The organism is Embleya sp. NPDC020886 (assembly GCF_044333915.1).
GTDB lineage: Bacteria > Actinomycetota > Actinomycetes > Streptomycetales > Streptomycetaceae > Embleya.
Window position 1 is genome coordinate 77353 of record NZ_JBIRRX010000006.1, and the last position, 112404, is coordinate 189756.

Below are 112404 nucleotides of genomic sequence, written 5' to 3' on the forward strand. Positions count from 1 at the left end.
CCCGGCGGTGCCGACCCGAAACGCCCACCGAGCGCCATGACTCACGGAAATCCGCCCCCGGAGTGCGCAACCCGGCCTGCGACACCCACTCTCGCCGTTCGGTTCCACAAAACCGCAGGTCAGCGGAACCCCGGGTGCGGGGAGCCGTCTCGGGGGCCGGGTCGTGACTCTTCAGGGCTCGCGGATGGCTCTCCGCCCGGCGGTGCCGACCCGAAACGCCCACCGAGCGCCATGACTCACGGAAATCCGCCCCCGGAGTGCGCAACCCGGCCTGCGACACCCACTCTCGCCGGCCGGTCCCACAAAACCGCAGGTCAGCGCGAAACAGCGGGCCCGAAGGCGTCCCACCATCCGGATCGAGACCCTCCCACCTCACCGGCAGCCCTTCCAGCCGCGCCCCGCTCACCGCACGCCGAAACCGCCCGACCCACTCCGGAAGGCTCCCCGGCGGACCTGACCGGGCCGCCCTCCCGCTCCGCCGTTGCCAGCGCCTTTCCCGCCGAGCAACACCCGCGTCTCGCCGGGGGACCCAGGGCTCCTGACCGCCGGTGACGGTGGGACCGGGCTGATCTCCGCCGGTCCACGCCGACCGTTTAGCACTGAGCCATCCGCTGCCGACTAAGGCGCGACCGTCGGCCGTGAACGCCCGACCCACTCGGAAAGGCTCCCCGGCGGACCTGACCGGACGGCCCTCCCGCTCCGCCGTTGCCAGCGCCTTTCCGGTGAGCAGCACCCACCTCTCGCCGGGGTGCCCAGGGCTCCCGGCCGCCGGTGACGGTGGGACCGGGCTGATCTCCGCCGGTCCACGCCGACCGTTTAGCACAAGGCCACCCGCGCCCGACCCGACCAAGACGCATCGCGCGTTGCAATGGCCCGGCCCACTCGGGAAGGCTCCCCGGCGGACCTGACCGGGCCGCCCTCCCGCTCCGCCGTTGCCAGCGCCTTTCCCGCCGAGCAACACCCGCGTCTCGCCGGGAGACCCAGGGCTCCTGACCGCCGGCGACCACGGGACCGGGTCCACCTCCGCCGGCCCACGTCGACCGTTTAGCACAGAGCCACCCGCGCCCGACCCGACCAAGACACACCGCACGCCGAAAGCGCCCGATCCAGTTCGGAAAGCTCCCCGGCGGCCCAGTCGGGCGCGCATAAGAACCTTGCCGAGTGGGCCGGGTGTTCGCGGCCGGCGGTCGCGTCTTGGTCGGCAGCGGGCGGCCATGTGCTAGTCGGTCGACGTGGGCCGGTGGCGATGGGCCCGGTCTTACCGTCACCGGCCGCTGGGAGCCCTGGATTCCTTGGCGAGACCCGGGCGTTGCTTGTCGGGACAGGCGCTGGCAACGGCGGAGCGGGTGCGAGGTCCGGCGAGGTCCGTTAGGGAGCTTTCCCGAGTGGGTTGGGGCGTTTCGGCTGTTGTTCGGGCGGCTTGGGTTTTGGGCTTGGGTTTTGGGTGGTGAGGGGGCACGATCCAGACTCCGTCGGGTGGTGCGGGAGTTGCTATTTGCGTGACCTGGGTTTGCCACCGCAGGCGCCCCATCCACTCGAAAGGCTCCTGGGCAGATCCGACGAAAGCACCTGCCCGCTCCCGCTCGCCTTGCCCGCGCCGTGCGCCGGTTTCCGCGCGGGGTCGTGTTGTTGCTGGTTGGTGCTGTATTTGTGGGCCGTGCCGGCTGGTTCGCGTGCGGCGCGGGCTGGTCCCCGCGCGGCGTCGGTCGTACCGCCGGGCGTTGATGCTGCGCCCGGCGGTTGCGCAGTTCGGCACGGCTGCGGTGCGGGCCTTGCGTGGGTCGGTGGTGACGCCGGGCGTTCGGCCCGACTCGACTCCCACACTGCGTTGACCGTGCGCCCGGCAACGTCCCGCGATGCGTTGGGCAGTTGCCCGGCCCGACCTCCACGCCCCTGCTGCCCACTCCCGCTGCGCCCACCCTCGACCCGCCCGCTTCTGCACTCACGCCATCCGCGCTCGCCGCGTTCGCCGCGCCATCCGCGCTCGCCGCGTTCGCCGCGCCATCCGCGCTCGCCGCGTTCGCCGCGCCATCCGCGCTCGCCGCGCTCGCCGCGTTCGCCGCGCCATCCGCGCTCGCCGCGCTCGCCGCGCTCGCCGCGCCATCCGCGCTCGCCGCGCTCGCCGCGCTCGCCGCGCTCGCCGCGCTCGCCGCGCCCGCCGCGCCCGCCCGTGTACGTGCCTAGCAGGTGGGTGGGGGTGGGGTTGTGGGATTTGGGACAAAGACGTGGGGGTGATCTTTGTGTGGTGGGTGGCTTTGGGTGGGGAGTGGGGGCGGGGAGGCTGCGGGGTATGGACTTGGACTTGGATTTGGATGGGTTGGTCGCGAAGGCTGTTCGGCGGGAAGTGCCTTGTCGCGATGAGGCGATGGGGGTTTTGGGTGGGTCGGGTGAGGTGCTTGATCTGGTGGCTGCCGGGGGGAGGGTGCGGCGGCACTTTTTTGGGCGGCGGGTGAAGTTGAACACCATCATCAATATGAAGAGTGGGCTTTGTCCGGAGGACTGTTCGTACTGTTCGCAGCGGGTGGGGTCGGCGGCGGACATTCTCAAGTATTCGTGGATCAGTCCGGGGGAGGCCGCGAGGACGGCCGATCAGGCGGTGCGGGCCGGGGCGAAGCGGGTGTGTCTGGTGGCCAGTGGGCGGGGGCCCGGGGATCGGGACATCACCCGGATCGAGGACACCATCGCTGCGGTCAAGGAGGGTAGTCCGGGCGTGGAGATCTGTGTCTGCCTGGGGCTGCTTGCCGACGGTCAGGCCGAACGACTCGCGGCGGCCGGTGCGCATGCGTACAGCCACAACCTCAATACGAGTGAGGCGCGTTACGCCGACATCTGCTCGACGCACACCTTCACCGATCGCACCGACACTCTTCGCCGGGCCGGTACGGCGGGCCTGTCGCCCTGCTCCGGGGCCATTTTCGGGATGGGCGAGTCGGACTCGGATATCGTCGATCTGGCTTTTGCGCTGCGGGAGTTGGATCCGGATTCGGTACCGGTCAACTTCCTCATCCCGTTCGAGGGCACGCCGATGGCGAACAACTGGGAGCTGACTCCCGAGCGTTGCCTGCGGATTCTGGCGCTGTTCCGGTTCTTCTTCCCGGATGTCGAAGTGCGGTTGGCCGGTGGGCGCGAGATTCACCTGCGCAGCCTGCAGCCGCTCGCGTTGCACCTGGCCAACTCGATGTTCCTGGGCGACTATCTGACCAGCGAGGGCCAACCCGGCGCGGACGACCGGCAGATGATCGCCGACGCGGGCTTCGTGATCGAGGGGGCCGACGAACAGACCCTGCCCGATGCCCGGCACGATCTGGTGGCGATCCGCCGCCGGGGCGCCGGCAGCGACCTCGCGCCCAACGCGTGAACGCCGGACACGCGGACCTGACCCCGGGGCATCTGCTCGACCTGGACCGCGAGCACGTCTGGCATCCGTACGCGCCGATGCCCGGCACGACGGCGCCGCTGCTCGTCGAGTCGGCTGCCGGAGTGCGCCTGCGGTTGGCCGAACCGGTCGGTGGTGTGCGGGAGTTGGTGGACGGCATGTCGTCGTGGTGGGCGGCCGTGCACGGCTACGCCCATCCGGTGATCGACGCGGCGATTCGCGAACAACTGGGCCGGATGAGCCACGTCATGTTCGGCGGCCTCACGCACGAGCCCGCGATTCGGCTGGCCCGTACCCTGGTCGAGATCTCCCCGGAGCCGCTGCGGCACGTCTTCCTGGCCGACTCCGGCTCGATCTCGGTCGAGGTCGCGATGAAGATGAGCCTCCAGTACTGGCGCGCTCGCGGTCGCGGCGAAAAGCGGCGGATGTTCACCTGGCGCGGCGGCTACCACGGCGATACGTGGCATCCGATGTCGGTGTGCGACCCGGACGGCGGGATGCACCGGTTGTGGCAGGGGAGGCTGGCCGAGCAGGTGTTCGCCGACGCGCCGCCGCGCGAGTTCGACCCGGCCTACGTCGAGCACCTGGACGCGCTGCTCGGCCGGCATCGGGACGAGACGGCCGCGGTGATCGTCGAGCCGATCGTGCAGAACGCGGGCGGCATGCGGTTCCATTCCCCGGAGTACCTGCGCGCGTTGCGCGATCTGTGTACCGCCCACGACGTGCTGCTGATCTTCGACGAGATCGCGACCGGCTTCGGACGGACCGGCGAGTTGTTCGCCGCCGACCACGCCGGGGTCGGTCCCGATGTGATGTGCGTCGGCAAGGCGTTGACCGGCGGCTATCTGAGCATGGCCGCGACGTTGTGTACGGCGGAGGTGGCGGCCGGCATCTCCGCCGGCGAATCCCCGGTACTGGCGCACGGGCCGACCTTCATGGGCAATCCGCTGGCCGCCGCGGCTGCGAACGCCGCGCTGGGCCTGCTCCTGGACCAGGACTGGCGCACCAACATCGCCCGCATCGAAACCGGTCTCGGCGCGGGTCTGGCCGCGGCCCGCGTGTTGCCCGGCGTCACCGACGTTCGGGTGCTGGGCGCGATCGGTGTCGTGCAACTGGACCACGAGGTCGACATGCCGACGGCCACCCGGGTGGCGGTCGAACACGGCGTCTGGCTACGCCCGTTCCGTGATCTCGTCTACACGATGCCGCCGTACGTCACGACGGAGGCGGACCTCGGACGGATCACCGCCGCGATGACTGCCGTAGCCGCGGCGGCCTGACCCGGATCGGCCCTACAGCGGTGGCGGCAGCGTGTTGCGGGTGAAGCGGACCGGCCGGGTCGTGTGGTTGGCGTAGGCGTAGGGGCGGTCGCTGGGGATGCGGATGGCGTGGCCCTCGGGGAGCAGGTGGGTCGTCCCGTCGTGGGTGAGGGTCAGCTCGCCGGAGACGACCAGGATCAGCTCGCGAGCCCCTGCCGGGTCGGGCACGGCGGTGTAGTGGTCGCCGGGGGCCAGCAGCCAGTCCCAGAGTTCGACCGCGGCCGGGCCCTCGCCGGTGACGGCGATCCGGCCGTGTCCCGACGCCGAGCGCCACGGCGTCACCATCGCCTCCGGGGCCACGGGGTGCGGGGCGCTGCCCGGGTCGGCGCCGATGATCGCGGCGAAGCTGATGCCGAGCGCGCGGGCGATGCGTTCGACGGTACCCAGACTGGGGTTGCCTTCGGCCTTTTCGATCAGCGACAACATGCGGCGGCTGACGCCCGAGCGCTCCGCGAGTTCGACCAGGGTCATGCCTCGGTCGGTGCGGCGGGCGCGGAGGTTGGTCGCGACGACGCGGGCGATCGCCGAGCCGGCGGCGGCGTCCGCGGTATTCGGGGTGTCCGCGGCGACGGGGGAGGGGGCGTCCGGGGCGGGGGTGGGGGCGGGCTCGTCGGGCATGTGTGCAATATAGTGCATGCAAGGGGAAAGATATTGCATGATTCACATGCGCTGAAGGGATCGCCGTCATGACGCTTGCCGCACCTCGACCTCGGCCTCGACCCGTCCGGGTCCCGGAGACCGCGGATCTCGATCGGGCCTGGGAAGTCGTGCGCGAAGTCCTTGCGCCGACACCGGTGTTCGAGGCCGGACCGGGGCTCGGCGGCGGGTTGCTCAAGCTGGAGACCACGCAGCCCACGGGATCGTTCAAGGTGCGCGGCGCGCTCTCCGCACTGGCCGCGCTGCCGCCCGGGACGCCGGCCGTGACCGCGAGCGCCGGCAACCACGGGCTCGCGATGGCCTGGGCCGCGCAGCGGATCGGGGCCGAGGCGACCGTGGTCGTGTCGACCCGGGCATCGGCCGCCAAGGTCGATCGCATTGCCGCCTACCCGGTCGGGTTGGTGCGGCACGGCGACGGTTTCGACGACGCCGAGGCGCACGCGCTCGGGCTGCCGGGACACTACGTGTCGGCGTACAACGATCCCGCCGTGATCGCCGGTCAGGCCACCATCGGCCGGGAACTGGACGCGCAGACCGTCGGTCCGCTCACCGTCGTGGTGCCGGTCGGCGGCGGTGGGCTGGCCGCCGGACTGAGTCTGTGGGCGCGGGCCCGGGGGGACGTACGGGTGGTCGGGGTCGAGTCGGCCGCCTCGCTCGCGGTCTCGCACGCGGTGCGGGTCGGGCGGGTGGCCCGGATCGAGATCGGCGAGACGATCGCGGACGGCGTGCGCGGCGGCATCGAGCCGGGCTGCGTGACCCCGGAAATCCTGGCCGGGCAAGCCGAGTTGACGTGTGCCACCGAGGATGAGCTGCGCGCCGCGATGCGCTGGTTGTACCGCGAGCACGGCCTGGTGGCGGAGGGGGCCGGGGCGCTCGCGGTGGCCGCCGTGCTGGCCGGCAAGGTCACCGTCACCGGGCGGCTGGTGGTGGCGCTGACCGGGCGCAACGTCACCGTCCCGACCTACCTGGAGGCAATCGGCCACGACTGAGTCGATCCGCACACCCCGATGTCCCGCCGTCCCGACCGCGGCTCTACTCCGGTGCGCGTGCCGCGTGCCAGTCGTGGGTGTCGGTCAGGTTGGCGCCCGCCTGGCGGGCGGCCCGGATCGGGTCGCGGTCGCGCAGCGCGCGCAACAGGTCCTCGTGGCCGGCCGGGTTCGCGCCCTGGTAGTCGGGATCGTCCCAGGAGCCGGCCACCGACGCGCGCACCGGCCCGGCCAGGTTGCGGTACAGCTCGGCCAGCAGGGGATTGTGCGCCGCGTCGGCGATGCCCAGGTGGAACTCCCAGTCCGCGGCGATCCACGCCTCGAAGTCGCGCGCGTCCCACGCGGCCCGGCGCCGGCGCAGTGCGTCGTCCAGGCCGGTCAGGTCGGCCTCCTCGGCGCGGATCGCCGCGAGCCGAGCGGCCTGGAGGTCGAGCGCCTGGCGGACCTCCAGGACCTGGCCGATATCGCTGCCGCCGTACAACCGCTCGACGGCGCCGGAGAGTTCGCTCACCGCGCGGACGTACGTGCCGTCGCCCTGGCGGACGTCCAACAGGCCCGCGTGGGCGAGCGCGCGGACCGCCTCGCGGACCGTGCCCCGGGCCACCTGGAGCCGGCTCATCAGTTCCGGCTCGGGCGGGATGCGGCTGCCCACCGGCCAGTCGCCGGAGGTGATGCGCTCGCGCAGCCGGGCGATCACCTCGGCGGACAGTGCCGGCCGGCGCACGGATTCGAGGCTGCTCATGCGCTCGGGCTCCTGACCTGGGACGTCGAATGGAGGAGGGGATCCGGAAGGGGTTGTCCACAATACATCTGATGATTCGACGTCACACGCTGTCGTCGGTCGACTCGATCTGGACAGAATTCATCAGACGTCTTACCTTTGGGTCATGACTTCCGCAGCCCCCGTCACCGCCACGCTCCCGGCGTCGACCAGCGATGCGACCGGTCGCGCCCGGGCCGGGTGGCTGGCCGGCGTGGGCATCGTGCTGATCGCGTTCAACCTGCGGCTGGGCATCAGCAGCGCCGCCGCGCTCTTGGAGGCGCTGCGCGACGCGCTGGGCTTCGGCCCGGTGACCGCGTCGTTGTTGCCGACCCTGCCGACGCTCTGCTTCGCCGCCGCCGGGTTGACGGCGTCGCCGCTGGCGCGTCGGTTCGGTACCGAACGGGCCGTGCTGGTGGCGCTGTTCGCGCTCGCCGCGGGCCTGGGCATCCGGGTCGTGCCGAGCACGTGGGCGCTGCTGACCGGCACCGTCCTGGGCATGTCCGGCCTGGCCGTGGGCAACGTGCTGCTGCCGGCGCTGCTGCGCGCCCACTTCCCGCATCGGGTGTCGGTGCTGACCGGCGTCTACACCACGGTGATGGCACTGGGCGCGACGCTGGCCGCGGCGGTGGCCGTGCCGGTCGCGAACGGGCTCGACTCGCCGTCGCTGGGGCTGGCCGTGTGGGCGCTGCCGGCCGTGATCGCGCTGCTGGTGTGGTCCCTGGTGCGGGCGCCGCACGCGCTCACCCCCGGCGGCGGTCCGGCCGCGCACGTATCGCCGTGGACGATGGCGCGCACCCGGTTGGGCAGGCTGGTCACCGCCTACTTCGCCCTCCAGGCGCTGAACTGCTACGCGCTGGTGGGGTGGTTGCCGACGCTGCTCTCCGACCAGGGCATGAGCCGCGGCGGGGCGGGTGCGATGTTGGCCGTCACCCAGGGCGCGGGCATCCCGGCCACGTTCGCGCTGCTGGCCTTCGTGCGGGCCACGGGGCGGCTGCGGCCCGCGTTCGTGGTGGTCTCGGTGAGCATGTTGATCGGCTTCGTCGGCCTGTTGGTCGCGCCGGTCGCGCTGCCAGTGTTGTGGGCCGCCGCGGTGGGCCTGGGCTTCTGTTCGTTCCCGCTGGTGTTGTCGGTGATCGGCGGCAGCGGCAGCGGCGCCGCGGAGACGACCGCGCTGTCCACCCTGGCCCAGTCGTTGGGCTACGCGGTGGCCGCGATCGGTCCCTTCGCGCTCGGCCTGATGCACGGCGCCACCGGCGGCTGGACGGTGCCGATGGCCGCGCTCGTGGTCACCGCCGTCGGCCAACTCCTGGTCGGCCTGGTCCTGTCCGGCAACCGGGGCACCGGGCCCGAGCCCGAGCAGCCGTCCGCCAAGTGAGTGCGCGCCGCGCGCGGGTGCCCTCGACGAGGAGCACCCGCGCGCGGCGGCGCGGTCGAACTACACGACCTCGGCCGCCGGTTGGGCGAACTGCGAGGCATACAGCCGGGCATACGCACCCTCGGCCGCCAACAGCGTGTCGTGCGTGCCCTGTTCGACGATCGAGCCGGACTCCATCACCAGGATCACGTCCGCGTCCCGGATGGTGGACAACCGGTGGGCGATCACGAAGCTGGTCCGGCCGCGGCGCAGCGAGTTCATCGCCTTTTGGATCAGCACCTCGGTGCGGGTGTCCACCGAACTGGTCGCCTCGTCCAGCACCAGGATCTGCGGCTCGGTCAGGAACGCCCGGGCGATGGTGAGCAGTTGCTTCTCGCCCGCGCTGAGATTGCCCGCCTCGTCGGCGAGCACCGTGTCGTAGCCGTCCGGCAGCGTGCGCACGAAGCGGTCCGCGTGGGTGGCCCGGGCCGCCGCGACCACCCGCTCGCGCGAGACCTCGCCGACCCCGTACGCGATGTTCTCCGCGATCGTCCCGCCGATCAGCCACGTGTCCTGGAGCACCATGCCGATCGGTGCGCGCAGGTCCTCGCGGGTCATCCCGGCGATGTCCACGCCGTCCACGGTGATCCGGCCGCCGGTCACCTCGTAGAACCGCATCAGCAGGTTGACCAGCGTGGTCTTGCCCGCGCCGGTGGGTCCGACGATGGCGACCGTCTGGCCCGGGTGCACCTCCAGGTCCAGGTCCTCGATCAGCGGCTTGGCCGGGTCGTACCGGAAGGAGACCTTCTCGAACGCGACATGCCCGCTCACCTTCTCGATCCGGGCGGCCGGCTCCGGGTCGGGGGACTGCTCCTCGGCGTCGAGCAGGGCGAAGACCCGCTCGGCCGAGGCGACGCCGGACTGGAGCAGGTTGGACATCGAGGCGACCTGGGTGACCGGCCCGTTGAACTCGTACGAGTACTGGACGAACGCCTGGATGTCGCCCAGCGTCATCGCGCCCGAGGACACCCGCAGCCCGCCGATCACCGCGACGAGCACGTAGTTGAGGTTGCCGACGAAGGCCATCGCGGGCTGGATCAGGCCGGAGATGAACTGGGCCTTGAAGCCGGCCGTGTACAACTGCTCGTTGTGCTTGTCGAACACCTCGGCGGATTCCCGCTGCCGACCGAACACCTTGACCAGCGCGTGCCCGGTGTACATCTCCTCGATGTGCGCGTTGAGCTTGCCGGTGCTCGACCACTGCTTGACGAACTGCGGCTGGGCGCGCTTGCCGATCGCCATGGTGACCAGGATCGACGTCGGCACGCTGACCAGTGCGACGAGCGCGAGCAGCGGCGAGATCCAGAACATCATCACCAGCACGCCGACGATCGTCAGCACCGAGCGCACGATCTGGCCCATCGCCTGCTGCAGGGTCTGCGCGATGTTGTCGATGTCGTTGGTGGTGCGCGAGAGCACCTCGCCGCGCGGCTGCTTGTCGAAGTAGTTCAGCGGCAGCCGGGACAGCTTGGTCTCGGCGTCCTCGCGCAGCCGGTAGGTGGTGCGCTGGACGATGGTCGCGGTCAGTCGGCCCTGGGCGAAGGCGAACACCACCGAGCCGGCCACGACGGCGAAGGTGACCAGCAACAGGGTGCGTACGTGGTCGAAGTCGATGCCCTTGCCGCCGGCGACGCCGGTGTAGATCGCGTCGGTGGCCTTGCCGAGCAGGCGGGGGGTGAGCACCCCGAGGCCGACTCCCGCGATCCCGCAGACGAGCAGCGCGTACAGCCGGGCCCGCTCGGGCGCCATCATGCCCAGCAGGCGACGGCTGGACGCCTTGAAGTGCATCGACTTCTCGGTCGGCGCGCCGCCCATCATGCGCGCCATGGGCGAACCGCCGACGGGCGGGCCGGGACGGCGTTTCGGGGTGGCCTCCTCGACCCGGTCGTCGGATGCGGTGGTCTCCTCGGTCGTGGTCACGCCGCCTCCTCCTCGGTGAGCTGGGACAGCACGATCTCGCGGTACGTGGCGTTGCCGGCCATCAATTCGCCGTGCGTGCCGGTGCCGACCACGCGGCCCTCGTCCAGCACCACGATGCGGTCCGCGTGCCGGATGGTGGCCACGCGCTGCGCGACGATCACCACGGTGGCCTGCGCGGTCTCGGCGGCCAGGGCCGCCCGCAGGGCCGCGTCGGTGGAGTAGTCGAGTGCGGAGAACGAGTCGTCGAACAGGTAGATCTCCGGCTTGACCACCAACAGCCTTGCGATCGCCAGGCGTTGCCGCTGGCCGCCGGAGACGTTGCCGCCGCCCTGGGCGATCGGCGCGTCCAGTCCCTCCGGCAGTGCCTCGACGAACGACCGGGCCTGCGCGGTCTCCAGGGCCCGCCACAGGTCCTCGTCGGTGGCGTCCGGGTTGCCGTAGCGCAGGTTGGAGGCGACGGTGCCGGAGAAGAGGTAGGGCTTCTGCGGGACCAGGCCCACCGTGCGCGACAGCAGCCCCGGTTCGAGTTCGCGGGTGTCCACGCCGCCGACCAGCACCGCGCCGGCGGTGACGTCCAGCAGACGCGGGACCAGGCTCAGCAGGGTGGTCTTGCCCGCGCCGGTGCTGCCGATCACCGCGGTGGTCTCGCCGGGTCGGGCGACCAGGTCGATGCCGCGCAGCACCGGTTCCTCGGCGCCGGGGTAACAAAAGCTCACGTCGCGCAGTTCGAGTCGACCGTGTGCGTGCAGCGCGGTCACCGGTGCCTTGGACACGGTCAGGCTGGTCTCGGTGTCCAGTACCTCGGTGATCCGGTCGGCGCAGACCGAAGCGCGCGGGATCATCATGGTCATGAAGGTGGCCATCATCACCGATGTCAGGATCTGCATCAGGTAGCTCAGGAAGGCGACCAGCGCGCCGATGTCCATCGCGTCGGAGCCGATCCGGTGGCCGCCGACCCACACGATCACGATCGCCGAGGTCTCCCACACCAGCAGGACCGACGGATACATGAAGGCCATCAGCCGACCGAGCGAGAGCGACACGTCGCGGATCTCGGCGTTGGCGTCCGCGTACCGGGCCTGCTCGTGGTCGTCCCGGCCGAACGCGCGGATCACCCGGATCCCGGTGATCTGTTCGCGCATGATCCGGTTCACGTTGTCGATCCGGTCCTGGAGCACCCGGAAAAGCGGCGGCATCGCGCGCACGATCCAGCCGACGGCCAGGATCAGCACGGGCACGATGATCAGGAACAACAAGGACATCGGGACGTCCTGGTTGACCGCCATCAGGATGCCGCCGAAGCACATGATCGGCGCGGACACCATCAGCGTAAGGGAGAGCAGGGCCAACATCTGGACCTGCTGCACGTCGTTGGTGGTGCGGGTGATCAACGACGGGGCACCGAACTCGCCGACTTCGCGTGCGGAGAAGGTCTGCACCCGGTTGAACACGGCGGCGCGGATGTCGCGACCCACGCCCATCGCGATCCGGGCGCCGAAGTACACCGCGATCGCGGCGCACACGATCTGGACCAGGGTGACGCCGACCATCGCGGCGCCGACCCGCAGGATGTAGCCGGTGTCGCCCTCGACCACGCCGTTGTTGATCAGGTCGGCGTTCAGGGTGGGCAGATACAGGGTGGCCAGTGTCTGCACCAGTTGCAGCAACACCACCAGGCCGATCGGCTTGGCGTACGGGCGCAGATGTGCGCGGAGCAGTCTGATCAGCACGAGGTCCTCTTCGAGTCGGGGGTGGACGGCCGACCCGAGGCGCCGGTCGTACACGGTCGCGGGAGTGGCCTCGTGCGGGGCGCCGGCCCGGAACGCGGGCCTGGGACGCGTCGCAAAGGCGGGTTCGCCCTTCGACGGTAGTGCCCTTCGACGAGGTGGTCGATGGGATTGCATCCATTGCCCGGCCGATGCCGAGGTGACCCGGCGGCGATCGAAGGGATGTGCATGACGGTTCTCCCCGAGTGTGGTTCAAGGTGCCGACCGCGGCCCGTCGACGTTCTTTCGGACGGCATGCCGAAACCCTAGAACTTCAAGTCGACTTGAGGTCAAGGTCGACGGTCGGGGCGCGCCGATGCCCGCGGGCCGTCGGACGCCCGTTCGGCACCGTACACAGCGCGACGGCCTGCCCACCCCGAGGGGTGGGCAGGCCGTCGCCCGGCGCGGATGGTGGGCGTCAGTGGATCGCGACGAACGACTCGCTGACGTTCCACACCGCGAACTCGTCGCCGTGGTGGCCGCAGTCCGAGAAGTGAACGCCGGAGCTGGAGCGGTGACCGGCCACGAGGCCGTCGCCGTGCCCGCCCGCGCTCGCGGTGCCGGCGCCGACGAAGGCGAAGAGGGCGGCGCCGGCGATGGCGATCAACGAGGTGCGGATGCGCATTGTCATCTCCCATGAAGTGTGGGTATGCAGGACGTCATACAGATATCCGGAAAACCACATCAATATGGGGAATTTCGCCCATTAGGGGCGTGTCGTGCGCTCGTTACGACCCGTTCGGACCGTTGTCACTCGTGCACGAAGGTGAGCCAGTGCGCGTAACGGTCGTCCGTACCGGTGATCGCCCCGGTGTAGGCGGTCTGCAGCTTTCGGGTGATCGGACCGGCACCCACCTCGCGGTCGTCCAGCGAGGCCACCGGGACCACGCCCGCCGCGGTGCCGCAGACCAGGATCTCGTCGGCGGTGTACAGGTCCGAGCGGAGCAGGTTCTCCACGCGGACCGGCAGGCCCAGGTCGGCGGCCAGCGTGAGCACCGTGTCCTGGGTGATCCCGCGCAGCGCGCCGGCACTCGCGGGCGGCGTGTACACCACGCCGTCGCGCACCGTGAAGACGTTGGCCGCGCTGCACTCGCTGACGTAGCCGTCCGCGTTGAGCAGCAGCGCCTCGTCGTAACCGGCCCGCAGCGCCGCGGTCTTGGCCAGCGCCGCGTTGAGGTAACCGGCGGTGGCCTTGGCCGCGGGCGGCAGCGCGTTCGGGTCGTTGCGTCGCCACGAGCTGGTCGCCAGGCGGATGCCGCGCTCGGCCGACTCGCCGCCGAGGTAGGCGTGCCACTCCCAGCCCGCGATGCTCACCTCGACGGCCATCTCGGGCCGGAAGGCCGGGCCCATCTCGCCGTAGCCGATGTGCGCGAGATGGCGCAGGTAGCACTCGGAGTGCCCGTTGGCGGCGATCAGTTCCACGGTCGCAGCGCGCAGCTCGGTCAGTGTGTAGGGCACCTCGAAGCCCAGGATGTGCGCGCTTTCGCGGAACCGGCGCAGGTGGTCGTCGAGCCGGAACACCGCGGGGCCGCGCGGGGTGAGGTGGGCCCGGGTGCCTTCCAGGACGCCGGTGCCGTAGTGCAGTCCGTGGCTGAGGACGTGCACCTTGGCGTCCGCCCACGGCACGAGCGTGCCGTTCATCCAGATCCGGTCCGCTTCGGTCAGTGCCATCGCTGCTCCCGCCCTCGTGTGCTCGTACGTGGTCGTGCGTGGTGCGTTCGGCCGTGCTCGGCCTGCGGCGGTGGCCGGGGTCGGCCCGGGGTCGATCGGTCCGACCGGGGTCGACCGGGTCCGACTCGGCAAGTGGATCGCTGACAAATGCTTCGATGAGCCACTTGGTGAGTGGCACATTAGCCCTATCGGTATTGAGCCACTAGTGCCGATCCGATATTCGGACGTGGCGACATGCCGCTCCCGGGTCGTGCGGGGCAGCGGTCGAGTCGGCTTGTGGGGTGGGGGAGTTGGGCGGGTCGGCCGGAGTGGTCCTAGCGGGACTCGCGCCAACTCTTCACGAGGAGTTCGACCGCCTGGGACAGGATCGGTTCGGGCCAGGCGTAGCTGAGCCGGATGCGGTCGGCGGCGGTGTCGGGGAGCGGGGCGAAGACCGCGCCGGGGGAGACCGCGACGCCGTGCCGCAGGGCGGTCGCCACGAATTCCTCGCCGTCCGCGCCGGGCAGCCGGGCCCAGAGGGACAGGCCGCCGCGCGGCAGGGTCCACTCCCACTCGGGCAGGTGCTCGGCGAGTTCGGCGGCGAAGTGGTCGCGGCGGCCGGCGAGCGTGGCGGACCACTCGCGGACGCGCGTGGCGCGGTCCGGATCGCGGAGCAGGTGGATGGCGAACTGCTGGTCGAGCGTGGAACAGGCCAGGTCGGTGCGCTGTTTGGCCTCGATCAACAGAGCCCGTACGGCGGGCGGCGCGGCGATCCAGCCCAGCCGCAGACCGCCCCACGTGGTCTTGGACAGCGAGCCCAGGCAGACCGTGCCCTCGGGCAGATGTTCGACCGCCGAGGCCACCGGGCCGTCGGCCAGATCGGCGAGGCTGCGGTCCTCCACGAGCAGCGCGCCCTCCTCGGCGGCGACCTCGGCGATCGCCTTCGCGCGCCGGGCCGAGACCACCGCGCCGGTCGGGTTGTGCACCGGCAGCGAGAACACGTACGCGGGGCGATGCCGACGGATCGCCGCGCGCAGTGCGTCCGGGTCGAGGCCGTCGCGGTCGGCCGGCACCGGGATCGCCTCGGCGCCGAAGCGGTATCCGGCCGCGAGCATCCCGGGATAGGTGGTCGGCTCGACCAGGACCCGGTCGCCGGGTGCCAGCAGCGCGTCGGCGACCAGGTGGATCGCCTGCTGCGCGCCGGAGGTCACCACGATGTCGTCGGCGGCGAATCCGGTGGGCAGCTCGTGGGCGGCGATCAGGGCACGCAGCCGCGCGTCCCCGGCCGGCGCGTACCCGTCCTGTGGACGCGCGTCGAGCAGGTCCTCGACGCGCAGCGCGGTGTTCGGCAACAGCGAGGCGTCGGGGACGGCGGCCTTGGCCAGGTCGACCATGATGGCGCCCTCGCGCAGCCAGCGGGCGAAGGTCGGCCGACCACCGGGACGCACGTAGGAGCCGCTGCCGTGCCGGCGTTCGATCAGCCCGATGCGGTTGAGCGAGAGGTAGGCCGAGGCGACCGTGCCGCGGCTGAACCCGAGCGCCTCGGCGAGGGCACGCTCGGAGGGCAGCCTGGTCTCGGCGAGCAGATCGCCGCCCTCGACCAGTTCGCGCAGGGCGTCGAACAGGCGCTCGCCGCGGGATCGACGCTCGTTGCGGCGGGGACGCCCCATGCGCTCCCCGACCACCACGGCGAACTGCTCGACCTCCACGATCACTCCCTCGACGCACACGTGTGGGACGACGATGGTTTCACGGCCGGCGGCGGGGGCGGTCATGCGTGGGGGCGGGGAGCGCGGGTGAGGGCGGGGCAGGGGGCGGATCGTGGGGTCCGGAAACCGGACGGGTTGCCGAGGTCGGGGCCGCCGGCGGGTTACCAGGGCAGCGGGCGGGTGTCGCGGAAGAAGCCGCCGGTGGGGCCGGCGTCGGGGAGGGTGGCCGCCCAGACGATGCCGGCGGCACCCGCCTCGACCGGGCGACCGCCGGGGCCGCCCAGATCGGTGGCCACCCAGCCGGGGCAGATCGCGTTGACCAGGATGCGATCGGGGCGCAGCTCGGCCGCGAGCATCCGGGTGAGCGCGTTGAGGCCGACCTTGGAGACCGTGTACGCGGGCGCACCGCCGCCCATGTTGGTCAGCGACGCGGCCTCGCTGCTCACGTTGACGATGCGCGGATGGGCCGAGCGGCGCAGCAGCGGCAGGAACGCCTGCACCGTGCGCCACGGTCCGTAGAGGTTGGTCTCGCCCGCCTCGACCACCACAGCGAGGTCGGCGTCGGTCGCGCGTTGTCGGCTGTCGTAGCTGATCGCGGCGTTGTTGACCAGCGTGTCCAGGCCGCCGAAGCGTCGCTCCACCTCGGCGGCGGCATGCCGGACGCCGGCCGGGTCGGTCACGTCCAGGTGCACCGGATGGGCGTCCAGACCCGCCGCGCGCAGCTCGCGCGCGGCGGACTCGGCGGACTCGACCGCCCGGGCGCCGAGCAGCACGGTGTGCCCGAGCAGGCCCAAGCGGCGGGCCACCTCGCGCCCGATGCCGCGATTGGCGCCGGTGACCAGCGAGATCGGGGCGGACCGGCCGGGGTCGGCGGTTGCCGGCCGGGCGGTCGCCGGCTCGGTGGTGCGCGTCATCGGGTCAGCGCCGTCCGTCGAGGCGGTCGAAGGTGTCGCCGAACACCCACGGACTGGTCGAGGCGATGAAGTCGGTCGGGAAGCCGGCCGTGTGGTCGGTCGCGGCGGCCAGTCGGTGGAGCGCCTCCTCGGGCAACACCACGTCCACCGCGCCGAGGTTGTCCCGCAGTTGCTCGACCGAGCGGGCGCCGATGATCGGGTGCACGGTACGCGAGTGGGCCCGGGTCCAGGCGATCGCCACCTGCGACGGGGTCGCGCCGAGTTCGTCGGCCACCTCCCGGACCGCCCGGGCGGCGGCGTGTTCGCGCTCGCCGAGCGATTCGGGATCCACCCGGGTGCCGGCCTCGGCGCCGCCGGGGCGGGTGAACTTGCCGGACAGCACACCGCTCGCCAGCGGCCCCCACGCGGCCACCGTGAGACCGAAGTCCTCGGCCATCGGGAGCAGTTCCCGTTCGATGTCGCGGTCGAGCAGGTTGTACGGGACCTGGAGCCCGGCGAAGGGTGTCCAACCGCGCCACTCGGCGAGGGTGTTGGCCCGGCTGACCACCCACGCCGGGGTGTCCGAGATGCCGATGTAGAGGATCTTCCCGGCCCGCACCGCGTCGTCGAGCGCGCGCATGGTCTCCTCGATCGGCGTATGCCGGTCCCACAGGTGCACCCAGTAGACGTCGAGGTGGTCGGTGCGCAGTCGGCGCAGGCTGGTCTCCAACGACCGGGTCAGGTTCTTGCGATGGTTGCCGGCGGCGTTCGGATCGGTGCGGTCCCGGGTGACGGTGTATTTGGTGGCGAGTACGAAGCGGTCCCGGCGGCCGTCCAGGAGTTCGCCGACGATGCGTTCGCTCTCGCCGTCGCGGTAGTTGATCGCGGTGTCCACGACGTTGCCGCCGGCGTCCGCGTACACGTCGAGCATCCGGCGGCACTCGTCGGGCCCCGCGCCGACGGTGCCCTCGCCGCCGAAGGTCATCGCGCCCAGGAACAGTTCGGAGACGCGCAGGCCGGTGTTGCCGAACAGGCGGTAGCGCATGGGTACTTCCTCTTCGTTCGGTTCGGGGACGTGGCCATCGTCGGGTGGGTGGGCACACCGGGTCCAAGACCGGTTGTGATAACCAGAGGTTATGGACACGCACCTGCGAGACCTTCGGTACTTCGTGGCGATCGCCGAAGAACTCAGCTTCACCCGGGCCGCGGAGCGACTGTTCGTGTCACAACCCGCGTTGAGCAAACAGATACGCCAGTTGGAGGACGGGCTCCGGGCCCGCCTGTTCGACCGGGACCGGCGAACCGTCGCGCTGACCGCGGCCGGTGCGGCGTTGTTGCCGGCGGCGCGCGAGGTGATCCGCTGCTGGGACGAGGCGCAGCGGGTGGTGGGCGACGCGGTCGCGGCCGAGGCCGCGGTGTTGCGGGTGGGGCTGTCCACGAGTGTGGGTCGTGGGTTGTTGCAGCGGGCGCGGGAGGGGTACGCCGTGCGGCGGCCCAGTGGACGCCTGGAGATTCGGCAGATCGACTGGGACGACGCGACGGCGGGGCTGGCCGATGGGCGGGTGGACGTCGCGCTGGTGTGGTTGCCGATCCCGAACCGGGACGCGTTCGCGACGCGGGTGGTGGCGACCGAGCCGAGGTGCGTGGTGGTGCGCGAGGATCATCCGCTCGCGGGGCGCTCGGAGGTCGCCTTCGCGGAGCTCTTGGACGAGCCGTTCCTGGCGCTGCCTCCCGCCGCGGGGCCGCTGCGGGACTACTGGTTGGCGATCGATCACCGGGACGGGCGGCCGGTGCGGGTGGGGGCGACGGTGCGCAACGCGGACGAGACCTTCGCGGCGGTGGAGGAGGGCAGCGGGATCGTGCTCATCGCCGCCGGGAACGCGGCGATCTACCAGCGGCCCGGCACGGTGGCGGTCCCGGTGAGTGGGTTGAGCCCGAGCGAACTGGCGGTGGCCTGGCGGGGGGACGACCATCGCGGCACGGTCCGCGACTTCGTCGAGACGCTCTAGCCGGCCGGCCGGTGGGGGCTGTTGTCCTCAAGTGCCGGACGGGCCGGGGCGGTTGCGGTCGGGTCGAGGGGCCGCGGTGGGTGCTGGGTTGCGGTGGGGCGGCCTCGAACGCGGGACGGGCCGGACTTGTCGCGTGCCGCTTTGGGTCGGGTGGGTGGTGGTTGTGCTCAGGCGTCGGATGGGTTGGGACCGGGGTTTTGGGCTGTGGGTTGGCAGTTGCGGGTCATGGTGGTTGCGGCGCCGAAGCCCAGTAGGCCGCGTAGGTAGGGGGTGTGTTCGGTTTTGATCGCGGTGAAGTCGTGGCGTTCGTAGAGGGCGCGGGCGCGGGGGTTGACGTCGATCACGTCGAGTCGGATTCGGCGGCAGCCGAGTTCGGGGGCCAGGGTGGCGATCTCTTCGAGTAGGCGGCTGCCGATGCCCTGGCCGCGATGGTTCGGGTCGACGGCGATGCCGTCCATGACCAACTCGCGCTCCTTGGGGCGGCGTTCGAGCAGGGCCAGGATGGCCACCCGGTGCAGGCCGCCGATGCGGCCGTACGCGCGCAGCACGTCGAGGGCGGAGCCGCCGGTGAAGCTGCGGCCGGCGTGGGTGTAGCCGGCCACGCCCACCAGTACGCCGTCCCGGATCGCGGCGATCGCGCGGTCCGCGTTCAGGTGCGTGGCGAGGAACGCGATGCCCGCCTCGGGCGGACCCAGCGCGGCGCCGAGCTTGCGGCCGAACGCCTCCCAGTACAGCTCGGCCGCCCGGCGGCGCGCATCGGGCGGCAGGCCGCGTCGGAGCTGCAGCGCTCCCGGGCCCGGGAGGTCCGCGCCGCTTGGCGCGTTCGGCTCGTTCGCCTGCTCCATCCGGCCTCCGGGGGAGTGCGGGTCGGCCTCCTCGGCGGGTGGGGTGCTCTCGCCTCCCGGCCGGGCGCGTGTCACACCGCGACCGGGATCGCCGCCAGGGCCGCCGTCACGTCGGCCAGGTGCGGATCGGCGGCGGCCCTGGCCAGCGCGGCGGTCAGCGCCTCCGCGTAGGTGGCGCCGGCCTCGGTCAGGCGGGTGCGTCCGTCGTCGGTGATCACGGTGTACACGCCTCGGCGGTCCTTGGGACACAGGTCGCGGCGGGTGAGGCCGTCGGTTTCCAGGCGGACCGCGAGTCGGCTGACCGAACTCTGGTTGAGGCCGATCGCGTCGGCGAGTTCCTGCATGCGCAGTTCGCCGTCGGGGGCGACCGCGAGGCGGGAGAGCGCGCGGTACTCGGACAGCCCTATGCCGTGCCGCCGTTGCAGTGTCCTGCCGAGGTCGTGCTCGACGCGCGCGTGCAGCACGACGACCTGCTCCCAGAGCTTGGCGTCCATGGCACCGTCCCCTTTCGCGGTTCGGTCGAGCGGAAGACCGCTGTTGACAGATTACATGCAGTGCCAGATTATGCATGCACAAGCAAACAATGTATGTGCATGCACTTACTTGAGACTCGGGAGCAATCATGACCAGCACCAGCACCAGCACCAGCACCGCCGCGATCCAGCGGGTTGCCACCACGCCGGACTGGTACGAGCCGTACCGGATCTCGCAGGCCATCCGGGCCGGCGGCCTGATCTTCGTGTCCGGCCAGGCCGGCTTCGAGGAGGACGGGCGCACCGTCGAGGGCGGCTTCCTGGAACAGGGCCGGCAGGCGTTCCGGAACGTGGAACGGGTGCTCGCCGAGGCGGGGGCGACCTTCGCCGATGTGGTCAAGGTCGGCATCTTCGTCCGGAACATGGCCGCGAATCTGGACGACGTGATCGTGCTGCGCGAGGAATTCCTGTCCCGGCCGTACCCGGCGGACACCCTGCTGGAGGTCTCCTCGCTCGCCCAGCCGGACTGGCTGATCGAGGTCGAGGTCACCGCCCTGGACCGCTGACGACCGCCGAGAAGCCACCGAGAACCGCCGAAACAGCCGGATCCGCCGGATCCGCGAGGCCCGGCGTACCCACCACCGCGACGAACGAACGGAAACCCCGTTGACCACCATCACGAACCCGCTGCTGACCCCGCATCGGCACGGCGTACTGGACCTGCCCAACCGGATCGCGATGGCCCCGATGACCCGGGGCCGCGCGCACGACACCACCGGCGTACCCAGCGAACACGCCGCCGCCTACTACACCCAGCGGGCCGGCGCCGGTCTGCTGATCACCGAGGGCATCTCCATCCACCCGCTCGGCAAGTCCGGCCCCGGCATCCCGGGGCTGCACACCGACGAACAGGTCGCGGGTTGGCGGGAGATCACCGCCGCCGTGCACGACGCGGGTGGCCGGATCTTCGCCCAGCTATGGCACGTGGGCCGGATGACGCACCCGGTGACCCTGGACGGTGCGACGCCGACCGCACCCTCCGCGGTGCCGATCACCGAAGCGCCGATCTTCACCCGCGAGGGACTGCTGCCGCACGTCACGCCGCGGGCGCTGACCGTCGCCGAGATCCGGGATCTGGTCGCCGCGTTCGCCCGCGCCGCGGGGCGGGCGATCGAGGCCGGCTTCGACGGGGTCGAGATCCACGGCGCCAACGGCTACCTGTTCCAGCAGTTCCTGGCCGAGAACACCAACCTGCGCAGCGACCGCTACGGCGGCTCGGCGGAGAACCGGCTGCGCTTCGTATCGGAGGTGGTGGACGCGGTCGCCGCCGAGATCGGCGCGGACCGGGTGGGCCTGCGGATCTCGCCGGACAACCCGGAGAACCAGATCCGCGAGTCGAACGCGCGCGAGACCTACCGGGCCCTGGTCGACGCTCTCGATCCGCTGGGCCTGGCCTATCTGCACGTGTTGGAACGTGGCGACTACCCGGCGCTCGCCGATCTGCGCCCGCGCTGGTCCGGCACGCTGATCGCGAACCACAACGGCCCGACACCGGTCGACCCGGCGACGGCCGAGCGACTGCTGGCCACCGAACTGGCCGATGTGGTCGCCTTCGGCCGGTTGTTCATCACCAATCCGGACCTGCCCGCGCGGATCGCGGCGGGACTGCCGCTGGCCGGGCCGCCGGTGGCGGACGTGTACGGCGGCGGCGCGCGCGGCTACGTGGACTATCCGCCGGCCTCGGTGGAGGTGGTCGGTTAGGACGCCGCGGTCGACTCCGCGCCGGGCTCCCGGCGTTCGGGGTCAGGCCGCCGCGTCCAGGGGGTCGGCCGTGCCGGTGAGGACGGCGCGCAGCGCGTCCGGGGTCAGCAGGCCCACGGCACGGCCGGCCTCGTCGGTCACCGCCCACACCTGCATGCCTCGGGCGCGCATGGCTGCCAGCGCCTCGGCGGCGGGCATCTCCGGGCGGGCGAACGGGCCCCGGTCGTGCGCGATGTTCCCGATCGGCGTGCGCGCGGTGTACCACGAGCGGGTTCGGTACGGCGCGAGCTGCGCGCGGCGTACGACGCCGAGGCAGCGGCCGTCCTCGGCGTGCAGGATCACGTGGTCGGCGTCGGCCGCGTGGATCAGGTCGATGGCCTGGTCGACCATGGTGTCGGTGTCGATCCACAGCTCGGCCGCGCGCATGGCCCGGGCGACGGTGGGCGGGCCGGCCGGGGTTGCCTGGCCGGTGGCGCGATGGTGGGCGATGGCGGTCATCGGGGTACCTGGTTTCCAGTCGTCCGGAGCCGGGGGTCGAGCCGGTCGCCGGTGTCGGGGCATGGGGCCGCGGCCGGGAAACCGGCTGCGGGTGGGACCGTGCGCGCACCGACTGCGGACGACACGCCCCGGTGGGGCGGCGGGAGTTCGGCGCCGAAGCAGCTCGTTCGGCGGGTGCCGGTGAGCGGACCGGCGGTGTGCCGGTGGGCCGAGGGTTCGTCGTGGGCATGGCGGCCCACGGCGGGCGGTGGCGCAAGTGGCGCTGTGCGCTCGGTCGGTGGGCGAACGGCGGTCCCGGATGCTCCGGCGACCCGTCCCGGGGACCCGGCCGGACGGCCGACGGTCCTCGCCCACCGAGGACGGCGTCGACTCGGAAGCCGACGTACGAAGTGTCTTCGGTGGGGACACCTTACCGTCTTTCCGACACACCGCCGAACACACGTCGGGACGATCGGGTCGGAATCGGCCTTATTCGCCGCCGAGTTGGGCCCTCGCGGGCCCCGGATCGGCGGGTCGCCGGGCGGGTTGTCCCCAGGCGCCGCACGGCGGTTGCCGCGGACGGCCTACCAGGTGTAGATCGGTTTGCCGGTGCGGTCCTTGGCGTCGGTGTAGACCTTCATGCAGGCGCCCTCATCCGAGGCGTTCAGGGCCGAGGAGCCGCTGGGGAGTTGGCCGGCCGGCGGAGGCGGCGGCGCGGTCGGGGGTGCCGTCGTCGAGCTGCTCCCGCCGCCCTTGAAGGTCGGGCCGGAACCCCAGTCGCTGCCGATCTGCACCGTCACGTGGGTCGCGTTCGCCTGCGGGGACAACGCGGTCGCGGGCAGGCCGAGCACGTCGGCGACCGCCTTGGCCTGGTCCTGGTCCTTGGCCGGGAAGATCACCGTGCTGGTCTGCCGCTTGGCCGCGGCCGGGCCCTTGGCGGCCTTGGTGAAGCCCTGGGCGATCAGACCCTCGGTGACCGCGCCCGCCTGGGTGCTTCCGGTCGCGCCGACCACGGTGATCCGGATCGCGGCCTTGTCCACGTTCGAGGCCGGCGGGGGCTGCGACGCGGCGGGTGGCGGGGTCGGGGTGCCCGCCGCCGGTCCGTTCTTGTCGAAGGCGACGTCCGCGCGGACCATCTTGAACAACGTCTCGGCGGACGCGGCCGGGACCAGGTGTTGGTCCGGTGCCTGCGGATCCGCGTCGTTGGGCATCGTGGTCATGGTGATCCGGTTGGTGTTCACCTTGTTCAGCGTGGTCGCCAGCGAGGTCAGCTTCTGCAGACCGTTGAGGCCGTCGTCGACGGTCAGCGACTTGGTCGCCGCGTCGGCGACCTTGAACAGCTTGACCGGGTTGGTGATCGTGCTGTTCGACTTGAGCGTGCGCACCATCGAGTTGAGGTACATGTGCTGCGCGTGGGTGCGCCCGACGTCACTGCCGTTCTCGAAGGCGTGCCGGGTGCGCAGCCACTTGAGCGCGTCCTCGCCCTGGATGGTGTGCTTGCCGGCGGTCAGCTTGAGGTGCGAACCCACCACGTGCCGCTCGCCGTTGACGTACTCGACCTGTTCGTCCTGGATGTTCGACTGCACGCACACGTCGACCCCGCCGACCGCGTCGGCCATCGACACCACGCCGGAGAAGGTCACCATCATGAAGTGATCGATGTGAATCTTGGTGAGCAACTGCCAGGTGCCGACCACACATCCGGGCCCGCCGCGGCCCAGGCTCTCGTTGATGGTGGTGTTGATCGGCGCGAACTGCTTCTTCGTCTTGGGGTCGGTGCAGACCGGGATCTGCACGCGCGTGTCGCGCGGAATGCTGATCACCGACGCGTTGCTGCGGTCCGCCGACACATGCAGCAACATCTGTACGTCGGCCCGCGGCGCGCCGCCGTCGCAGGCGCCGCCGAGCTTGCAGTCGGTCGGGTCGTCGCGGCCGTCCGAGCCGATCATCAGAATGTTCATCGGGGTGCGGCCGAACTCGTCGGGCGCGTCCTTGGGCACCTCGACGTCGCTGGTGTTCAGCTTGCTGTGCTTGATGTTCCCGTTGAGCTTCTCCCAGATCACGTAGCCGGTGACGCCGAGGGCGACCAGCACCACCGACATCACCATCGCGGTGATCTTGAGCTTGCGGAACCGGCGCGGTTTGCCGTGCCCGGTGCGCTTTCCGCGCCGCGCGGCCCGGCCGGCCGGCGCGTCCTCGCCCCGACGGGCGCGGGGTACGGCGGGAGCGTCGGCGCCGGCGGAATCGGGCGCGGTGTCCGCTGCGGTCGGGGTCGAACCCGCGTCGGAGGCGGGCACCTGCGGCTGCGACGCGTTCGCGCGGCGGCGGCGACCACCGGACTCCGGTGCGGAACTCAAAACGACCCCCGAGAGTGCTGTCGTCGAACCGATGCCACATTGCCACGGATTGGCTCGACACCGTACCGGGCGGCCGCAACGGACCGTACACGTGCCGGCTGCGGACCATTGGGGAGGCAGCCTCGGGGAAACGGACGGTGTGCCGCACTCGATGGTTGCAGCGCGCGGGACCGCGCCGGATATGGCGTGCGTCACGCGTCCCGTCGCATCCGCCGCGCCGCGCCGGGATGCGACGAAGCGACGTGAAGACGGCGCCACCCTCGGGGGGAGGGGGCGGCGCCGTCGCTCTGGCGTCGGTGAGCGGGATCACCTCTCGGCGGGGGCACGCCGCGACTCCAGCCGAACGGTAATTCGCAGCGGCAAAGGTTGGGCCCGGGGACACCCGTTCACCGACTGATCCGTACAACGAGCGACCCGGGCCGAGCATTCCCGGCATAACGCGCGGATCGGGTCGAAGCGTGGTGCCGCTGCTCCGGGTGGTGGACGGGGTCACGCTCGGCTGTGGCCGGCGGAGCCTTTCGGGCCGCCGCCGCCCAGGCTTTCCAGGCCGGCGATCAGTACGTCCAGGCCGGCGTGGAACTCGACCTCGGGTGTGCTCGCGGCGGCGGCGCCGGCGATCTCGATCAGGTACGGGAAGTGCTCGGCGGGCAGCGCCCGGGCCCGGTCGGTGATCGCCCGGACGTCTTCGTCGGGGGCGATCGACAGCGGCCCGGCCAGTTCGGCCTGGGCGAAGCCGGTGACGAAGCCGGTCACGGCGCGGAAGGCGTACAGCAGGTCGGCCCCGCGCCGGCCGCTGCGGGCGAGGGCGCGCAGCAGCGCCTCGCCGTGCGCCAGGGTCGCCGGGTCGGTGATCCGGCGGGTCAGGATCAGCGGGATGACGTCCGGATGGGCGCGGACGGCACGCCAGTTCGCCTCGGCGAGCCGGCGGGTCTCGATCCGCCAGTCGGTGTCCTCGGCGTGTTCGGTGACCGCCGGCAGCGCGTCCGCCAGCACGGCCTCGACCAGCAGCCCCTCCAGGCCCTCGCGCCCGTCCACGTAGTTGTAGATCGTCATCGCCCCGGTGCCCAGGGCGGCGGCGAGGCTGCGCATGGTCAACGCGGCCAGGCCGTGGGCGTCGACCAGGGTCAGGGCCGCCGTGCGCAGTTGTTCGCGGCTGAACTTTCGGGGCGCGGGCACGATGCTCCTCCTTGACGTACGTACAACGTACGTGTTCGACTGGCGCTGTTCACGTACAGAGTACGTCAACGTGCTCCCGGCGGCCCGCGCCGGCCCGGCCCGGCGCGCCCGGAGGCGCCCGATTTCCCCCTGCGGCAAGGAGTTTCGATGACCCACGTCGACCCGTTCGAACATGCCCTGCGATTGGCCGACGACGGCCGGATCGACGCCGGTGAACGCCGGATGGGCGGGGCCTCGTCCGGTTGGCAGGTGGCCGCCTTCCACGCCGAGACGGACGCGGACCTGCACGCCGACCACTGGGAGATGCACCCGGAATCGGACGAGGTGGTGTGCGTGTGGACGGGCGCGGTGCGGATGATCCTGCGTGTTGCGGACGGGGTCGGCGAGGAGCCGCCGGTCGTGCTGCGCTCCGGTGCCGCGTTCGTGGTGCCGCGGGGGCGGTGGCATCGGCTCGAACCGGAGGCACCCGCCGACCTGATGTCGATCGCCCGACGCTCCGGAACCCGCCTGGAACGACGCGCCGAGACCGGGTGGGGGCGGGCGTGAGCGCGACGATCGAAGCCCCGGCCGAGTCGGGCCGGTTGCCCCGGGCCACCCGGATATTGCTGGTCGTGGTGCTGACCGTGCAGTTCACCGTCGCGCTGGACCTGTCGGTGGTCAATGTGGCCCTGCCGGACATCCGGGACGACCTCGGCTTCGGCGCCGACGGGCTGCCGTGGGTGGTGAACGCGTATGCGCTGAGCTTCGGTGGGCTGCTGATGCTCGGCGGCCGGATCGGGGACCTGATCGGGCGCCGGCGCACGCTCCTCGCGGGCCTGACCGTGTTCGGCCTGGCCGGTCTCGCGGGCGGCCTGGCCACATCCCCCGGGGCGTTGATCGCCGCCCGCGCGGTGCAGGGGATCGGCGCCGCCGCGCTGGCGCCGGTGGCGTTCGCGCTGATCACGGTGACGTTCCCGGCCGGGCCCGCCCGGTCCAGGGCGCTCGGGTGGTGGGGTGCGACGGCCGCGGCCGGCGGCGCGTTCGGGGTGCTGATCGGGGGGCTGCTCACCGAGTCGGTGGGCTGGCAGGCGGTCATGCTGATCAACGTGCCGATCGTGGCCTTCGCGCTGCTCGCCGCACTGCGACTGCCCGCCGATCGACCCGAGCCCGGACGCGCGTCCAGGCTCGACCCGGCCGGCGCGCTGCTGGTCACCGCAGGGGCGACCACTTTGGTCCTGGGTGTGGTGCGGGCCGAGCGACAGGGTTGGGGGTCGCTCGCCACGCTCGGTACGCTCGCGGCGGCGGCGGTCCTGCTCGCGGCCTTCGTGCTGGTCGAACTGCGGTCCACCGAGCCGCTGTTGCGAATGGGGCTGTTGACCCATCGGCCCGTGCTCGGCGCGAACCTGTTCATGATGCTGCTGTTCTCCGGGCAGTTCGCCGCGTTCTACTTCACCTCGCTCTACCTCCAGCAGGTGCTCGACTACGGACCGGCCGCCGCCGGCGCGGCCTTCGTGCCGTTCTCCGGCGGCATCGTGATCGGCTCGGTGCTGGCGACCAGGACGGTGGCCCGACTCGGTGCCGGCCGGCTGCTGGGGTTGGGTGGGGTGCTCGTGGCGGTCGGATTCGGTTGGTTCGGGCTCGCGTTCGACGTCGACGGTACGTTCCTGCGCTCGATCCTGGGCCCGTCGCTGGTCGCGAGCATCGGCGCGGGCTTGTGCTTCGTGCCGCTGGGCACCGCCGCGACCGCCGGTGTGCCGGGCCACGAGGCCGGGATGGCGGGCGGATTGATCAACAGCTCGCGGCAGATAGGTGGTTCGATCGGTCTGGCCGCCCTGGTCACTCTGGCGGCTTCGGTCACCGGCCCCGGTGGCGACGCCTCGAAACGCGAACTCGCGCACGGATACGCGGTCGCGCTGGGTGCGGCGGGCGGCCTGCTCGTACTCGCTGCGGTGGTCGCGCTGGTGCTGGTGCCGGCGAAGGTCGGCAGTGGCGACTGATCGCGAGCCGCGAGCCGCGATCCGCGATCCGTGTGCGTGTGGTCCCGGCCGCGAACTCGACGGCAAGGGAGTACATATCGGCCTCTTTCGTTCGATCGCGTCGGATGGTGAGCAACCGGTGCGCGGACAGTGCTGCGTTGTTGCTGACTCTGCGTCAGACTGACGGAGGGTCGGAGGTCCACGCACCCGCCGGTGACCGGCGTACGGCGTGCCGCACGAGCGGGCGAGCGCGCGCGTACGACTCGAGGGGAGACCGATGAGTGGATTAGCGCGTGTGTTTCGTCGAGCGGGTGCGGCGGTGGCCGCAGCCGCCGTGCTGGTGCCGCTGGGCGTCGTCCTGGCCGCGCCCGCGAGTGCCGCGTCCGCCGCGTGCACGGCTCGGACCGGGCCGTATCAGCGCCAGGTCGAGAAGGCGTTGGGGCTCAAGGTGGACGGCCGACAGTCCACCGCCGACTGCCGGGCCATCCGCGGCTATCAACAGCGGCAGGGCATTCGCCCGGCGGCCGGCTACGCCGGTCCGGTCACCTATCGCTCCCTCCAGCGTCAGGGCGGCGAGGGTGGCTGCCCGACCGACGTCGGTCGGATCGCGTGTGTGGACCTCGGTCGGCAGGTGAGCTGGATCCAGGACGGCGCGAAGCGCGTCTACGGGCCGGTCGCGATCCGCTCCGGACGGGACGGGTTCGAGACCCGCACCGGTCTGCACAAGGTCTACTACCGGGCGAAGAACCACTGGTCGACGCTCTACGACGTGGCCATGCCGTACAGCCAATTCTTCGACGGCGGCATCGCGTTCCACGCGATCGACGGCTCGATCACCTCGCCGCCGGGCTCGCACGGCTGCGTCAACATGCGGCCGGGGGACGCCCAGGCGTACTGGGGCCTGCTGCGCACGGGCGACGAGGTGTACGTGTACGGGCGCAAGCCCGGGACGTGACGGGCGGGTTCGGGTCGTTCCTCCCGGCCGGCCCCGGGTGGCGCGCGGGTCAGACCGCGCGCAGCGCGCCCGGGTGCCGGCCGGTGAGGTGATCCAACGCGGCCGAGGTGGGCTCGTCGACCGGGAGGTAGACGAGCAGGGTCTGGTCGACGTCGGCCAGGTCGAGAATCTCGCGCTCCAGGCGGAGTTCGCCCGCCTCCGGATGGGCCAGGCGCTCGATGCCGACCCGGCGCGGCACGGTGGCGGGTGTGGCCATCCGGGCGATGAACGCGGTGCCGGCGGTGATGGCCAGCCCGTCGAGGAAGTCCTGCACGTACGGATCGTCGAACCCGGCCGCCGTCCGCAGGATCGCGGCGTGTTCGTCGGCTATCCGGTCCCAGTCGGGATAGGCCGCGCGTGCCCGGTGATCGGTGAACACGTAGCGTGCGAGGTTGGGTTGCTCGTCGTCCAGGATGCCCAGCGGGCGGGCGAGGCGCTCGTAGCCGTTGGTGAAGGCGAGCACGTCGCCGAGCCGGTTGACCAGCAGTGCCGGAGCCGGTTCGAGCCGCTCCAGGAGTGCGCGCACGGTGGGTCGCACGGCCCGGGCCGGCGGTTGCCCGTTCGTGCACGGGAACATCTCGCCCGCGGCGGCCTTGGCCAGCTTGCGCACGTGCATGCGCTCCTCCGAGGTCAGCCGGAGCGCGTCCGCCAGCGCCGCCAGGACCGCACCGGACGGGTGGCGGTCGCGGCCCTGTTCCAGCCGGGCGAGGTACTCGACGCTCACCCCGGCCAGGGTCGCCAACTCGGACCGGCGCAGGCCCGGGGTGCGTCGCCGGGCGCCGTCGGGCAGCCCGACGTCGGCGGGCCGAACCGCCGCGCGGCGGTCGCGGAGGTACGTACCAAGTTCGTTCTCGCTCACGGCCCGCAGTCTAGGGCGTGCCCTCGATCCCGTCGTGGTCGCTGCTTTGCCGTCTCGGCTGCCGGTGCTCAGTGGTCGGCGCGGCGGGCCGCGACCGCGCTCAGGCGCTGGATGTCGGTGACCGTCTCGGCCAGGACGGCGAGTTGGCGGCGGAACGCGACGAAGTCGCGGGCCTGCCAGGCCAGTGCGGCCTGCTCCAGCGCGTGCTCGACGGCCCGCTCGTAGTGCGCCCGGGTCGCGTCGTCCACCCTGGACAACACGGCCGCGTCGATGTGCGGGCGCAGCGGGCTGTCGTCGATGACGATGCGCACGTTCGGGCGTTCCATGGCGTCCACGGTCGCATCGTCCACCGGGCCGGGGCAGCCGGCGCACGGGGCGCGCACCGATGCGGACGGTGAGCGGTCGGGGGCGGAGCACTCGGTCACGGTTGGGCGAGCGCGCGCGGGCGGACGGCCGGTTCGGGGTGCGCCCGAGGTGTCCGCCGGTGGCCCGAGCCGACCGACCGCGCGGCGAGGGCGCATGCTGGAGAGTGTGAAGTCCGATCGGCTGCTGTCCATCCTGTTGCTGCTCCAGACCCGTGGTCGGGTGCCGGCGGCCGAGTTGGCCGACCGGTTGGAGGTGTCGACACGGACCATCTACCGCGACGTCGAGGCACTGTCCACGGCCGGCGTGCCGGTCTATGCCGAGCGCGGTCGGCACGGCGGGATCTCGCTGCTGCCCGGATTCCGGACCGATGTCACCGGCCTCACCTCGGACGAGGCCCGCGCCCTGTTCGTGCTCGCCGAGCAGGGCACCCACGCGGCGCTCGGCCTGGACGGCGCGCTGGGCTCGGCACTGCGCAAGGTGATGGCCGCGCTGCCCGCGCCGCATCGGCCCGCCGCCGAGGAGATGAGCCGCCGGGTGCTGATCGACCCGCAGCGGTGGATGGTCGGACCACAACCGGCGGTGGACGTGGGCGCGTTGCAGGACGCGGTGTTCGCCGAGCGACGGTTGTCGATCCGCTATCGGCGCAGCGGGGCCAGGACGGCTCGGACGTACACGGTCGACCCGTACGGGCTGGTGGCCAAGGCGGGCACCTGGTACCTGGTCGCGGATCGCAACGGGTCGCCCCGGTTGTTCCACACCGATCGGCTCACCGCATTGACCGTCACCGAGGAGCCGGTGCGGCGCCGGGCCGGGGTCGAACTGGCCGAGGTGTGGCATGCGTTGCGTCGGGGCATCGACGAGCAGCCGGCCGTGGTGCGGATTCGGGCCCGGGTGCGGCGGACCCGGCTGGACATGTTCGTGCGGATCATCGGGGCCTGGCTGACCGGAGCGCCGCAGGAGCACGATGCCGAGTGGGTCACGGTCGAATTGGGCTACCCGGCGCTCGGCGCGGTCCGCCAACTGCTCCAGTTCGGCACCGACGTGGAGGTGCTGGATCCGCCGGAGGCACGTCGGACGGTGGCCGAGACGGCGACGACGATCGCCCGGGCGTACGGGTGAGTGGTGCGCGCGGTGCCCACCGGGCGGGCGGATCCGGGGCCACGAGTTCGGGCGATCGGGTGCTTTTCGGGCGGCGGTGGTACGGGGGAACCGGCGGAACCATCGTGTCCGCATCGCTCCGTGTTCATACGATCATCGGAACATGATGGCGAGGGCTTGGGGGCACGGCGGTGCGGGTCGAGGATCTGTTGGGCATGCCCGAGCTGCGACTGGCCCTGCTGGCGGGTACGGAGGGGCTCGCGCGCGAGGTGCTTCGGGTCTGCGCCGCGGATCCGGTCGACCCCGGCGGGGGCCTGCTCGGCGGCGAACTCGTGGTGCTGCCCGCGGACGGCTACGACCCCGGGCGCGGGGATCTCGCGCGGGCGCTCGCGGCCGGCGGCGCCGCGGCGGTCGTGGCCCTGCCCGAGGCCCGCGAGGGGACCGACGGCACCGAACCGGCCCCCGACGAGGTGCCGTACGCGCTGGTCCAGGTGTGCGCGCGGGCCGGCCTGCCGCTGCTCCTGGCGCCGCGCGCGGCCTCGGCGGTGCGGATCGCCGAGGTGGTCGCGCACCGGCTCGCCCTCGAACACGGGCCGGGCGCCGGGCGGTTGCCGAGTCGGCAGCGGCGCCTGATCACGGCGCTGGCCGAAGGCGCGGACACCCAGGACCTGCTGGACCTGCTCGCCCGCGAACTCGGCGCGGCCTGCCGGGTGCTGACCCCCGCCGGGCGAGTGCTCGCCGCAGCACCGGCGGCCGGGGCGGAGGCCGCGTGCGTCGCGGCCGATCCGGTCGAGCTCGCGCGCGGCGCGCTCGCGGCGGCGCGGCTGCCGGCGGTGATCGACGGCGAGACGGTGTTCGCGCTCGGTCGGGGCTCGACGTTCGCCGGCTACCTCGTGTGTGCCGGCGACCGCACCGACGACGACGCGCTCGCCCAGGCCGCCGACCTGCTGCTGCTCGGCGGTGCACGGCGGGCCGAGCGGCTGGGCGTGGAACGGGCGCACGCCTGGGAACTGGTCGACCTGGTCGAGTCGGACGCGGCCCCGGACGCGGTCCGGGGCCGGTTGGGCGCGGCCGGCATCGGACCGGACGCGGCGCCGATCGTATGTTGTGCGGCGGGCGACGGCGCGGACCCGGCGACCGAGCGGCTCGTGTCGGACCTGATCGAAAGGGTGCTCGCGGCGGATCCGGCGGCACGCTGGGTGGTGGCCTGCGGCAAGGCCGAGACGGTCGTGTTCGGCTCGGCCGGGACCGGGGCCGGTGCGGCGGCCCGGATCGCGGCGGCGCTCGAACAGGCGGCGCACTGGTGGCAGCCGCTGCTGGGGACCGAGCGGGTGGCGATCGGGATTGCCGGGATGTCGCCCACGTGGGCGACGGCGCTGGCCCAGGCCAGGGGCGCGCGGGACCTCGCGTGGGCGCGCCCCGGCCGGCTCACGGTGGCCGTCGGACCGGAGATCGACGCCTATCCGGCGCTGCTGGCGGCCGTACCCGCACCGGTTCGCAGCGCGTTCGCGGATCGGGTCCTGGGGGGCCTGCGGGCGTACGACGCCGAACACGGCACCGACCTGATCGGCACCCTCGCCGCCTTTTTGGCCGCGAACGGTGCCTGGCAGCGCTGCGCCGGGACGCTGGGCGTACACGTCAGCGCGTTGCATCAACGCATGGGCCGGGTCCGGGACCTGACCGGCCGGGATCTGTTCTCCGCCCGGGACCGGGTGGATCTGCTGCTGGCGCTGGAGACCGAGCACGCCGGTTGAGCGGGGGCGGGAGGAGCGGGCCGGCGGGACGGCGGCGCGGGTCCGCGCGGCGGCCCCGTTCGGCCGGGCGCGGGCCCGCGATCGTGCACCTGCGGACGGCTACTTGGCGCCGCTGTCCTGGAGGTCGGCAAGCGACGCGGCCCAGCGGAAGTACTTGTTGCGGCCGAGGTCGCCGATCGTGGTGATCTTCAGCGACGCGAGGTGCTCGGCGTGGGCGTCGGTGATCCCGGCCAGCCCGGCGACGGGCGCGGCGAGGACTTCGCTCAGGGTCTTGTTCTCGTAGGCCTTGTCGAGCAGCTTGTCGAGGTCGGCGGTCACGGGCATGGGTGCTCCCTGCGGGATCGAGGCGGCTGGTGTCCGCATTCGACTCCCATGTTCCGCCGGCATTGTCCTGGATTGCGACATTTGTCGCGTTGTGCGTGTCGGTGGTGCCGGCGTGCGTCGCAGGGCGACCGCTCGATGTCGGCGCCGGCGCTCCAGGGGTGCGAGCGCGGCCAGGATCAACAGCGCGCACAGCAGCGGCAGCGGTACCGGATGTGGCAACGGCCAGATGCCACCTGACATTTCGGGTGCGGCCCACATGGCTGCTCCTCTCCGGTACGCGCGTCGGCGCGCTTCGGGTGGGCGGGGGCGGGTCAGGAACGGCGGATCACGATGTCGCCGGACAACGTGCGGGCGCGGACCTCGACGGTGTCGTCGCCGGCCGACGGGCCGTCCGCCGAGTTCAGCGAGTTGTGGATCCGACCGGCCGGGGATTTCAGGTCCAGCCAGGCCGAGGTGCCCTTGCGGATGCCGACCTCCAGTTCGCCGGACGCGGTCTCCAGGCGCACCGCGCCGTGCACCACCTCGCGGATGCGCACGTCGCCGGACACGGTCTTGGCACCGACGGTGGTCAGGGCGCGCTCGACGGTGATGTCGCCGAGCGTGGTGTTCAGCCGCAGGTCGCCGCTCACCGCGCCGAGCGAGATGCCGCCGGAGGTGTTGCGCACCACCGCCGTGCCGTCGATCCGGTCGATCCGGATCTCGCCGGCCGACGTGGTGACGTCGGTGTGTCCGACCGAATGGGTCACCGAGACGTCGCCCGAGGTGGCGTCGAGCTTCAGCGCGCCGGTCCGGTCCAGCCGGATGTTGCCGGCGGCGACGCTGAATCCGGCTTCGCCGATTCGGCCCTCGGTGTGGATGTCCGCTGCGGCCGCCTTGCCCTTGACCCGGGAATCGGTGGGCAGTTCGATCGTCACCTCGACCGAGGGGGATCGCCCGAAGAACGAACGGGTCCGACTCTCGGGCGTCCGCACCGTCAGGCGGCCCGACCGGTAGCGGATCGAGGTCTGCTCGGCGGCGCGCACGTCGCCGGCCTGCGACGGGTCGCTGGGGCGTACCTCGACGACGGTGTCGGTGCGGTCGCTCGCGCTGATCCGGAGGAGGCCGGCCTCCAACTCGACGGTGGCGAAGATGGGTTCGGGCGTTTCGTAGACAGGCATGGCATCCCGTTTCGGCGAAGGTGATCGGGGTGGGTGGTGGGCGCGGGTGGTCGAACCGGCCGTCCGGCGGGCCGGGTTCCGTCCCGAGGGGATTCGGTTAGCGCACCCAGCCGGTGTAGCGCTGGGCGCCGCGCGAGGTCGCACGTCCGTCCCGGCCGCGGTCCTCGGGTTCGAGCGCGGCGGAGATCATCCGGACGAGCCACGCGTTGACCGAGAGGCCCTCGCCGCTCGCGGCCTGTTCGACCCTGGACTTGACCTGATCGGACAGCCGCAGCGTGATGCGCGACGTGCCGCCCTCGTCCGCTTCCGGCGCGGGAGCGGCGGGCGGCGGGCCGGGGGGATCGCCCGGGTCGGCCTCGAAGGCGTCCTCGGCCGCGGGCTCGAAGGGCCGGGTGGCCGGCGCGGGCGTGACCAGGAAGTCCGGATCCAGCCCGCGCAGCCGCACATCCACCGAACCCGGCGCGAGTTCGCGGCTGATCTCGTCCGCGGCGGCGGACAGCGCGCCGAGCAGAGCCAGCCTGGTCGCCGACTCCAGCGGCACGATCAGCCGCTCGGCGAGCAGCCGAGACTCCGTGCCGCCCGCCTCGGCGGCGACCGCGAGTTCCCGGCAGAGCTTGTCGACGTAAGGCGCGAGGTCCATGACGTCATCATGACGTCAGAATGGCGTCATGCGCAAGCGAGAATGGCTGCGATCGTGACGTCAAAGGGCATCGCATGGCGTCATCCGGCCTACGGGTGACGTCATGCGATGCCGCGGGTGGTGCGTCCGTCGCGGCCCCGACGGTCACGACTCGTGATCGCCGGGGCCGGCGGTTCAGCGGGGGTCCGACTCGTCGTTGGTGGTCGGGGCGAGCAGGTTGTGGTTGCCGGTGAACAGGTTGTTCGGGTCGTGGGCCGCCTTGAGCTCGGCCAGGCGGAGCCGGGTGTCGGGGTCGTACATCGCGGCGACCTGATCCGGGGTGGGCGGGACGCCGTCGCCGTAGACGAAGTTGAGGTTGCGGCCCACGGACAGCGGTTTCAGTACGGCTCGGACGTCGGCCTGGAGCGCCCGCGCGACATCGAGGTCCGCCCCGTCGATCATCGCCACGACCCGGACGATGTAGCGCGCGTCGCGGTGGCCGACCGCGTTGGGCACGGCCGGCTGCCGGGAGAGCGCGCCGCCGAGGTGGCGCACCTCGTGCATGACCATCATCGGCGCGTCGGGGCCGGCGATGCGGTACACCTGCCGCAGCGTCTCCGGATCCAGGTCGCGGACCAGGACGTTGTCGCCGAGGTAGGCGTGCGGATGGGCGGGGTCGTTGTGGATGGTGTGCGAGTCGGCGTAGGCAAGCTCGGCCAGGTTGTCGACCAGACGCGGCCCGACCGCGCGCAGCGGAGCCACCAGACGTTCCCCGTCCGCGACTTCGCCGGTGTGCACGATCTTGATGGACGCGGTGTGCCGGCCGCGCAACGGCGGCGGGACCTGCTCGATGTCGGGCAGACCGATGAACGAGATCGACGAGGTGACCTGCTCCGGCACCGTCTCGGTCCAGGCGAGCCAGGCCGCGGTGGCCGCCTCGACGTGGTCGGCGTCGAAGATCAGCGAACCGCCGTACACCCGGGCCACCGGGAACAGCTCGAACTCGATCGAGGTGACGATGCCGAAGTTGTCCCGGCCGCCGCGCAGCGCCCAGAACAGGTCGCCGTCGCTCTCGGCGGTGACCCGCCGCACCATCGCGTCGGCGGTGACCACCTCGATGGCCAGGACATGATCGGCGGCATAGCCGAACTCGCGCGCCATCAGGCCCAGTCCGCCGCCCAGCGTGTAGGCGACGACCCCGACGTGCGGGGCCGAGCCGTTGAGCGGGGCCAGCCCGTGCGGGGTGCTCTCGGCCACCACCCGCTCCCAGCGCGCACCGGCCTGGGCCCACGCGGTCCGCGCCCGCGGGTCGACCCGGACCTCGGCCATCCGTCGGGTGGAGATCAGCACGCCGCCCGGGGCCGCGCTCGCCGGAGCGTGCCCGGTGGCCCGGACCGCCACCGGCAGCCCGTGCGCCCGGGCGAACTCGACCGCGAGCCGCACGTCCTCGGCGTCGGCCGCGCCCACGATCACGTCCGGCCGGGGTCGGAACGCGGTCTGGAATCCGGACCGCTCGTCGTCGTACCCGGCGTCGCCCGGCACGACCACGACACCCTCGACCCGCGCGGTCAGCGTGGCGATCGCGGCGGCGAATTCCGGGTCGCCGCCCGGTTGTGCGGCGGCGTTGTTCGCGGTCATCGCAGACTCCTTCGCTCGAGGGCGCCCGGAGCGGCGCCCCTGGTTTTGTGCGGCCACTCTCCCTCGATAACTTGACACCCGCCGTCAAGTTTTCGGACGGGTTCAGCGCGCGGCCGAGCCGGCGCCCGGCCCGGATTCGCTAGGCGACCCGCTGCGCGACGGGTGTGTCGAGGTCCTCCTCCCTGCTCGTCGGGAGGTCGCGTTGGTGGGCCATCGGTGAGAACAGCAGGATCAGCGCGGCGGACGGGATGGCCGCCGCCATCACCCAGACGGTGGGGCGTACGCCGATCGTCGAGCCCAACGCGCCGGCCAGGACCGCGCCCACCGGGATGGTGCCGTAGTTGACGAACTGCATGCTGGCGGCCATCCGGCCGAGCAACCTCGGCGGGCAGTAGCTCTGTTGGAACCCCGCCTTGATCACGTTGCCCGCCACGACCCCCGCCACCATGGCGAAGTTGCCCACCACGAACAGGGCGAGCCTGGGTCCCTCGGCGGCCAGCGGGACGAGCAGGACGATCACCGGCAGACCCAGTTCGAACACGATCGTGGCCCGCGCGGTGCCGATCCGCGCCGCGACCCGGCGGCCGATGAAGGCCCCCGCCACGCCGCCCAGCGAGCCGATCGCGATCAGGCCGCCGACCGCTCCGGGGCTGACCCCGATCGTCCGGACCAGGAACACCACCTGGACCGATTGCAGCCCGATCAGAGCGAGGTTGGACACGCCGCCGAACAGCGCGAACGTGCGCAACCATCGGTCGTGGGCGACCAGCCGCAACCCCTCCCCGATCTCGCGGATCAGCGAGGGCTCGGCGCTCGGGTCGGCCGCCGGGTCCGGGTGGGCCGACTGCTCGCGGTGCCGGATGTTCAGGAGACATGCGAACGAGGTCAGGAACGTGCCCGCGTTGACGTACATCCCGTTGACCGCGCCCACGAGCTGCGCGATCAGGCCGCCCGCGCCGACCCCGGCGATCTGCGCGGCGGACGCGCTGCCGTGCAGCTTGCTGTTGCCCTCGGCCTGGTCGACAGGCTTCAGCAGGCTCGGCAGGTAGGCGGTGTAGGCGGTCTGGAAGAAGACCGCGGACACCCCCGTGGCGAGGGTGATCGCCAACAGCAGGCCGATGTTCAGCAACCCCGCGAAGTGCGCCAGGGGTACGGACAGAAAGAGCGCGCACGACGCCGCGGCGGCAGCGAGCATGATCGGGCGGCGCGCTATTCGGTCCACCCATACGCCCACCGGCAGCCCGATCAGCAGCCACGGCAACCAGGCCGCGGCACCGAGCAGGCCGACCTGGAACGTGCTCGCGTCCAGTGTGGAGACCGCGATCAGCGGCATCGAGACGCTGGTGACCGAGGCGCCGAACCTGCCCGTGGTCTCGCCGAACCACAACAGGCGGAAGTCGCGGTGTCGGCGGAGCAGTCCGCTCACGTCGGCTCCTCGGTGGGTGCCTCGGGCGTCGGGTCCTGGGTGGTCGGTTCGTCGGGCGTCGGTTCCGCGGATCGGCGTGGCAGCGCCTGGTACTGGAGCACGACGGTGATCGCGCCGGGCAGCTCCGGTGCCTGGGTGTACTCGCTCACGAGCGCGACCACCCGATCGTTGAGTTCGGCGAGCTGATCGGCCGTCAGGCGGGCGCCGCTCCAGTCGGAGACGGCCCGGGCCCGGACCCATTCCGGACCCATCTCCTGGGCGTCGGCGTAGGTGGCCACCATGCGCTCGGCCTGTTGGCGCAGCGCCTCGTCCTCGTACACCGCCAGCGCGCCGCTCGTGGCCGGGTCGTCACGGAAGTCGCTGGTGTTCAGTTGGCGCGGGTTGTAGACGGCCCGCCACCAGCGCTCGCGCTTGGTGCCGCGGTCGGGGTCGTCCTCGATGAAGCCGTGCTCGGCCAGGGTGCGCAGGTGCCAACTGATCGTGCCGGTGCTCTCGCCGAGCCGCGCGGCGAGTCGGGTGGCGGTGGCGGGGCCGTCCAGCTTGAGGAGTTCGACCAGGCGCATGCGCAACGGATGGGCCAGGCCACGCAGGCTGCGGGCGTCCATCCTCGGGAGGGGATTGGGCATGCCTCGACTCTAATAGGCAGAGACTTCTCTGCAAAGGACTCTCGGCAGAGAAGTCTCTGCAATTGCTGCGCCGATCTCAGGACGTGTCGGCCAAGGCCGCAGGGGACACGGGGGACGCGGGGGGCGTGGGGGACGCGGGAGTCGGCGGGTTCGGCGCCACGGGCGCGGTGGGGCTGATCGGCACCGGGACCGGGGTGGGCCGCGGTCCGTCCGAGTCGTGGGTGAAGTGCAGGATCAGCGTGACCACCAGGCCGATCACGATCACGGCCACTCCGACGAGCGCCTGGATGGTCTCGCGATGCGGGGGGCGTCGTTTCTCGGACATAGCGCCACGTTAGGCATGTCGGACGCGGGTCGGCAGGGAAAGCGCACGACTTTCGCCGCAGGTGTCGGCATACGTCCGGTCGATGGCTCCCCACCTGCGGGTTTCCGCGAGGGGATAACGTGGCGCACGCGCCGTCCGGTGCATGGCCGAGGCCGGATCCGGGCAGCGGTCCCCTTTTGTGCTCCGCCCAGCCCGTGAGGAAATTCGTGGACAAGCCCGTCCTGCTGACCGTCGACGACGATCCGGCCGTGTCCCGTGCGGTGGCCCGCGACCTGCGGCGGCAGTACGGCGACCGGCACCGCATCGTGCGCGCCGAATCCGGCGCCCAGGCGCTGGAGGCGCTGGCCGAACTGCACGAGCGGGGCGAACAGGTCGCGGTGCTGATCGCCGACCAACGCATGCCACAGATGGACGGGGTCGCCTTCCTGGAACAGGCCGCGCATCTGTACCCGCGTGCGAAACGGGTGCTGCTGACCGCCTACGCGGACACCGGCGCGGCGATCCGGGCGATCAACGACGTGGACATCGACCACTACCTGCTCAAGCCGTGGGATCCACCGGAGGAACGGCTGTACCCGGTACTGGACTCGCTGATCACCGCGTGGGAGACCGCGCCGGTGCCGGACGAGAGCTGGGCCACCGTGATCGGCGCCCGATTCTCCGCGCCCTCCTTCGAGTTGCGCGACTTCCTCGCCAACAACGGGGTGCCGTATCGCTGGTACGACGTCACCCAGGCCGAGGCGCGCCGGCTGATGCGTGAGACCGGCACCACCGAGGCCGACGTGCCGGTGGTGATCGCGCCGGACTCGACCGTGTTGCGGGCCCCGTCCAAGGGCGAACTGGCCGAGTACGTCGGCCTGTCCGTGACCGCCTCCGGCGACCTGTACGACGTGGTGATCGTCGGCGGCGGCCCGGCCGGCCTCGGCGCGGCGGTGTACGCGGCCAGCGAGGGGCTGCGCACACTGCTGGTGGAGCGCCAGGCCACCGGTGGCCAGGCCGGGCAGAGTTCGCGGATCGAGAACTATCTCGGCTTCCCTGACGGCATCTCCGGCTCGCAGTTCATCGGCCGGGCCCGCCGCCAGGCGCTCAAGTTCGGCGCCGAGATGGTCAGTACGCGCGACGTGACCGAACTGCACGTGGACGGCGAGGTGCGCACCATCTCGTGCGACGGCGACATCGTCGCCCGGGGCCATGCGGTGGTGCTCGCCACCGGCGTGTCCTATCGCACCCTGGAGGCGCCGGGCCTGGCCGAACTCACCGACCGCGGCGTGTACTACGGCGCGGCGCTGACCACCGGCCCGGACACCCGCGACCAGGACGTCTACATCGTCGGCGCGGCCAACTCGGCCGGTCAGGCCGCGGTGTTCTTCGCCCGCTATGCCCGCCGGGTGATCATCCTGGTGCGCGGTGCGGGCCTGGAGGCGTCCATGTCGCACTACCTGATCGAGCAGTTGGCGCAGATCCCCAACATCGAGGTGCGCGTGCGCACCGAGGTCTCCCACGCGCACGGCACCGGTCGGCTGCGCGAACTCACCCTGCGCGACCGCGACTCCGGCAAGGAGGAGACGGTCCCCGCGTCCTGGTTGTTCGTCTTCATCGGCGCCAGCCCGCGCACCGCGTGGCTGGACGGCAGCGGCGTGCGCCGCGACCGGGAGGGCTACATCCTCACCGGCAGCGAACTCCTCGACGACTGCGACGGCGAACTCGACGGCTGGAGTCGGCCGCCGTTCGTCCAGGAGACCGCCGTGCCGGGCGTGTTCGCCGCCGGCGACTCGCGCGCGGCCTCGGTCAAGCGGGTCGCGTCGGCGGTCGGCGAAGGTGCGATGACGGTGATGTTGGTGCACCGCTACCTGGACACGTTGGGCGCCCGGAGGGACTCCGCGGATTCCGCAGGTTCCGCGAATTCCCCGGATTCCCCGGATTCCCGCACCCCGGCGACGGAGGGCTCGCGATGAGTGTGTGCGACGTGTTGCCGCCCGAGGAACTGCGCACGCTGTTCCTGTTCGAGAAACTCCCGGACGAACACCTGAACTGGCTGTGTGCGCACGGCAAGGTCAAGGCGTTCCCGGCGAACACCACGCTCTACCACGAGGGCGACCCCGGCGAGTGCTTCTTCGTGTTGCTCTCCGGCGAGGTCACGATGAACCGCATGGTGCGCGGCGGCGAGCTGGAGGTGCACCGCTCGTCGATGCGCGGCGCCTACGTCGGCGCCGCGCTCGCCCTGGACGGCAGCGGCAACGACGGCGCCACGCCGGCCGTGCACGCATACGGCAACACCGCGCGCACGCACGTCGACTCGACCTTCTTCGTGCTGCCGGCGGCCGAACTGGCGCAGGCCTTCACCGAGTGGTTCCCGATGGCCGCGCACCTGGTCGCGGGCATGTTCCTGGGCGCGCGCCGCAACGGCTCGGCGGTCGGGCAGCGCGAGCGCATGGTGGCCCTGGGCACGCTCACCGCCGGGCTCACCCACGAGTTGGGCAACCCGGCGGCGGCAGCCGAACGGGCCGCCGCGAACCTGCGGATCCGGCTGGGCGAATTGCGCTCGGCCCGAGCCGAGTTGGCCCGCGCCGGGGCGACCGCCGAGGCGCTCGCGGCGCTGGATCGTTTGCAGGCCGAGGTGTTGGCCCACCGCGGCGCCGAGGCGCCGCGGCTGCGACCGCTGGAGTTCGCCGACCGGACCGACGAAGTGGCCGAGATCTTCGAGGACTTGGGCGTCGAGGATGCGTACGAGACGGCCCCGTCGTTCGTGAACGTGGGTCTGTACCAGGACTGGGCCCGGGACGCGGGCGCCGCGCTCGGTCCGGCCGCGCGCCCCGGATTGACCTGGCTCGCCGCCAACCTGGAGGGCGAGGCGCTGCTCGACGAGGTCGCCGACGCACTCGGCCGGATCACCGAACTGCTCTCCGCCGCCGGGCAGTACACCCAGATGGACCGGGCCCCCTACCAGGAGACCGACCTGCGCAAGGGCCTGGACAGCACGGTGGCCATGTTGGCCGGCCCGCTGCGCGACATCCGGGTCGAGCGCGAGTACGCCGAGGACCTGCCGAAGATCCAGGCGTATCCGGCCGAGCTCAACCAGGTGTGGACCAACCTGATCGACAACGCCGCCGACGCGATGGCCGGCCACGGCACGCTGACCCTGCGGGCCCGCGCGGACGCGGCGTCGGTGGTGATCGAGGTCGAGGACGACGGCCCCGGCATCCCACGCGACATCCAGGACCGGATCTTCGAGCCGTTCTTCACCACCAAGGCACTGGGCGAGGGCACCGGACTGGGCCTGGACATCTCGTACCGGATCATCGTCGAACGCCACGACGGCACGGTCACGGTCGACTCCGAACCCGGCCGCACCACCTTCCGGATCACGCTGCCGAGATAGCGCGTGGGCCCGGCGGGCGCGTGCTCGCCGGGCCGCGTCGCGCGGTGTCGCCCGGGCCGCGCCGTCGGCGGCGGCCCGGGTGGCGGCCTCACAGGCCCAGGACGGCCCGCAGCGCCACGTCGACCTGTTCCATCTCGTCGGGCGTGACATCGCCCAGATAGGTGCCCTGTTCGAAGCGGCCGTGTCGGGACGTGTACAGGTCGGGGGCCAGCACGACGCCGTTGACGGGCGTGGTGATCCGGACCGTGACCAGCGACTCCCGGCGGTCGCCGACGGTGTCCACCAGCGCGCACAGCGCCGCGCCGGGGTGCAGCGCGGCGACGTGGTCGTTCTGCACGATCATGAAGGTGCGTTCGCGGCCGACGGTGGGGATCGTCCACACCTGGCCACGCCTCAGCGGCCGCATCGCTCCGCCCCTGTCCGGCCCGAGACGGCGACGACCGGCCGACCATTGCGCGTTGTCCGTGTGGAACGGTCGGGGTCGGGGACGAAGCGGTTGCCGGTAGCCATGGCATCAGTCGTACCAGACGCGGCGGTACCCGAATTGCCATCGGGGGGGCGCGTTCGCCGCCGGCGGAGCGATTCGCCCGATTCATCGGCTCCGCAGTGCACTTGGGCGGGCCTACCTGTTCGGGTTCCGGGTCGCGTCCCGGTCGCGACCCCCGGTCGGCCGGCGGTCGGATCGCGGTCGGTTCGGCGAGGGCCGCGCAGATCCCTCGCACGAGCGAGGCGGCGGCGGGGGATCAGCCGCGACACTGTCGGTACACACCACCCGGGAGCAAGCCGCATGTCCGACCACCTCGCCGAGCGCGGCGCCGACCGGCACGTTCGTGACCGGGCCAAACACACGCTGGGCATCCTGCGCCGGACCGACCCGCAGGTCCTGGACCTGATGATCGCGCTGATGGTGCAGTTCATGGTGTCGCTGCCGTTCCTGGTCGCGCTGCGTTCGCCCTACCGGATCGGATTCCTGCTGCTGAGCGGTACCGCGATCCCGCTGATCTGGCGACGTCGGCAACCGTTCGCGGTCGCGTGTGTGGTGGCGCTGTTCACGGTGCCGGTGTCGCTGCACCATCGACCCGGTCAGCCCTTCCAGTTCGGCATGACGATCGCCATCTACACGGTGTTCGCGCTCGGTCGGCGCTGGGAGCGGATCACCGTGGCGGTGTTGGCGCTGCCGATCACGCTGTTCGTGGAAAACTTCAAGAATCAGCCGGTACAACAGGCCACTTTCGACGTCCTGGCCCTGACCGCGGCCGCCGCGTTCGGACTTGCCACTCGGCACCGCACCGCCTACATCGCCGGGATCGAGGAGCGCACCCGCCGACTGGAGCACGAACGGGACCTGGAGATCCGCCGCGCGGACGCCGAGGTGGCCCGGGCCGCCGCGCGCGAACGGGCCAGGATCGCCCGGGACATGCACGACATCCTGGCGCACGCGGTGAGCCTGATGACCGTGCAGGCCGAGGCCGGGCCGGTGGTGGTGCGCAGCGATCCGGCCCGCGCGGAGGCCGCGTTCGACGCGATCGCCGACGCCGGGCGCGACGCGATGGTGCAACTCCGGCGGATCCTGGGCACGCTCAAGGAGGACGACGAGGCCGGCGCCCGGGCGCCGCAGCCCACCGTCGCCAACATCGCCGACCTGGTCGCCGAGGTCGGCCGCACCGACCTGCGGGTGGTCTACGAGAGCGTCGGCATGCGCCGACCGCTGCGCTCGGACGCGGAGATCGCCGCGTACCGTGTCGTCCAGGAGGCGCTGACCAACACGGTCCGGCACGCGCACGCCACCACGGTGGTGGTGCGGCTCGAATGGGGCGAGGACACGATGAGGATCACCATCACCGACGACGGCCGAGGCGGGCGACCGCGACCGGGCGGCGGACACGGGCTGATCGGCATCCGTGAGCGGGCGACGGCGTGCGGTGGCAGCGTGACGACCGGGCCGCGGGTGACCGGGCCGGGCTTCGAGGTCGCGTTGCGGATCCCGCTCGATTCGGTGTGGGCCTCGTGATGCCGATCAGCGTGGTGGTGGCCGACGACCAAGGGCTGGTGCGCAGCGGCTTCGCGATGATCCTGGACGCGCAGCCGGACATCTCGGTGGTGGCCGAGGCGGGCGACGGCCTGGAGGCGGTCGAGGCGGTTCGTGCGTACCGGCCCGACGTACTGCTCCTGGACATCCGGATGCCCAGGATGGACGGCATCGAGGCGGCCCGGGTGTTGTCGGCCGAGGCGCCGGGATGTCGGATCGTCATGCTGACCACGTTCGACGTGGACGAGTACGTCTACGACGCGCTGTACGCGGGCGCGGCCGGCTTTCTGCTCAAGGACGTGCGCCGGGACGATCTGGTGCACGCGGTGCGGATGGTGGCGAGCGGCGAGGCGCTGCTCGCGCCGTCGGTGACCCGACGGCTGATCGCCGACTACACGCGCCGACTACCCCGTACGGAGGCCCCGGCCGAACCGTCCGAGCGGCTGGCCGTGTTGACCACGCGCGAGCGTGAGACGATGCGCTGCCTGGCGCTGGGGATGTCCAACGCGGAGATAGCCGAGGCGCTGGTGGTCAGCGAACATACGGTGAAGACGCACGTCAGCAGCATTTTGGGGAAGCTCGGGCTGCGCGATCGGGTGCACGCGGTGATCTGCGCGTACGAGACGGGCCTGGCCGTCCCGGGCCTGAATTGACCCCCGCGCGAGCGGTGCGCGGGCCGTCGACTCGCTCGCTCGGGTGAGGTCCGCGAGATTTCTCCGTCCTACAGGGGGAGTACGTGGGCTTGCGGAAACGGTTCGTACAGCCGATGCGCCGCACGGCCTCTACGGCGAATCCTGGTGGGGCCCGAGGGATTGTCCCGTCGGGCGCTTCGAACGGGGGAGCGCGCCATGAGCGATGTCCTGCAGCAGACGCCCAACGAGCTCTACCTGCGATTGAGCGACTGCACGATGCGGGTGGGCAAGGGTTCGCGTGGGCGACCGGCGCTCGAGGTGTACACCGGCTACCGGCTGATCGACGTGGCCGTGGCCGGCGCCGCGCTGGGGCCGAGGCTGCTGCGCGGCGCGCTGCGCTCCGCACGCGGCGAACCGGCCTGGGCGCTCGCGTGGGGCGTGTTGCCGGACGACGGCGTGCCGCCGCAGGTCGAGTTCCGCCGCGGCCGGTTCGTGTTGCAGGCACCGGCGACGATCTTCGCCGAGCGGTTCTGGGTGGCCACCGTCCCGGGCGTCTACCGCTCCTTGACGGTGCGCACGGAAGGCGACGCGCTCGGCGAGGGCGGGCGGCTCGGTCGGATGCGGACGCCCCGGTTGTGAGTGCGTCGGCGAGTGCGGACCGGGCCCGGCTTCCGGGTCGGGTTCGGTGAGGTGCCGGCCGCGCCATTGATTCCGTACACCCCGCCCCGCTGAACACCTCGGCGGCGAACGGAAACCCGGCCCCGTCGAGTCCGACGGAGTCGGTCCGGAAGGCGTTGTCCGGCGGCACCCGGAAGTCGGTCGGGTCGCGCTCGTCGGTCATCGGTGCTTCGGCTCGTTCCGGTGCCGTCGGCGGGTCGGATCCGGCTCGTTGCGGCGGCCACCGGTCGGTTCCGGCGGTGCGCCGAGCCGTGGTCGACCTGTCGGGGAAGCGGCTGCGGGGCGGGGGTACGGCTGGGAACGGGGGCGGCCCGCTTCGGTGTGGGCTCGGTCAGGTGGCGTGGGCGACCGGGCAGCCGCCGGTCAGCCGGGAGAGGAAGGCGTTGGGGTCGTAGTAGTGCTCGACCTCGACGAGCTTGAGGTCTTCGCTGACCTTGGCCACGCTCATGCCGAACATCTCGATGGTCTCGCCGTTCGGTCGGAAGCCCTTGTATTCGCCCGTGTAGCTGCCCCAGTGTCGCCACTTGAAGGCGATCACGGGCGGCGGGGACAGGACTTCGAGGACCTCCCAGTAGAAGCCCTCGGGGAACGCGGTGTGGAAGATGTGGTGCGAGGACTCGAAGCTCTCCCCACCCGGCGAATAGAAGATGCTGTCGCCGATCAGGATGTTGTAGCTGCCCTGGTCGACGATGTCCTGCGCGCTTGCCCACGGGCCGCCGTTGACGTTCGTGCGGAATCGCTCGGTGGCCATCGAGACCCAGGTCTTCGGGTCCTTCTTGTGCGAGACCTCCATCTCGAAGACCTGCACGAGGCTCTCGACGATCGCCTCCAACGAGTCGGGTGCATGCTGCGTGCTGCGCTGTCCCGGCATCACCGTGTGCGAGAGGTGGTAGTCGGGGGCCTCTTCGCGCCAGTCGGCGGGGGCCGCCGCGGCGACGACGGCGTCCCGTCCCTGGAGCCAGAGCGGAGTCGCGGGGGAAGTCGACACGTGTTTTCCGTCCTTCGTTGCCGGCGGCAGCGCTCGGTGGCGCGCGCCGTCCGGAGGGGAACGGGGGCGATCCTGACTCACTGTCAGACCAGGCGCAACCTTCCGTGGTGCCGGCCGGTGCCCCACCCCTGGCCGGATTCGATCGGCCTTGCCGGATGGAATCCGGCCAATCGGAGGGCATGCCCGACTCCCGGGCATACGGGGACTGTTCACGTGTCGACATGCACGCCGATGCAGGTCGGCGGGGCAACCGCCGGTATGCGGCCGGTGTTTCGCGGGCCGGTCGGGCAGCACGGGCCGCATGATTTCGGCAGCGGCGAGTGTGCGCAATATTTTGCCTACGGAGCGTCAATCGCCGTTTACCGCAAGATCGTTCATGTCTCCAGTGGCAGCAGCTCGGCGGCGAACTCGGCCAGGAACGTGGCCCACGAGCGGGGTGTGCCGGCCGGTCGGACCACGAACTTGCTCACCCCGGCATCGGCATACCGGTTGATCAGCTCGCGCGCGGCGGCCCACCCGGTGGGGAGCAACTCGGCGATGTCCACGTGCGGTCGTTGCCGGCGCAGCGCGCCGAGGTCGCGGCCGGGCAGGTCGTCGAACGCGACGACCAGGCTCATCCCGTAGTGGTCGTCGTCGACGGTACGCCCGGCCTCGGTCGCGGCGGCCTCGATCGTGCGGCGGGCCGCACCGGCCTCGTCGGGGGTCAGCGCGGCGCCGAGCCACCCGTCGGCGAGCCGACCCACCCGGCGCAGCGACTGCGGGCCGCCGCCCCCGAGCCACAGGTCGAGCGGACGGGTGGGGCGCGGGCCGACCCGGGCGTGTGCACACCGGTGGTACTTGCCCTCGAAGGACACGTCGTCGTTTTCGAGCAGCAGACGGACGAGGGTGAGTGCCTCGTCCATCACCTCGCCGCGTGGGCCCGGGATCGGGAACAGCGGCCGATCCCGCTCGGTCGCGTGCCGAACCCCGAACACCGGCAGGATCCGGCCCGGCGCGAGGGCTGCCAGCGTGGCGAGTTCCTTGGCCACGGCCACCGGATTGCGGCCGGGCAACACGGTGACCCCACTCCCGAGCTTGAGCCGCCGGGTGCGACCGGCGGCGTAGCCGATGGCGACGAGGGGATCGGGGAGATCGGCACCGATCAGGTCGGGAAACCAGAGCGAGTCGATGCCGAGCTCTTCGATGCGGTCGAGCAACTCGTCGAACGGCGGGGAAGGCGTGGCGGTGGCGGGCGGGGTGAGACCCAGGCCGATGCGCAGTTTCATGGGGTCAGTGTGGCGGGGCGGGCAGGGGCCGCAGGTGGGCGGCGGTGGACTTCAGTTCGGTCGTGTAATGCCGGCGCTCGGCTCGGCTGACGGCGGGGCGCAGGGGACCGATTTGCAACTCGTGGGTCGGGGGGCCGTGCGGGGTCGGGACGGGGGCGGACAGGTAGCTGAGGGGGAGGGGCCGGGGCGAGGCGAAGTCGGCCTCGGTGTAGGGGTGGGCGCCGATCGAGGCGAGTTGCTCGCGGGCTCGTTCGCGGAGGGCGGTTCGGGTCGGGTGCTCGTCGAGGAGGGCCACCACGTCGCGCAGGACGGTCAGCAACTCGGTCGAGTCGCCGCGCGGGCGCCAGGCGGCGACGCCGTGGGTGCGGATGGTGTCCAGGGCCGGGGCCAGGTGGGGCGCGTGGGCGAGCCAGGCGGCGCGTTCGGCGGCGGGCCGCCAGGGCATCACTGCGGCGCCGGCGGGTGGGCGCAGGGGGAGGCGGGTGCCCACGTCGATCCCGGCCGGCAGCCGACCCGGGCCCGGCTCCACCGCGAGGAAGACCACGTGGTCCGGGCCGACCAGGGACAGGGCCACGCCGCAGTCGACCCGGGTCGCGAGGGCGGCGAGGAGCTGCGCCGTGTCGTCCGGGAGCGCCACCCGGGTGCGGACCGCGGCGGCGACGGTGAGCAGGCCCGGGCCGAGGGTGTAGCGGCGATCGGGGCCGCGTTGTACCCAGCCTGGTGCTTCGAGGGCGGCCAGTACGGCGGTCGCGGTGGAGCGGTTCAGGTCGAGGCGGGCGGCCACCTCCGAGACGCTCGCACCGTGCGGCGACGCGGCGAGCAACTCGACGACGGCCACCACCCGGTCGGTGGGCGGGGAAGCTGCCATGGGCACCTCTTGTTCGGGAGCGGGGTTGTGTCTAGGGTGCCGGTGAATATACGTCACTTCGACGACGAATATTCGTCAATGGTCAAGGGCTTGCCGACCGGCGGGGGTTTCGGATGGACGCGATGGACACGACGGATGTGGTCGACCCGTTCGACGCGCGGGCGCCGTTCGACATCGAGGGGTACGACTTCGCGTTCGACGACATTCCGGATCTGCACGAGGTGATCGCAGCGGCGCGGGCGCGGAAGCCGTACGCGATCGTGCCGTTCCTGGGGACGCGGGCGGTGCTGTTTCTCACCCACGACTTGGTGACCGCGGCGTTCAAGGACGAGGAGTCGTTTCCGGCGTCCGCGATCTACGCCGCGACGACCGAACCCGTGCTCGGGCACACCATCCAGTGCATGCGTGGTGCCGAACATCGGATCAACCGCAAGCTCGTGGTGCCCGCGTTTCGGCGCAAGGTGGTCACCGACCAGGTCGAGGCGATCCTGGAACCGCTCGCGCACGAACTCGTGGACCGCTTCGAGGCGCGCGGCGAAGCCGACCTGGTCGCCGAGTTCACGCACGGCTACCCGGTCCGGGTGATCACCCGGCTGCTCGGACTGCCGATGGACGACGAGGAACGGTTCCGCCGCTGGGCGGTCGACCTGTTCCACTTCCCGATGGAGCCCGAGGCGGCCGAGCGTGCGTCACGCGAGTTCACCGAATACGTCACGCCGATCGTCGCGCGCCGCCGGATCGACCCGGGCGACGACCTGCTCTCGACGCTCGCCCACACCGAGGCCGAGGGGCGCCGGCTCACCGACGAGGAGATTCTCTCGTTCCTGCGGCTGCTCTTCCCGGCCGGCGCCGACACGACCTATCTGGGACTGGGCAACGCCCTGTACGCCCTGCTCACCCATCCCGAGCAGTTGGCCCGGGTGCTGGCGAACCCCGACGTGGAACTGGATTGGGCGGTCGAGGAGTCGCTGCGCTGGGAGCCGCCGGTGGGCCTGTTGCCTCGGATGTGCCCGGCGCCGGTGCGCGACTGGCAGGGGCTGGGGCTGGACATCCCGGCGGAGACACCGCTGATCTTCGCGATCACGGCGGCCAACCGGGACCCGGCGCACTATCCGGACCCGGACGTGTTCGACATCGGCCGCCGGGTCCGACCCACGCTCGCCTTCGGCGACGGGCCGCACGTGTGTCCGGGCACCTGGCTGGCGCTGGCCGAGATCCGGGCCGCGCTCAAGGTGCTGCTGCAACGGTTGCCGGAGATGCGATCGGCCGAGCCGACGCGCGTGCGCGGGTTGCTCGGTACGGCGCTGCGCGGGCCGGAGTCGTTGCGGGTGCGGTTCCGACCCCCGTCCCGATGTGGCGGCTAACGCGCCTGCTCGGCCGGGAGTTCGGCGTCGAGGCGGGTCACGTTCTGGAGCAGGCCCCAGACGAACTCCGCGCGGTAGGTGTTCGTGCCCTCGGTGACCAGGCTCGCCCAGCGGCTGGGCGCGGAACCCTCCACGTGGCGCAGGTCCGGGAACGCCCCGGCGACGTCCCCGATCACGAACTCCCAGGGTCGCAGCGCGGCCACGCCTTCGACGGGCGGCGTCGTGGCGGGATCGGCGCGCACCAGCCATTCCTGCCAGACCCGCCCGTCGGGACCGGTCAGGACCTCGAAGCGCAACTGCGGCCACAGCGGCAACACCCACCACTGCGCGTCGGCGGTGAGATCCCCGATCCGGCGCTCGGCCCGGCCGGACGGCTCACCCAGCGCGGCCCGGTAGGCCCGGCCGGGGCCACCGACCGAGCGGCTGCGCACCATGCGTTGCCACTGCGCGTTGACCTCGCGCATCCGGGTACGGGTGAATTCCAACTCGCGGACGGCGTCGGCGACCAGATCGGGTTGGTAATCGCCCATGCGTCGCAACAACACCAGACAGAACTGATCCGGTCCCACGCTGATCTCCGTACTCGTTCGCAGCCGACCTCGACGCTATCCACAAAGCGGACGGCGTCGTCGTCATTCCCGGAAGTCGTCGACGCGGGTCGATTCCGGGCAATGTGTATGCCCGAGGCCCTGGGATCTGACGGTCCGTCAGCGCTATCGTGAACCCGAAGTCATCGGGCGGCCACCGGACAGTCGGCGCCGACCCATTACATGGCAAGGGGTGGCACATGATCGTCGACTACATCCGAATGCTCGGCGGGGACCGCATCGAGCATCCCGGCGGGACCCTGCTGGCCCACCTGGGCCGAGTCGAGGCCCTGCTCGGCGACTGGGGCGCCCGCCCCGAACTGCGCACCGCCGGCCTGTGCCACGCCTTCTACGGCACGGACGGCTTCGCGACCACACTGCTCCCGCTGGACCGCCGCGCCGAACTCGCCGGCCGGATCGGCGTGGACGCCGAGCGCATCGTGTACTTCTACGGGAGTTGCGACCGGGCCGCGAGCCACCCCACGCTGGTCGACGGCCCGTTCCGGGACCGGTTCACCGGCCGCACGTACACGCCGACCGAAGCCGAACGGCGCGACTTCGCCGAACTCACGGCGGCCAACGAACTCGACATCGTCCGCGTCATGCCGGAGGTTCCGGCCCGGTGGGGCGCCGAGCTCCGGGACATGCTGGCCGGGTTCCGTCCGTTGCTCAGCGCCGGCGCGTGGGCCGAGTGCGAACGGGTGCTCGGCGACGCCAGGGCGGGCACCCGCTGACTTCGGGCCCGCTTCGGGTCCTGCTTCCGGTGCTGTTTCCGGTTCTGTTTCTGCTTCGCGGCCCGCGCGAAGCTCGGCGCCCGGGCGATCGTCAGCGGCCGTCCGGCGTCGGGCGGTGCTCGACGTATTCGACGACGGTGCCGTCGGCATGCCGGGCGGTGACTCCGGAACCGGTGGGCACCCGGCGCAGCGGTTCGAGGATCTCGGCGCCTGCCGCCGCCAGCCGTTCGAGGCAGGGCGCCAACTCGGGGACCAGCAGGGTGCCGGTGGTGGACCGGAAGCGCTCCACCGTGGCGGCGGCACCTTCGATCAGCAGGAAGCCGCCGACGGCGGACAGGGCGATGCCGAATTCGCGGAAGGTGAACCACATATCGCGCTCGACGCCCTGGAGACCCTCGTAGAACGCGGTCGCGGCCTCCAACTCACCGGGCTCGACGAAGACCCGAAGGAACGCGCGCGGTGTGGTGAGCGTGGACGAGTCGTTGCTGCGGCGCCACACCACGTCGGAGCCGGCGCCGGCGGCGGCGATGGCGGACGCGATGGCGGACGCGGTGGACTCGGTGGCGGCGGCGGCGGCGGTGGCGGCGGTGGGCGTGGGCTGGTCGGTCATGGTTGTCGGGTCCCCTGTCGGTGTGCCGGCCGGGCGATCGGCCGGGAGTGATCGGTACGTCCACCACCCTCGCGACGTCGCCCGGATCGGGGCAGGCTCCGGTTCATACCGTGAGTACCGGTCATAGGCTGGGCCGATGGCCACCGAGGACGGGCAGGATCGTCGGCGCGGGCTGGGCGGGTTCCTGCGCGCACATCGCGAACTGCTCACGCCCGAGGACGTCGGGCTGCCCCGATCGCCGCGTCGCCGCACGCCCGGCCTGCGCCGCGAGGAGGTCGCCGCGCTGTCGGGGGTCGGGGTGGCCTGGTACACGTGGTTGGAGCAGGGCCGGGTGGACACGTCGCGCCAGGTGCTCGAATCGGTGGCGCGGGCGCTGCGCCTGGACGTCGACGCCCGCCGGCACGTGCTCGAACTGGCCGGCTTCCACGTACCGCCCGAGGCGGGGCCGGTGTCGGCCGACGGTCTGCGGGCGATGGTCGGGAGTTGGCCGACCAGCCCGGCGCTCGTGCTCGATCGGGCCCTGGACGTACTGGCCTGGAACGACGCCTGGCGGGCGATTCGGCCCGACCCGGCGGGCGTGCCGATCGAGCGCCGCAACCTGCTGCTGATGCTGCTGACCGACCCGGCCCACGAGCCGGCATTCCCCGAGCGCGAGCCGCTCGCCCTCGATCTGGTCCGCCATCTGCGCACCCGTCCCGACGACGCGCGGCAGCGCACGGTCGCGGCACGACTGCTGGTCGAGCGGCCGGACCTGGCGGCGTGGTGGCAATGCCGCGCGGTGGGCGTGTTCGCGGCCCGGACGGTGCGACTGTGCGGGGCTGCGGTGCGGGAGGCCGAGGCGGATCGGGCGGACGAGGAAGGCGCGACGGGGGCCGTGCCGCTGCGCTTCGCGGTGTCCCTGCTGCTGCCGGCGGAGGGCCCCGAGACCACGGTGCTGGTGTGGACGCCCGCGGATGCGGCGACGGCCGCCCACGTGCTGGACCGGACGGCGGGGGAGCAGGCGACGGGGAGCGGCCGGGGGTCAGGCGTCGGCGTCCCCCACGTGGGTGAGTCGATCGTCGCCCAGCCTGGCCTGCACGTCCCGGAACAGGATCGCGAGCAGACCCGCTAGCTGCGTCTGCTGCTCGGGGGTCAGACCGTCGATCAACTGCGCTTCGCGACCCAGCACCCGATCGACCGTCGCCTCCACCAAGGCATGCCCCGCCTCGGTCAGTTCGACCTCGACCGAGCGGGTCCGACCGGATCCGGCCCGCCGGACGACCAGGCCCTCGCGCTCGGCCCGGGCGACCCGCTGCGAGACGGCGCCCGCCGTGACCAGCGAACGCCGGCCCAGTTCGCGCGTACCCAGGACGTACGGCGCTCCACTGCGCCGCAGCACACTCAGCAGGTCCAAGGTCGCCGCGTCGACGCCCGCCCCGGCCAGCACGCGGCGCCGGTCGTCCCCGAGCAACTTGGCCAGCCGCCAGATCGGCGTGACGATCCCGATCGAGGACACCGGCGTCCCGGGCCGCTCCCGCTCCCACGCGGCGGCGATCTCCTCGACGGCGTGACCGACGCGTCCCGAGGCACCGCCGCCGACCGGGTCGAGCGGCTGCTCGGCGGTCCGTACGTCGGCCCGCGCGTCGGCCTCCGGGGTCGTCCCTGTCCCGACCCCGGCGCCCGGCCGGTCCGCGCCGGCCGTCGTCGGCTTTCCCGTCGATGTCTCGGCCGCGGCACGGGGCCGGCGCTCGTCGGTTGCCATGGAACCTCTTCCCAATGTTATGTTCAGATCTAAATTTAGAGCTAAACGACCGTCGTGGAGGTCATCCTATGGCACGCAACATCCTGGTCACCGGCGGCGGCACCGGTATCGGACTCGCGATCGCCCGGCACTTCGCCGGGCTCGGTGCCGCCGTGACGATCACCGGTCGGCGGGCCGAGCCGCTCGCCGTCGCCGCCGAACGGACCGGAGCCCGAGCGCTGGTCTGCGACCACACCGACCCCGAGGCGCTGACCCGACTGCTGGCCGAACTGCCCGAGCGGATCGACGTACTGGTCAACAACGCCGGCGGCAACACCGACTTCGACCACGGCCCCGCCACCGACCTCGCGGGCTACGCCCGTGCGTTCCGGGCCAACCTGGACGCCAACCTGGTCGGCGCCGCGCTGACCACCCGGGCCGTCGAGGACCGGCTCGCCGCCGGCGGCGCGGTGATCGGCATCGGTTCGCTCGCCGCCGACAAGGGAGCCGGATCGTACGGCGCGGCCAAGGCCGGACTCGCCGCCTGGAACGTCGCCCTCGCGGACGCCCTCGGCCCGCGCGACATCACCGCCAACGTGGTCTCGCCGGGCTACATCGCGGACACCGAGTTCTTCCGGGACAACCTCACCGAGGACCGCCGCCGACACCTGGTCGCCTCGACGTCGCTACGCCGGGCCGGCTCGCCCGAGGACGTCGTCGGCGCTGTCGCGTTCCTCGCCTCGCCCGCCGCCCGGCACGTCACGGGGCAGGTGCTCAACGTCAACGGCGGTGCGTACAAGAGTCGTTGATGTCGGGAGCAGCTCGGCGGCCCCGGCCCGCAGGCGCGGACCGGTCGGGCATCCGCGGCGCCGAAGCGGGAAACCGGGTTCACCGGACGGGGCATCGCTCGCGTCCGTAGCGTTGGGCTGCGGCGCTCCCCGCACGGAACGCACGGAACGCACGGAACCCCGTACAGACTCCCCGCAGAGCTTCTCCACACGGAAGGCAGATCCGATGGAATCCCACACGCTGGCGGTGCCCGGAGCCGACCTCTACTACGAGGTACGCGGCTCCGGTCCGGTGCTGTTAACGATCAACGGCAGCAACGGAGACACCGATCTGTTCGCGACGCTGGGCGATCGCCTGGCCGACCGCTACACCGTCGTCGCGTACGACCGACGCGGCAACTCCCGTAGCCGGCTCACCGGTCCGCCCGGCGAGCAGCGCATCGAGGAGCATGCCGACGACGCGCACCGGCTGCTCCAGGCCCTCACCTCGGAGCCCGCGGCCGTCTTCGGCACCAGTTCCGGTGCCGCGATCGGCCTCGACCTGCTCGTGCGACACCCGGAACAGGTCGGCCTGCTCGTCGCCCACGAGCCGCTCGTGGTGGGGCTGTTGCCCGAACCGAAGCAGTGGTACGCGAAGTTCGACAACGTCGGCGAGTTGTACCGGACCGACGGCCTGAAGGCCGCGATGGTCGAACTCAGCGCGTTGTTCGGCCTGTCCGGCCCGCCGGAGCCCACCGGGGATCTGCCCGCGCCGTTGCGCGAGTTGCTCGAACGGGTGCAGACCAACGTGCACTTCAACCTGTCCTACGAACTGTCGTCGTTCGCCCGCTTCGAACCGGACCTGACCGCGCTGCGGGACGCACCGCTGGTGCTGGCCGTGTCGAACGAGGGCCCGGAGACGTTGCTCTACCGCACCACGGCGCTGCTCGCCGAGCGTCTGGACATCCCGGTCTTCGAGTTCCCGACCGATCACGTGGGCTACGCGTTGCGCCCCGACGAGTTCGCCGTGGCCCTGGCCGAGGTGCTCGACCGGGCCTAGGCCCGGTCGAGCGACAGGCGCGAAGCGGCCCGGCCGCGTCGGGTGACGGCGGCCGGGCCGGTGGCGCGCGGTGTCGGTCAGGCGCTGGCGCCACCGTCCAGGACGAGGTCGGTGCCGACCGCGAAGCCGGCCTCGTCGGAGGCCAAGTACAGGACGGCGGCCGCGAGTTCGGCCAGTGCGCCGACCCGACCGGACGGGTTCTCGCCCTTCATCCGGTCCGCGCGCTCGGCCTCGGTCTCGCCCGGACGCAACGACATCGAGGTGGCCAGCGGGCCGGGGCTGACCGCGTTGATTCGGACGCCGTCACCGATGTGGTCGAGCGCGGCATTGCGGGTGAGCGTGCTCACCGCGGCCTTGGACGTGACGTACGCGCCGAGGTTGGCCAGCCGGGCGTGGGCGCCGAGGTTGGAGGAGATGTTCACGATGGCCCCGCCGCCGTTGGCCCGCATGTAGCCGATCTCGTGCTTCATCGAGAGCCACGTGCCGGTCACGTTGATGTCCAGGGTGGCCCGGAAGTCCGCCTCGTCGAGGTCGGCGAGCGGACCCACGCCCTGGATCACACCGGCGTTGTTGACGGCGACGTCGAGACCCCCGAACAACTCGACCGTGCGGGCGACGAGCGCGGCCAGGCTCGCCGAATCGGTGACGTCGGCGGTGACGGCCGCGCCTCGTCCGCCCTCGGCCTCGATCAGCCGGACGGTCTCCGCCAGCGGTGCGGCGGTGCGGCCCGCGGCCACGACGGCGGCTCCCTCGCGAGCGAAGACGAGCGCGATCTCCCGGCCGGCGCCCGAGCCGGCTCCGGTGACGAGGACGGTCTTGGCGGTGAAACGTGCGGACATGGTGTTCTCCCGAGTCTTGCGGTGTGGAGGTGGTGGCGGATCGATGGGTGTGGTCGGTCGGTGGATGCGGTGCCGGCCGGTCAGCCGGTGCGCGGTGGTCCCGCCTCGCGGCTCGGTTCGGGCACCCGGTCGCCGTGCCGGTCCCGGAGCAGGGCGGTCGCGGACAGGGCGGCCAGGAGGAAGACCGCCCCGGCGGTGCCGAAGGCCCAGGCGTAGCCGACGATCACGTCGGCGCGGGTCGCGGCCACCGACATCAGCGCGGCCAGGCCGACGGTGGGCCCGAGTTCCATCGCGGTGTTCAGCACGCCGCCGGCCAGGCCCGCCTGGTGGGCGGGTACGTCCCCGGTGGTCAGGACGGCGGTGCCGGCGAAGATCAGGGCGGCGCCGACGGGCAGCAGGACCAGGCCCGGAAGCAGGTCGCGGGCATAGCGGGTGCCCTCGTCCAGGCGGGCGAGCAGGAGCAGGCCCGTGCCGCCGATCAGCAGGCCCAGCACGGTGATGCGGCCCGGACCGTAGCGACCGATCAGCGGGCCGGCCGCTCGACCGGCCACGATCAGCGCGAGGGCGAACGGGACGAACGCGCCGGCGGTCGCGAGCGGTGACCAATCGCGGTTCTGTTGCAGGTGGAGCGAGATCAGGAAGCTGATCAGGCCGGTGCCGGTGGCCGCGAGCAACACCCCGACCAGGCCCAGGACGCGGCGCGGAGCGCGGACGAAGCCGGGCGGGAGGAGCGGATCGGCCACCCGTCGTTCGACGACCAGGAAGGTGGCGAGCAGGAGCACGCCGACACCGAGCGGGACGAACACGGCAGCCGACGTCCAGGCATGGTCGCCGGTGACGGTCAGGCCGTATCCCGCGAGCGTGATGCCGACCGCGGCCAGGACCGCGCCGAGCGGATCGAGACCCGGACGGCCGCCCGGCCCGCCGTCGGCCGGCTTCCCCGCCGGCAGCCGACGTGGGGTCAGGAGCAGCGCCGCACCGGCAACGGCGACCGGTATGGCGAACATCCAGCGCCAGGACACCCAGGTGGTGAGCACGCCCGACGCGAGGTTGCCGATCGCGGCGCCCAGTACGGACAGCCCACCCCAGGTCGCCATCGCCCGCCGATACGCGCCCGGTTCGGGGTACACCGCGCGCAACACCGCCATCGCGGCCGGCGCGGTCAACGCGGCCCCCAACCCCTGCCCGAACCGCACCGCGACCAGCACCGCGAAGCCGGGCGCGATCGCCGCGATCGCCGAGGCGAGCCCGAAGACGACCAGGCCCACCGTGAACATCGGGCGTCCGCCGTAGCGATCGGCGAGTCGACCGCCGAACAACAGCAGTCCGCTGAACGGCAGTCCGTAGGCGGCACTGAGCAACACCAGATCGGCCGAACCCAGGCCGAACTCCCGGCCGATGTCGGGCAGCGGCACGCCGATCGCGGTGATCGTGAAGATCAACGTGGCCTGCACGGTGCCGAGTACGGCGAAGGCGAGGCCGGCATGCGGCGTGGTCGTGACCGTGCCGCCCGTGACCGTGCCGCCCGTGACCGTGCCGGTCATTGCGATACCCCCGTTGCCGATAGCTTTAACAGATCGATCGTTCTGGAATAAGGGCAGGCGTGTGCCCGGCGGGTGGCCGGGTCGCGCGCGGGTTGTCGGCGAGTGCCTTCAGTCGAGCAGTACGAGTGCCTGTCGGGTCGCGTCGCGCAGGCGGACGGAGTCCGGGCCGGCCTTGCCGACCACGCGCATGCCCTGGAGCAGGACCAGCAGGAAGCGGGCCAGCGCCTGGGGGTCCCGATCCGGGCCCAGTTCGCCCTGCGCCCGGGCCCGGGTGAGCGCGACGGTCAGATTGGTCTCCATCTGACTCCAGCCGTACTCGACGATCCGGGCGGCGCCCGCGTCGTGTGCGGCCAACTCGGCGGCGGTGTTGGTCAGGAAGCAGCCGCGCAGCCGGGTCGGCTCCTCGGACGCCTGCCGGGCGAACCGCTCGACCAGGGCCCGAACGGCCGGCAACACCGGCCCCGGCTGGGACAACTCCTCGAACAACTCCGGGTTGCGGCTCTCCCGGTAGCGGTCCAGCGCCGCCAGGTAGAGGTCGTGTTTGTTGCCGAACGTCGCGTAGATGCTCGCTCGGGCGATGCCGAGGCGAGCCACGAGGTCCGCCATCGAGGTCGCCTCGTAGCCGCGCTCCCAGAAGAGTTCGAGCGCGGACTGCAAGGCGGCGTCGGGATCGAATTCCTTGGTCCTGGCCACGGACACGACCCTAAGGCATTCGAGAACGGATGGTCAATAAAGATCGACTGCCCTGCGGAACCGGACGGCTGCGCGGAGCCGGCCCGGTGTCAGCCCGCCGCCCGAGTCCAGCGACCGGCCAACCGAGCCACCCGGTCCACGAGTTCGGGTGGGCCCTCGACGGTGAAGTCGAGGTCGAGGAAGGCGAGATGGATCGCCAGCGCGTCGATCGAGGAGGCCCCCGTGATCAACCGGCAGGTGTCCGCGTCGATCGCCTCCAGGACCCCGTCGCTCGCGCCGATTCGGGCCGAGGCGAGTTCCGGCGAGGCGTGCAGGAGCACGGTCGCGTGGTGTGCGTAGGCGCGGACGGAGATGCCCGCGGTGAGGTACGCGGCGACGTCGTGGTCCGGCAGCGTTCGCGGCGCGAAACGCGGGCCGGTCGACGGGCGCAGCCGGATCCGGTCCACGCGATACGTGCGCCAGTCGGCGCGGTCGAGGTCCCAGGCCAGCAGGTACCAGCGGCGTCCCGTGCAGGCGAGCCGGTGCGGCTCGACCGTGCGAACGGCCTCGCGGCCGTCGTGGGTGCGGTAGTCGAAGCGCAGCGTCTCGGCCGAGCGGCACGCCGCCGCGATCGTGGTCAGGTCGGCGGGAGCCACCGTCTCGCCGCATCCGGGCAGCGGCACGGTGACCGCGTCGAGCGCGTCGACCCGGCCGCGCAACCGGGCGGGCAACACGCGTTCGAGCTTGGCCAGCGCCCGGGCCGAGGTCGGCTCGATCCCGGTGACCGTACCGCCGACCGCCGTGCGCAGCCCCGTCACGATCGCGACCGCCTCGTCGTCGTCCAGGAGCAGCGGCGGCAGTGGGCCGGTCGGGTCGAGCCGATAGCCGCCGGCGGCGCCGGACGCGGTGCGCACCGGGTAGCCCGCCGCGCGCAGCCGCTGCACGTCGCGCCGCACGGTGCGGGGGCTGACCCCCAGGCGCGCGGCGAGGCGGGGGCCGGTCCAGCCCGCCGGGTCGAGGGAACCGGACCGCTCGGCGCGGTCGCGGCGCCCGGGCCGGCGCTCGGGCGGGGATTGGAGGAGGGACAACAGACGAAGCAGGCGGGTCGTACTCTCCAGCGTGTCCATGTGATCAGCATTGCGTCGAATGCGGCAGGTTTCCGTCCGCATTCGCTCCTAGTCTTCGGTGCATGGAGATCACCACCCTCGGCAACCGCCGACTCAATCGTGCGCTGCTCGAACGCCAGTTGTTGACCCGGCGGCACGCCGTCTCGGCCCAGGCCGCGCTCACGCACCTGGTCGGTATGCAGGCGCAGGCCCCCCACCCGCCGTACGTCGGTCTGTGGACCCGCCTCGCCGACTTCGCGCCGAGCGAGCTGGCCGATCTCCTGACCGACCGCCGGGCCGTGCGCCTGGGCCTGATGCGCGGCACGGTGCACCTGGTGACCGACGCCGACTGCCTCGCGCTCCGGCCCGTCGTGCAGCCGATCTACGACGCGGACCTGTATCGCAACCAGCTACACGGTCTCGGCGACTCGAACGTCGACGTCACCGAACTGGTGGCCGTGGGCCGGGAGTTGATGGCCGAGCAGGCACTGACCGCCAAGGCGCTCGGGCTGGCGCTGGCCGAGCGTTTTCCGGACGAGGACCCGAAGGCCCTGGCCCACGCGCTGCGCAGCCAGGCATCGCTGGTCCAGGTCCCGCCGCGGGCCCTGTGGGGTCGCAGCGGTCAGTCCGCGTGTACCACCGCCGAGCACTGGCTCGGCCGGCCCCTGGCCGCCGAAACCGCCCCGGACGAGATGTTGTTGCGCTATCTGGCGGCCTTCGGTCCGGCCACGATCGCCGACATGCAAGCCTGGTCCGGCCTGAACCGGCTGCGTGCGGCGGTCGATCGGCTGCGTCCGAGCCTGGTCGTCTACCGGGACGAGGCCGGCCGCGAACTCTACGACGTGCCCGATGCCCCGCTGCCGCCCGAGGACGCGCCCGCTCCGGTCCGCTTCCTTCCGGAATTCGACAACATCCTGCTCTCGCACGCCGACCGGGCCCGGATCATCTCCGAGGAGGACCGCAAACGCATGTTCACCGTCAACGGCATCATCCGGGCAAGCTTCCTGGTGGACGGCATGGTCGCGGGCATGTGGCGGCTCACCCGAGCCGGGAAACCGGTCTCGGCGGGCTCGCCCGCCGCCGCCGGCACGTCCGGCCCACCGCTCGTCCTGGAACTGCAACCCTTCCGCCCGATCGACCGGGCGGCCGGGGCGGAGCTGACCGCCGAAGGCGCCCGGCTGCTGGCCTTCGTGACCACCCACGACCACGAGATCCGCTTCGTCTGAGGACGGCACGCGGGCGGTCAGGCGCGGTTGCGGCGGTGCAGGCGGAGGGCCTTGAGCATGGCGACGGCGGCGGCGGTGGAGAGGGCGGCGCGGATGCCGTTCCAGATGTTCCAGGTGGTCTCGAAGTCGGCGCGGGACTTGCCCGGGTCGACGTCGCCGGCGTGGGCGAGGGCCTGGTTGAGGGGGACGTTGATGCCGGAGGTGGTCAGCACGGTGGTGGTGTAGAGGGCGAGGGCGGCCAGGGTCCAGCGCATGACGGCGGCGGTGGCGGCGTGCCCGCGCAGCTTCCAGGCGGCGATCGCGGGGGCGGCCATGGCGGCGGTGAAGACGGTGAAGAACAGCGGGTTCTCGATGCCGGTGTTGATCTGCTGCATCGAGTGCACGAAGTCGGCGTCGCCCTTGGTGCCCAGCCACGGCATGACGACCGCGGAGAAGGCGACGTAGGTGCCGGCCATCAGCGTGTCGGCCACGGCGCCGGCGGTGAGCCAGCGGCCGACGGTCCTGCGGGTGGTGCCGATCGCGTCGGTGCCGGCGGCGAGCGTGTGGTCGATGGCAGCCATGATGAACTCCCTTGAGAATGAAGGTTGTCGGTCGGGACCGGCGGGCGCTTTTCGCGATTTCGCCGTCCCGTTCCTCGATGTCTCGAGACTCTCGTCTGCGCGCGCCTCGAACAACGGCCGATCCCGGAAGCGTGGTTAACCTCCGGGTTACCGATGCCGATCGCGGTTCGCGGGCCCGCCGGGGAAGCCGGCGCCGCGCAGGACCGTGCCCAGGTCGTGGGCCAGGTCGCGGCTCGCGGCGGGCCGGCCGGTCGGCGGGTGGGCCGTGTCGGCCAGGAGCCGGGTGATGCGCCCGGAGGCGATCGTGGCCCGGGCCGGGACGATATGCGACTCCAGGAGGTCGCCGGCGGCGCGCCAACTGCGGGTCCGGGCGAGGGCGTGCAGCAGGTGGGCATGGTCGTTGTACGCGGTACGGCTGCCGGGAATGCGCCCTGCGGCGGCCTGTTCGAACAGGGGGATCGCCCGGGTCCAGCGCCCGTTGTCGGCGTGCAGCATCGCGTGGTGCCAGGTGATCTCGGCGGTGTCGAGCCACCAGGTCCAGGCGGGATCCCGAGGGCCGACACCGTCGAGGTGCCGCGCGTACGTCTCGCCGATGAGCCTGCGGGCCCGCGCGTGCTCGCCGTACTGATCGAGCGCGCGGGCCCGCCGCAGCACGAACAGGGTCCGGACGCCGGGCGGCAGGTCGTCTTCGAGGACGGTGTCGCAGATGCGCAACGCCCGGTCCGGGCGGTGCAGATGGATGGCCTGCATGGCGAGCTGGGACAGCGCGAAGTGTTCGGCGGAGCGATCACCGGCGAGCCGCGCCGTCCGGACGGCCCGAGTGGTCAGCCGATGGGACAACCCCTGTCGATCGGCGTCGTAGGCCAACCAGCCGGCGATCTGGTACGCCTCCGCCACGGCGGACAGCCGGTCCCGAGACGGCCGGCCTGCGGTCGCGGCGCGCAACGCGCCACCCGCCGACCGGACCGCCGGCGCGAGAATGGCGCCGGCGCCGAACCGGGTGTCCAGGGCGACGATGTGCGCGTTGTACTCCCGGAGTTGCCGAGTCTCCTCGTCGTCCCGGCCGCTGTGCGGCCGAGCCGGTATCGGGCGTAACGGTGTGCCGGGTGCGGGGTCAGGCATCGGCGAGCGAGGTGCTCTCGCCCGGGGCCAGGCGTCGGACGGGGCGGGCGTCGGACCCGGCGAGTTGGCCCAGGAGGCGTTCGGCGAGGGCGAGGCCGGTGTCGTTGTACAGGCAGTCGTGGATCAGGAACGCCCGGGAGGGGTCGACCGCGCGGACGTAGTCGGCGGCGTCGCCGAGCTTGAGCCAGGGGGCGCCGGACGGGACCAGCAGCGTGGGCACCGCCTCCTCGGGCACGGTGAACGCGTCACCGGGATGGAAGACGCGACCGTCGACGAGGAAGCCGACGTTGTCGATCACGGCGATGTCCGGGTGGATCACCGCGTGCTTTTCGCCGTACACGTGTACCGCCACGCCCTGCGCGCCGCCGATCTCGAAGGTGTCGCCGTGGGTCACCGCGTGGATGCGGCCGGCCAGGTCGGGGAACTGCGCGGCGACGACCGGGTTGGTCCAGATCTCCAGATCCGGGTTGGCCGCGGCGGCGGCTCGCAGTGTGTCCGGGACCACATGGTCCAGGTGCTCGTGGGTGATCAGTACGGCGTCCGCCCCGACCATCGCGTCGGGTTCGCTGAACGAGCCGGGATCGATCACGATGGTGCCGCGATCGGTGGTCAGACGTACGCACGCGTGGCCGAGCTTGGTGAATTGCATGGCTGCTCTCCCGACTGGGTTCCGCTTCGTTGGTGCCACCTGATCGGTGCTGCGGTGTCTGTTGCCGCTGCCCCGGTCGATCATGCCAAGACGATCGGCATCGGCGGCGGAGCGGGGGTCGCGGCTGCGAGACAATCGATGCATGTACGACGACCAGCAAGAACCGACCGAGTCGATTCCGGTGGGGCGGGCGACGGATCTCGGTGCGGCGTTGCTGATGCCCGACATCGACCGGCCCCGCGCGTGGTTGCTCACGCTCAACGATTCGCCGCAGTCGTACGTGGATCTCGATCAGCCCGCGCACTTGGAATTCGAGTACACGCGGCGCCTCGGCCACGTCGTCGATCTCGTGGCCGAACCGGGTGCGGCGGTGGCCGTGCTGCACCTGGGCGGCGGCGGATTCACGCTGCCCCGCTACATCGCGGCCACCCGGTCCGGCTCGGTGCAGACCGTCGCCGAGCTCGACGCCGAACTGGTCGCGTTGGTGCTGGAGCATCTGCCGCTGCCGGCGGACGAGCCGATGGAGATACGCACCGGCGACGCCCGGGCCGAACTCACCGAGCGGCCCGACGACTCGGCCGACCTGGTGATCGCCGACGTATTCGGCGGAGCGCAGGTGCCCGCGCACCTGACCTCGCGGGAGTTCGCCGCCGAGGTGGCCCGGGTGTTGCGGCCGGGCGGGGTGTACGCGGCCAATATCGCCGACGGGGGCGAGCTGGAGTTCGCTCGGGCCCAAGTGGCCACGCTGCGGGCGGTGTTCCCGGAGGTGGCGTTGATGGCCGAACCGGGCGTGCTGCGCGGCAGGCGCTTCGGCAACCTCGTCGTGGTCGCGTCCGCGGCCGCGCTGCCGGTGTCGCAGTTGGCCCGGCGTACGGCCGGCGACGAAACTCCGGCCAGGGTGCTCTCCGGTATCGAGGCCCGAGTCTTCTCCCGCGACGTCGCGCCGGTGACCGACGACACGGCCACCGCGTCGCCGGCCCCGCCCGGAGGCACGTTCCGCATCGGCTGAGGGATCGGGCTCGGGCCCGGAAGTCCTGTGCCGGGGGTGGCGAGGCGCCGCCCCCGGCAACGCGACGGATGCCGTCGCTCAGACCTCCGCCGCCGTCTCGTTGTAGACGCCCGCGTAGTCCTGCCCCGACAACTTCTGGATTGCTTCCATGATTTCGTCGGTGATCTCGCGCCGGGCCCGGGCCACGTCCTTGCGCTCGTAGTGGTGCGAGAAGTCGAGCGGCTCGCCGAAGCGGATGAGCGCGCGCGGCGACAACCTCGGGATGTTCGAGCCGATCGGCTGGACCCGGTCCGTGTCGATGATCCCGACCGGGACCACCGGGCACCGCGCGGCCAGCGCGAGCCACGCGACACCGGTTCTGCCGCGGTAGAGCCGGCCGTCGCGGGAGCGGGTGCCCTCCGGGTAGATCCCGAACGCGTCGCCGCGTTCGAGCACCGAGAGCGCGGTCTCCAGGGCGGCCTTCGCCGCACTGTGCGCGCCTCGGGGCACGGCGACGGCGCCGATGCCGGTGAAGAACGACTTGCTGACCCGGCCCTTGAGCCCGGGGCCGTCGAAATACTCGGCCTTCGCGAGGAACGACACCTTGCGCGGCATGACCACGGGGATCGCGACGCTGTCAACGAACGACAGGTGGTTGCTGGCGATGATGACCGGGCCGGTCATCGGTACGTTCTCGCGGCCCTCGGTGCGCGGGCGATAGATCGCCTTCGCGGTGGGCGCCACGACGCCATGCATGAACTTGTCGATCAGCACGGATCCCCCGTGGGAGTGGGTGAGGTCTGGAAACACGCGCCACCTTATCGAGTCTGCGGCACCCCCCATGACGCGTGTACCCACCTGCACTGTTGACGTGGTGTCAAATGTCGTCACGGCCCCGATCGTGCCGATCGGTGCCGCCGGGGCCCACCGCCGTCACACCCGCCGGGCGAGCGATTCCAGCATCAGGTCGAGCATGTCCTCGAAGGGACTGCCCGCCATGCCCTCGGCCAGGTGCACGCGGACCGTGCCGATCGCCGGATAGTCGGTCTCGGGAAGCGTGTTGTACGTCTCCGTCCAGGACCGGTCGTCGGCCGCCCGCACCTCGGGCGCGAGTGCGCTGTAGGACGCCTCCAGGGCCGCGTGCGCGAGCACGGTGTCGATGAACACGCGGTAGTAGCGGACCGCGTCGACGGGGGAGAAGCCCGCCGACAGCAGCAGACCGACCCCCATCTCCACCGCCCGGAACTCGTTGTGCCGCCGGGTCACCCGGGACGCCGCGATCGCGGCCACGCGCGGATGGCGCAGATAGCCGTCGCGCACCCGCAGGCCCAGCTCGCGCAGCGACGCCACCCAGTCCGGGCCGGGCCGGTAGCCCACCAGCGTCTCGCCGATCAGCGAGTCGGCGATCGCGAGCAGCAGGTCGTCGGTGTTGCGGAAATATCGATAGATCGCGGTGGGGTCGCAGCCGAGCGCGGCGCCGAGCTTGCGCACCGTCAGGGCCTCCGGGCCTTGGTGTCCGATCAGACGTACCGCACAATCGACAATGACATCTTCGGACAAAACCGTCCCGGACTTGGTCGGCCGGCGCCGGCGACGTTCACCCACCACCCGGTCGACCCGCTTCGCCTCCCCCGGTTCCGCTCGATCCTCCCGGTTCACGACTTCCCTGCGCTCCACAATTCCTCCGCAGCCGGCTCGACGTGCGCCGGGTCCGATTCCATCTTATGTCAACACCATTGACGTAATTCTGACGCAGGCTGTTTCATCGGCGTCCACCCCCTGTCAGCTTTAGCCTCCCTGGGAGCGCCGATGTCCACGAACCCGCCCCGGGTCGACCAACCGCCCGAGCTGCGCAAGTCGCTCGGTGTCGTCGACGGCATCGCGGTAGCCGCGTCCAGTACGGCGGCCACCACCAGCATCGGCGTCGGCATGGGCACGTTGGCCGCCACCGTCGGGTTGGCCACGCCGGCCATCATCCTGATCGCCTTCCTGCCCATGCTCGGCATCGCCGGAGCGTACGCCCGCCTCAACCGGGTCGAGCCGAACTGCGGCAGCGGCTACGTCTGGGTCGGCAAGTCGATCGGCCCGTACTCCGGCTTCCTCACCGGCTGGGTCGCGCTCGCCGGATCGATCATCTTCCTCGCGTACACCAGCGCGATCACCGGCTCGGTGATGCTCCAGTTCGCCAACAAGGCCGGTTGGCACGAGTTCGCCGGGCTGGCCCTGGATCCGAACTCGACCAAGCTCAGCACCGTCCTGGGCCTGGTGGTCCTGGTCGTGGTCACCGTGCTCGCGATCACCGGCGTGCACCAGGCCACCCGGTTGCAGACCTTCCTGCTCGTCTTCGAGTACTCGGTGCTGCTGATCTTCTGCATCTGGGCGATCGCCTCCGGCGAGCAGCCGTTCTCCTTCTCCTGGTTCAACCCCTTCGAAATCGACTCGGCCTCGGACTTCGCCCAGGGCCTGGTGCTCGCGGTGTTCTTCTTCTGGGGCTGGGACGCGGCGTTCAGCGTCACCGAGGAGACCAGGAATCCCGGGGACTCGGCCCGCGGCGGCCTGATCGCGCTGTTCGTGATGCTCGGCATGTTCCTGCTCGGCGCGATCGCCTTCCAGCGCGTGATGACCGTCCCGGAGCTGGCCGAGAACGGTCCGCAGGGTCTGACCTTCCTGGGCGCGCACCTGGCCGCCGACCCGTGGGCGAGCCTGCCGCTGCTCGCGCTGATCTTCTCCGCGGTCGCCTCCCTCCAGTCCGGCGTCATTCCCACCGCGCGCGGCATGCTGGCGATGGGCCGCGACCAGACGCTCGGCAAGGTGTGGACCCGGATCCACCCGACCTTCGGATCGCCCGCGATCGGCACGATTTTGATCATGGCGATCGCCGCCGGCACCGCCGTCCTGGCGATCGGCATCCCCAAGCTCAACGACATGATCCTGGCCGCGGTCAACTCGATCGGCCTGATCGTGGCGTTCTACTACGGCCTCACCGCGATCGCCTGCGCCGTGCGCTTCCGGCCGACGCTGCGCACCGACCGCACCGAGGGCGTGCGCGCCGTGATCATCCCCGGGCTGAGCGGACTGGCGCTGCTGGGCGTCGGCGCCTACCTCGCCTACGACTACCTGACCATGAGCGACAGCTTCGAACTCAGCCCCGACAACGGCTGGTTCATGTTCTCCGTGCCGCTGGTGGTGATCCTCAGCGGCCTGGGGTTCGCCGTCTACGCCAAGTACGTGCGCAAGTCGGCCTACTTCGAGACCGGGCGGGGCACCGACGGCGACTCGATCGAGTTGCCGATGGACCGCTACAACGACGCCGCCGATTTCGACGCCTTCAAGTCCAAGGGAATGGTATGAGCAAGATCGAGCAGACGACCGCCGCCGCCGCGGCGGCCGCCGACGTCGTCTTCACCGGCGGCCCGGTCTACACGGTCGACGCGGCGCGCAGCCGGGCGAGCTCGGTGGCCGTGCGCGACGGGCGAATCGTCGCGGTCGGGCACGACGAGGTGCGCGAGCTGATCGGCGATCGCACCGAGGTGGTCGATCTCGCGGGCAAGCTGCTGATCCCGGGCTTCCAGGACGCGCACGTGCACCCGGTGGGTGGCGGCATCGAAATGGGCCAGTGCGACCTGTCCGAGCACGAGACGGTCGCCGAGTATCGCGAGACGGTGCGGGCCTACGCCGACGCCAACCCGGACCTGGAGTGGATCACCGGCGGCGGCTGGTCGATGGAGGCGTTCCCGGGCGGGCTGCCGCACCGGTCGATGCTCGACGACCTGGTTCCGGACCGCCCGGTGTTCCTGCCCAACCGGGACCACCACGGCGCGTGGGCCAACAGCGTGGCGCTGCGGCTGGCGGGTATCACGCGGGACACCCCGGACCCGGCCGACGGTCGGATCGAACGCGACTCGGACGGCGAGCCGACCGGTGTGCTCCAGGAGGGCGCGGCCGACCTGGTCGGTCGGCTGCTGCCCGCGCTCACCGCCGAGGACCAGGTGGCCGGCCTGCTCCGGGCCCAGCGGTTGTTGCACTCGCTGGGCATCACCGCGTGGCAGGACGCGCTGCTCGGCGCGCACGCGAATGTCAGCGACGCGAGCTCCGCGTATCTGACGGCGGTGGACCGCGGCCTGCTGACCGCACGGGTGGTCGGCTCGTTGTGGTGGCAGCGCGACCGCGGGATCGAGCAGATCGAGGAACTGCGGGCGCGCCGCGCCGCGGGCACCCGGGGACGCCTGTCCTGCACGACCGTCAAGATCATGCAGGACGGGATCGCGGAGAACTTCACCGCCGCGATGCTCAGTCCGTATCTGACGTCGTGCGGATGCGCCTCCGACAACAGCGGGATCAGCTTCATCGAGCCGGCCGCGTTGCAGCGCTACGTCACGGCGCTGGACGCGCACGACTTCCAGGTGCACTTCCACGCGTTGGGCGACCGCGCGGTCCGCGAGGCGCTGGACGCGGTGGCCGCGATGCGCGCGACGAACGGGTGGAAGGACACCCGGCCGCACCTGGCCCACCTCCAGGTGGTGCACCCGGACGACCTCGGCCGGTTCCGCGAACTCGGCGCGAGCGCGAACATCCAGGCGCTGTGGGCCGCGCACGAGCCGCAGATGGACACGTTGACCATCCCGTTCCTGGGTGCGGAGCGGGCCGCGTGGCAGTACCCGTTCGGCGCGCTCGCGCGCAGCGGTGCGACGCTGGTCGCGGGCAGCGACTGGCCGGTGTCCAGCCCGGACCCGATCCAGGGCATCCACGTGGCGGTGAACCGGAAGCTGTACGGGTCGGACTCGCCGGCCTTCTTCCCGGAACAACGGCTCGACCTGCACACCGCGCTCGCGGCGTACACGGCGGGCACCGCGTACGTGAACCACCTGGACGACACCGGCAGCATCGTGGTGGGCAAGCAGGCGGACCTCGCCGTGCTCGACCGCGACCCGTTCGCGGCACCGGAGAGCGAGATCGGCGCGACGCGCGTGCTGGAGACGTTCGTGGGCGGGGAGCGGGTGTTCGGGGCCTAGGCCCGGTCCGGACGGATCGTCGGCGCGCCTGTGGCGTCGCGGACGAGGTCGGCGATCCGTTCGTGGTCCGGTGGGTCGGTGGGCGGTTGCCGGCCGGGGACGGCCGAGCCGGCGTCGGTCAGCCGCCGACCGTGTGTGCCCGGGCCACGGTGAGGCTGTCCTCGTAGACGTGGTAGCGGCTGATCAGGCCCGCCTCGACGGTGACGTGCAGCGCGCACCGCGCTCGGTAGGCCGTGCCGGTGGAGGCGGCCGTACGCCGGATCTCGGTCGACAGGACCGCCTCGGGCCCGTCGACCAGAATCCGCAGACCGGGTCCGACGACCGGGTCGCCGGCCTGCTCCGGCGGCTCGTCGGTGTGCGCGGTGGCCAGTTCGCGAAAATGCGCGGCAACGTCGGCGCGGGTCGAACGCGACCGGATCCACGGCGTGGACGGGTGACCCTCGGCCGGCCAGTCGAGCACCCAGTCCACGTGCTCGGCGAACAGTTCGGCGATGCGATCCGGGTCGCCCGACGTGACGCGGCGGACGAACTCGCCGACGACGGCGTCCGTACCGGGCCCGAGGTCGGTGGGCAGGGTGAACTGGTGGTCGTGCCGGATCCGGCCGTCGGGTCCCAGCTGCACTACCACCCGCCCGGTCCACGCCACATCGCCGCCGGCCGCCGGGACCATGTAGGTCGTGAAGGTGATCGCGCCGTTGTGGCCGACCGCGTCCCCGGCCGAGCGGAACACGAACCCGCCCTTGTCGACCAGTCGTTCGTAGGTATCGGTGACGCGCGCCAACAGCGCGTCGTGCCCGACGTGCCGTCCGGACTCGATGGTCTCGATCCCGTCCGGCGTCCACAGCGCCTCGATGGCGGCGCGGCGGGCGCTCGGGTCCGGCTCGTGCCACACGGCCAGGTAGCGGTCCGCGAACGCGTCGAGGTCGACGGGGGTGGCAGGGGCGGTTTCGTCGGTGGTGTGGATGGTGTTCATGGGCGGAAGGTAGACGCGCTCCACTGACACGTTGTGTCAGTGGAGTCGGGCAGACTTCCCGGATGCGGGCGAGTCGGCTGGTGTCCATCCTGTTGTTGTTGCAGACCCGGGGGCGGGTCACCGCCCGGGAGATCGCCGACACGCTGGAGGTCTCGATCCGGACCGTCTACCGGGACATGGAGTCGTTGAGCGCGGCCGGCGTGCCGCTGTACGCGGATCCGGGCCATCGCGGCGGCTATGAACTGCTCGACGGATTCCGCACTCGGCTGACCGGACTCACCACCGGCGAGGCCGAGTCGTTGTTCCTCACCGGCCTGCCGACCGCCGCCGCCGATCTGGGCCTGGGATCGGTGGTGACCGCCGCGCAGCTCAAGCTGATGGCCGCGCTTCCGCCCGAACTGCGGGACCGCGCCGGGCGGATCGCCGAGTGCTTCCACCTCGACGCGCCCTCCTGGTACGGCGCCGAGGACCACACGCCCCACCTGGCCGAGGTCGCCGACGCGGTGTGGAACCGGCGCCGGACGCGCATCCGCTACCTCCGCTGGGCCGAGCCACACGAGAACACCCGGGTGGTGGACCCGTACGGCGTGGTGCTCAAGGCGGGCGCCTGGTATCTCGTCGCGGGGCACGCGGAGGCGGAGGGTGTCGGGGACCGGGCGCGGATCCGTACCTATCGGGTGTCGCGGATCCTGGATGTGCAGTCCCTCGCGGACACGTTCGAGCGACCGGCCGGGTTCGCGTTGGCGACCTACTGGGAGGACTACCTCGATCGGTTCGACGACCGCCGGCACCGCGCGTCGGCGACCGTGCGGGTGTCGCCGGTCGGGATGCGGCGGCTGGTGGAGGCACTGGAGCCGGTCCTGGTACGCGCGGCCCACGCGAGCGCGACCCGCCCCGACGTCGACGGCCGGGTCGAGCTGGTCCTGCCGATCGAGTCGGTCGACTCGGCGATCACCACCCTCCTGCCGTTCGGCGGCGAGGTGGAGGTGCTGGGGCCACCGGAACTGCGGGCCGGGATGCGGGCGGCGGCGGTCGCGTTGGCGCGGGTGTACGGGTGCGCCGATACCGACGTTGACAGGTATGGGTGATGTTCGGGCCATTTGCGCGGACCTCCGGCCGGAAGCGGCGGGATACCAACCGGACGGAGGACTTCCGGATATTGCATTCTTTGCCGTGGCTATACCGATCCCGTCGCCCGGACGCCGGTTCGACGTGCACAATCAAGCCTTTGCCGATGGATCATGAAGGACGCCGACCCCGATCGGGCCGTCGTTCGGCATGCTCTCTTCGTGCCCGTGGCATGACCATCCCGTACGCAACCGACACGTTGGCGAAGCGGGTTGTTGCCCCGAGCACAACCCGGAGTCGCGGACGGCGACGCCGGATCGTAGGGTCGCGTGCAACGCGGAGGCCGAGGGATCGGGTGGAACGAGGGATCACCGGATCGCGTGGTTGGACACCCGGGTGATCAAATGTCCGAGTGACTCTGCGGGGCGCACGTCCGATCCGCCCGCGTCCCGCAGTTGGCCCGAAGGTAGGGCCGGGCCAGGGCCCGTCCATCCCGATCCCGCCGCGTCGCGCCCGGCGGGATCGGGGGACGGGCTCCGGTGCGTCCGGCCTCCCCGGATCGCCATCGGCTACGCCGGGCCCCGGCCGAGCGCACGCGACCAGGCCACCTCGCGGTCGAGTTGCCCACTCGTGCGGAACAGGGTCACCTGGTGCGTTTCGGCCAATACCGCCGCGAGGCGGGTCCGGTCGGCCGGCTCGAAGCCCAACCGCCGCCAGAACGGGCCGGATCGGCGACTGAACAACCAGGCGTGTCGAGCGCCGGCCGCAGCGGCGCGGTCGAGCGCGAACCGAGCAAGTTCGAGCCCCAGACCCCGTCCCCGAGCCTCCCGATCCACCGCGACGCTACGAATCAGCGCGTGATCACCGGCGGCGGACAACTCGAAGCCGGTGCTCCCCCGCACCCTGCCGCCACCGTCCCGCAACAGCCACAACCGCACGCCGGCCGCATCGAGCCCACTGAGCGTGAGATCGGCCCGAACCAGGAAGTCGTGCAGATCGGGAACGTCGCCGGGGGTGAGGGGCGCGAGCATGCTCGCGGACCCGCCGGGCTGCCGGGCGCCCTCGACATCCGTGACCTCGTCCGAACCGTTCGCCGCCGTCCCGAGATCCATGGCGCCGATTCTACGAAGCCGCCGCACCTCGAAGCGGTGCCGGATCCGCTGCCGGCGCCGAGGGTTCGAGGGGGTGATCGGGTGGGCTCGGGCGATCGGGTGGATGGGCGGATTGCCTTACGCGGTCCGCGAAATCGGCTCGCGTCGATGATCACCCGGTAGGTGATCATGCCTATGGTTGACGCGATCGAAACAGCGTCTTGCATGGGGGACCGTTCATGATCGTCGAATACATCCGCTACACGATCGCCGAAGCCGACGGCAGCGAGTTCGAGGCCGCGTACGCGCGCGCGGCCGAGTCGCTCGCGGCCGCGCCGGAGTGTGTGGACTACGAGTTGAGCAGGTGTCGGGAAGAGGCGTCCGCCTACATTCTGCGGATCCGGTGGAGCTCGACCGACGCGCACCTGAACGGCTTTCGCAAGGGTGAGTACTTCGCCGCCTTCTTCGCCGCGATCCGGCCGTACGTCACCGCGATCGAGGAGATGCGGCACTACGCGGTGACCGACGTGGCGGGCAAGGGCGGTTCGACGCCGACGCTGTACGAGTGGGCCGGGGGCGCGCCCGCGTTCGAGCGACTGTTCGGCACGTTCTACGAGCGGGTGGCCGAAGACGAGATCCTCGCCCCGGTGTTCGCGAACATGGACCCGCGGCACGCCGAGCACGTGGCCGCTTGGCTGGGCGAGGTGTTCGGCGGCCCGTCCGTGTACAGCGCCGAGTTGGGTGGGCACCGGCACATGGCCTCGCGCCACCTGGGTCGGGGGATCACCGAGACGCAGCGACGTCGGTGGGTCACGCTGCTCCTGGAGACGGCGGACGACGTGGACCTGCCGGCCGACCCGGAGTTTCGCGGCGTGCTCGCGTACTACCTGGAGTGGGGCACCCGGATGGCGATCATGTACTCCGGGCCCAACCCGCCGCCGCTCCCGGAGTCGCCGATGCCGCGCTGGGACTGGGGCCTGACGCCGCCGTACCTGGGCTGACCGAACCCGGGCCGCCACGCGGGCCGCCGGGCGGGCGCAGGCCCCCGGCGGCCCGCGCGGAACGCGCACGCGGGTCGCGAGGGCGGTTCGGGTCCGGCGCCCGGTGGAATGCAAGAGGGATCAAGGACGGATCGAACTCCGGACGGTGACCGGGTGATCAGTGCCGAACCTCCGGATCGACTACGCGCGTCGGCCACGGAGTGCAATCGCATGGCTCCTTCTCCGCTCGCCTACATAACCGACCAAACGGGCGTACGACGTGGTAAACCCAAAATCTGGGTAAAGGTCACCACTGCGCTTGGCAAGGATTCCCGTTCCGACCCGACCGCCCCCTCGTCGCATCGACCGTCGACACGGCAGCATCTGCGGCGTCGATGTCACTCGTGACAGATCCGTCACATGGAGGAACACCCACGTGAAGAGACACACTCTCGTCGCGTTCGCCGCCGCCACTACGCTGGTGAGCGGGTTGTTGACCCTCGCTTCGCCGGCTTCGGCGGACGACTCGCCCGCACCCCAGGCCGAGTCCGCTTCCACTCCCATCGCCTGGAAGAACTGCGGCAGCTCGAACTATCCGACGATGGAATGTGGTTCACTCCAGGTCCCGATGGACCACGGCAATCCCGGCGGCCGGCAGATCACCATCGCGGTGTCGCGGATTCCACACACGGCCGCGAAGTCGCTCGGCCCGCTCCTGGTCAACCCCGGCGGCCCCGGTGCGCCGGGTCGCGGACTGGCCGGCTACGTCGCGAAGAACCTGCGCCCCGAAGTGGCCGCGCAGTTCGACGTGATCGGCTTCGACCCCCGCGGCGCGGGTGCCAGCGAGCCGCACCTGGACTGCGTCCCGGGCTTCAACAACCCGGTCCGCCCGGACACCGTCCCGGACAACTTCGGTGACGAACTCACCAACATCAAGCGGGTGTACGAGTACGCCCGGGCCTGCGGCGACAAATACGGCGACTTCCTGAAGCACATGAACACGCCGGCCTCGGCCGCGGACATGGACTCGATCCGTGCCGCTCTCGGGGCCAGGCAGATCAGCTACTTCGGTTACTCGTACGGCACCTACCTCGGTGCGGTCTACGCCAAGCTGTTCCCGAGCCGGGTCAAGCGACTGGTGCTGGACAGCATCGTCGACCCGAGCAAGGACAGCGTCTGGTACGGCGGCCAGCTCACCCAGGACGTGGCGTTCGACAACAACCTGAAGGCCTTCTTCGGTTGGGTCGCCAAGTACGACGCGAACTACCACCTGGGCACCGACCCCGCCAAGGTCGAGCGTGCCTGGTACACGATGCGCGACCAGCTCAGCAAGGCCCCGGCCGAGGGCGTCGTCGGTGGCGCCGAGGTCGAGGACGCGTTCGCCCAGGGCGGCTACAACGACTCGACCTGGGCCGAACTGGCCGAGGGCTTCTCGGGATACGTGGTCGACCACGTCACGGCCCCGCTGCGCACCGCCTACGAGGACCTGGCGGGGGCGAGCCCGGGCAACGACAACATCAACAGCGGCTACCTGGCCACCCAGTGCCGCGACGCCGCCTGGCCCAAGGACTGGGCGACCTGGCACCGGGACGCGGTCAAGACGTACGCCAAGGCACCGTTCCTGACCTGGAACAACGTCTGGTTCAACGCGGCCTGTGCGTTCTGGCCGACGTCGAGCCTCAAGCCGGTGAACGTCGCCAACGACAAGCTGCCCAAGACCCTGCTGTTCCAGGCGACCAACGACGCCGCGACCCCGTACGAGGGCGGCGTCACGATGCACCGGCTGCTCCGCGACTCGGCCCTGGTGGTCGAGCAGGGCGGCCGCAACCACGGCATCTCGCTCAGCGGCAGCAGCTGCCTGGACGACTACCTGAACGAATACCTGGTCACCGGCAAGACCCCGAAGGGCCGGGGCCACGGTCCGGCCGACGCGGTTTGCCAGAAGCTGCCCGACCCGGTACCGAACCCGGTGGCGGCGGAACTGACGGCCGCCGCACCGAAGAAGGCTTCCAAGACCGCTCTGTAGGGCGGTACCACGGCAACACGGCAACACGGCACAACCGGTACGTCCGTACGGGCCCGTCGCTTCCGCGGCGGGCCCGTACGCGTTGCCGCGCGGGTGCGTCGCGGCGACGGCGATCGGCGCGCCGGCGGGTGGGGGGGCGGCCCGATCGGGGGAGGGGCGGGGATGGTCGGTGCCGCGGCGGCTTCGGTGGTGCGCCCCGGTCAGGATGCGCCGAGCCACTGGGCCAGGTACGCCGGGATCTCCTGGTCCCGGTCCGGGCGTACCGGCCCGCGGGTGGTGGTCAGCGGGACCACGCCGGCGTAGTGCGGCAGGTCGAAGTCGTCGGGGTCCTCGGCCAGGCCGTGGTCGCGGACCTTCGCGGCGACCTGGTCCAGCTCCAGTCGGAAGACGGCGGTCTGCGCGTTCTCCTTCGGGCTGGGCGGGCGGACGTCGTCGGCGCGGCCCGGGACCAGGTGGTCGATGATCACCCGGTAGGCGTGCATCTGCTCGTCCGGGTCGGTGACGTGCACCAGCGGACCGTGCGCGATCACGCAGCGGTAGTCCATCGAGTGGTGCATCGCCGAGCGGGAGAGCACCACGGAGTCCACGTGGGTGACCGAGACCGCCACCGGCAGCCCCTCGGCGCCGCTCGCCCGTGTGGCCAGGGCGAGCTGTCCGCCGCTGGAGGTGTGCAGGTAGAGCCGCTCGCCGTCGCGGCCGAACGCGAGCGGGATCAGTTGCGGCCGACCGCCGAGGGTGAACGAGACGTGCGCGAGGAAGCCGGCGTCGAGGATCGCGTGTACCGCCTCGACGTCGTAGCGCATCCGGTCGCGGTGCCGGTGGGGGGTGGTGGTGGCGGTGGCGGGATAGTCGGTCATCGTGAAGATCCTTTGTACTAGTTCAAATAAGTGATTGGAGTAGTACAATAGATGTGCATCGGGGGAGGATGTCAACGGCATAATCCGACGACCCCCAGACGCAGGAGAAGCATGGCCACCACCGGTCGCACCGCCGCCGACATCGCCGCATCCGTCGAACGCGACCTGCACGCGCGCGAGCTCGCGCCCGGCGATGCGCTGCCGCCGGTTCGGGCGCTCGCCGCCGAACTGGGCGTCAACGCCAACACCGTCGCCGCCGCGTACCGCACCCTGCGCGAACGCGGCATCGTGGAGACACACGGCCGGGCAGGCACCCGGATCCGGGCCCGCCCGGCGACCATCCGGCGCAACGACCTGGGCCCGCAGGTACCGCCCGGCACCCGCGACCTGTCCAACGGCGAGCCGGACCCCGTGCTGCTGCCGTCGCCGGTCTTCCCCGAGCCGAGCGATTGGCGTCCGCTCTACCGGGACGGCGCGCTGTACGAGCCGTTCGCGGAGGCCGCCCGTACGGTGCTGCGCGCCGGCGGCGTGGGCGGCGCGCACCTGGCCGCCACCTCCGGCGCGCTGGACGGCATCGAGCGCGCGCTCACCGCACACCTGCGGCCGGGCGATCAGGTCGCGGTCGAGGACCCCGGCTGGGGCAACCTGCTCGACCTGCTCGCCGCGCTGAACCTGACCCCGCGGCCGATCCCGGTCGACGACGACGGCCCCGACCCGGTCGCGACCGAGGCCGCGCTGCGGGCCGGCGCTCGCGCGATGGTGGTCACCACCCGCGCGCAGAACCCCACCGGCGCCTGCGTGTCGGCCGAACGGGCGGCCGAACTGCGCCCGATCCTGGCCGCGCACCCGCACGTGGTGCTCCTGGAGGACGACCACGGCAACGACATCTCCGGCCTGGACATGCACACCCTCACCGGCGTCGGCATCCACTGGGCGCACATCCGCTCGGCGTCCAAGGCATACGGCCCGGACCTGCGCTGCGCGGTCCTGGCGGGCGACGCGGTGACGGTCGACCGGATCGGCGGCCGACAGCGGCTGGGCCCCGGCTGGGTCAGCCACGTACTGCAACACGCGGTCGCCCACGCGTGGACCGACCCCGAGGTGGCCGAACGCATCCGCTTCGCGCGTCGGACGTACCGGGTGCGCCGTACCCGACTGATCGACGCGCTGCGCGCCCGCGGGGTGGCCTCGGTCGGCCGGACCGGGATCAACGTGTGGATCGAGGTACCGGACGAGACCACCGCCGTGGCCGGCCTGCTCGCCCGGGGCTGGGTGGTCGCCCCCGGCTCGCGGTTCCGGATCACCTCCGCGCCCGGCCTGCGGATCACCGTGGCCACGCTCACCGCCGAGGAGACCGAGCGGCTGGCCGACGCGGTGGCCCTCGCGGTCCGGACCGGGGTGGGGCGACAGACCCGGTGATCGCCGAGGGGTGGATCATGCCGTGGATGAATCGTCCGGTATGAGAGGTGGGGCAAACCGAACCCCGGGGTCGGGGGCTGTCACCCTCGATCCGGGTGCCCCGGGCCGGGGAGCATGAGCACACTCCACCATCACGATCGTTACGCCTTGAGGATGCCCGCCATGTACACGTTCCTGAAGGCCCCGTTCACGAAACGAACATGGGCCGAGACCGGCTACGCGATCCTCACCTTCCCGCTCGCGGTGTTCGGCTTCGGTGCGATCTTCCTGTTCTCCGTGTTCGGGATCGCCCTGACCGTCACCCTGATCGGCCTGCCGATCCTGGCTCTCGGGGTGATGGGTGCGCGGGCCTGGGGTGGTGTGCACCGAGGACTCGCCCGCGCCATGCTCGGGGTCGAGACGCCGCCGCTGCGCACGTTCCGGCCCAAGCGCGGCCCGCTCGGGCTGCTGGGCTCGTCGCTGGGCAACGCCGAGGGCTGGCGGGCGATCGCCTACCACCTGATCAAGTTCCCGCTGAGCGTGGTCACCGTCGTGATGACCGGCGCGTTCTGGTGCTACGGGCTGGTCATGCTGGCCTACCCGCTGCTCATCGTCGTGTTCGACCCGCACACCACCGACTCGCACGGCGTCGACCGCCGCTCGGGGGTACAGATCGGCGAGGTGTACTTCGACACCCTGCCGCTCTCGCTGTTGGTAAGCGTGTCCGCCATCCCGATCCTGCTGCTCGCCCCCTGGGTGGTACGCGGGCTCGTCCAGCTCGACCGGTGGCTCGTCCCCGCGCTGCTCGGGCCGACCGAATCCGCGCAGCGCGTGGCCGACCTGGAGGAGACCCGGGCGATCGCCGTCGAAGACTCGGCCGCGACGCTGCGCCGGATCGAACGCGACCTGCACGACGGCGCGCAGGCCCGACTCGTCGCGCTCGCGATGAACCTCAGCATGGCCAAGGAGAAGCTGGACGCCGAGGACACCGAGCGTCCGATGGACGTGGATCGCGCGCGCACGCTCGTGGACAGCGCGCTGGGCAACGCCCGCGAGGCGATCGTCGAACTGCGCGACCTCGCCCGGGGCATCCACCCGCCGGTCCTGGACCAGGGCCTGGACGCCGCGCTGGCCACCCTGGCCGCGTGCAGCGCGGTCCCGGTGGAGGTCCACACCGACATCGACGTGCGTCCACCCGCCACGATCGAGACCATCGCGTACTTCTGCGCCGCCGAACTGCTCACCAACGTCGCCCACCACTCCGGCGCGAGCGCGGCGGTCGTCCAGGTGCGGGTTCGGGAAGGCCGGTTGCTCATGGTGGTCACCGACAACGGGCACGGTGGCGCGAACGTGAGCAAGGGCAGCGGTCTCACCGGCCTGGTCGAGCGGGTGCGTACGGTGGACGGCGTCCTGCGGATCGTCAGTCCGCCGGGCGGACCGACCGAGGTGACCGTGGATTTGCCGGCGCGAGGGTGAGCGCGGACCGAGGGACGGGAAGCGCGGACCGAGGGACCGGGGCCGAGGGGCGGTCGGGGCATGGGACGATCGAGCCCATGCGCATCGTCATTGCCGAGGACGCCGCGATCCTGCGGGACGGCCTCGTTCAACTGCTCCTCGACCGCGACCACGAGGTCGCGGCCGCCGTCGCGGACGCCGACGCCCTGCGAGCGGCGGTGGTCGAGCACAAGCCGGACGTGTGCGTGGTCGACATCCGGATGCCGCCGACCCACACCGACGAGGGCCTGCGGGCCGCGATCGACATCCGCCGGGACCACCCCGGCATCGGAGTGTTGGTCTTCTCGCAGTACATCGAGACCCGGTACGCCGCCCAACTGCTCGGCGGCAACGCGGCGGGCGTGGGCTACCTGCTCAAGGAACGCGTGGTGGACACCCGGGACTTCACCGATGCGCTGGAGCGGGTCGCGGCCGGCGGCACCGCGCTGGACCCCGAGGTGGTCACCCAGTTGTTCGGCGCCGGGCTGCGCAGCGGCGGCCTGAGCACGCTCACCCCGCGCGAGCACGAGGTGCTCGGGCTGATGGCCGAGGGGCGGACGAACGCGGCGATCGCGAAGAAGCTGGTGGTGACGGAGCGCGCGGTGGAAAAGCACGTCGGCAACATCTTCACCAAGCTCGACCTGCCGCCTTCGGACACCGATCACCGGCGGGTGATGGCGGTGTTGCGGTATTTGCAGCTCTGAGGGTGCAGCTCCCAGGGGTGCGATTCCGGGGATGGGAGCGGTGTGGGATGCCCGGATCTCCCCCTCCGTGATCCATGCATCCCACACCGTCCTCGGGCCGACCGCGGTGCCGGCCCCGGGGCGGATCGATTCAGGGCAATACCGGTTGCTCGGTTCTCAGGTCCGCGCCCGCATGTCCACCGCGGTGCGCGCGCCGCGCACGATCGAGGTGAACGCGGGTGGTGGCGCGGCCGGTTCGGGGTCCGTCGCGGGCACGAACGTGCCCATCTCGTGTCTGCCCGTGCCGCTGTCGTCCGTACCGCGCGCCGTCAGCGCGACGATCGCGGACAGCACCGCCGCCAGGATGCCCGCCGTCGCCGCGGGCACGGCGAGTCCGCGACTCACCGGATCGTCTTCCCCGGCCGGGCGGCACGCCACGCCTTGCGCACCCCGGTAGCGGTGCTCCGCCGCCGCCACTCCGGCGTCGGATGCCAAGGCGTGGCCCGGTCGTTCCGAAGGCAGGTCGCCGCCTCCGGCCGGATGTGCCGCTCGTCCGTCGCGCTCCACCACGGGATGCGCGTCATCGAACCCGTGCCGCTCGGGTGGCCGTCGAACCGGGTCGGCCCCGTGGCCGGCCGCGGGTCCCGCCGCAGCCGCCGCGAGCACGGGGCGGGCGCCCGGTGGCCGCCGCCACCGGGCGTTCCCGCATACGCCAAGGGCACGGTGAGCCGTGTCCCCATGGGCACCGGATCGGTGGGAGTCGCGCTCTCGCTGCGGTCGAACACACGCATGTGCGACCTCCCCCGAAACGCCGTGCCCGCCCCACCCCGGGCGGGCACGGCGTTTCTCGAGGCTAGGGACGTTCCTTGTGGGTTTCCTGTGAACGGGCCGTCGGGGAAGGAATCTTCCCGGTGCGCCGGGTTGTCGCGCGTGATTTCGGTACGCCGGCCCGGGGGCGGGACCCAACCGGGACGGAGTGGGTGCCGGACCCGGCGGCGACGCCGGTGGTGTCGGATCCGCCGGTCGCATCGGTGGAGCGGGGCGCGGGTGAACTCGTCGGCTCCGGGGCCCGGATGCCCAACCAGGCGCGTTCCCGCGCCGCGACCGGGTCGGCGCGCAGCGGCAGCACCACCTCGATCCGGGTGCCGTGTCCCGACGGTGGCACCCCGACGGTGACCCGGCCGCCGTGCAACGCGACCTGCTGGGCGACCAGGGTCAACCCCAGCCCGGCCCCGGGGCTGTCCGGGCCACGTCGGAATCGCTCGAACACCACCTCACGCAACTCCGGTGCGATACCGGGCCCTTCGTCGTCCACACACACCACGCCGCAGTCCATCCCGGGCAACACCTTCACCAGCACCCGACCCGCCCCGTGTACCAGCGCGTTGCCCACCAGGTTGTCCACGAGCAGGCGCAACCCGGGCGCGAGTCCGTAGACGACCACCTCGTGCGGTGCCTCGACCCGCACGTCGACGGCCTCCGCGGCGGCCTGTTCCTCCGCGCCGGGCCGGCGGGTCGGCGCGGCCCGGACCGCCGCGTGCGCGACCTCGCCCAACTCCACCGGCCCGAAGGCCGATGCGTCCACCAGATCGCCCTGGGCGAGCGCACGCAGCGCGGTCAGTACCGACAACACCCGTTCGTGGCCCACCCGGAGGTCCGCGACCACGTCCTCGCGCTCGGCCGCGACCAGGTCCGGATAGGTGGCCAGCACGTCCAGATCGGTACGCATCCCGGTGAGCGGCCCGCGCAGTTCGTGGTCGACGGTGGCGGCGAACGAGCGAGCGGTCTCCAGCGCTTCGCGGGTGCGTGCGGTCTGCGCCGCGTACCGCCCCAGCACGTCGTCCAGGGTGCGGCCGAGCTCGTCCACCTCGACCACGCCGGAGGGTACGTGCACCGCGTCGTGCGCGCCGCCGTCCGGATCCAGCCGGGCCGCCCGGCGGCGCAGCGCGCGCAACGATCGGGTGGTCGCGGCGCCGGCGGCGAGCCCGGCCAGCCCGGAAAGCGGCACCGTGAACGCGGTCACCACGTACACCCGTCGGCGCAACAGTGCGGCCTGTGCGTCCGGTTCGCCCGAGGGCACGAACACGTACAACGCCCCGGTCGGCAGCGGCCGGGTCACCATTCGCCACGAACGCCCGCCCGCGTGAACGGTCACCGGAGACGGCGCGCGGGCGGGCAGCGGGGTGTCCTCCGGCGGCTGGGGCCCCACCAACAACGGTCCGTCCGCGGTATCGAAGCGGACGCCGACGTCCAGGGCCAGACCGAGGATCCGGTACTGCCGGGTGCGGATCGCCTGTTGGCGCTCGTCCAGGTCGGTCCGGGCCAGGAACCGGGCCGGTGGCGCGAGGCGTTCGGCCCGTTGCTGGAGTTGTTGTTCCTGGCGCTGCGTCAAGTCGTGTCGGGCCCAGCGCACCACCAGGGTGCCCGCGCCGAGGACGAGCAGCGGCACCAGCACGGCGACCGACAGCGCGATCCGGGTGGAGAGCTTCATCCGGGACCGCCCGAGGGACGCAGGACGAACCCGATGCCGCGCACGGTGTGCAGCACGCGCGGTCGGCCGCCGGCCTCCAGCTTGCGGCGCAGGTAGCTGACGAAGGTGTCGACCACGTCGGTGCGCACGTCGAAGTCGTAGCCCCAGACCCGGTCCAGGAGTTGATCCCGGGACAGCACCAGACCCGGGTTGCGGGTGAAGACCTCCAGGAGCGCGAACTCACGGCGGGTCAACTCCAGGGCGGCGCCGTGGCAGGTCGCGACGTGCGCGGCCACGTCCACCGCGACCGGGCCCACCCGCAACACCGGTTCGCCGGCCCCGACCACCGGGCGGCGGCGCAGCAACGCCCGCAGTCTCAGGTCGAGTTCGCGCAGATCGAAGGGCTTCACCAGGTAGTCGTCGGCGCCGCTCTCCAGGCCCGCGATGCGATCGGCGGTCTCGTCGCGCGCGGACAACATCAGGACCGGCGTCGCGGCACCTCGGGCGCGCAGCGCGGCACAGACCTCGATGCCGCTGACACCGGGCATCGCCACGTCCAGGACCACGACCTGAGGGTCGAATACGGCGGGCGGGGCCGGGGCGGCGGGGGCGATCGCCGGTGCGGGCACGATCAGTTCGAGCGCGCGGGTGCCGTCGGGGGCGAGGGTGACGCGGTATCCGGCCAGCCGTAGACCGCGCTCCAGGGCGCGTCGGATGGAGGGGTCGTCGTCCACGACCAGGACGTGCGGCGGGCGCTCGGTGTCGGGTTCCGCGATCACCGGGTCGCGGCCCCCGGCTCCGCGGTGGCGGGTGTGCGCGGTGTGTCTTGTCTGCTGAACGCCTCGACGCGATGTGTGCTGGCCATGTCGTCGGTTCGACCCATGTCGTCCCCCGGAAGGCTGTTGCCGTTGTCGCCGAAGTTGTCGGTGGCCAACCTATGGGTGGAGAGCGGGTGGTGTACGCCGAATGACGGCTCGTCAAACGAGTGGTGGGGGAGGGGGGTCGGGGTGGTTGGGCGGGTTGGGGTGGTCGGGAGGGTCGGGAAGGTCGGGAGGGGCGGAGGGCTCGGCGGCCTCGGAGAGCTCGGGACGCGCGGTGGGCGCGGTCGGCTCGGTGGGTGATGTGCCGGGTGGGGGTTGGGGAGTGTCCTGGTTGATGGACAGCCAGCGGAACCAGTTGGTGCGGTTGATCGGGATCTGGGGGTTGTGCAACAGCCACAACACGTGGCCGGCCTGATCCCGGGTCCACGGCTCGCCGCTGTCCTGTGCCTTCGTCAGCCGGGCGCGCAGGTCCTCGCCGTCCACGACGCGGGCGATCCGGGAGTACTCGCGGTCCTTGCATCGATGCCGGCGGTACACCACCGCCTCGACCAGGTCCACCAGGCGGCTCCGGGCCTCAGCGTGGTGCCCGGGGACGGCCAGCAGCCGGATCAGCCGCTGCTTGGTGCTCCAGACCTTGGCGTGCCGGGTCCATTCGGTCGGGTACCGGGCCTCCCACTCCAGATAGGTCAGTGCGTACGGCAGCCCGCCCCAATCGGGCACCTCGGCGGCGGCGAGCGGCTCGGCCAGCAGCGCTGCGGCGGGCGTGCGCAGCCACGCGGCGCGGAAGCGTTGCCAGGCCGTCTCCTCGGCGGAGACCGAGCGGGGCACCCGCAACACGACCGTGTCGTAGGCGGCGCGGGCCTCGCGGGTCTCCCTGGCCACCCGCAGATAGTGGTCCAGGGCACGCCGGTGCGCGATCTCGTCATCCGACACAAGCGCGCCCATCCACCCCAGCCGGGCGTCCCACTCCTCGACCGCGCCTCGTTCCATCACGCCGACGATCTACCCAGGTCGATGCGGAACAAGTCCGCCACGGGGCGTGCGGGGGGCTGGGTCGTGGGCGCGGGGGGTCGGTCGGGGCCGGGTTGGGGGTGTGGGGCATGTGGCTGGGCGTGGTCGCGAGCGCAGCGAGCCGAGAAGCCCGAGACGCGAGCCGGGCCCGACGCCTGAGCCTGGGTCGTGAGCGGAGCGGGCGGGTGGGGGGCTTTCGGCGATGCGGCGCTGCTTTTTGTTGGGCGCCTTTGGCGCCGGCTCGCGAGGCACCACTTTTTTGCTCCGTCGCGGGCTCCTCCACAAAAAAGTGGCCCCTCGCTCGTGACTTCGTGTCCCTTCGCTTCGCTACGGGCCACGAAGTCAAAGTTCTGCGGCTCCGCCGCTCTCCGCGCTGCGCGCGTCGATCACTGGGGTGGGGCTGGGTCGGGGGCGCTGACGCGCCGGGGGGCAGCGTTGTTCGGCGGCCTGGGGAAAGCCTCGGGCGTTGGTGCGGCCGATTGTTCGTCGTCGGTCGACGGCCACGGTGGGGGTCGAGGGGCCGGAGCGGGCCGTCCCGGTGCCCGTGAGACCGCAGCTTCCGAGCCATGGGCAACGGATTGAGCGCGTGGGTACGCCGGGCAAGCCGTCCGCACGGGGCCGCAGTCGGCGACGTTTCCTTGAGCGCACTGTCGATCGCGTCCACCCACCGCGAAGCGGTCGGCGGAGCCGGGTTGCAGGCGCAGCGGACCGGAGGCGCCGAGGCGCGCGGGACCGATGTCGTGGAGGCAGCGGAACGACAGGCCCGAGTCGAGGGTGCGTGCTTTGACCACGGCGGTGGCCAAGCGTCCAGAGCGCGCCGCCGAACAACGTTGCCCGCCCCGGCGCGTCAGCGCCCCCGACCCAGCCCCACCCTGGTGATCGACGCGCGCAGCGCGGAGAGCGGCGGAGCCGCAGAACGTTGACTTCGTGGCCCGTAGCGAAGCGAAGGGACACGAAGTCACGAGCGAGGGGCCACTTTTTTGTGGAGGAGCCTGCGACGGAGCAAAAAAGTGGTGCCTCGCGAGCCGGCGCCGAAGGCGCCCAATAAAAAGCAGCGTTGCATCGCCGAAAGCCGCCCACCCCACTCGCTGCGCTTCACGACCCCGGCCCCGGTGTCGGGTCCGGCTCGCGTCTTGGGCTTCTCGATTCGCTGCGCTCGCGACTCGGCCCCGCCCACGCGCTGTGCTCGCGGCCTGGTCATTGGGCTCGCTGCGCTTGCGACGCTGGTTCCGGTGTGGGGTCTGGCTGGCGTCTTGGGCTTCTCGGCTCGCTGCGCTCGCGACTCGGCCCCGCCCACGCGCTGTGCTCGCCGCCTGGTCATTGGGCTCGCTGCGCTTGCGACGCTGGTTCCGGTGTGGGGTCTGGCTGGCGTCTTGGGCTTCTCGATTCGCTGCGCTCGCGACTCGGCCCCGCCCACGCGCTGTGCTCGCCGCCTGGTCATTGGGCTCGCTCCGCTTGCGACCCCGGCCCCGGCGTCGGGTTCGGCTCGCGTCTTGGGCTTCTCGGCTCGCTGCGCTCGCGACTCGGCCCCGCCCACGCGCTGTGCTCGCGGCCTGGTCATTGGGCTTGCTCCGCTCGCGACCCCGGCCCCGGCGTCGGGTTCGGCTGGCGTCTTGGGCTTCTCGGCTCGCTGCGCTCGCGACTCGGCCCCGCCGCTCGCTGCGCTTGCGACCCGGTCATTGCGCCCGCTGCGCTCGCGACCCGCCTACCCCGCCCGCTGCGCCCGCGACCCGCGCCCCCATTGGCCCACCCCGCTTGCCAAGCCACCACCACCCCCGCCCCGGAGGTGTTCCCTACGCGCTGCCCGTGGCCAGTTGGGGGGTGCGGGGGATTCGGGCGGTGAGGGCGAGGGGTGGGGTGTTGGGGTGGGTGGGGCGTGGGGGGAGGGCGGCGAGGCCGGTGCGGTTGGGGCCGGCGGTGGCGAGTTCGGCGCGGATGCGGACTTCCATCAGGGCGCCGGCGGGTGCGGCCAGGGCCTTGGCGAGGAGTTCGCAGGCGGCTTCGGTGCGGCCCTCGGCGCGTTCGACGACGGCGAGGGCGTAGAGGGCGTAGGCGCCGACCGGGGTGAGCCCCGTGGTGCCGGTCAGCCGCAGGGCCTGCCAGGCGCCGTCGCGGGCCTCGGCGATGCGGCCCTGGGTGGTCGCGGCCATCGAGAGTGCGGCCAGGAACCAGGCGGCCAGCGTGCCCTGGCCGGTGGAGCGGGCCAGGCGCAGGCCCTCGGCGGCGTGCGTTTCGGCCTCCACGGCCCGCCCGGACAGCGCGCCGGCGACCGCGAGCGGCATCAGTGCCGCGGCCAGGGCGCCGCGCGCGCCGTGCGTGCGCAGGACCGCGGCCTCGTCGAGGAGGACCTCGTACGCGGCCTGGTCGGTGGCCGCCGCGTGCACCGCCAGCGGGGTGACCTCCCACAGCGCGATGCCCAGGCCGTACAGCCGGGCCCGGGTGGCCGGCGCCACCATCGCGGGGGAGACGCCGTCGGCGCCGAGGGCGGCCACGACGGTGCGCAGCGGGTCGTCGGCGGCCAGCGGGAGGGCGGACAGGGCGGCGCGGGCCTGGGTCGTCCGGGCCCGGTCGCCCGCCTCCCAGGCGGCGCCGGTCGCGGCGAGCAGGAGCGCGGCGCGACCATGCGCCGCCTCCAGGAGCAGCGCTCCCGCTTCCGAGCGATGTCCCTCGGCATGCCGCAGCGCGGCGCGGAGCCGGATCGCGGTGCCGGACGAGTGTGCCGAGGAGCCCTCGTCGGCGACGCCGTCCAGGTCGGTCGCGTCGGCGGTGTCCAGCAGGGTGCGCGCGCGGGCCGGGAAGCCGGCCTCCCACGCGGCGTACGCGGCGGCCACGTACCGGCGGCGGGCGACCGGGCGGTCCGAGGTCAGCCGGGCGGCCTGCTCCCAGGTCGCGGCGGCGGCACCCGCGCCGAGTTCGCGGCGGGTACGGCCGGCGCCGGCCTCCAGGGCGGCGGCGAGGTCGGCGTCCGGGCCGGTGGCGAGCGCGGCCAGGTGCCACGGTCGCCGGTAGGCCAGGGCCCCGCTCGCGGCGTAGACCAGTGCCCCGTGCAGCGAGCGGCGCTCTGCCGGGGTGAGCGAGCGGCGTACCTCTTCGCGCGCCGCCGCGTTTCGAAAGCGCACCCGATGTTCGGCGGCGTCGACCAGACCGGCTCGCAGCACCGCGAGCCGAGCGCTCCGTCCGATCCCGATGCGGCGACCGGCGACGGCCAACTGGTCCAGGTCGGCGGCCGGTTCGAGCGCGGCCAAGGCGAGCAGGCGGCGAGCGTCCTCCGGCAGCGCCGCGAACGACACGTCCCCACCGGCGACCGCCGCACCGGACCCCGACCGACGCGCCCCGGCCTCGGCGGCGGCACCGCGCCCACCGTCCCGGCCGCTGCCTTGGTCGTCGTGCCGGCTGTTGTGCGGGTTGCCGTTGCGGTTGTTGTTCCGGTCGTTGCTCCGGTCGTCGCTCGCGTCGTTGGTCTCGTTGCCGCTCTGCTCGTGGTCGCGCCCGTTGCTTCGGCCGGTCTCCGAGGACGGCGGAACCCGCCCGGCTTCGACGGGCCGGTCCGCGCCCGGGACGGGGCCGGCGCTCGCGCCGCTGCCGCTTTCCCGGCTTTCGGCACCCCAGAACACGTCGGTTCCGGCGGCCCGCCCGGGCGACATCGGCTGCTCGGCAGGCGACCCGTTCGATGTGCCCGACTCACCCGGGGCGGCGACCGACTCAGGGTCGCCCTCCCGCTCGGCGCCGTCGGGTGTGGTGCCGGCTTCGAACGTTCCCGTGTCGGACGTGTGTTCGAGCGTCGAGGGTTGGTCCGTCGATGCGGTGCATCGCGCGTGGTTCGGGTCGAGGTCGTCCCGGTCGGGAGTCGCCTCGCTCGGCGTCGCGACGTTCGTCGCCGGCTCGTCGAGGTCGGCGGCGACGGTGTCCGCGCCGGCCGCGTCGTCGACCGACGATGCCGCGTCCGCCGTGCCCTCGCTCCCGCCCTCCGTCGGCTTCGGCGCCCCGCTCGCGCCTTCGCGGGTGGCGCGCAGGACGGCGATCGGGAGGCCCTCGGCGCGGCCGGCGATGTAGGAGACGACCGCCGCGGAGGCCGCGTCGAGCCAGTGGGTGTCGTCGACGAGGAGCAGGACGGGCTGTTCGCGGGCGGCGATCAGGATCAGTGAGCAGGCCGCCGCGGCCACCACGCCGCGGTCGGCCGCACCCGGCGCCAGGCCGAGTGCGGTGCGCAGGGCCTGGGCCCGGGTGTGCGGGAGGCGGCCGATTCTGGGGTGCAGGCCGGCGAGGAGTTGGCGGAGCCCGGTGTAGGGGAGGGCGCCGCCGCCGCGCGGGCCGGCCGTCCGCAGGACGGTCATCCCCTTCGCTTCCCACATCGCCTCGGCCAGGAGCGTCGTCTTGCCCGTCCCCGCGGCCCCGCGCAGCACGACCGCTCCGCCGTCACCGGCGCGCGTCCGCTGCAGCAGTGCCGTGACGGCGGCCAGTTCGTCGTTCCTTCCGTGAAGCACGGAAACTCTCCTCGCATCTCGCTCACACCCCCGCGGTGTGGGCGGCGGCCCCGCCGGATCCGGCCGGACCGCCGCACTATGAGCCTGAGCTTGCCCGTTCCCGGTCAACACATGTTCAACATTCACTCAACGTGTGAAGTCCGGACCAAGTAATTACGGACATGTGACACCGACATCGGGTCGACGTCACGCCCGCATCCGGCTGAATATCCGTCAGCCTTTCGGCTGAACTTCCGCCGGAGGTCGCCGCCGGTCGGCCGAAGGCGGCCTCAAGCTCTGTCCGAATGTCCGTCAGTCCTTGTACTCCGGCCGCCGCTTGTCCTTGCGGGCCCGAATGGCCTCCTCGAAGTTCTGCGTCGTCAGGCGCACGTACAACTGGGCGTGCCCCTCGTGGTCCATGTGCGAGTGCATGCTGCCGGCCTCCATGCCGGACCACAGCAACCGTTTGGTCACTTCCACCCCCACTCGACTGAACCCGATGATCCGCTCGGCGAGTTCGTACGCGTCGTCGAGCAACTTCTCGCCCGACACCACGCGCGACACCAGTCCGATCCGCTCGGCCTCGGCCGCGTCCACGTCCCGTCCGGACAACATGATCTCGAATGCCCGAGACGACCCGATCGCCCGGGGGAGCAAATAGCTGATTCCGAGCTCGCTCGCGGTGAGTCCGTTGTTGATGCCGGCTGCCCGAAAGTAGGCCGTGTCGGCGGCGATTCGGATGTCGGTGGCGGTGGCGAGACAGAAGCCGCCGCCGATCGCGGGGCCGTTGATGGCGCCGATCACCGGTTGATGCATCCGGCGCAGTCCCAGGATCACGTCGTCCAGGATCTCCATCGAGCGACGGGCGATGCTGGTTCGGGTCAACCCCTTGATGCCGGGGATCCGGCCGGAATTCTCCAGATCCGCACCGGAGCAGAAGCCCCTCCCCGCGCCGGTCAATATGACGACACGCGTATCGTTGTCGGCGCTCACGGCTTCCAGCGCCTCACGAAAGGGGACCATGACGTCGAAAGCCATGGCGTTCATGCGGTCCGGTCGATTGAGGGTGATGAGCGTGATGTGCGGGCGGGGTTTGTCGACGAGTACGAAGGACATGGGGGCGTCATCCTCGGCATGATTGAGGGGCGAAGGGCTTCGAGTCGCACGGCGTCGGACCGGGCAACCGGGGAACGAATGGGTGCAAATGCCGTTCCGGTGGCACTGATCGGGGCGAATCGCCCGATCGTCGACCGGGCGGCCGGCCGCGAGCCGGCCGACGCGAAACGTGCGGCGTCGGGTGGCCGGTTCGGGGCGCGTGCCTGGTCCGCGGTGCGCACCTGGTTCGGGACCCGTACGTGGTTCGGGACACGCAAGCCATTCTTGACCAAGTCAATGAAACCGCTCAAGGCCGACCCCCGGCTCTTCGACGCCTTCGCGGGCGACTACGACCGCTATGCGGGACTGTGCGACCCCCTCGGCGAGTGGCTGGCCGGGCTCGAATTGACCGGCGGTCGTGCGCTGGACGCCGGTTGCGGCTCCGGCCGGCACGCGTTGGCCCTGGCCGGCTCCTATGTCGAGGTGCTGGCGGCGGACGTGAGCGCGCCGCTGATCGAGGTCGCGCGGGTCCGACGCCCGCACGAGCGCGTCCGCTACCGGGTCGCCTCGCTCACCGACGTGCACGACGGCGAGGGCTTCGACCTGGTGCTGAGCATGGGCACCCTGCACCATCTCCCGGACCTGGGCGCGGCGTTGACACACCTGAAATCGCTGGTGCGACCCGGTGGCGAGATCGTCCTGGTCGACAACGTGGCCACCGTGCCGGGTGCGACACGCCGGCAGTACATCGCCGGCGCCGCGCGCGAACTGGCCCGCGACCTGCGGGGCATGCGTGCCCGGGACGCCTGGTGGTTGTACCGCTTCCGCACCGGCGCGGCCTGGCTGGACCACCTGATGTCGGATCACTATCTGACCCGCGGGCAGTACCGGGACCGCTACGGTGAGGTCTTCCCGGGCGCGGACTTCGTCGACCTGTCCTTCGCCACCGCGATGCGTTGGCGCCGCACCGACGATACGACGACCGCCTAGGAGGTCGGCGCGTGCACGAGCAGGGCATCCGGAACACGACCACGCCGTTGCGGGTCGACCTGGGCGTGGTGGCCTACCCGACGGCGCAGGTCGAGATGGACCGTTGGGTCGCCGAGCGGCAGCAGGAGTCGGCTCCCGACCGGCTGTTCCTGCTCACCCACCCGCCGGTGATCACGTACAGCGCACGCACCCCGGTCACCGACCTCCCGGATCCGGCGTCGCCGATCCCGCTGGTCGAGGTGGACCGCGGCGGCCACGCGACCTATCACGGACCCGGCCAACTGATCGGCTACCTGGTGGTGAACGTGCGGGCGCTCGGGCCCGGCGATCTGGTGCGGCGGGTGGAGAACGGCCTGCTCGCCGCGCTGGACACACTCGGCTTCCCGGCGATCCGGCGGGAGACCCCGGCGGGCGCGTCGAGCCTGGTGGGCATCTGGACTCCGGACCACCGCAAGCTCGCGTCCATCGGGATGCGGATCCGACGCGGCGTCAGCAGCCACGGCTTCGCGCTCAACATCGACCCCGACCTGAGCGCCTTCACCACGTTCACCGCGTGTGCCCTCCCGGACACCACGATGACGTCCCTGGCCGAACTCGCCGCCGAAACCGGCCGGGCGACACCGACCGAGTCGGCCGTCCGCGACGCGGTGGCCGAGGCGCTGGGCGAGGAACTCACCCGACGGTAGGAACTCGCTCGTCGGCCGCCCATCCGGTCGGGGCGGACGTGCCGCGAGGTCAGCCGGCCGGGACGCCGGTGACGTCCCACAGGTGGTGGATCGGGTCGTGGATGAAGTAGCGCGCGAAGGACTCGACGGTGAAGACCATGCCGTCGCTGCGGTTGCCGGTACGGGCCCACTGCTCCTCGGTCACCGCCGCGAACGCGTCGGCCAGCGTGGCACCGGCCGCCACCAGGTCGACCGCGACCGCAGCCGGGTCCTGCTCGGCATAGCGGGACTCGACCGCCGTCGTGTCCTGGTCCCAGTTGGCGAAGTCCGGGGCGTCCCGGGTCAACATCAGCCGCAGGCGCTCGTCGAAGAGCACGAACACGTCGCGGACATGGCACGCGTACTCGGTCGGCGACCACGTGTCCGGATTCGGCCGGATGCGCAGTTCCTTGCCACCGGAGACGAGCAACTCGTGCCACGCGGCGGCGTTGGCGCGGGTCAGGGCGGGGACCCGGGTACGCGGGACGGCCGGGGTGTCCAGGCCGCAGTCGGGACAGGCCGACTCGAGGACCCACGTCCAGCTCTTGGTCTCGGGAGTGATCATGTGCCGAGAATGGCCCAACCGACCCCGCTCGAACAAGGCGGCGGCAATGGGGCCCACGCCGCGCACCCGGGCGGGATCGGGGCGTCCGCCCGGGACCGATGCGTGCCGAATGGGCACAACCCCCCCTCGGCCGGCCCCCGGCACGCCCTACGATCGGGGCATGTTCGTGATCACGTTGACCTACACCGCCCCCATCGAGGACGTCGATGCGCTCATGCCCGAACACCTGGAGTGGCTCGACCGCCACTATGCGGCCGGCGCGTTGGTGGCCTCCGGTCGTCGGGTGCCGCGGACCGGCGGAGTGATCCTGGCGCGCGCCGCGGATCGGGACGCGCTCGACGCGCTGTTGGCGGAGGATCCGTTCCGACGCGAGGGCGTGGCGACGTACGACGTTGTCGAATTCGCGCCCACCAGGACCGCTCCCGGACTCGAAGGGCTGCTCCCGGTGGTCTGAAGTGCCGTCAATAGCCGTTCATTTCCAGCACATTTGATGGCGATTACTCACCAATTCAGACAACAAACGAGTACAGGCTTCCGCATTCACGCCTTCGGGTGATTTCGTGTTGAGGACACACCCGGTTCGAGCGATGGGGCCCTCCACTTGCCGGGGCGCGCATTCCGCGCCGAGTCCCCCCGACCGCAGTACCCATTGCCCGCTCGGCGCCATACCCGTACACCGGATAGCACGGCACAGCTTGCGACAGGACGTGTGGGGGAGGCGCTGACCGATGCGCGTGCGAGACACCCGGTTGCCGGGGTGGCCTGCGGAATTGTTCGTCCCCGAACTGCCGGTGGCCACGGCTCGGTTGCGTCGACGCGTCGCCGATTCGGTCCGCCCCGACGGCGCGGTGCGCGGTCCGTGTCGAAGCCGGGTGCTCGAATCGGCACTGTTGTTGCGCCTTCTGGAGCGCACCGGCATAGAGGCCGATCACCATCGTCGGGTGGCCGGATTCCTCACCGATCGCCTGGACAGTGCCGAACCCCTCGATCGATTGCTGGCAACGATTGCTTCAGGCCATGTCGGCGAGCCCTCCGAGCAGGATGCGGGCGATGTGCTCGACCGCTTTTTGCAACGCGCGCCGGCGTTTCTCAACGTGCGCAAGCGGGTCATGCTGGAGACCGTCCTGGCCCTGCTGGGCCCACCGCGCCGGGCCGCCCGACGGCCCTTCGACGCGGGGGCGTTCGACACCGGCAACCTGCACCCGTGGGCGCACGTGCAGACCGTCGCGCTCAAGGTCGCGCTGGCCGACCTCACCGGCCACGCGGACGAGATCACCCCGGCCGAACTGCGCCTGCTCCTGGACACCCAGCAGGGTTCGGGGGTCTGGGAAGGCAACCTCCTGGTGCACCTGCTGGTGCTGCACGCCCTCGCCGACCGCCCGCACCTGGACGCGCTGCTCGTCAACGGCGTGGCCAAGGCGCTGGCCCACCAACGCATGGACGGCGGAGTGCCGTTCGTGACCGACACGGACACGTGGTGTGCGGTCACCGCGGGCATCGCGCTGGACGCCTCCGGTGCCCCGTACGAGGTCCGCCGGCGGATCGGCGACCACCTCGCGGCGGGCCAACGACCGGACGGCGGCTGGTCGTACACCGACGCGGCGGTACTCGCCGACGTGGACGACACCTCGGTGGCGATCGAGTTCCTGCACACGACGGACCCGGTGCGCTACCGGCGCACCATCGACCTCGGCCTCCGCGCCCTGTGGTCCTACCAGGGCCCGGACGGCGGATTCCCCACGTACATCACCGGCGCGCCCTCGGAGGCGTGCATGACCGCCGCCGCCGTCAACGCGCTGAGCGTACGCTCGTCGCGACACGTGCAACGGATCACCGCCGGACGCCGGTTCCTGGCCGCCGCGCAGCGCCCCGACGGCACGTTCGAGCCGGACTGGAGCCGCAGCCGCTTCCACGCGATCTTCCGCGGTTTGCTGGCCATCGACGCGTGCGGCCCGGACGCCTACCGGGCCACCGTCAAGCGGGCCCTCGGCGCCATCCGCGAGGGGCAGAACCCGGACGGCGGCTGGGGCCAACAACCCGGCGACCCCAGCGACGCGATCAGCACCGCGTACGCCCTGATCGCGCTGTGTCGGCAAAGCGACCCGCGCCCGGTGGCGCGCGGCGTCGAGCACCTGCTGGGCGCGCAACGCGGCGACGGCGGGATCGAGTCGGTGCCGGACATGCTCGGCACCAGACCGTTCCTGTACGTGATCCCGTGCCTGGCCGACCACTTCACCCTGCTGGCCCTGGGTCACCTCGGCAATCGACTGGCCCTGCGATCGCACCGCCGTCCGGGCAGCCCGTGCGGCCCGGGCCGGTCGGCAGCACACCCCACGACTCTGCGCGCCCCCGCACCCGGCACCGCCGGATCGCGCGGCGGGGGCAGGAACACTCCGACGCAGACCGGCGAAAGGAGCCCGGCGTGAGCACACCCACCGTCGTCGACCTCCCGATCAGCTTCCATCTGCCGAAGCTCGCGAACCTCCTGCCGATGACGTTCCATCCGGAAACCGACCGGCTGATGCGCGAATCCCGCTGGTGGGCACACCGCCATCTGGGCTTCGCGTATGCCGGCGACGCGGCTCGGATCGACAAGAACGTGGACGGCACGCTGCTGGTGGCGCTGTCCGTGCCACACGCCGACTACGAACTCGCCCTGACCACCGCCAAGGTGATGAACTACCTGATCGGCATCGAGAACAGCCTGGTCGACAAGGCCGGGCTGGGCGGCAGTTCGTTCGCCACCCGCAACGTCTTCGGCCGCTTCATGTCCGACCTGCTCGGCTGGGGGGACGGCTCGACCCCTCTGCGGGAGGACTTCTCCTGGCTGCGCGAGCGCATGCCGCCCGCCCGCTGGATCCGCTTCGTCTCCTACATGGAGGACTTCGCGCACGGCTTCACCACCGAGTTGGAGAGCTGGCGCGACGCCGGCATATCCGACTACGACACCTACATGGACGACCGTCGGCACAGCCTGGGCGTGCGCTGGTTGTTCGGTTTCGCCGAGGAGGGCGTCCCGGGGGTCGCACTGTCCCAGGAGGCGTTTCGCACCGCCGAGATGGTGGCCCTGCACGACACCGCGATAGACGGATACACGCTGATCAACGACCTGGTCTCGTATCGCAAGGAACTGGTCATGGACGACCGGGTGAACCTGGTCTACTACCTCGGCGAGGCCGAGGGGCTCGACCTCGAAGGCGCGATGAACAAGATCTGCGGGCTGATCGACGCCACCGAACGCAAGTTCCTCGACCTGTGCGATCGCATCATGGCCGGGCCGCACGGCGGCGAACCGGGGATGCGGGCCTACCTCGACGAGGTGGGCCACGTGATGACCTCCAACCTGTGGTGGGCCACCGTCAGCAAGCGCTACGAACCCGCCGGACTGGGCTGGGACGGCTCGACCGCCGGCACCATGACCTTCCACCGGGACCGCGCCGTGTTCGTCCCGGATCCCCAGCCGGGCGGCTGAGCGGTATCCGGCCCGAACCCCGCCCGACGTCCGCCGCCTCACCCTTCGATCCGGCCGCCGACACGCACCGGGCCCTGTCTGTCCGCCGGACCGGGCCCGGTGCGCGTCGGCGGATTTTGCCCGAACCTGACGCAACGTCAAGGGGTCTTCGGGGCCGCTTTAATCATTCGCTCATGTAGCACGTCCATGCTGCCTACATGGACTTTCCGCGTTGTGGCACCCCGCGTCCTGCGGTTCGATCCGGCTCGCACCCCGCTCGGAGGGCGCGACCGCCCGTCGCACCCGGGCGAAATCGGCGGGCCCGCGGCGAGGTGATCGCCGCTTTCGGGGCAGGCGCCCGGTGATGGCCATCTCCTTCGGCACCCACGACAAGCGGGCCCGGGACCTCCGCCCGACGATCGCACCGGCTCCGGCTCCGGCACCGGCGCCGACCGACGCGCGCGGCACCGGTCGCCGGCCGCATCTGCACCGGGTCGACCTGATGCGCGACATCGCCTTCGTGTGCGTGATCGTGGTGCACGTCATCGGCGTCACCTACCCGTTCCCGGGCGAGGGCCCGGCCTTCACCCAGCTCGTCCTGCACTCGACGCGCGCGGTGTTCTTCTTCGTCAGCACGTTCGTGCTCTTCCACAGCGCCTACGGCCGCCCGCTGCGGGTCGGGGCCTTTCTCGGCAAGCGGTTCAAGCTCCTGGGCGTGCCGTATCTGCTGTGGTCCACCGCCTATTGGGTGCTGGGCGACCACGTGCGGATCCGACAGGACCTGCCCGGCGCACTGGGCGATCTGCGCGGCGGCATCGTCTGGGGCGGATCCTGGTACCACCTGTACTTCCTGCTCGTGTCGCTCCAGATCGCCGTACTGCTCCCGCTCCTGGTCAAGCTCGTCCGGGCCTGCGCCGGTCGCCACGTGTTGCTCCTCGCGATCGCCGGACTCGGGCAACTCGCGGCGCTGGTGGTGCTGTTCCATCCCACGCCGCTGAGCGGGCCGCTGGAGTGGTATCGCGTCCACGGCGGCATGCTGCTGCCCACCTACGGCTTCTTCGTGCTGGCCGGCGCGCTCGCCGCGGTGCACCTGGACGCCTTCCACGCCTGGGTCCTGGGGCACACCAGGACCATTGCGGTCGGCACGCTCGCGACGCTCGCGCTGACCTACGCGTGGTACCGGCACACCGTGGCCGCGGGCCGGGACACCGCGACCGCCTCGATCGCCACCCAGCCGGTGAGCCTGCTGTGGGGGCCGGTCGCGGTGCTCGCGCTGTACGCCGTCGCCGGCCGCTGGGAACGAGCCCGGACGCCGATCCCGAGTCGGCCCGCCGCCGCGCGCGGCGCGCAACTGGCCTTCGGGGTCTACCTGGTGCACCCGATGATCCTGCGACTGCTCGAACTGAACGGATTCGCCGCCGCGTTGCCCTGGTCGCCCGCCGTCGACACCGCCGTCCTGGCGGCCGTGGTCACCGTCGCGGCCGCCGGCTTCGCCTGGCTGGTCGCGCGGACCCCGCTGAGCCCGTGGCTGATCGGCCGCGAACGGGCGCCGGGCCGGCGGTCGGCCCGGTTCGCCCGATCCACCCGGGGGTCCGGGCCCGCGCCGGCGGCTCAGCAGACGGGCAGCAGGTCCTTCGCCGAGCCGGTGGTCTCCAACCACGCCTCGGGCGCGTAGCCGGTGCCCTGGCCGGTGGTCACGAGCACCCACTGATCGCTCTTGCCACCACGCCAGCCGTAGATGTTGGTGCCCTTGGCCCGGCAGGTCGCGGTCAGTTTGGTGCCCGCGCTCACCTCGGCGACGGTCTTGCCCTTGCCCGGCTTCTCCCGTATCTCCAGGCCGATCGACTGGCGCGCGATGACCGCCATCTTGGCCGTCGAGGTGGGCGTGGGCACCGAGGAGCCACTCGTGCGCGCGGACGGATTCGCCGATCCGGACGCGTTGGGCAGCGCGGTCGCGGCGGCCGACTTCTTGCCGTTGTCGCTCCCGCCGGAGGACAACAACCACCAGGCCAGGAGCACGATCGCCCCGATGATCACCGCCCCGATCACCAGACCGTTCCCGGCCTTCGGTGGGCGCGGACCACCCGCGCTCGCCGCCCTGCGGGCGAGCGTCATTCGACGCCAATCGAATCGGGACGATCCCGCAGACGGCATGGTGACTCCTTCACACGGACGTGCGGTGGTACGGGGGAGGAACTCGGTGCGCGCTACTCGGTACTCGATTCTTCCGTGTACCGACCCGCCACGGTAAAACGATCCGGAATCGCCGCGCCGTATGATTCCCGGCCACATGTCGGACCGGACCCCTATGGTCGGCGCATGAGCACTGCGTTGCCACGGATCAGCGACGACGAACGACGAGCGCGTTTGGGCATTCGGCATCGCCTGGCGCCCGGCGCGCGAGCCGCGAACGCGGAGGACGCGGCCCGGGCCGTGCTCCTGCTGCACGCCACCGACCCCGCCACGGTCTACCTGTCCCTGTGCGCGCGCCTGGCCGAGGCGTCGTCGACCGAGGTCGAACGGGCGCTCTACGACGACAAGTCGCTGGTCCGGATGCCCGGCATGCGGCGCACCGTCTACGTGGTCCCGCGCGAGATCGTGCACGTGGTCCAGCGCTCCAGCACCGACGCGGTCGCGATCACGCAGCGCCGGGTGATGCTCCAGTTCCTGGCGTCGGGTGGCTACGACCAGGCGTGGCTGGACGAGGTCGAGGAGGCCACCGTGGCCGCGCTGACCGGGCTGGGCGAGGCGACGGCGATGCAACTGGGCGAGGTGGTACCGAAGTTGCGCACCCAGATCCGGGTGGCGATCGGCAAGCCGTACGAGGCGAACCAGGGCGTGTCCACGCGGCTGTTGTTCACCCTCTCCTGCGAGGGCAGGATCGTCCGGGCCCGGCCGCAGGGGTCGTGGTTGTCCAGCCGATTCCGCTACGCCATCGCACCGTCGTTGCCGGAGATCGGGAAGACCGAGGCCAAGGCCGAACTGGTGCGCGGCTGGCTGGCCGCGTTCGGCCCCGGGACGGTGGACGACCTCAAGTGGTGGACCGGCTGGACGATGACCGACACCCGACACGCGCTCGCGGCGGTGCGCGCGGTGGAGGTCGCACTGGACGACGGAAGCGTCGGCTACGTACGGCCCGGCGACGAGGAGCCGGGGCCGACACCGGAGCCGTGGGCGGCGTTGTTGCCGGCGCTGGACGCCACGCCGATGGGTTGGAAGGCACGGGACTGGTACATCACGCCCGAGCTGCGCGAGCGCCTGTTCGACCGGATGGGCAACATCGGCCCGACCGTGTGGTGGAACGGCCGGGTCGTGGGCGGATGGGCCACCCGGGCGGACGGAGAGCTGGTCTGGCAGGCACTGGTCGCCGACCTCCCGCCGGAGGCGACCAAGGCGATCGAGGCCGAAGTCGCCCGCCACGCCGCATGGTTGGCCGGCACCTGCGTGACACCCCGCTTCCGCGTCCCGCTGGACCGCGAACTGACCGCGTAGGCGCGCCGCCGGGCCGGGTTCAGGCCCGGCCGGCCGTCGCCGCCGGCTCGATGCCGGGGCGTACCGGACGCGGCGCGGTCGTGTAGACGATCAGCAGCAGATCGGGGTCGCCGGGGAAGGACAGGCTCTCGTAGGCGGTGTCCAGCACGCTGCCGTCGGCGGGCCGCAGGCGCTTGCTGCCATGCGTCTTCTCGGCCACCTGGTGGGCGTCCCACAACGGCCGGAAGCGCGGGTTGCCGGCCGTCAACTCCTCGACGAGGGCGGCCATTCGCGCATCCGCGGCGTGCCGCGCGGCGTCCAGACGCAGGAACGCGACCGTATCGGCGGCGACCCGCTCCCAATCCGGATAGAAGCGCCCCGCGTCCGGCGACAGGAAGGTGTGCCGCGCCATGTTGCGCTCGTGCGGCGCCATCGCGCTCAACCCCATCACCGCGTCGGCCGCCGCGTTCCAGGCCGCCACGTCCATGCACGGCCCGAGCACGAACGCGGGCGCGTCGATGCGATCGAGGAGCACCTGTACGCCCGGCCGCACCGTCGACGGCGCGACCCGCCGCACACCCGCCCGGGTCGGCCGGGCCAGATCCCACATGTGCTCGGACTCGGTCGGATCCAACCGCAACGCGCGTCCGATCGCGTCCAGCACGGCATCCGAGACGTGCTGCCCCCGGCCCTGCTCCAGCCGCACGTAGTAGTCCACGCTCACGCCCGCGAGCTGCGCGACCTCCTCGCGCCGCAACCCGGCCACCCGGCGCTTGCGCCCGAACACCGGCAGCCCGACCTCCTCGGGCGCGACCCGGGCCCGACACGCACGCAGGAAGTCACCAAGCTGCTCGAACGACGCGTTGCTCATGCCCCAAGACCTTAGGGCGTGCGCTCGATCCCGCGCCGAGCAGCACCGCGTCCGGCGGCGCGCGTGGTCGCCCCGGCCCCGAAGGTGGTACGAGCAGACCCAGGAAAACGCGGGGTCTGGGTGCGTCTCGCGGGCACCGGCAAGGTGGGGTGAGTCGGCGGGGAACACGCCCCGCCCCGCTTCCACTGGAGCCCTCCCATGAGCCACACCACGCTTGCCGGTCGGATCGCCGTCGTCACCGGAGCCGCCAGCGGCATGGGCGCCGAGACCGCCCGGCTGCTCGCCGCCCAGGGCGCGCACGTCGCGCTGCTCGCCCGCCGCGAGGATCGGCTGAAGGACCTGGCCGCCGAGATCGACGCCGCCGGCGGCACCGCCCTCGCCGTCGTGGTCGACGTCACCGACCAGGAGTCGGTGGACGCCGGCGCGGCCCGGATCCGCGCCGAACTGGGCCGGGTCGACCTGGTCGTCAACTCGGCCGGGGTGATGCTGCCCAACCCGGTGGACGACGGCCGGATCGACGAGTGGACCCGGATGATCGACACCAACGTCACCGGCGCGCTGCGGATCATCCGCGCGTTCACCGCCGACCTGGTGGCCGCCGCGGCCGACGGGCGGCCCGCCGACCTGGTCGACATCTCCTCGATCGGCGCCCACGTGACCTTCCCGAACTACGCGGTGTACGGCGCGACCAAGGCCGCGCTCAGCCACCTGTCCGCGTCCCTGCGCAGCGAACTGGGCCCGCGCGACGTCCGGGTCACCAACATCGAGCCGGGCCTGACCGACACCGAGCTCGGCTCGCACATCGACAACGCCGAATTGGGTGAATCGGGCCAACTCGGCGCCATGTTCGACACGATCGGCAGCCTGTCCGCAACCGACGTCGCCGACCTGGTGGCCTACGTGGCGACCCGACCGCGCCACGTCAACCTGCGCCAGATCGTCATCCTCCCGACCCGCCAGGCGTGAGGCGCCCGAGCGCGGGCCCGGCGGATCATCCGGTCAGGTCGAGCCTGCGGGCCTCCCGGGACACGGTGAAGCCCTCCCTTTCGCACAGGTCGAGGATTTCGGCCACGCGGCGGGAGGCCCGGAAGTAGGTGCCACGACCGGGCCCGAAGTAGTACGTGAGCCCGGTGGCCGTGCGCACGCCCACCAGGGGCAGCCGCAGCGTCCCGACGCTCGCGAAGACCACTTCGATGTCCGTCGGTGAACTCACCGCCAACGGCTCGCCGTTGAACGCGGTCGTCACCCACGCCGGGCGGCTTCGCAGACCGATCAGACCGGTCTCGATCCGTAGCCTGGCCAACGGCCATTTCACGCGCACGTAGCCGGTCCGGTACTTCCCGGCCATCTCCGGCACCAGCGCCCAGCCCTTGATTTCCATCGTCCGATGATGTGACTCGTCGGTGCGGAGAGGAAGACCCGGTCGAGCCCCGACCGGGATCGCCGCGGGGGTGGTCGTGCCCGCTGATGTTGCGCCGGGCGGGGGGTGTTGACTATGACTTGTCAGGCCCGCCCGCCACCCGCACGAGGAGCCTCCCGTGGCGCTGTTTCGTCGCCAGTCCCGCAGCCCGCAGAACACCGCCTGGGGGCAGGACGTGCGCGGCGTGCTGATGAGCGCGCCACCGGATCGCATCCGCCAGGACCTGCGGCTGATCATCAGCCGACCCGGCCCGCACCTGGGGATGCAGGGCATGGTGTGGCCGCTGGGCGAGCGCGGCGAGATCGTCGCCGTGGCGTGTGTCAAGGGCCCGGACGGCGCCGCCGTCACGGTCGAGACGCCGATGGTGCAGCAGTGGGGCATGGCGGTCGAGGACGTCTGGCTCCAGGCCGCGACGAACCTGCGGATGGAGGGCTACGGCGGCACGCCGATGGAGATTTCCACCGGCAGCACGCTGCATTCGCTGCTCGGCCAGGGCTGGCCCGGCTCCGCCCAGTTGTTCCGGCTCGGCGAGGCGATCGGGGACCCGCTGCGCGCGGGTGCGCTGGTCTCGCTGCCGGTGGACAACTGCCTGCTCGCGCTGCCGCTGACCTCGCAGCGCACCGTGGGGATGGCCGGCTTCGTACTGAAGACCGCACAGGGATTGACCCGGGATCAGCAGCCGTTGTCCACCGGGATGTTCTGGTGGCACGAGGGCATCCTGGAGGAGCTGGAGGTCAACTGGCAGGGGCCGGAGCACGCCACGCTGACCGGATCCGCGCGATTCGGACAGGTGGTCCGCGCGCTGCCGCCCCAGTGAGCGATCACCCGTCCGGGTCCGCCTCACCCATCCCGAGCCCAGGAGCCACCATGGCCGCCGTGTTCTCCGAACTCGTCGTCGACGCGAACGACGTGCCCGCCCTCGCCGAATTCTGGCGCCGAGTGCTCGACTGGGACCTCACCGTGCAAGGCGAGGACATCGAACTGAACGCGCCCGACGGATCGTTGCCCACGATCCTGTTCCAGCCGGTCCCCGAGGGCAAGACGGTCAAGAACCGGCTGCACATCGACGTCAGCCCGGCGATCGGCTCGGACCAGGAGAGCGAACTGGCCCGGCTGCTCGCACTCGGTGCCAAGCCCGCCGACATCGGCCAGGGCGACAACAGCTGGCAGGTGCTGACCGACCCCGAGGGCAACGAGTTCTGCCTGTTGCGCACCCCCGTGTAGCCCGGCGACACGCGGCCCGGCGATCGCGCCGCGGATCGGCTCACGTCTCGGTGAGTCGATACCGGTAGTGCTCCCGCTCCACCGTCCAGGTCCGGCCGCCCGCGTCCGGCGCGTCCGGCGCGTCCGGCGCGTTCGGCGTGTCGGCCGAGTCCGGGAGGCCGGGGGCCACCGGGATCGCCTCCAGCCGCAGCCGGTCGGCGTTCACCACCGGCGCGCCGGCCACGCCGTAGTACAGGTCGACCGCCGCGTCGCGGTCGCCGTAGACCAGGATCCGGTCCTGCATGAGCACCGCGAGCGCGGGCCGCTCCGGGTCGAACAGACCCCATGTCATCCCGTCGCCCGGATGCCCCAGGAACAACACCGAGCGCGGTTCGGCCAACGCGAATCCGGTCAGCCGCACGTCCACCGGACCCAGTACCGGCCCCGCGTCCACCGCACCGTGGTCGAGCAGACCCCGCAACACGTCCAACGCGGCCGGTGGCAGATCCTCGCCGATCACCGCGAGGTCGCCGGTCAGCGCGTGGGTCCGGCCCGGCCCGGCATGCGGGCCGCGCAACTGGAGGAATCCGCAGCGCGCCACCGACGTGCTCACCAACATGCCACCGGTGCCGCGCCGCCACGCGACGGCCAGCTCCAGGCCCGGCCGCAGCCACATCGGAGCGACCAGCACCCCGTCCGGCGCGAGCTGCTCCACCCAGGCCGGCGGCAGGTCCGGCACCCCCACGGTGGCCTCGATCCGGTCGAACGGCGCCCGGTCGGCGACCCCGACCCAGCCGTCCCCGGTCCGCACGTCCACCCGGGTGCCGAGCCGGGCCAGCCGCCGGGCGGCCGCGACCGCCAACTCGGCGGACACCTCGACGCTGACCACCTCCCCCTCGGGGCCGGTCAGCCGGGCCAACAGGGCCGCGTTGTAGCCGCTTCCGGTGCCGATCTCCAGCACCCGCATCCCGGGCCGGACGGCGAGCTGTTCGAGCATCAGCGCGACCATCGCCGGCTGGCTGACCGTACTGTCCGGAAGCCCGCGTTCGTCGGTGGACAACACCACGACCCGGTCCTCGTAGGCACGGGCCAGTGAGCCGGCGCCGGGGGTGAACACCTCGCGCGGCACCCACGACATCGCGTCCGCGACCGACTCGGTGCGCACGCTCCCGGTCACCCACAGCCGCTCCACCAGCGCCGCCCGCAGCCGGGCCGCCGTGTGCTCGTCGTTCATGGCCCCGGTGTACCCGCCCGGACGGGCGTCGGCACCCGGCACCGAGTCCGGGCTCACGGGTGGGCGGCGCGGGATCCGGTGCGGGCGGCGACCTCGTCCACCGACAGGTAGGCGTCGGTCTTCTCCAGGTTGCCCATCCGGCCGTCCAGGTCGGACATGAAGCCGAGCCGGACCAGGTCGTCGCCCGCGAAGGCGTGCTGGACCCAGTTGGACAACACCCGGGTGCGCGCCCGGATCGAGGGCACCGTCATCAGGTGGTAGCCGCGGGTGATCGCCTGGGCGGGCAGGCCGCGCATCTCGTGGCCCAGCGGCCGGGCCACCGCCTGGGTGCCGCCGAGGTCGACGACCAGGCCCAGGTCCTTGTGCCGGAACGGGCTCAGCGGTTGTCCGCGCAGCGAGGCGACCACGTTGGCGGCGGCGATCTTGGCCTGCCGGTGCGCGTACTGCGCGGTGGGCGGGCAGATCGCGCCGTCGCCCTTGGCCAGGTCGGGCACGGCCGCGGCGTCGCCCAGGGCGAACACGTCCGGGTTGCCGGGCACGGCGAGATCGGCGGCGACGGAGAGCCGACCGCGCACCAACTCGGTGCCCATCGTGCCCACCAGCGGGCTCGCGGTGACGCCCGCCGTCCACACCAGCGTCCGGCACGGCAACTTCTCGCCGGTGGTCAGCGTCACCGAGTCCTCGGTGATCTCCTGGACGCTGATCCCCAGCCGCACGTCCACACCGCGCTTGGCCAGCATCTGCAAGGTGGCCTTGCCCAGGTTCTCGCCGAGTTCGGGCATCAGGCGCGGGGCCACGTCCACGATCATCCAGCGCACCTGCGCCGGGTCCAGGCGCGGGAAGTGCCGCAGCGAATTGGTGGTGAGCATCTCCAGGCACGCGGCGGTCTCCACACCCGCGTAGCCGCCGCCGACCACGATGAACTGGCAGCGCGACGCGCGCTCGGCCGGGTCGGTGCTGGAGTTGGCGATCTCCAACTGGGCGATCACGTGGTCGCGCAGGTAGACCGCCTCGGCCAGGTTCTTCATGCCGTGGCCGTAGGTGGTCAGCCCGGGGATGTCGAAGGTGCGGGTCACGCTGCCCGGGGCCAGGACGAGCTTGTCGTAGTGCTCGTTGGTGATGTCGCCGGAGATCTTGCGTACGACGCAGACCTTGGCCGCCAGGTCGACGCCGATCGCGCCGCCGGGCAGGACGTGGGTGCGCTTGAGCATCCGGTGCAGCGGCACCGCCGTGGTCCGCGAGGACAACACGCCCGCCGCGACCTGGGGCAGCAGCGGCCGGTAGACCATGTAGTCCATCGGACTCACGAGCACGATCTCGGCCTCGCGCGGGCCGAGGGTTCGTTCCAGTTTGCGCACCGTCTCGAACCCGGCGAATCCTGCTCCGACGACGACCACCCGCTGCACCATGGTTGCCCCTTCCGGGAAGGCCGGGGCAGGTAACCCGCGACCATTTGGCACATTTTGTTCAAACATATGGGGCTCGTCGGCGGGCCACGACCGGGGCGGGCCATCCGAGGCGGCGCGCCGGCGGCTCGGGCGGTCAGCCCGCCGGGCGCCGGGATCGGCCCAGTGCGAAGCCGGCCGCGACGCACAGGACCGGGACGGTCAGGAAGCCGGCCACCAGGTTGAGACCGCCGTAGCCGGCCAGGCCCAACACCGACCCGGAGACGGCGCCGCCCGCCGCGCCGGCCAGGTTCATCAGCAGGTCCGACACGCCCTGCACGCCCGTTCGCGCGTCCGCCGGCACCGATTCGCCGAGCAGCGCCGAGCCGGCGACCAGGCAACACGACCAGCCGAAGCCGAGCAGGATCAGGCCGACCATGGTGCGCCACGTGGAGTGGCCCGAGGTGCCGGCCACGAACACGGCGAGCAGCAGCACGAACTGGCCGCTCAGGATCACCGGGATGCGACCGAACCGGTCGGCGGCCCAGCCGACCACCGGCGACAGGGCGTACATGCCGGCGATATGCAGGCTGATGGTCAGCCCGACCAGGGTCAACGCGGTGCCGTGGTCCTTCATGTGCACCGGCGTCATCGCCATCACCGACACCATCACCACGTGGCCGAACGCCACCGTGGCCAGACCGAGCATGGCCTGCGGCGCCCGGCGGATCACCGCGAGCGCGCTGCGCAGGTCGCCGCGCGGCTGCTGCCGGTCGCCGAGGTCGGCCCGGGCGATCAGCAGCGGATCCGGGCGCAGCGCGACCCACAGGATGGCGCCCGCGCCGGCGAAGGACACGATCGAGAACAGGAACGGCCCGGCCAACTCGGGCAGGCCGAGGGCACGCCCGACCACGGCGCCCGGCTCGTTCAGGTTGGGGCCCAGGACCGCGCCGACGGTGGTCGACCACACCACGATCGACAGGGCCTTGGCCCGGCCGGCGTCGTCGGCGAGGTCGGTCGCGGCGAACCGGGACTGGAGGTTGGCGGCGGTGCCCGCGCCGAACACGAGCAGCGCGGCGATCAGCAGCGGGAACCACTCCAGCACGGCCGACAGGATCACCCCGCCGGCCGCGAGCGTGGCGAGTGCCCAGCCGGTGGTGAGCGCGACCCGACGCCCGTACCGGGTCGCCGCGCGCGACATCGGGATCGCGAACAGTGCCGCGCCCAGGGTGATCGCGGTGGTCGCCAGACCCGACCAACTCTTGGATCCGGACAGGTCCTCGGCGAGCAGCCCGCCGACGGTCAGTGCCGACCCCATCCCCACGCCGCCGACCACCTGCGCGGCGATCAGGGTGCGCACGGTCCGCCGTTGAAGCGCCGATCGGTCGACCCGCTCGGGGTCGGACGACTCGGATATCGCCGGGTCCAAGGCGGTCATGCCGGGTTCACCACCAGATGTGGAAGGGACGCGTCGACGCACAGCGTGACTCACGGACTCGGCCCGCCCCGAGTCGGGGCGATGCCGACCGTCGCCGGCGGCGGGCGATTGTCGGGACGGCAAGATCATCGCACCGGCGCGGGCGAGCCGGTGGCCGGCATGATGCGGGTGTCCCGCCGGACGATCGACGGTCGTGGGGAAGCGGACATGTCGTTGTGTGCTCGTTCCCGCTCTCGGGTATGCGCAGGCGCCGCGGACCGCACGGATCGGTTGACCCATGACGTTGCTCGACGAAGACCAGGCGTGGGCGCTGCTGCGCGCCCTGGACGACCCGGAGCATCTGACGGCCCCGGCGGACTACGACGCGGCGGCCACGGCCGAGCGCTTCGATCGGCTGGTCGAGCGGTTGGACGCGGACTTCGGGTGTCGGTGTGCGGTCGAGGGCACGGCGCGGGCGGCGAGCCGACACGGGGTGATCGTGGTGCCGGCGGCGGCGTTGGCGGGAACCGGACGAGTCACCCTGGTGGTCAGCAACTTCGGCGATCTGGTCGTCACGAGCGTCGATACGCCGGACGAGGACCCGGTCGGCGCGGCGCCCGCGTACGTGGCGCCGGCCGATCTGGAGCGGGTCGAGGCGGCGCTCGACGACCTGGGCTATCGGGTCGTGCCGGAGGATCTGCTGCGGACGACGTACGACGGGGCGAGTCGGCTGGCGGACCACTACACGGTCGAGGACGGGCCGACGTGGTGGATCCGGTTCTTCGACTACCCCTGACCCGGGCGCAACGGGTCGCCGGGGAGCGCGCGGTAGGTGTCGGCGAGGGTGGCCAGGAGCGGGTGGTCGGTGCGCAGCTCGTGCTCGCCGATGGCGCCGATCGGGCGTACGCCGATTGCCGTGTTGGTGGCGAACGCGGCCTGGATCGACGCGAGTTCGTCGATCCGGACCGGGCGGGTCGAGGCCGGGTGTCGGGCCTGGAGCAGGTCGGCGGTGACGCCGCGCAGGCACGGCGCGTCGGGACGCACCAGGCGGTCGCCGACCACGAAGCCGATGTTCCAGGTGCCGCCCTCGGCGATCCGGCCGTCCGGCTCGACGAACAGCGCGTCGTCGTAGCCCGCGAGCATCGCGCGCCGGCGCTGCTGCAACTGGCCGAACAGGCCCACGTGCTTGACCTGTGGCAGGTCGCGCCGGAACACCGAGGGCGACACCCGCAGCGGCGGCAGCGCCGACGGTCCGGCCGGCCGGGTGGTGATCAGGATGTGCGGCGTGGCCGGTGCGGTCGGATCGGCCAGGCCGATCGCCGGATCGAACACGGTCACCCGCAGGACGAAGGTGTCGTGCCGGTCGTCGGTGACCCGGCGGGCGAGGGTCAGCACACGTTCCGGGTCGAGTTCGGCGTCGAACACGACCCGGCAGTCCCGGACCAGGCGGGCCAGGTGCAGGTCGAGCCCGCGCACCCGGCCGTCCGCGACGCGCATCGAGGTGAAATGCCCGATGTTCGACAGGGCCGGCGCGGCGAGGTCGTCGGGGTGGGCGGGGGCGCCGTTGATCTCCACCCGGCGAGTCTGCCGGCCCGGGCGGCGGGCCCCGACCCGGGTGTGGCCGCCGTCGATGCGCGGGCGCGTGGTGCGCGGTGGCCCGGGCGGGGCCGGCTAGGGTGTTCGTTCCATGAGGTTTCGGGTGCCGATGGGCGATACGTTGCGGGCCGCGCTGGGCCCGCCGAAGAAGGCGAAACTCCTGGACAGCAGCCCCCGTTCGCGGGTGTGGCGGGTGGAGCTGGGCGGTGAGCGGGCGATCGTCAAGCAGATCACCGACGGGGGCGACCACCGGTACGGCGCGCCGGAGCGGTTCGCCCGCGAGGTCGCGGGTCTGCGGCTGGCCGCCCGCGGCCCGGTCGGCCCCCGGGTCCTGGGCGCCGATCCCGATGGGTGCGTCATGGTCCTGGAATACCTGGACGACCTGGGGCGCACGGACGACTGGCTGCCCGGCTACGCCGAGGCGTTGGCCCGGCTGCACGCGCTGACCGGACCGGCGGATGCCGGCGCGTTGCCCGCGTGGCGACCACCGACCGACGCCGACGCCGAGTCGTTCCTGGCCTTGGCCACGACCCTGGGTGTGGCGATCCCGCCGGGCGTGCCCGGCGAGTTGGCCGCGTTGCTCACCCGGCTGGATCCGGCCGGTCGGTACGCCCTGTTGCACGGCGATCCGTGTCCGGGCAACGACCTGCGGACCGTCGACGGGGTGCGTTTCGTCGACTTCGAACAGGCCGCCCTCGGCGACGGTCTGGTCGAACTCGCCTATCTCCGGATCGGCTTCCCGACCTGCTGGTGTGCGATGGCGGTGCCGGCCACACCGTTGGCCGAGGTCGAGGCGGTGTACGCGTCGACCCGGCGGGCGCTGACCGGGCAGGCGGCGGATCCGGGGGCGGGGATCGCCGACGCGTGCGCAGGCTGGCTGATCCGCGGCGACGCGCTGGTCGAACGGGCGCATCGGGATCGCACCGATCAACTGGCCCGCGTACCGGTCGCCGACTTCACGTGGGGTTCGGTCTCGGCGCGCGAGCGACTCGTGCACCGGCTCGGCGTGGTCGCCGACACGGCATCCGAGCCGCTGCGGGAACTGGGCCTGCTGGCAAGGCGGTTGCGCGGGCGGATGGTCACCGGCTGGCCGGGTTTGCGGCCGTTGCCGGAGCCCGGGGCGCGGCCCTGGTGAGGGGGCCGGCGGCACGACGCGGGAAAAGGATTGCAACCACTACATGTGAAGTACTATAACTGTAGTCGTTGCTGGACGTCACCCATGGAAAAGAGCCCGGATGCGAAAGCTCACGTACCTCGTCGGCACCACCCTCGACGGCTTCATCGCCGCCGAGGACGGCGGCTTCGACTTCTTCCCGGTGGGCGAGGACGTCGTCGCGCACCTGGTCGCCGAATACCCGGAGACGCTTCCGGCGCATATCGCCCCGCACGTGGGGGTCGGGCCGGACACCGAGTTCCGGCACTTCGACACGGTGGTGATGGGCCGGGCCACCTACGAACCGGGTCTGCACGCGGGATTCCCGAACCCGTACAGCCACCTGCGTACGTATGTCGTCACCGGCAGCATCACCGAGAGCCCCGACCCGGCGGTGACCCTGGTGGCCGACGACCCGGTCGCCAAGGTCCGCGAGCTGAAGGCCGAGCCGACCGGCAAGGGCATCTGGCTGGCGGGCGGCGGGCGCCTGGCGGGGACCCTGATGGGCGAGATCGACGAACTCGTGATCAAGACCTACCCGATCCTGATCGGCACCGGAATCCCGATGGTGTCCGGTGGATTCGAGGTCACCGCGTTCACCCGGACGGGTGGCACGGTGCTCGCCGGCGGCATGTCCGTCGCGACCTACCGCCGGACCTGACGCGGCGGCGGCGATCAGTCGAGGGCGAGTTCGAAGTCCCAGACCCGGTGTTCGATGCGCAGGCCGGCCAGGGGCAGGGCCTGGCGGACGGTGCCCTCGGTGTCGCCGTCGAATTCGAACACGGCGAGTTCGCGCACGTTCGGGTGGTTCCGGCGGATCGACTCCACCAGTTCCGCGACCAGGGCCGCGAGGATGTCGGCCGCGACGCCGGGAGCGGTGATCGCCTCGCCCGCGTCGAGGTACGCCCGGTCGCCTTCGACGGCGACGGTGAGTTCGGCGCCCTCGCCGATCAGGCCCACCCGGGGCGGGGGCAGCGCGCGTACCCGCACGGCGGGCAGGCCGCCCGGCGGCCACCACCCGTTCGGGTCGACCGTCCAGATCCGGGCGATCTCGCCGGTGGTGCGAGCCGCGAGCGCCCGGGCCGCCTCGCCCTCCGGGCCGGTCTCGGTGCCGCTCCAATGCAGTACTCGGGCCCCGACGGCACGGGCCTGCTCGGCGGCCCGCCGGTACATCCGCACGAACGCGTCCCGTTCCTCGGCGGTCGCGGGGACCTCCCCGGTACGGGACTCCCGGACCAGTCGGCGTGCGAGCCGATCCGCACGTTCGCCCTGTGTGGTGACCGCGGCCTCGCCGTCGCCGTGGATGCTCAGCCGGCCGAGCGATCGGCCGGCGCGGCGCGCGGTGACGGTCCCGAGACGGGTGCCGGAGGGGTCCGGGTCGGATGCGACGCCGGCCCCGGTGTCCACGGAGGCGTACACCTCCGTGGCCGGCCGTTCCTCGGCCGCCGGGTTGCCGGCCCATTCGAGGGAAATGTCGCGCTTCATGGATCCATGGTGCCCCGGTCGGGACGGCCGCACAGCTCGCGTACCGCCGTCCGGCCGGGTCGTTTCCCGCCCGGCGCACCGGACCCGGCCGGGTGGTCGGGCCCGGCGGCGGGTGCGCTTTCGGCTACGGGTGCAGCGCGGTCACGATCGCGTCCGCGAAGCGGCCGGCGGCGCCGTCGGCGTGGCCGAGGAACAGGGACGGCTCGGTCAGTTCCAGTTCCAGCAGGGTGGGCGTGCCGTCGGCGGCCGGGATCAGGTCCACGCGGGCGTACAGCAGCGGGCCGACCGGAATCTCGGTCAGCACCCGGGCGGCGACCGCGAACTCCGCGGCGGAGGGTTCGCGTGCCTCGATCCGCTCGCTGCGGAACAGGCCGTCGACCATTTCGGCGGTGCCGTCGAGCATCGGACCCTTGCGGACGGCGTGGCTGAAGACGCCGTCGAAGTAGACGAGTGCGGTCTCGCCGACGGTGTCGACGGCCTCCAGGTACGGCTGGACCATCACGGTCCGACCGCCCGCGAGCAGGCTGGTGGCGTGTCCGGCGGCGAGCGCGCGCTGCTCGGGTGCGGCCAGGTCGTATCGCTCGGTGTCGCGGGATCCGGCGCTGATCGCGGGCTTGACCACATGCAGGCCGGAGGTGGGCAGCGTCACGGTCGAGTCGGGCTCCAGCCACATCGTCTCCACGACGGGCAGGCCGGCCCTGGTCAGGTCGCGCAGGTAGGTCTTGTCGGTGTTCCAGGCCACGATCGACGCCGGGTTGGCCAGCCGCGGCACGCCCGCGGCCCACTCGATGAACTCCTTGCGGCGCGTCGGGTAGTCCCATACCGAGCGCAGCACCACCAGGTCGTAGGCGGCCCAGTCCACCGTCGGGTCGTTCCACACCACGGCCTCGGCGCGGATGCCGTGCGCGGCCAGCGGGGCGAAGAGCAGGCGCTCGTCCGGGTCGAGGTCCGGCAGCTCGGCGCAGGTGGCGAGGGCGACGCGAGGTTCGATCATGCGGTCAGATTATCCGGATACGCGGATGGAAGATCACCCAAGCCCGGCCGTGTCCCGACCGAACAACCCACGAGGTGGTTGGCGTGTGCTCGCTCGTCGGACGGCGGACCTCGTGGGGGCGTGCGTCGGGTGTGGCGCGGAGACGGGGGTGGAGGCGAGGGCGCGGTCGGCTCGGGCCGGCGATCGCCGTCGGTGCGCCCGCGGGCGTTTCGGTGCGGCCGGCGGGGTGAGAACCATGACAGGGAACGAGGCTTGGGGGCACCGTGGTCGGCACGTCGGACACCGCGCCCTTCGGGCCCGCCGAGATCGTCGCCGTACGCCACGGCGAGAGCATGGCCAACGCGGCCTTCGCCGCCGCTGCCGCCGCCGAAGCCGGCCCCGACCGCACCCCGGTCGACGGGGTGGCCGAAGTGGGCGACGGAGTGGGCGAGTTCGATCCGGCGACGGTGGGTCGGGACGCCGACATCGCGCTCAGCGCCCGAGGCGAGGATCAGGCCGCCGCGGTCGGGCGACGGCTGGCGCTCCGGGCCGAGACGCCGGACGTGGTGTTGGTCTCGCCGTACCGCCGGGCCCGCTCGACGATGCGCATCATCGCCCGCGAGGCGGCCCGGGCGGGGCTGTTGTTGCCGCGACCTCGTCGCGACGAACGGCTGCGCGACCGCGAGATGGGTGTCCTGGAGCTGCGGACGGCCGCCGCGATCGAGCGGCTGCACCCGGACGAGGCCGAGCGTCGGCGTCGGGTCGGCGACCTGTACTACCGCCCACCCGGCGGCGAATCCCTCGCCGACGTCGCGCTGCGGTTGCGCACGCTGCTCACCGACCTGCGGCACGAGGCGCCGGGCGCGCACGTGCTGATCGTCGGGCACGACGCGACCGTGCTGATGCTGCGTTACATCCTGGAGGGCCTCACCGAGACGGACGTCGACCGCCTGGTCCGGACCGAT

The 112404-nt window shown here is 72.0% G+C and carries 105 protein-coding genes (1 of these 105 only partly in view); 47 read left to right on the plus strand and 58 right to left on the minus strand.

The window, feature by feature from the left end; all coding sequences use genetic code 11:
• Positions 1-1869 precede the first annotated feature (1869 nt).
• The 3 genes from ACH4U8_RS22330 (at position 1870) to ACH4U8_RS22340 (ending at position 4656) form a co-directional block, all read left to right on the plus strand.
• Positions 1870-2184 (plus strand): hypothetical protein, encoded by a 315-nt coding sequence (locus ACH4U8_RS22330; RefSeq protein WP_395779641.1) that lies wholly within the window; start codon positions 1870-1872, stop codon positions 2182-2184.
• A gap of 112 nt (positions 2185-2296) precedes the next feature.
• A complete protein-coding gene (bioB, locus tag ACH4U8_RS22335) occupies positions 2297-3358 on the plus strand; it encodes a biotin synthase BioB (protein ID WP_395780079.1) in 1062 nt (353 codons plus the stop codon).
• Positions 3359-3435: 77 nt separating this feature from the next.
• Positions 3436-4656 carry an adenosylmethionine--8-amino-7-oxononanoate transaminase gene (locus tag ACH4U8_RS22340; RefSeq protein WP_395780081.1) on the plus strand — a complete coding sequence of 407 codons (1221 nt, stop codon included), beginning with the start codon at positions 3436-3438 and terminating at the stop codon, positions 4654-4656.
• 12 nt (positions 4657-4668) lie between these two features.
• On the opposite strand, the gene ACH4U8_RS22345 is transcribed toward ACH4U8_RS22340, so the two are convergent.
• Positions 4669-5313, minus strand: a complete 645-nt coding sequence (locus ACH4U8_RS22345) for a helix-turn-helix domain-containing protein (protein WP_395779643.1) — start codon at positions 5311-5313, stop codon at positions 4669-4671.
• Positions 5314-5381: 68 nt separating this feature from the next.
• On the opposite strand from ACH4U8_RS22345, the gene ACH4U8_RS22350 reads away from it, so the two are divergent.
• A complete protein-coding gene (locus ACH4U8_RS22350) occupies positions 5382-6341 on the plus strand; it encodes a pyridoxal-phosphate dependent enzyme (RefSeq protein ID WP_395779645.1) in 960 nt (319 codons plus the stop codon).
• A 43-nt stretch (positions 6342-6384) separates the two neighbouring features.
• Here the strand turns inward: ACH4U8_RS22350 and ACH4U8_RS22355 are convergent, their stop codons facing one another.
• On the minus strand, positions 6385-7080 hold the full coding sequence (locus ACH4U8_RS22355; protein WP_395779647.1) for a FadR/GntR family transcriptional regulator: 696 nt from the start codon (positions 7078-7080) through the stop codon (positions 6385-6387).
• Between the two features lie 145 nt (positions 7081-7225).
• On the opposite strand from ACH4U8_RS22355, the gene ACH4U8_RS22360 reads away from it, so the two are divergent.
• A complete protein-coding gene (locus tag ACH4U8_RS22360) occupies positions 7226-8476 on the plus strand; it encodes an MFS transporter (RefSeq protein WP_395779649.1) in 1251 nt (416 codons plus the stop codon).
• A gap of 60 nt (positions 8477-8536) precedes the next feature.
• Here the strand turns inward: ACH4U8_RS22360 and ACH4U8_RS22365 are convergent, their stop codons facing one another.
• The 7 genes from ACH4U8_RS22365 to ACH4U8_RS22395 all read right to left on the minus strand — a co-directional run bounded on the left by ACH4U8_RS22365 (position 8537) and on the right by ACH4U8_RS22395 (position 17498).
• Positions 8537-10435 carry an ABC transporter ATP-binding protein gene (locus ACH4U8_RS22365; RefSeq protein WP_379992680.1) on the minus strand — a complete coding sequence of 633 codons (1899 nt, stop codon included), beginning with the start codon at positions 10433-10435 and terminating at the stop codon, positions 8537-8539.
• Positions 10432-12165, minus strand: coding sequence for an ABC transporter ATP-binding protein (locus ACH4U8_RS22370; protein WP_360318478.1), 1734 nt, complete (start codon positions 12163-12165; stop codon positions 10432-10434). Before ACH4U8_RS22370 ends, ACH4U8_RS22365 begins: the two co-directional genes overlap by 4 nt.
• Before the next feature lie 454 nt (positions 12166-12619).
• Positions 12620-12826: a hypothetical protein gene (locus ACH4U8_RS22375; RefSeq protein WP_395779651.1), complete on the minus strand. Its 207-nt coding sequence runs from the start codon at positions 12824-12826 to the stop codon at positions 12620-12622.
• A 125-nt stretch (positions 12827-12951) separates the two neighbouring features.
• Entirely contained in the window at positions 12952-13872 is a 921-nt protein-coding gene (locus ACH4U8_RS22380; RefSeq protein ID WP_360318345.1) for a branched-chain amino acid transaminase, read from the minus strand.
• Between the two features lie 314 nt (positions 13873-14186).
• Complete coding sequence (locus ACH4U8_RS22385; protein ID WP_395779653.1) at positions 14187-15626, minus strand: PLP-dependent aminotransferase family protein; 1440 nt, start codon at positions 15624-15626, stop codon at positions 14187-14189.
• Positions 15627-15721: 95 nt separating this feature from the next.
• The gene (locus ACH4U8_RS22390; RefSeq protein WP_395779655.1) at positions 15722-16474 is read right to left on the minus strand and encodes an SDR family oxidoreductase; all 753 of its coding nucleotides are present in this window, start codon (positions 16472-16474) and stop codon (positions 15722-15724) included.
• Positions 16475-16478: 4 nt separating this feature from the next.
• Positions 16479-17498 carry an aldo/keto reductase gene (locus tag ACH4U8_RS22395; protein ID WP_360318351.1) on the minus strand — a complete coding sequence of 340 codons (1020 nt, stop codon included), beginning with the start codon at positions 17496-17498 and terminating at the stop codon, positions 16479-16481.
• A gap of 91 nt (positions 17499-17589) precedes the next feature.
• On the opposite strand from ACH4U8_RS22395, the gene ACH4U8_RS22400 reads away from it, so the two are divergent.
• Positions 17590-18462, plus strand: coding sequence for a LysR family transcriptional regulator (locus ACH4U8_RS22400; RefSeq protein ID WP_395779657.1), 873 nt, complete (start codon positions 17590-17592; stop codon positions 18460-18462).
• A gap of 167 nt (positions 18463-18629) precedes the next feature.
• On the opposite strand, the gene ACH4U8_RS22405 is transcribed toward ACH4U8_RS22400, so the two are convergent.
• Both ACH4U8_RS22405 and ACH4U8_RS22410 read right to left on the minus strand, forming a co-directional pair.
• On the minus strand, positions 18630-19307 hold the full coding sequence (locus ACH4U8_RS22405; RefSeq protein ID WP_395779659.1) for a GNAT family N-acetyltransferase: 678 nt from the start codon (positions 19305-19307) through the stop codon (positions 18630-18632).
• Between the two features lie 71 nt (positions 19308-19378).
• A complete protein-coding gene (locus tag ACH4U8_RS22410; RefSeq protein WP_360318358.1) occupies positions 19379-19801 on the minus strand; it encodes a MarR family transcriptional regulator in 423 nt (140 codons plus the stop codon).
• 128 nt (positions 19802-19929) lie between these two features.
• On the opposite strand from ACH4U8_RS22410, the gene ACH4U8_RS22415 reads away from it, so the two are divergent.
• Together ACH4U8_RS22415 and ACH4U8_RS22420 are read left to right on the plus strand one after the other, a co-directional pair.
• Positions 19930-20346 carry a RidA family protein gene (locus tag ACH4U8_RS22415; protein ID WP_395779661.1) on the plus strand — a complete coding sequence of 139 codons (417 nt, stop codon included), beginning with the start codon at positions 19930-19932 and terminating at the stop codon, positions 20344-20346.
• Positions 20347-20455: 109 nt separating this feature from the next.
• Entirely contained in the window at positions 20456-21541 is a 1086-nt protein-coding gene (locus tag ACH4U8_RS22420) for an alkene reductase (protein ID WP_395780083.1), read from the plus strand.
• A 42-nt stretch (positions 21542-21583) separates the two neighbouring features.
• Here ACH4U8_RS22420 and ACH4U8_RS22425 read toward each other — a convergent pair whose 3' ends face one another.
• From ACH4U8_RS22425 to ACH4U8_RS22435, 3 genes are all read right to left on the minus strand, one after another.
• The gene (locus ACH4U8_RS22425; protein ID WP_395779663.1) at positions 21584-22039 is read right to left on the minus strand and encodes a CBS domain-containing protein; all 456 of its coding nucleotides are present in this window, start codon (positions 22037-22039) and stop codon (positions 21584-21586) included.
• Between the two features lie 563 nt (positions 22040-22602).
• Complete coding sequence (locus ACH4U8_RS22430) at positions 22603-24375, minus strand: LCP family protein (protein ID WP_395779665.1); 1773 nt, start codon at positions 24373-24375, stop codon at positions 22603-22605.
• A 489-nt stretch (positions 24376-24864) separates the two neighbouring features.
• Positions 24865-25551 (minus strand): TetR/AcrR family transcriptional regulator, encoded by a 687-nt coding sequence (locus tag ACH4U8_RS22435; protein WP_395779667.1) that lies wholly within the window; start codon positions 25549-25551, stop codon positions 24865-24867.
• Positions 25552-25698: 147 nt separating this feature from the next.
• Between ACH4U8_RS22435 and ACH4U8_RS22440 the strand changes: the two genes are divergently transcribed.
• The 3 genes from ACH4U8_RS22440 to ACH4U8_RS22450 all read left to right on the plus strand — a co-directional run bounded on the left by ACH4U8_RS22440 (position 25699) and on the right by ACH4U8_RS22450 (position 28461).
• Positions 25699-26097 carry a cupin gene (locus tag ACH4U8_RS22440; RefSeq protein ID WP_395779669.1) on the plus strand — a complete coding sequence of 133 codons (399 nt, stop codon included), beginning with the start codon at positions 25699-25701 and terminating at the stop codon, positions 26095-26097.
• Positions 26094-27527: an MFS transporter gene (locus ACH4U8_RS22445; RefSeq protein ID WP_395779671.1), complete on the plus strand. Its 1434-nt coding sequence runs from the start codon at positions 26094-26096 to the stop codon at positions 27525-27527. The genes ACH4U8_RS22440 and ACH4U8_RS22445 overlap by 4 nt, the downstream gene beginning before the upstream one ends.
• 256 nt (positions 27528-27783) lie before the next feature.
• On the plus strand, positions 27784-28461 hold the full coding sequence (locus ACH4U8_RS22450) for a L,D-transpeptidase (protein WP_379989448.1): 678 nt from the start codon (positions 27784-27786) through the stop codon (positions 28459-28461).
• A 49-nt stretch (positions 28462-28510) separates the two neighbouring features.
• Here the strand turns inward: ACH4U8_RS22450 and ACH4U8_RS22455 are convergent, their stop codons facing one another.
• Positions 28511-29359 (minus strand): helix-turn-helix transcriptional regulator, encoded by an 849-nt coding sequence (locus tag ACH4U8_RS22455; RefSeq protein WP_360318376.1) that lies wholly within the window; start codon positions 29357-29359, stop codon positions 28511-28513.
• Between the two features lie 68 nt (positions 29360-29427).
• Positions 29428-29694 (minus strand): hypothetical protein, encoded by a 267-nt coding sequence (locus ACH4U8_RS22460; RefSeq protein WP_395779673.1) that lies wholly within the window; start codon positions 29692-29694, stop codon positions 29428-29430.
• A 196-nt stretch (positions 29695-29890) separates the two neighbouring features.
• On the opposite strand from ACH4U8_RS22460, the gene ACH4U8_RS22465 reads away from it, so the two are divergent.
• Together ACH4U8_RS22465 and ACH4U8_RS22470 are read left to right on the plus strand one after the other, a co-directional pair.
• The gene (locus ACH4U8_RS22465) at positions 29891-30844 is read left to right on the plus strand and encodes a helix-turn-helix transcriptional regulator (protein WP_395780085.1); all 954 of its coding nucleotides are present in this window, start codon (positions 29891-29893) and stop codon (positions 30842-30844) included.
• A gap of 194 nt (positions 30845-31038) precedes the next feature.
• Complete coding sequence (locus tag ACH4U8_RS22470; protein WP_395779675.1) at positions 31039-32577, plus strand: PucR family transcriptional regulator; 1539 nt, start codon at positions 31039-31041, stop codon at positions 32575-32577.
• Positions 32578-32676: 99 nt separating this feature from the next.
• Here ACH4U8_RS22470 and ACH4U8_RS22475 read toward each other — a convergent pair whose 3' ends face one another.
• The 7 genes from ACH4U8_RS22475 to ACH4U8_RS22505 all read right to left on the minus strand — a co-directional run bounded on the left by ACH4U8_RS22475 (position 32677) and on the right by ACH4U8_RS22505 (position 38692).
• The gene (locus ACH4U8_RS22475; protein ID WP_078974137.1) at positions 32677-32901 is read right to left on the minus strand and encodes a hypothetical protein; all 225 of its coding nucleotides are present in this window, start codon (positions 32899-32901) and stop codon (positions 32677-32679) included.
• A 311-nt stretch (positions 32902-33212) separates the two neighbouring features.
• A complete protein-coding gene (locus tag ACH4U8_RS22480) occupies positions 33213-34058 on the minus strand; it encodes a DUF4097 family beta strand repeat-containing protein (protein ID WP_395779677.1) in 846 nt (281 codons plus the stop codon).
• A gap of 97 nt (positions 34059-34155) precedes the next feature.
• On the minus strand, positions 34156-34698 hold the full coding sequence (locus ACH4U8_RS22485; RefSeq protein WP_395779679.1) for a hypothetical protein: 543 nt from the start codon (positions 34696-34698) through the stop codon (positions 34156-34158).
• A 174-nt stretch (positions 34699-34872) separates the two neighbouring features.
• Entirely contained in the window at positions 34873-36315 is a 1443-nt protein-coding gene (locus tag ACH4U8_RS22490; protein WP_379989456.1) for an FAD-binding oxidoreductase, read from the minus strand.
• 139 nt (positions 36316-36454) lie between these two features.
• Positions 36455-37741 carry an MFS transporter gene (locus ACH4U8_RS22495; RefSeq protein ID WP_395779681.1) on the minus strand — a complete coding sequence of 429 codons (1287 nt, stop codon included), beginning with the start codon at positions 37739-37741 and terminating at the stop codon, positions 36455-36457.
• The gene (locus ACH4U8_RS22500) at positions 37738-38367 is read right to left on the minus strand and encodes a helix-turn-helix domain-containing protein (RefSeq protein WP_360318390.1); all 630 of its coding nucleotides are present in this window, start codon (positions 38365-38367) and stop codon (positions 37738-37740) included. The genes ACH4U8_RS22495 and ACH4U8_RS22500 overlap by 4 nt, the downstream gene beginning before the upstream one ends.
• Positions 38368-38443: 76 nt before the next feature.
• The gene (locus ACH4U8_RS22505) at positions 38444-38692 is read right to left on the minus strand and encodes a hypothetical protein (protein ID WP_360318392.1); all 249 of its coding nucleotides are present in this window, start codon (positions 38690-38692) and stop codon (positions 38444-38446) included.
• 206 nt (positions 38693-38898) lie between these two features.
• On the opposite strand from ACH4U8_RS22505, the gene ACH4U8_RS22510 reads away from it, so the two are divergent.
• Together ACH4U8_RS22510 and ACH4U8_RS22515 are read left to right on the plus strand one after the other, a co-directional pair.
• A complete protein-coding gene (locus ACH4U8_RS22510) occupies positions 38899-40647 on the plus strand; it encodes an FAD-dependent oxidoreductase (RefSeq protein WP_395779683.1) in 1749 nt (582 codons plus the stop codon).
• On the plus strand, positions 40644-42071 hold the full coding sequence (locus tag ACH4U8_RS22515) for an ATP-binding protein (protein ID WP_360318396.1): 1428 nt from the start codon (positions 40644-40646) through the stop codon (positions 42069-42071). The genes ACH4U8_RS22510 and ACH4U8_RS22515 overlap by 4 nt, the downstream gene beginning before the upstream one ends.
• An 88-nt stretch (positions 42072-42159) precedes the next feature.
• On the opposite strand, the gene ACH4U8_RS22520 is transcribed toward ACH4U8_RS22515, so the two are convergent.
• Complete coding sequence (locus ACH4U8_RS22520; protein ID WP_360318398.1) at positions 42160-42477, minus strand: type II toxin-antitoxin system PemK/MazF family toxin; 318 nt, start codon at positions 42475-42477, stop codon at positions 42160-42162.
• Positions 42478-42858: 381 nt separating this feature from the next.
• On the opposite strand from ACH4U8_RS22520, the gene ACH4U8_RS22525 reads away from it, so the two are divergent.
• From ACH4U8_RS22525 to ACH4U8_RS22535, 3 genes are all read left to right on the plus strand, one after another.
• Positions 42859-44082, plus strand: a complete 1224-nt coding sequence (locus ACH4U8_RS22525; protein WP_360318400.1) for a histidine kinase — start codon at positions 42859-42861, stop codon at positions 44080-44082.
• A complete protein-coding gene (locus tag ACH4U8_RS22530) occupies positions 44082-44753 on the plus strand; it encodes a response regulator transcription factor (protein ID WP_360318402.1) in 672 nt (223 codons plus the stop codon). The genes ACH4U8_RS22525 and ACH4U8_RS22530 overlap by 1 nt, the downstream gene beginning before the upstream one ends.
• Positions 44754-44948: 195 nt before the next feature.
• Entirely contained in the window at positions 44949-45371 is a 423-nt protein-coding gene (locus ACH4U8_RS22535; RefSeq protein WP_379991492.1) for a hypothetical protein, read from the plus strand.
• Between the two features lie 370 nt (positions 45372-45741).
• Here ACH4U8_RS22535 and ACH4U8_RS22540 read toward each other — a convergent pair whose 3' ends face one another.
• The 3 genes from ACH4U8_RS22540 to ACH4U8_RS22550 form a co-directional block, all read right to left on the minus strand.
• Complete coding sequence (locus tag ACH4U8_RS22540; protein ID WP_395779685.1) at positions 45742-46398, minus strand: SnoaL-like polyketide cyclase; 657 nt, start codon at positions 46396-46398, stop codon at positions 45742-45744.
• Between the two features lie 374 nt (positions 46399-46772).
• Complete coding sequence (locus ACH4U8_RS22545; protein ID WP_379991494.1) at positions 46773-47663, minus strand: TIGR03854 family LLM class F420-dependent oxidoreductase; 891 nt, start codon at positions 47661-47663, stop codon at positions 46773-46775.
• 4 nt (positions 47664-47667) lie between these two features.
• On the minus strand, positions 47668-48531 hold the full coding sequence (locus tag ACH4U8_RS22550) for an IclR family transcriptional regulator (protein WP_395779687.1): 864 nt from the start codon (positions 48529-48531) through the stop codon (positions 47668-47670).
• Positions 48532-48653: 122 nt separating this feature from the next.
• Between ACH4U8_RS22550 and ACH4U8_RS22555 the strand changes: the two genes are divergently transcribed.
• Positions 48654-49895: a cytochrome P450 gene (locus tag ACH4U8_RS22555; RefSeq protein WP_395779689.1), complete on the plus strand. Its 1242-nt coding sequence runs from the start codon at positions 48654-48656 to the stop codon at positions 49893-49895.
• Here the strand turns inward: ACH4U8_RS22555 and ACH4U8_RS22560 are convergent.
• On the minus strand, positions 49892-50464 hold the full coding sequence (locus tag ACH4U8_RS22560; protein WP_395779691.1) for a hypothetical protein: 573 nt from the start codon (positions 50462-50464) through the stop codon (positions 49892-49894). The genes ACH4U8_RS22555 and ACH4U8_RS22560 overlap by 4 nt on opposite strands.
• Positions 50465-50682: 218 nt before the next feature.
• Between ACH4U8_RS22560 and ACH4U8_RS22565 the strand changes: the two genes are divergently transcribed.
• A complete protein-coding gene (locus ACH4U8_RS22565) occupies positions 50683-51216 on the plus strand; it encodes a DUF6817 domain-containing protein (protein WP_360318417.1) in 534 nt (177 codons plus the stop codon).
• 91 nt (positions 51217-51307) lie between these two features.
• Here the strand turns inward: ACH4U8_RS22565 and ACH4U8_RS22570 are convergent, their stop codons facing one another.
• Entirely contained in the window at positions 51308-51826 is a 519-nt protein-coding gene (locus ACH4U8_RS22570) for a VOC family protein (RefSeq protein ID WP_395779693.1), read from the minus strand.
• A 136-nt stretch (positions 51827-51962) separates the two neighbouring features.
• Here ACH4U8_RS22570 and ACH4U8_RS22575 point away from each other — a divergent pair, with 136 nt between their 5' ends.
• On the plus strand, positions 51963-52937 hold the full coding sequence (locus tag ACH4U8_RS22575) for a helix-turn-helix domain-containing protein (protein WP_395779695.1): 975 nt from the start codon (positions 51963-51965) through the stop codon (positions 52935-52937).
• Here the strand turns inward: ACH4U8_RS22575 and ACH4U8_RS22580 are convergent.
• On the minus strand, positions 52848-53360 hold the full coding sequence (locus tag ACH4U8_RS22580) for a MarR family winged helix-turn-helix transcriptional regulator (RefSeq protein ID WP_395780087.1): 513 nt from the start codon (positions 53358-53360) through the stop codon (positions 52848-52850). The two genes, ACH4U8_RS22575 and ACH4U8_RS22580, sit on opposite strands and share 90 nt — an antisense overlap.
• Positions 53361-53635: 275 nt before the next feature.
• Between ACH4U8_RS22580 and ACH4U8_RS22585 the strand changes: the two genes are divergently transcribed.
• Together ACH4U8_RS22585 and ACH4U8_RS22590 are read left to right on the plus strand one after the other, a co-directional pair.
• Entirely contained in the window at positions 53636-54355 is a 720-nt protein-coding gene (locus tag ACH4U8_RS22585) for an SDR family NAD(P)-dependent oxidoreductase (RefSeq protein WP_379991496.1), read from the plus strand.
• Between the two features lie 205 nt (positions 54356-54560).
• Entirely contained in the window at positions 54561-55373 is an 813-nt protein-coding gene (locus ACH4U8_RS22590) for an alpha/beta hydrolase (RefSeq protein WP_360318426.1), read from the plus strand.
• Between the two features lie 77 nt (positions 55374-55450).
• On the opposite strand, the gene ACH4U8_RS22595 is transcribed toward ACH4U8_RS22590, so the two are convergent.
• The 4 genes from ACH4U8_RS22595 to ACH4U8_RS22610 all read right to left on the minus strand — a co-directional run bounded on the left by ACH4U8_RS22595 (position 55451) and on the right by ACH4U8_RS22610 (position 59555).
• Positions 55451-56212: an SDR family NAD(P)-dependent oxidoreductase gene (locus ACH4U8_RS22595; RefSeq protein ID WP_395779697.1), complete on the minus strand. Its 762-nt coding sequence runs from the start codon at positions 56210-56212 to the stop codon at positions 55451-55453.
• 80 nt (positions 56213-56292) lie between these two features.
• Positions 56293-57756, minus strand: a complete 1464-nt coding sequence (locus tag ACH4U8_RS22600) for an MFS transporter (RefSeq protein WP_395779699.1) — start codon at positions 57754-57756, stop codon at positions 56293-56295.
• Between the two features lie 108 nt (positions 57757-57864).
• A complete protein-coding gene (locus tag ACH4U8_RS22605; protein ID WP_360318432.1) occupies positions 57865-58449 on the minus strand; it encodes a TetR family transcriptional regulator in 585 nt (194 codons plus the stop codon).
• A gap of 89 nt (positions 58450-58538) precedes the next feature.
• A complete protein-coding gene (locus ACH4U8_RS22610; protein WP_395779701.1) occupies positions 58539-59555 on the minus strand; it encodes a helix-turn-helix transcriptional regulator in 1017 nt (338 codons plus the stop codon).
• A gap of 62 nt (positions 59556-59617) precedes the next feature.
• Between ACH4U8_RS22610 and ACH4U8_RS22615 the strand changes: the two genes are divergently transcribed.
• Complete coding sequence (locus ACH4U8_RS22615) at positions 59618-60760, plus strand: winged helix DNA-binding domain-containing protein (RefSeq protein ID WP_395779703.1); 1143 nt, start codon at positions 59618-59620, stop codon at positions 60758-60760.
• 17 nt (positions 60761-60777) lie between these two features.
• Here ACH4U8_RS22615 and ACH4U8_RS22620 read toward each other — a convergent pair whose 3' ends face one another.
• From ACH4U8_RS22620 to ACH4U8_RS22630, 3 genes are all read right to left on the minus strand, one after another.
• Positions 60778-61320 carry an anthrone oxygenase family protein gene (locus ACH4U8_RS22620; RefSeq protein WP_395779705.1) on the minus strand — a complete coding sequence of 181 codons (543 nt, stop codon included), beginning with the start codon at positions 61318-61320 and terminating at the stop codon, positions 60778-60780.
• 147 nt (positions 61321-61467) lie between these two features.
• Positions 61468-62442 carry a hypothetical protein gene (locus ACH4U8_RS22625; RefSeq protein ID WP_395779707.1) on the minus strand — a complete coding sequence of 325 codons (975 nt, stop codon included), beginning with the start codon at positions 62440-62442 and terminating at the stop codon, positions 61468-61470.
• Positions 62435-63091 (minus strand): MBL fold metallo-hydrolase, encoded by a 657-nt coding sequence (locus ACH4U8_RS22630; RefSeq protein ID WP_360318441.1) that lies wholly within the window; start codon positions 63089-63091, stop codon positions 62435-62437. Before ACH4U8_RS22630 ends, ACH4U8_RS22625 begins: the two co-directional genes overlap by 8 nt.
• Before the next feature lie 142 nt (positions 63092-63233).
• On the opposite strand from ACH4U8_RS22630, the gene ACH4U8_RS22635 reads away from it, so the two are divergent.
• A complete protein-coding gene (locus ACH4U8_RS22635; RefSeq protein ID WP_360318443.1) occupies positions 63234-64100 on the plus strand; it encodes a fused MFS/spermidine synthase in 867 nt (288 codons plus the stop codon).
• A gap of 78 nt (positions 64101-64178) precedes the next feature.
• On the opposite strand, the gene ACH4U8_RS22640 is transcribed toward ACH4U8_RS22635, so the two are convergent.
• Positions 64179-64889, minus strand: a complete 711-nt coding sequence (locus ACH4U8_RS22640; protein ID WP_360318445.1) for a lysophospholipid acyltransferase family protein — start codon at positions 64887-64889, stop codon at positions 64179-64181.
• A 123-nt stretch (positions 64890-65012) separates the two neighbouring features.
• On the minus strand, positions 65013-65570 hold the full coding sequence (locus ACH4U8_RS22645; RefSeq protein WP_379989818.1) for a TetR/AcrR family transcriptional regulator: 558 nt from the start codon (positions 65568-65570) through the stop codon (positions 65013-65015).
• A 318-nt stretch (positions 65571-65888) separates the two neighbouring features.
• Here ACH4U8_RS22645 and ACH4U8_RS22650 point away from each other — a divergent pair, with 318 nt between their 5' ends.
• On the plus strand, positions 65889-67430 hold the full coding sequence (locus ACH4U8_RS22650) for an APC family permease (RefSeq protein ID WP_395779709.1): 1542 nt from the start codon (positions 65889-65891) through the stop codon (positions 67428-67430).
• A complete protein-coding gene (locus tag ACH4U8_RS22655) occupies positions 67427-69091 on the plus strand; it encodes an amidohydrolase (protein WP_395779711.1) in 1665 nt (554 codons plus the stop codon). The genes ACH4U8_RS22650 and ACH4U8_RS22655 overlap by 4 nt, the downstream gene beginning before the upstream one ends.
• Before the next feature lie 118 nt (positions 69092-69209).
• On the opposite strand, the gene ACH4U8_RS22660 is transcribed toward ACH4U8_RS22655, so the two are convergent.
• On the minus strand, positions 69210-69665 hold the full coding sequence (locus ACH4U8_RS22660) for a nuclear transport factor 2 family protein (protein ID WP_395780089.1): 456 nt from the start codon (positions 69663-69665) through the stop codon (positions 69210-69212).
• A gap of 461 nt (positions 69666-70126) precedes the next feature.
• Between ACH4U8_RS22660 and ACH4U8_RS22665 the strand changes: the two genes are divergently transcribed.
• Positions 70127-71152 (plus strand): helix-turn-helix transcriptional regulator, encoded by a 1026-nt coding sequence (locus ACH4U8_RS22665; protein WP_395779713.1) that lies wholly within the window; start codon positions 70127-70129, stop codon positions 71150-71152.
• A 549-nt stretch (positions 71153-71701) separates the two neighbouring features.
• Here ACH4U8_RS22665 and ACH4U8_RS22670 read toward each other — a convergent pair.
• On the minus strand, positions 71702-72244 hold the full coding sequence (locus ACH4U8_RS22670) for a GNAT family N-acetyltransferase (protein ID WP_395779715.1): 543 nt from the start codon (positions 72242-72244) through the stop codon (positions 71702-71704).
• A gap of 218 nt (positions 72245-72462) precedes the next feature.
• Between ACH4U8_RS22670 and ACH4U8_RS22675 the strand changes: the two genes are divergently transcribed.
• Positions 72463-73224 carry a group II truncated hemoglobin gene (locus tag ACH4U8_RS22675; protein ID WP_395779717.1) on the plus strand — a complete coding sequence of 254 codons (762 nt, stop codon included), beginning with the start codon at positions 72463-72465 and terminating at the stop codon, positions 73222-73224.
• Between the two features lie 415 nt (positions 73225-73639).
• Positions 73640-75229: an alpha/beta hydrolase gene (locus tag ACH4U8_RS22680; RefSeq protein WP_360318456.1), complete on the plus strand. Its 1590-nt coding sequence runs from the start codon at positions 73640-73642 to the stop codon at positions 75227-75229.
• Between the two features lie 200 nt (positions 75230-75429).
• Here ACH4U8_RS22680 and ACH4U8_RS22685 read toward each other — a convergent pair whose 3' ends face one another.
• The gene (locus ACH4U8_RS22685) at positions 75430-76086 is read right to left on the minus strand and encodes a pyridoxamine 5'-phosphate oxidase family protein (protein ID WP_395779719.1); all 657 of its coding nucleotides are present in this window, start codon (positions 76084-76086) and stop codon (positions 75430-75432) included.
• Between the two features lie 111 nt (positions 76087-76197).
• On the opposite strand from ACH4U8_RS22685, the gene ACH4U8_RS22690 reads away from it, so the two are divergent.
• The 3 genes from ACH4U8_RS22690 to ACH4U8_RS22700 all read left to right on the plus strand — a co-directional run bounded on the left by ACH4U8_RS22690 (position 76198) and on the right by ACH4U8_RS22700 (position 79682).
• Positions 76198-77505, plus strand: coding sequence for an aminotransferase class I/II-fold pyridoxal phosphate-dependent enzyme (locus ACH4U8_RS22690; protein ID WP_395779721.1), 1308 nt, complete (start codon positions 76198-76200; stop codon positions 77503-77505).
• 162 nt (positions 77506-77667) lie between these two features.
• Entirely contained in the window at positions 77668-78960 is a 1293-nt protein-coding gene (locus ACH4U8_RS22695; protein ID WP_360318462.1) for a sensor domain-containing protein, read from the plus strand.
• Positions 78961-79037: 77 nt separating this feature from the next.
• Positions 79038-79682 carry a response regulator transcription factor gene (locus ACH4U8_RS22700; RefSeq protein ID WP_360318463.1) on the plus strand — a complete coding sequence of 215 codons (645 nt, stop codon included), beginning with the start codon at positions 79038-79040 and terminating at the stop codon, positions 79680-79682.
• Between the two features lie 156 nt (positions 79683-79838).
• Here the strand turns inward: ACH4U8_RS22700 and ACH4U8_RS22705 are convergent, their stop codons facing one another.
• The 6 genes from ACH4U8_RS22705 to ACH4U8_RS22730 all read right to left on the minus strand — a co-directional run bounded on the left by ACH4U8_RS22705 (position 79839) and on the right by ACH4U8_RS22730 (position 89542).
• Positions 79839-80066 carry a hypothetical protein gene (locus ACH4U8_RS22705; RefSeq protein WP_395779723.1) on the minus strand — a complete coding sequence of 76 codons (228 nt, stop codon included), beginning with the start codon at positions 80064-80066 and terminating at the stop codon, positions 79839-79841.
• Positions 80067-80514: 448 nt separating this feature from the next.
• The gene (locus tag ACH4U8_RS22710) at positions 80515-82152 is read right to left on the minus strand and encodes a sensor histidine kinase (RefSeq protein WP_395779725.1); all 1638 of its coding nucleotides are present in this window, start codon (positions 82150-82152) and stop codon (positions 80515-80517) included.
• Positions 82149-82910 (minus strand): response regulator transcription factor, encoded by a 762-nt coding sequence (locus ACH4U8_RS22715; RefSeq protein WP_395779727.1) that lies wholly within the window; start codon positions 82908-82910, stop codon positions 82149-82151. The genes ACH4U8_RS22710 and ACH4U8_RS22715 overlap by 4 nt, the downstream gene beginning before the upstream one ends.
• A 198-nt stretch (positions 82911-83108) precedes the next feature.
• Positions 83109-83942, minus strand: a complete 834-nt coding sequence (locus ACH4U8_RS22720) for a hypothetical protein (RefSeq protein ID WP_395779729.1) — start codon at positions 83940-83942, stop codon at positions 83109-83111.
• Positions 83943-85756: 1814 nt separating this feature from the next.
• Entirely contained in the window at positions 85757-88447 is a 2691-nt protein-coding gene (locus tag ACH4U8_RS22725) for an AAA family ATPase (protein WP_395779731.1), read from the minus strand.
• Positions 88448-88738: 291 nt separating this feature from the next.
• On the minus strand, positions 88739-89542 hold the full coding sequence (locus ACH4U8_RS22730; RefSeq protein ID WP_395779733.1) for an enoyl-CoA hydratase: 804 nt from the start codon (positions 89540-89542) through the stop codon (positions 88739-88741).
• Between the two features lie 264 nt (positions 89543-89806).
• Here ACH4U8_RS22730 and ACH4U8_RS22735 point away from each other — a divergent pair, with 264 nt between their 5' ends.
• Complete coding sequence (locus ACH4U8_RS22735) at positions 89807-90511, plus strand: class I SAM-dependent methyltransferase (protein WP_360311617.1); 705 nt, start codon at positions 89807-89809, stop codon at positions 90509-90511.
• A gap of 11 nt (positions 90512-90522) precedes the next feature.
• Complete coding sequence (lipB, locus tag ACH4U8_RS22740; RefSeq protein ID WP_360311619.1) at positions 90523-91197, plus strand: lipoyl(octanoyl) transferase LipB; 675 nt, start codon at positions 90523-90525, stop codon at positions 91195-91197.
• Positions 91198-91246: 49 nt separating this feature from the next.
• Here lipB and ACH4U8_RS22745 read toward each other — a convergent pair whose 3' ends face one another.
• Positions 91247-91780, minus strand: a complete 534-nt coding sequence (locus ACH4U8_RS22745; RefSeq protein ID WP_395779735.1) for a DinB family protein — start codon at positions 91778-91780, stop codon at positions 91247-91249.
• A 160-nt stretch (positions 91781-91940) separates the two neighbouring features.
• Between ACH4U8_RS22745 and ACH4U8_RS22750 the strand changes: the two genes are divergently transcribed.
• The 4 genes from ACH4U8_RS22750 to ACH4U8_RS22765 all read left to right on the plus strand — a co-directional run bounded on the left by ACH4U8_RS22750 (position 91941) and on the right by ACH4U8_RS22765 (position 96906).
• Positions 91941-92234, plus strand: a complete 294-nt coding sequence (locus ACH4U8_RS22750) for a YciI family protein (protein ID WP_395779737.1) — start codon at positions 91941-91943, stop codon at positions 92232-92234.
• Positions 92235-92508: 274 nt separating this feature from the next.
• A complete protein-coding gene (locus ACH4U8_RS22755; protein ID WP_360311625.1) occupies positions 92509-94206 on the plus strand; it encodes a prenyltransferase/squalene oxidase repeat-containing protein in 1698 nt (565 codons plus the stop codon).
• The gene (locus ACH4U8_RS22760) at positions 94203-95252 is read left to right on the plus strand and encodes a hypothetical protein (RefSeq protein WP_360311627.1); all 1050 of its coding nucleotides are present in this window, start codon (positions 94203-94205) and stop codon (positions 95250-95252) included. The genes ACH4U8_RS22755 and ACH4U8_RS22760 overlap by 4 nt, the downstream gene beginning before the upstream one ends.
• 343 nt (positions 95253-95595) lie before the next feature.
• Complete coding sequence (locus tag ACH4U8_RS22765; protein ID WP_395779739.1) at positions 95596-96906, plus strand: acyltransferase; 1311 nt, start codon at positions 95596-95598, stop codon at positions 96904-96906.
• On the opposite strand, the gene ACH4U8_RS22770 is transcribed toward ACH4U8_RS22765, so the two are convergent.
• Positions 96843-97385 (minus strand): hypothetical protein, encoded by a 543-nt coding sequence (locus tag ACH4U8_RS22770; RefSeq protein ID WP_360311631.1) that lies wholly within the window; start codon positions 97383-97385, stop codon positions 96843-96845. The genes ACH4U8_RS22765 and ACH4U8_RS22770 overlap by 64 nt on opposite strands.
• Positions 97386-97550: 165 nt before the next feature.
• On the opposite strand from ACH4U8_RS22770, the gene ACH4U8_RS22775 reads away from it, so the two are divergent.
• On the plus strand, positions 97551-98723 hold the full coding sequence (locus ACH4U8_RS22775; protein WP_395779741.1) for a winged helix DNA-binding domain-containing protein: 1173 nt from the start codon (positions 97551-97553) through the stop codon (positions 98721-98723).
• 19 nt (positions 98724-98742) lie between these two features.
• Here the strand turns inward: ACH4U8_RS22775 and ACH4U8_RS22780 are convergent, their stop codons facing one another.
• Positions 98743-99573, minus strand: a complete 831-nt coding sequence (locus ACH4U8_RS22780; protein ID WP_395779743.1) for a helix-turn-helix transcriptional regulator — start codon at positions 99571-99573, stop codon at positions 98743-98745.
• A 198-nt stretch (positions 99574-99771) separates the two neighbouring features.
• Between ACH4U8_RS22780 and ACH4U8_RS22785 the strand changes: the two genes are divergently transcribed.
• A complete protein-coding gene (locus ACH4U8_RS22785; protein WP_360311637.1) occupies positions 99772-100539 on the plus strand; it encodes an SDR family oxidoreductase in 768 nt (255 codons plus the stop codon).
• A gap of 25 nt (positions 100540-100564) precedes the next feature.
• On the opposite strand, the gene ACH4U8_RS22790 is transcribed toward ACH4U8_RS22785, so the two are convergent.
• Entirely contained in the window at positions 100565-100954 is a 390-nt protein-coding gene (locus tag ACH4U8_RS22790) for a hypothetical protein (protein WP_395779745.1), read from the minus strand.
• Between the two features lie 157 nt (positions 100955-101111).
• Between ACH4U8_RS22790 and ACH4U8_RS22795 the strand changes: the two genes are divergently transcribed.
• Positions 101112-101810 carry a hypothetical protein gene (locus ACH4U8_RS22795; RefSeq protein WP_360311641.1) on the plus strand — a complete coding sequence of 233 codons (699 nt, stop codon included), beginning with the start codon at positions 101112-101114 and terminating at the stop codon, positions 101808-101810.
• A gap of 50 nt (positions 101811-101860) precedes the next feature.
• Positions 101861-102217: a VOC family protein gene (locus ACH4U8_RS22800; protein ID WP_395779747.1), complete on the plus strand. Its 357-nt coding sequence runs from the start codon at positions 101861-101863 to the stop codon at positions 102215-102217.
• A gap of 40 nt (positions 102218-102257) precedes the next feature.
• On the opposite strand, the gene ACH4U8_RS22805 is transcribed toward ACH4U8_RS22800, so the two are convergent.
• The 3 genes from ACH4U8_RS22805 to ACH4U8_RS22815 all read right to left on the minus strand — a co-directional run bounded on the left by ACH4U8_RS22805 (position 102258) and on the right by ACH4U8_RS22815 (position 106253).
• Positions 102258-103430, minus strand: coding sequence for a methyltransferase domain-containing protein (locus tag ACH4U8_RS22805; protein WP_395779749.1), 1173 nt, complete (start codon positions 103428-103430; stop codon positions 102258-102260).
• A 53-nt stretch (positions 103431-103483) separates the two neighbouring features.
• Positions 103484-104839 carry an NAD(P)/FAD-dependent oxidoreductase gene (locus ACH4U8_RS22810; RefSeq protein WP_360311647.1) on the minus strand — a complete coding sequence of 452 codons (1356 nt, stop codon included), beginning with the start codon at positions 104837-104839 and terminating at the stop codon, positions 103484-103486.
• A gap of 133 nt (positions 104840-104972) precedes the next feature.
• Entirely contained in the window at positions 104973-106253 is a 1281-nt protein-coding gene (locus ACH4U8_RS22815; protein WP_395779751.1) for an MFS transporter, read from the minus strand.
• A gap of 277 nt (positions 106254-106530) precedes the next feature.
• Here ACH4U8_RS22815 and ACH4U8_RS22820 point away from each other — a divergent pair, with 277 nt between their 5' ends.
• The gene (locus ACH4U8_RS22820) at positions 106531-107028 is read left to right on the plus strand and encodes a hypothetical protein (RefSeq protein ID WP_395779753.1); all 498 of its coding nucleotides are present in this window, start codon (positions 106531-106533) and stop codon (positions 107026-107028) included.
• On the opposite strand, the gene ACH4U8_RS22825 is transcribed toward ACH4U8_RS22820, so the two are convergent.
• The gene (locus ACH4U8_RS22825; RefSeq protein ID WP_395779755.1) at positions 107019-107807 is read right to left on the minus strand and encodes an aminotransferase class IV family protein; all 789 of its coding nucleotides are present in this window, start codon (positions 107805-107807) and stop codon (positions 107019-107021) included. The genes ACH4U8_RS22820 and ACH4U8_RS22825 overlap by 10 nt on opposite strands.
• Positions 107808-107919: 112 nt before the next feature.
• Between ACH4U8_RS22825 and ACH4U8_RS22830 the strand changes: the two genes are divergently transcribed.
• Together ACH4U8_RS22830 and ACH4U8_RS22835 are read left to right on the plus strand one after the other, a co-directional pair.
• Positions 107920-108963: a phosphotransferase gene (locus ACH4U8_RS22830; RefSeq protein ID WP_395779757.1), complete on the plus strand. Its 1044-nt coding sequence runs from the start codon at positions 107920-107922 to the stop codon at positions 108961-108963.
• Between the two features lie 100 nt (positions 108964-109063).
• Positions 109064-109642 (plus strand): dihydrofolate reductase family protein, encoded by a 579-nt coding sequence (locus ACH4U8_RS22835; RefSeq protein WP_395779759.1) that lies wholly within the window; start codon positions 109064-109066, stop codon positions 109640-109642.
• Positions 109643-109656: 14 nt separating this feature from the next.
• On the opposite strand, the gene ACH4U8_RS22840 is transcribed toward ACH4U8_RS22835, so the two are convergent.
• Both ACH4U8_RS22840 and ACH4U8_RS22845 read right to left on the minus strand, forming a co-directional pair.
• On the minus strand, positions 109657-110466 hold the full coding sequence (locus ACH4U8_RS22840; protein WP_395779761.1) for a hypothetical protein: 810 nt from the start codon (positions 110464-110466) through the stop codon (positions 109657-109659).
• Between the two features lie 124 nt (positions 110467-110590).
• A complete protein-coding gene (locus ACH4U8_RS22845; protein WP_395779763.1) occupies positions 110591-111460 on the minus strand; it encodes a RimK family alpha-L-glutamate ligase in 870 nt (289 codons plus the stop codon).
• A gap of 263 nt (positions 111461-111723) precedes the next feature.
• On the opposite strand from ACH4U8_RS22845, the gene ACH4U8_RS22850 reads away from it, so the two are divergent.
• Positions 111724-112404, plus strand: partial view of a histidine phosphatase family protein gene (locus ACH4U8_RS22850; RefSeq protein ID WP_360311663.1) — the 5' portion only. The gene runs 105 nt beyond the window's last position; the window shows 681 of its 786 coding nt (coding positions 1-681); its start codon is at positions 111724-111726; the stop codon falls past the right edge of the window.

Coding starts and splice junctions, on each gene's coding strand:
- ACH4U8_RS22340 (WP_395780081.1), top strand. CDS start 3,436: ATGCCCGGCACGACGGCGCCGCTGCTCGTCGAGTCGGCTGCCGGAGTG.
- ACH4U8_RS22345 (WP_395779643.1), bottom strand. CDS start 5,313: ATGCCCGACGAGCCCGCCCCCACCCCCGCCCCGGACGCCCCCTCCCCC.
- ACH4U8_RS22350 (WP_395779645.1), top strand. CDS start 5,382: ATGACGCTTGCCGCACCTCGACCTCGGCCTCGACCCGTCCGGGTCCCG.
- ACH4U8_RS22355 (WP_395779647.1), bottom strand. CDS start 7,080: ATGAGCAGCCTCGAATCCGTGCGCCGGCCGGCACTGTCCGCCGAGGTG.
- ACH4U8_RS22360 (WP_395779649.1), top strand. CDS start 7,226: ATGACTTCCGCAGCCCCCGTCACCGCCACGCTCCCGGCGTCGACCAGC.
- ACH4U8_RS22375 (WP_395779651.1), bottom strand. CDS start 12,826: ATGCGCATCCGCACCTCGTTGATCGCCATCGCCGGCGCCGCCCTCTTC.
- ACH4U8_RS22380 (WP_360318345.1), bottom strand. CDS start 13,872: ATGGCACTGACCGAAGCGGACCGGATCTGGATGAACGGCACGCTCGTG.
- ACH4U8_RS22385 (WP_395779653.1), bottom strand. CDS start 15,626: ATGACCGCCCCCGCCGCCGGCCGTGAAACCATCGTCGTCCCACACGTG.
- ACH4U8_RS22390 (WP_395779655.1), bottom strand. CDS start 16,474: ATGACGCGCACCACCGAGCCGGCGACCGCCCGGCCGGCAACCGCCGAC.
- ACH4U8_RS22395 (WP_360318351.1), bottom strand. CDS start 17,498: ATGCGCTACCGCCTGTTCGGCAACACCGGCCTGCGCGTCTCCGAACTG.
- ACH4U8_RS22400 (WP_395779657.1), top strand. CDS start 17,590: ATGGACACGCACCTGCGAGACCTTCGGTACTTCGTGGCGATCGCCGAA.
- ACH4U8_RS22405 (WP_395779659.1), bottom strand. CDS start 19,307: ATGGAGCAGGCGAACGAGCCGAACGCGCCAAGCGGCGCGGACCTCCCG.
- ACH4U8_RS22410 (WP_360318358.1), bottom strand. CDS start 19,801: ATGGACGCCAAGCTCTGGGAGCAGGTCGTCGTGCTGCACGCGCGCGTC.
- ACH4U8_RS22415 (WP_395779661.1), top strand. CDS start 19,930: ATGACCAGCACCAGCACCAGCACCAGCACCGCCGCGATCCAGCGGGTT.
- ACH4U8_RS22425 (WP_395779663.1), bottom strand. CDS start 22,039: ATGACCGCCATCGCCCACCATCGCGCCACCGGCCAGGCAACCCCGGCC.
- ACH4U8_RS22440 (WP_395779669.1), top strand. CDS start 25,699: ATGACCCACGTCGACCCGTTCGAACATGCCCTGCGATTGGCCGACGAC.
- ACH4U8_RS22450 (WP_379989448.1), top strand. CDS start 27,784: ATGAGTGGATTAGCGCGTGTGTTTCGTCGAGCGGGTGCGGCGGTGGCC.
- ACH4U8_RS22470 (WP_395779675.1), top strand. CDS start 31,039: ATGCCCGAGCTGCGACTGGCCCTGCTGGCGGGTACGGAGGGGCTCGCG.
- ACH4U8_RS22475 (WP_078974137.1), bottom strand. CDS start 32,901: ATGCCCGTGACCGCCGACCTCGACAAGCTGCTCGACAAGGCCTACGAG.
- ACH4U8_RS22480 (WP_395779677.1), bottom strand. CDS start 34,058: ATGCCTGTCTACGAAACGCCCGAACCCATCTTCGCCACCGTCGAGTTG.
- ACH4U8_RS22485 (WP_395779679.1), bottom strand. CDS start 34,698: ATGGACCTCGCGCCTTACGTCGACAAGCTCTGCCGGGAACTCGCGGTC.
- ACH4U8_RS22490 (WP_379989456.1), bottom strand. CDS start 36,315: ATGACCGCGAACAACGCCGCCGCACAACCGGGCGGCGACCCGGAATTC.
- ACH4U8_RS22500 (WP_360318390.1), bottom strand. CDS start 38,367: ATGCCCAATCCCCTCCCGAGGATGGACGCCCGCAGCCTGCGTGGCCTG.
- ACH4U8_RS22505 (WP_360318392.1), bottom strand. CDS start 38,692: ATGTCCGAGAAACGACGCCCCCCGCATCGCGAGACCATCCAGGCGCTC.
- ACH4U8_RS22515 (WP_360318396.1), top strand. CDS start 40,644: ATGAGTGTGTGCGACGTGTTGCCGCCCGAGGAACTGCGCACGCTGTTC.
- ACH4U8_RS22520 (WP_360318398.1), bottom strand. CDS start 42,477: ATGCGGCCGCTGAGGCGTGGCCAGGTGTGGACGATCCCCACCGTCGGC.
- ACH4U8_RS22525 (WP_360318400.1), top strand. CDS start 42,859: ATGTCCGACCACCTCGCCGAGCGCGGCGCCGACCGGCACGTTCGTGAC.
- ACH4U8_RS22530 (WP_360318402.1), top strand. CDS start 44,082: ATGCCGATCAGCGTGGTGGTGGCCGACGACCAAGGGCTGGTGCGCAGC.
- ACH4U8_RS22535 (WP_379991492.1), top strand. CDS start 44,949: ATGAGCGATGTCCTGCAGCAGACGCCCAACGAGCTCTACCTGCGATTG.
- ACH4U8_RS22545 (WP_379991494.1), bottom strand. CDS start 47,663: ATGAAACTGCGCATCGGCCTGGGTCTCACCCCGCCCGCCACCGCCACG.
- ACH4U8_RS22550 (WP_395779687.1), bottom strand. CDS start 48,531: ATGGCAGCTTCCCCGCCCACCGACCGGGTGGTGGCCGTCGTCGAGTTG.
- ACH4U8_RS22555 (WP_395779689.1), top strand. CDS start 48,654: ATGGACACGACGGATGTGGTCGACCCGTTCGACGCGCGGGCGCCGTTC.
- ACH4U8_RS22565 (WP_360318417.1), top strand. CDS start 50,683: ATGATCGTCGACTACATCCGAATGCTCGGCGGGGACCGCATCGAGCAT.
- ACH4U8_RS22570 (WP_395779693.1), bottom strand. CDS start 51,826: ATGACCGACCAGCCCACGCCCACCGCCGCCACCGCCGCCGCCGCCGCC.
- ACH4U8_RS22575 (WP_395779695.1), top strand. CDS start 51,963: ATGGCCACCGAGGACGGGCAGGATCGTCGGCGCGGGCTGGGCGGGTTC.
- ACH4U8_RS22585 (WP_379991496.1), top strand. CDS start 53,636: ATGGCACGCAACATCCTGGTCACCGGCGGCGGCACCGGTATCGGACTC.
- ACH4U8_RS22590 (WP_360318426.1), top strand. CDS start 54,561: ATGGAATCCCACACGCTGGCGGTGCCCGGAGCCGACCTCTACTACGAG.
- ACH4U8_RS22595 (WP_395779697.1), bottom strand. CDS start 56,212: ATGTCCGCACGTTTCACCGCCAAGACCGTCCTCGTCACCGGAGCCGGC.
- ACH4U8_RS22600 (WP_395779699.1), bottom strand. CDS start 57,756: ATGACCGGCACGGTCACGGGCGGCACGGTCACGGGCGGCACGGTCACG.
- ACH4U8_RS22610 (WP_395779701.1), bottom strand. CDS start 59,555: ATGGACACGCTGGAGAGTACGACCCGCCTGCTTCGTCTGTTGTCCCTC.
- ACH4U8_RS22615 (WP_395779703.1), top strand. CDS start 59,618: ATGGAGATCACCACCCTCGGCAACCGCCGACTCAATCGTGCGCTGCTC.
- ACH4U8_RS22620 (WP_395779705.1), bottom strand. CDS start 61,320: ATGGCTGCCATCGACCACACGCTCGCCGCCGGCACCGACGCGATCGGC.
- ACH4U8_RS22625 (WP_395779707.1), bottom strand. CDS start 62,442: ATGCCTGACCCCGCACCCGGCACACCGTTACGCCCGATACCGGCTCGG.
- ACH4U8_RS22630 (WP_360318441.1), bottom strand. CDS start 63,091: ATGCAATTCACCAAGCTCGGCCACGCGTGCGTACGTCTGACCACCGAT.
- ACH4U8_RS22635 (WP_360318443.1), top strand. CDS start 63,234: ATGTACGACGACCAGCAAGAACCGACCGAGTCGATTCCGGTGGGGCGG.
- ACH4U8_RS22650 (WP_395779709.1), top strand. CDS start 65,889: ATGTCCACGAACCCGCCCCGGGTCGACCAACCGCCCGAGCTGCGCAAG.
- ACH4U8_RS22655 (WP_395779711.1), top strand. CDS start 67,427: ATGAGCAAGATCGAGCAGACGACCGCCGCCGCCGCGGCGGCCGCCGAC.
- ACH4U8_RS22665 (WP_395779713.1), top strand. CDS start 70,127: ATGCGGGCGAGTCGGCTGGTGTCCATCCTGTTGTTGTTGCAGACCCGG.
- ACH4U8_RS22670 (WP_395779715.1), bottom strand. CDS start 72,244: ATGGATCTCGGGACGGCGGCGAACGGTTCGGACGAGGTCACGGATGTC.
- ACH4U8_RS22675 (WP_395779717.1), top strand. CDS start 72,463: ATGATCGTCGAATACATCCGCTACACGATCGCCGAAGCCGACGGCAGC.
- ACH4U8_RS22685 (WP_395779719.1), bottom strand. CDS start 76,086: ATGACCGACTATCCCGCCACCGCCACCACCACCCCCCACCGGCACCGC.
- ACH4U8_RS22690 (WP_395779721.1), top strand. CDS start 76,198: ATGGCCACCACCGGTCGCACCGCCGCCGACATCGCCGCATCCGTCGAA.
- ACH4U8_RS22695 (WP_360318462.1), top strand. CDS start 77,668: ATGTACACGTTCCTGAAGGCCCCGTTCACGAAACGAACATGGGCCGAG.
- ACH4U8_RS22700 (WP_360318463.1), top strand. CDS start 79,038: ATGCGCATCGTCATTGCCGAGGACGCCGCGATCCTGCGGGACGGCCTC.
- ACH4U8_RS22710 (WP_395779725.1), bottom strand. CDS start 82,152: ATGAAGCTCTCCACCCGGATCGCGCTGTCGGTCGCCGTGCTGGTGCCG.
- ACH4U8_RS22720 (WP_395779729.1), bottom strand. CDS start 83,942: ATGGAACGAGGCGCGGTCGAGGAGTGGGACGCCCGGCTGGGGTGGATG.
- ACH4U8_RS22730 (WP_395779733.1), bottom strand. CDS start 89,542: ATGTCCTTCGTACTCGTCGACAAACCCCGCCCGCACATCACGCTCATC.
- ACH4U8_RS22745 (WP_395779735.1), bottom strand. CDS start 91,780: ATGATCACTCCCGAGACCAAGAGCTGGACGTGGGTCCTCGAGTCGGCC.
- ACH4U8_RS22750 (WP_395779737.1), top strand. CDS start 91,941: ATGTTCGTGATCACGTTGACCTACACCGCCCCCATCGAGGACGTCGAT.
- ACH4U8_RS22755 (WP_360311625.1), top strand. CDS start 92,509: ATGCGCGTGCGAGACACCCGGTTGCCGGGGTGGCCTGCGGAATTGTTC.
- ACH4U8_RS22765 (WP_395779739.1), top strand. CDS start 95,596: ATGGCCATCTCCTTCGGCACCCACGACAAGCGGGCCCGGGACCTCCGC.
- ACH4U8_RS22770 (WP_360311631.1), bottom strand. CDS start 97,385: ATGCCGTCTGCGGGATCGTCCCGATTCGATTGGCGTCGAATGACGCTC.
- ACH4U8_RS22775 (WP_395779741.1), top strand. CDS start 97,551: ATGAGCACTGCGTTGCCACGGATCAGCGACGACGAACGACGAGCGCGT.
- ACH4U8_RS22780 (WP_395779743.1), bottom strand. CDS start 99,573: ATGAGCAACGCGTCGTTCGAGCAGCTTGGTGACTTCCTGCGTGCGTGT.
- ACH4U8_RS22785 (WP_360311637.1), top strand. CDS start 99,772: ATGAGCCACACCACGCTTGCCGGTCGGATCGCCGTCGTCACCGGAGCC.
- ACH4U8_RS22790 (WP_395779745.1), bottom strand. CDS start 100,954: ATGGAAATCAAGGGCTGGGCGCTGGTGCCGGAGATGGCCGGGAAGTAC.
- ACH4U8_RS22800 (WP_395779747.1), top strand. CDS start 101,861: ATGGCCGCCGTGTTCTCCGAACTCGTCGTCGACGCGAACGACGTGCCC.
- ACH4U8_RS22805 (WP_395779749.1), bottom strand. CDS start 103,430: ATGAACGACGAGCACACGGCGGCCCGGCTGCGGGCGGCGCTGGTGGAG.
- ACH4U8_RS22810 (WP_360311647.1), bottom strand. CDS start 104,839: ATGGTGCAGCGGGTGGTCGTCGTCGGAGCAGGATTCGCCGGGTTCGAG.
- ACH4U8_RS22815 (WP_395779751.1), bottom strand. CDS start 106,253: ATGACCGCCTTGGACCCGGCGATATCCGAGTCGTCCGACCCCGAGCGG.
- ACH4U8_RS22820 (WP_395779753.1), top strand. CDS start 106,531: ATGACGTTGCTCGACGAAGACCAGGCGTGGGCGCTGCTGCGCGCCCTG.
- ACH4U8_RS22830 (WP_395779757.1), top strand. CDS start 107,920: ATGAGGTTTCGGGTGCCGATGGGCGATACGTTGCGGGCCGCGCTGGGC.
- ACH4U8_RS22835 (WP_395779759.1), top strand. CDS start 109,064: ATGCGAAAGCTCACGTACCTCGTCGGCACCACCCTCGACGGCTTCATC.
- ACH4U8_RS22840 (WP_395779761.1), bottom strand. CDS start 110,466: ATGAAGCGCGACATTTCCCTCGAATGGGCCGGCAACCCGGCGGCCGAG.
- ACH4U8_RS22845 (WP_395779763.1), bottom strand. CDS start 111,460: ATGATCGAACCTCGCGTCGCCCTCGCCACCTGCGCCGAGCTGCCGGAC.